The sequence below is a fragment of the Rhodococcus sp. NS-SX18 genome (assembly GCF_057367935.1).
Map to the genome: position 1 here is coordinate 2,904,282 of NZ_CM170633.1, position 114,974 is coordinate 3,019,255.

The window sequence follows — 114,974 nt, forward strand, 5'->3', positions numbered from 1 at the left end:
CCAGGACGGGGGCGACCTTGCGGACGCCTCCGTACGCAGCGATGGCACGGGATCCGCGTCGGGAGACGAGGAACCCGGCGATCAGGAACAGCGCCGCGGTGGAGATGCCGTGGTTGACCATGTACAGCGTCGAACCGGCCTGGCCCTGGCTGGTCATCGCGAAGATACCGAGGATGATGAACCCGAAGTGCGAGATCGAGGTGTAGGCGATCAGCCGCATCACGTCCGTCTGGCCGATCGCGACCGCCGCACCGTAGACGATGCCGATCACCGCGAGCGTGACGATCACGGGCGCGAAGTACACCGACGACTCGGGGAAGAGCTGCAGGCAGTAGCGCAGCATGCCGAACGTGCCGACCTTGTCGACCACGGCCATCATCAGCACCGCTCCGGCGGGCGTGGCCTGCACCGCGGCGCCGGGCAGCCAGGTGTGGAACGGCCACAGCGGCGCCTTCACCGCGAAGGCGAACATGAAGCCGAGGAACAGCGCGTGGAGCACCACGGCGTCGGCACCGAGACCACCGTCGGTGACGACGGCGACGATCTCCCGGAAGTCGAAGGTGCCGGCGCCCTGCCGGGCGGTGACCACGTACAGTCCGATCACCGCGGCCAGCATGATCAGCCCACCGAACAGGTTGTAGAGCAGGAATTTCACCGCCGCGCGGGAGCGACGGCCCCGGTCTCCGAGCCGGTCCCCGAAGCCTCCGATGAGGAAGTACATCGGGATGAGCATCGCCTCGAAGAAGATGTAGAACAGCAGCACGTCGAGCGCGATGAACGAGATCAGCACCATCGCCTCGACCGAGAGCATCAACGCCATGTACAGGTGTGTGGTTCGCCGAGGCGTGGATGGTCCAGCGGCGCCGGCGGGCTCGACCGGTGTCGCGTCGTTCCAACCGGCCAGCATGAGCAGCGGGAGCAGCATCGCGGTGAGCAGCACCAGCACGAGTGCGATGCCGTCCACACCCAGCGTGTACCGGGTGCCCAGGGCCGGGATCCACGGGTGCGATTCGACGAACTGATACTGCTCGCCCGCCGGGTCGAATCCGACCGCCAGCACGCACGCCAGCACGAGCACCACGGCCGCGACCGCGAGCGCGGTGCCTTTGGCGAGGCTCCGCATGCGGGCGGGAATCGCCAGTACGACGACGGCGCCGACGAGCGGCACCACCCACAGGGTCGTCAACCAGGGAAAGTTGCCCACTACAGCCTCCCCAGCATCATCGCCGCGACCACGACGGCCGCGCCTGCCAACATGGACAAGCCGTAGGACCGCACGAACCCGGTCTGCAGGTGCCGCATCCGGGCAGAGAGGGCGCCGACCGTGGCCGAGATCCCGTCGACCGTCCCGTCGACGGCCTTGTCGTCGACGGTCACCAGGGTCGCGGTCAGCGACCGTCCGGGCCGCATGAACACCGCCTCGTTGACGGCGTCGCCGTAGAGATCCCGGCGGGCGGCGACGGTCAACGCCGACACGTCGGCGGGGGCGGCGTCGGGGATGTCGCGCCGGGCGTACTGCCGGTAGGCCACCGCGACACCGGTGAGCACGACGGCGAGGGTGAGGGCGGTGATCACCCACACCGGAAGCAGGTGTTCGATCTCCGCGGTCCCCACCACCGGTTCGAGCCAGTCCTGCAGCGCCCCACCGAGGCTGAGTGCAGCACCGGCGCCGACCGAGCCGAGGGCGAGCAGGATCATAGGCCCCGTCATCACGGCGGGCGACTCGTGGGGGTGGACGTCGGCCGCCCAGCGACGCCTGCCGAAGAAGGTCATCAGCATCACCCGCGTCATGTAGAACGCGGTGATGCCGGCCCCGAGCAGGGCGGCCGCGCCGAGGACGATCCCTTCCGCACCGCCGGCGCCGAACGCCGCTTCGATGATCTTGTCCTTGGAGAAGAATCCGGCGAACGGCGGGATGCCGATGATCGCGAGGTAGCCGAGACCGAAGGTGACGAACGTGATCGGCATGACGGTGCGCAGGCCGCCGTAGTGCCGCATGTTCACCTCGTCGTTCATCCCGTGCATCACCGATCCGGCCCCGAGGAACAGTCCGGCCTTGAAGAAGCCGTGGGTGAGCAGGTGCATGATCGCGAAGGCGTATCCGGCGGGACCGAGGCCGGCGGCGAGGACCATGTAGCCGATCTGGCTCATGGTCGAGGCGGCGAGTGCCTTCTTGATGTCGTCCTTGGCGCACCCGATGACGGCTCCGAACAGCAGGGTCACCGCGCCGACGATCACCACGGCGAGTTGGGCGGTGGGGGCGAGGTCGAAGAGCACGTCGGACCGGACGATGAGGTAGACGCCCGCAGTGACCATGGTGGCGGCGTGGATCAGGGCCGACACCGGTGTCGGGCCCTCCATCGCGTCACCGAGCCAGGACTGCAGGGGCACCTGGGCGGACTTGCCGCATGCGGCGAGCAGCAGCACGAGGCCGAGTGCGGTGAGCACGCCGTCGCTCGCCGCGTCGGCGCCGGCGAAGACGTCGTCGAACGTCACGGACCCGAACGTCGCGAACATGATCATCATGGCGACGGCCAGGCCCATGTCGCCGACACGGTTGACGACGAAAGCCTTCTTCGCGGCCGTCGCAGCGGACGGCTTGTACTGCCAGAACCCGATGAGCAGGTACGAGGCGAGACCGACGCCTTCCCAGCCCACGTACAGGCCGAAATAGTTGTCGGCGAGGACGAGCAGCAACATCGCCGCGAGGAAGAGGTTGAGGTAGGCGAAGAACAATCGGCGTCCGGGAGCGGAGCCTGCGGAGCGACCCGACGTACCCGCAGCGGAACCCGCGGAGCGACCCGACGTACCCGCAGCAGAGCCCGTGGAGCGACCGGAGGGGTCCGGGCCGTGCGCCATGTACCCGACGGAGTAGATGTGGATGAGCGAGCCGACGCCGGTGATCAGCAGCACGAAGCACATCGACAGCTGGTCGAGCTGGAGACCGAAGTCGATCTGGAGGTTCGCAACCGGCACCCACTGGAAGAGGTCCTGGTTCACGGCTCGGTCGGCGGTGTCGCGGCCGAGCATGTCGACGAAGAGGGCGAGGCCGAGTGCAAACGAGGCCAGTGCTGTCGCGCAGCCGAGCAGGTGTCCCCATGTGTCGCTGCGCCGGCCGGTCAGCAGCAGTACGACCGCGCCGAACAGCGGCAGCGCGGGCAGCAGCCAGACCGTCGACGAGATCCCGTTCATGCCGGTCCGCCCGTCGGGGCGCCGGCTGTCGTCTCGGACACGGTCGTCTCGGGCACAGTCTCCTCCTCGTGCGTGGGCGGACGGGTGTCGTCCGGGGGCGTCAGTACTTCAGGAGGTTGGCGTCGTCGACGGAAACCGAACGCCGGGAACGAAAGATGGTCATGATGATCGCGAGGCCGACGACGACCTCGGCGGCGGCCACGACCATGGTGAAGAACGCGATGACCTGGCCGTCGAGATTGCCGTGCATGCGCGCGAAGGTGACGAACGCCAGGTTCGCAGCGTTGAGCATCAGCTCGATGCACATGAACACGACGATCGCGTTGCGGCGCAGCAGGACTCCGGCCGCGCCGATGGTGAACAACAGGGCGGACAGGTACAGGTAGTTCTCGGGGTTCACCGCGATCCCTCCTCACCGGACGAACCACCGCGCGGTGCGTCGCTCTCACGCGGTCGGGCGTCGTCGTCGACGGTCACGGCCCGCTGCCGGAGCACCTCGCTGACCGACAGGTCCGAGTACGATCCGTCGGGCAGTCGGGCCGGCACGTCGACCGCGTTGTGACGGGCGTAGACGCCGGGACTCGGCAGCGGGGTGGCGCGGCCACCGGCGCGGAAGCGTTCCTGCGACAGTTCCCGCTGGGTCTTGCGCAGCCCGAACCGTTCCCGATGAGCCAGGACCATGGCGCCGATCGTGGCGGTGATCAGCAGGGCACCGGTGAGTTCGAACGCCCAGACATACCGCACGAAGATCAGCTCGGCCAGGCCGGTGATGTTGCCTGCGGCGTTCGCGGCGTCGAGGCCGGCGAACTCGGAGACGGCGGCGTTACCGAGACCACCGACGAGCAGCAGGCCGAATCCGAGTCCGGCCGCGATCGCGGCGACCCGCTGGCCGCGCAGCGTCTCGACGAGCGAGTCGGAGGAGTCGACGCCGACGAGCATGACCACGAACAGGAACAGCATCATCACCGCCCCCGTGTAGACCACGATCTGCACGACCCCGAGGAACAACGCATCCTGGGCGATGTAGAACACCGCGAGGGTGATCATGGTGACTGCGAGGAACATCGCCGAGTACACGGCCTTGGACGCGGCGACGACGCCGAGTGCGCCGAGCACCGCGAACGTTCCGAGTATCCAGAACAGCACGGCCTCGCCGGTGGATGTGCGGGTGACGGCCTCGGCCGCCAGCAGGGCCGGCGTCATCGGGTCCATCGAGACCACTCCCCTCGCCGCCGGTCAGGCCATAGCCGCTCACGCCACATCGCGACCGCCTCGCGGCTGCGTCGGTTCCCGGTCGGGCGCGACGGTTTCGTCCCCCGGCCCGGTAGCGGCCGTGGTGGTGCCGGGCGCGGCCTCGGTCACCGCGCCGCGGTAGTAGTCCTCGTCCGTCGTGCCCGGGTACATGTCGTGGGGTGGAGCCACCATGCCGGGCCCGAGCGGGGCGAGCAGCCTGGTCTTGTCGTAGATCAGGTCGGTCCGGTTGTCGTCGGCCATCTCGTATTCGTTGGTCATGGTCAACGCCCGCGTCGGGCAGGCCTCGATGCACAGACCGCACCCGATGCAGCGCAGGTAGTTGATCTGGTAGACGCGTCCGTAGCGCTCGCCCGGCGAGTATCGCTCGGCGTCGGTGTTGTCCGCGCCCTCGACGTAGATCGCGTCGGCCGGGCACGCCCAGGCACACAGCTCGCACCCGATGCACTTCTCGAGCCCGTCGGGGTGGCGGTTGAGCTGGTGGCGGCCGTGGTAGCGCGGCGCGGTCGGTTCCTTCTGTTCGGGGTAGCGCTCGGTCTGGGCCTTGTCGAACATCGCCCGGAAGGTAACTCCGAATCCCGCTACGGGATCGAGGAAGTCAGGCATCGCGATTCTCCTCGGTGGTCGGATCGACACGGCGACCGCCCTCGGCGGCTGCGGCGACGGGGGTGCGCCGACGACGCGGCGACAACGTCTGGCCGGGCATCGGCGGGACGGGGAAGCCGCCGGCCATCGGGTCGAACGGCTGCTCGGTTGCCGCAGCGACCGCCGCGCCGCCGGGGGTGCCGGTGGGACGGAGACGACCGGCGTTCATGCGGTTCCACAGCAGCGAGGGCACTGCCAGGGCGACGACCACGCCGGCCGCGGCGAGGACGATCTGCCACCGGTCCAGGCCCTCCAGACGCAGGACACGGATCACGGCGACAACCATGATCCAGCCGAGCGCCACCGGGATCAGCACCTTCCAGCCCAGGTTCATGAACTGGTCGTAGCGCAGCCGCGGCAACGTGCCGCGCAGCCAGATGAACAGGAACAGGAATCCCCACACCTTGAGGACGAACCACAGCAGCGGCACCCAGCCGGAGTTCGCGCCCTCCCACATGTTCAGCGGCCACGGTGCGCGCCAGCCGCCGAGGAACAGGGTGGTGGCCAGCGCCGAGACCGTCACCATGTTGACGTATTCGGCGAGCATGAACATCGCGAACTTCAGCGACGAGTACTCGGTGTGGAAGCCGCCGACGAGTTCGCCCTCGGCCTCGGGCAGGTCGAACGGTGCCCGGTTCGTCTCGCCGACCATGGACGTGACGTAGATGAGGAACGAGGGCAGGAGCAGGAAGACGTACCAGGTGCCGTCCTGGGCGGCGACGATGCCGGAGGTGGACAGCGTGCCCGACAGCAGGAAGACGGCGGCGAACGAGAGCGCCATGGCGATCTCGTACGAGATCACCTGGGCCGTCGAGCGCAGACCGCCCAGCAGCGGGTACGTGGACCCGGATGCCCAGCCGGCGAGCACGATGCCGTAGACGCCGATGGATGTCGCCGCGAGGATGTACAGCACGGCCACCGGCAGGTCGGTCAATTGCAGCGGGGTGTCGTGGCCGAACACCGAAACCACGGGCCCGAGCGGGATGACGGCGAACGCCATCAGCGCGGGCACCGTCGCGATGATCGGCGCGAGGACGTAGATGGGTTTGTCCACCCCCGCGGGAACGATGCCTTCCTTCAGCGCGAGTTTGACGCCGTCGGCGAGGCTCTGCAGCAACCCCCGGGGCCCCACCCGGTTCGGTCCGACGCGCATCTGCATGCGCGCCAGAATCTTTCGTTCCACCAGGATGGCGACCAGCACCGTCAACACCAGGAAGGCGAAGACGGCCACCGCCTTGCCGACGACCAGCCACCACGGATCCTGACCGAACGCGGCCGGATCGGGGTATCCGGACTGCGCCGACAGGACACCCGGTCCCGGAACCGCCGCGGCGCCGAACAGCGCGACCTCACTCATCGGCCACCCCCTGCGACGAGTGCTCCGCCCGGCCGATCCGGACGATGTCGCCCGCGGACGCGGCCAGCTGCCGGTGCACCGCGGACCCCGGCGAGTTGAGGGGCAGCCACACGACCCGGTCCGGCATGTCGGTGACCGCCAGGGGCAACGTGATCGAGCCGCGGTCCGTCGCGACGGTCACCGGGTCGCCGTCGCCTGCCGAGATCTCGGCGGCGGTGGCGGCGGACAGGCGGGCGACCGGCTGCCGGGCGGTCCCGGCGAGATGCGGTTCGCCGTCCTGCATCCGTCCGCGGTCGAGGAGCATCCGCCATCCCGCGAGTACCGCCTCACCGGTGCCGGGTGCCGGCGTGCCCTGCGGCGCGACGTCCGGTGGACCGGCGGCTTCGCCGTCCCAGGGCCCCAGCGCGACGAGCTCGTCGACGCCGGCCGCGGCGTCGGCGAGCCCGAGACGGACTCCCATCTCGTCGGCGATCGCGCCGAGGACCCGCTGGTCGGGCAGGGCGCCGGTATTGCGCAATGCGGCGGCGAAGGGGCGCTCCCGGCCCTCCCAATCGAGGAACGTGCCGGGTTTTTCCACCGCAGGCGCGACGGGGAAGACGACGTCGGCTCGCTCGGTGATCGCGCTGCGCCGCAGTTCGAGGCTGACGACGAAGCCGGCGGCGGCGACCGCGGCGACGGCGGCGTGCGGATCCGGCAGATCGTCGACGTCCACCCCGCCGATCACCAGGGCCCCGAGGGTGCCCGAGGCCGCGTCGGCGAGGATCTGTCCGGTGTCCCGGCCGCCGGACGGTGGCAGGTCCGGCACGCCCCACACGGCGGCGACCTGTCGTCGGGCGTCGGCGTCGGTGACGGGGCGGGCGCCGGGCAGAAGTCCCGGCAGGGCCCCGGCCTCGAGCGCACCGCGTTCCCCGGCCCGGCGCGGGATCCACGCCAGCCGCGCGCCGGTGTCGTCGGCGAGCCGGCCGGCGGCGGTCAATGCGCCCGGGATTGCCGCCGCCCGCTCCCCCACCAGGATGACCGCCCCGGGCCGGCTCAGGAGTTCGGCAGTCTCCGCGACCTCGCGGTCGCCCGGCCGGGCGCCGAGGCGGAGCATGTCGAGCAGGTCCGGCTCGGTGCCGGGAACGGCCCGCAGGAGCCGTCCGCGCAGCTTCGTCAGGCCGCGGCTCGCGAACGGTGCGATCGCGGACACCACCAGTCCTTGCTTGCGGACCGCTCTGCGCAGTCTCAGGAACACGATCGGCGACTCGTCCTCGGGTTCGAATCCGACGAGCAGGACCGCGGGGGCGTGGTCGAGGTCGTCGTAGGTCACGGCTCCGGCGCCGGGCCAGCGCCCGGCGACCCGGGCGGCGAGGAACTGTGCTTCCTCCGCGGAATGCGGACGCGACCGGAAGTCGATGTCGTTGGTGTCGAGGACGAGCCGGGTGAACTTGCTGTAGGCGTACGCATCCTCGACGGTGACGCGGCCGCCGACGAGCACCCCGGTACGGCCGCGCGCGGCGGTCAGGCCGCGGGCGGCGACGCGCAGGGCGTCACGCCAGGAGGCGGGGGTGAGCGTGCCGTCGTCGCCCCGCACCAGCGGGGTGGTGAGGCGATCGGGCTGGGTGGCGTAGGTGAAGGCCCAGCGGCCCTTGTCGCAGTTCCATTCCTCGTTGACCTGCGGGTCGTCGCCGGCCAGCCGGCGCAGCACCGTGCCGCGCCGGTGGTCGGTGCGTTGGGCGCAGCCGCTGGCGCAGTGTTCGCACACGCTCGGGCTCGACACCAGGTCGAAGGGCCGGGCGCGGAACCGGTAGGCCGCTCCGGTGAGTGCGCCGACCGGGCAGATCTGCACGGTGTTGCCGGAGAAGTACGACTCGAACGGTTCCTTCTCGTAGATGCCGACCTGCTGCAGGGCACCCCGTTCCATCAGTTCGATGAAGGGGTCGCCGGCGATCTGCTGGGAGAACCGCGTGCACCGGGCGCAGAGCACGCATCGTTCGCGGTCCAGGAGGATCTGCGCGGAGAGCGAGATCGGTTTGGGGAACGTGCGTTTGGTCTCGGTGAACCGGGACTCGGCGCGGCCGTTCGACATGGCCTGGTTCTGCAGGGGGCATTCGCCGCCCTTGTCGCAGACCGGGCAGTCCAGCGGATGGTTGATCAGCAGCAGCTCCATCACGCCCTTCTGCGCCTTGTCCGCCACCGGCGAGGTCAGCTGCGTGTGCACGACCATTCCGTCCGTGACCGGGGTCGTGCAGGAGGCGACGGGTTTGCGTTGGCCTTCCACGTCGACGAGGCACTGGCGGCAGGCGCCGACGGGTTCGAGCAGCGGGTGGTCGCAGAAGCGGGGAATCTGGACGCCGAGCAGTTCCGCGGCGCGGATGACGAGGGTGCCTTTCGGGACGCCGATCTCGACGCCATCGACGACGACGGTGACCAGGTCCGGTGCGGGCGGCAAGCCTGTGGTGTCCTGGTTGGTGTGGACGCTCATCGGGCACCTCCGTCGTCGGGTCGGTTCGCGCCGGCCCCGGCCATGACGGTGGACAGGTGCGGGTCGAACGGGCAGCCGCCTTGCTCGAAGTGCGCCAGGTACTCGTCGCGGAAGTACCGGATCGAGGACGTGACGGGGCTCGTCGCCCCGTCGCCGAGTGCGCAGAACGACCTGCCGAGGATGTTGTCGGAGAGGTCGAGCAGGGTGTCCAGGTCCGTTCCGGTTCCCTCGCCGCGCTCGAGCCGTCGCAGGATCTGCACGAGCCAGTAGGTGCCTTCGCGGCAGGGGGTGCACTTGCCGCAGGACTCGTGCGCGTAGAACTCGCTCCAGCGCAGCACCGCGCGCACCACGCAGGTGGTGTCGTCGAAGATCTGCAGCGCCTTGGTGCCCAGCATGGATCCGGCGGCGGCGACCCCCTCGTAGTCGAGGGGGACGTCGAGGTGCTCGTCGGTGAACAGCGGCGTCGACGACCCGCCGGGAGTCCAGAACTTGAGTCGGTGCCCGGCCCGGACACCGCCCGCGTAGTCGAGCAACTCCCGCAGGGTGACGCCCAGGGGCGCCTCGTACTGGCCGGGTGTCGTCACGTGACCGGACAGGGAGTACAGCGTGAAGCCCGAGGACTTCTCGGTGCCCATGGAGCGGAACCATTCGATCCCGTTGTGGAGGATCGACGGCACGCTCGCGATCGACTCGACGTTGTTGACGACGGTCGGGCGTGCGTACAGCCCTGCGACAGCGGGGAACGGCGGCCGTAGCCGGGGCTGGCCGCGCCGGCCCTCGAGGGAGTCCAGGAGCGCGGTCTCCTCCCCGCAGATGTAGGCCCCGGCCCCGGCGTGGACGACGAGGTCGAGATCGTAGCCGCTGCCGAGGATGTCGCGGCCGAGGAAGCCGGCGGCGTAGGCCTCGGCAACGGCGGCCTGCAGTCGGCGCAGCACCGGCACCACCTCGCCGCGGACGTAGACGAAGGCGTGCGCGGCGCGGATGGCGTACGCGGCGATGACTGCGCCCTCCACGAGGGTGTGCGGGGTGGCCAGCAGCAGGGGCATGTCCTTGCAGGTGCCCGGTTCGGATTCGTCGGCGTTGACCACGAGGTAGTGCGGGTTGTCGTCGCCCTGGGGGATGAAACTCCACTTGACGCCGGTGGCGAAGCCGGCGCCGCCGCGACCGCGCAGACCCGCCTCCTTGACGGTGCCGATCACCTCGTCGGGGTGCATGCGCAGCGCCTTGCGCAGGCCTTCGTATCCGTCGTGGCGGAGGTAGGTGTCGAGGGTCCAGGATTCGGGTTCGTCCCAGTACCGGCTCAGGACAGGGGTCAACGCCACGTCAGCCTCCCTCGGGTCGGGGCCCGGCGGCCGGGTCGGGGCCGGAGGGGTGGTCCGGCTCCGGGGCCCGCATGCCCCGTTCCCGGGCGATGCGCAGGCCGGCGAGCGATGCTGCTCCTGCGCTGCCGCCCGCCGCGACGGCGCCGGGCCGCTCGTCCGGGAACCCGGCGAGGATGCGGGCGGTCTGCCGGAAGGTGCACAGCGGCGCGCCCCGGGTGGGGGTGACGGGCCGGCCGGCGCGCAGGTCGTCGACGAGCGCACGCGCCGAGTCCGGGGTCTGGTGGTCGAAGAACTCCCAGTTGACCATCACGACGGGCGCGAAGTCGCAGGCCGCGTTGCACTCGAGGCGCTCGAGGGTGACGGAGCCGGCACTCTCGTCGCGCGCGTCCGGTGGGGTGTCCGAGCCCGGGTCCGAGTCGGTGCCGGCCGCGGGGCCCTGCCCGAGGTGCTGTTGCAGCGCTTCGAGTATTTCGTCGCCGCCCATGATCGCGCACAAGGTGTTGGTGCAGACACCGACGAGGTAGTCGCCGGTGGGCTCACGCCGGTACATGGAGTAGAACGTGGCGACCGCGCCGACCTCGGCACCGGTCAGTCCGAGCCGGCCGGCGCAGAACTCGACGCCCGCGGGGGTGAGGTAGCCGTCCTCGGACTGCACCAGGTGCAGCAGCGGCAGCAGGGCCGAGCGCGGCTGGGGGTAGCGACCGACGATCTCGTCGGCGTCGGCCTCGAGGCGGGCGCGGACGTCCGGGGGGTAGTGCTCGCGGGCGCCGGGCCGCGCCAGGCGGGACGGTTCGTCGGGGCGGACGCCGAACGGGATGAGCACCGGCCCCGAGGCCGGGTCCGGGTCGATCGCTACTTGCGGCTGCTGCGTCAACGGTCCACTCCCCCCATCACGGGATCGATGCTGGCGACCGCGGCGATGACGTCGGCGACCATGCCGCCCTCGCACATCGCGGACACCGCTTGCAGGTTCGTGAAGGACGGATCCCGGAAGTGCACCCGGTAGGGCCGGGTGCCGCCGTCGCTGACCATGTGCACGCCCAGTTCCCCGCGGGGGGATTCGACGGCGGTGTACACCTGGCCGGGTGGGACGCGGAAGCCCTCGGTGACGAGCTTGAAGTGGTGGATCAGGCCCTCCATCGAGTTGCCCATGATCTTGCGGATGTGCTCCGGGGAGTTGCCGAGACCGTCCGCGGCGAGCGACAGGTCGGCCGGCCAGGCGATCTTCTTGTCCTCCACCATAACCGGGCCGGGACGCAGCCGGTCGAGGCACTGTTCGACGATCTTGATCGACTCCTTCATCTCGTCGATCCGGATCAGGTAGCGGCCGTAGGCGTCGCAACCGGTGTCGGTGCACACCTCGAACTCGTAGGTGTCGTAGCCGCAGTACGGTTGTGCCTTGCGCAGGTCGTGCGGCAGGCCGGTCGAGCGCAGCACGGGTCCGGTGATGCCGAGGGCCATGCACCCGGTCAGGTCGAGGTAGCCGATCCCCTGGGTGCGGGCTTTCCAGATGTGGTTCTCGTTGAGCAGGTTCTCCATGTCCCGCAGTCGCCGTGGCAACAGCCCGAGCAGGTCGCGGATCTTCTCGACCGCCCCGTCCGGCAGGTCCTGGGCGAGTCCGCCGGGACGGATGTAGGCGTGATTCATGCGCAGACCGGTGATCGTCTCGAACACGTCGAGGATCAGTTCGCGCTCGCGGAAGCCGAGGAACATGGCGGTCATCGCACCGAGTTCCATGCCGCCGGTGGCGAGGGCGACCAGGTGCGAGGAGATCCGGTTGAGTTCCATGAGCAGCACGCGCACGACGGTGGCTCGCTCGGGGATCGCCTCGGTGATGTCGAGCAGCTGCTCGACGCCGAGACAGTAGGCGGTCTCGTTGAAGAACGGCGACAGGTAGTCCATCCGGGTGACGAACGTGACGCCCTGGGTCCAGGTGCGGTATTCGAGGTTCTTCTCGATGCCGGTGTGCAGGTAGCCGATTCCGCAGCGCGCCTCGGTGACGGTCTCGCCTTCGATCTCGAGCACGAGCCGCAATACCCCGTGGGTCGAGGGGTGCTGCGGTCCCATGTTGACGACGATGCGTTCGTCGCCGCGGTCCGCGGCCGCGGCGCGGGCGGCCTCGACGACGCTGTCCCAGTCCTCGCCGACGACGGTGTGGACCGGTCCTTCGGTGATGTCGGTCATCAGGTGTACGCCCTCCGCTCGTCGGGCGGTGGGATCTCCGCTCCGTGGTACTCGACGGGGATGCCGCCGAGCGGATAGTCCTTGCGCTGCGGATGCCCCGACCAGTCGTCGGGCATCTCGATTCGGGTCAGGGAGGGGTGCCCGTCGAACACGATCCCGAAGAAGTCGTAGGTCTCGCGCTCGTGCCAGTCGTTGGTCGGATACACCCCGTACAGCGACGGGATGTGAGGATCGGCATCCGGGGCCGACACCTCGAGCCGGATGCGGCGGTTGTGGGTGATCGACATGAGCGGGTACACCGCGTGCAGTTCGCGGCCGGTGTCCTGCGGGTAGTGCACCCCGTCGACGCCGAGGCACAGTTCGAAGCGCAGGTCCGGGTCGTCGCGCAGGCGGCGGGCCACCTCGGGGAGGTGCTCACGCCGGACATGGAAGGTCAGTTCACCGCGGTGGACGACGACTTTTTCGATCGCGTCCTCGAATTCGGTCCCGGATTCGGCGACGGCGTCGCGCAGGGCGTCGGCGACGTCGTCGAAGTAGCCGCCGTACGGGCGTGGGGTGCCGCCGGGCAGGGTCACCGGGCGTACGAGCCGCCCGTAGCCGGAGGTGTCGCCGCTGCCGCGCACGCCGAACATGCCCTGGCGGACGCCGATCACCTCGGCGTCACCGGCGGGCTGCGCGGGCAGTGTTCCCTCGGGTCCGGTGGTGGCGGCCCGGTCCACCGGCAGCGAGGATCGTTCGTTGTCCGAGGGCGAGGTCATCGGGCCGACCCCCCGGGGGTGGGCAGCACGGGCCGGCCGGCGGCGAGGGCCGCTTCCTCGGCGGCCTGTACGGCCTTCTCCCGGTCCACGCCGAGCGGCATCTGCTGAATCTTCTCGTGCAGCATCAGGACGGCGTGCAGCAGCATCTCCGGCCGGGGTGGGCATCCGGGGAGGTAGATGTCGACCGGGACGACGTGGTCGACGCCCTGCACGATGGCGTAGTTGTTGAACATTCCGCCCGAGGAGGCGCACACCCCCATGGCCAGCACCCATTTCGGTTCGACCATCTGGTCGTAGACCTGCCGCAGCACCGGGGCCATCTTCTGGCTGACCCGGCCGGCGACGATCATGAGATCGGCCTGTCGCGGGGACGCCCGGAACGCCTCCATTCCGAACCGGGCGATGTCGAAGCGCGGCGACACGGTGGTCATCATCTCGATCGCGCAGCACGCGAGCCCGAAGGTCGCGGGCCACAGCGAACCCTTGCGCGCAAAACCGGCGAAGCTCTCCACCGTGCTCAGCAGAAAGCCGCTCGGCAACTTCTCCTCGAGACCCATGTCCGACTCTTATCACTTTCGGTCGGTGTTCGAATTCATTACGGCACAATCTCATTCCCTGTCCCGGTCATTCCCAGCCGAGACCGCCCCGCCGCCACTCGTAGACGTACGCCACCGCGACGTTGAACACGAACAGCGCCATCGCGGCCAGCCCGAAGACCCCCAGGGCGTCGAGGTGGACGGCCCACGGATACAGGAACACGATCTCGATGTCGAAGATGATGAACAGCATGGCCGTCAGGTAGTACTTCACCGGGAACCTGCCGCCGCCGGGCGGCTGCGGGGTCGGGTCGATCCCGCATTCGTAGGCTTCGAGTTTGGCCCGGTTGTAGCGGCTCGGGCCGATCACCGAGGACACGACGACGGAGAACACGGCGAACGCGACCGCGATCCCGCCGAGCACGAGGATGGGGATGTAGACGTTCACGGCGCCTGGCTCCTCTCCGTGCGAGCCGGCCACCCGCGCCGACTCCGTTGCCCTTGCCGACCTCTCGGCCGCTCGGGCCGAACGATCACGAGGCGGTGTCTGTGCCACGAGGCGGTGTCTGTGCCGTGAGTCACTTCAACCGCATCATTGTGATGTACGGCTCAGCCTACCGGCGGGGTGTCTCCCCGAGGCGGATACCACGCGGTGCGATTTCTCCGTTTCGCCCGACCCCTCGCGGACCGGCACTCGTGCCGCCGCTCGGGAGGAGGGCAGGCCGCGACGCCGTCAGGTGATGCTGCGGCCGCGCAGCAGCGCGACGACCGTCTCGGCGAGGCGGAACGGGTCGAGTGGCCGCGGCACCGCGGCCTCGGCCCGGGACCAGTCGGCGAGCCATGCGTCGTCCGCGCGACCGGTCAGCACGACGACGGGCGGGCACTGTTCGAGCTCGTCCTTGAGCTGCTTGGCGATCCCCATCCCGCCGGCGGGGGTCGCCTCGCCGTCCAGAATCGCGAGGTCGATACCGCCGGCGTCCATGTGCCGGATCACCATCGGCGCGGTCGCCACCTCGACGAAGTCGAGTTCGGGGAGCTCGGGATCGGGTCGCCGGCCCAGCGCCCGGGTGACCTGCTCGCGCGTGTCGGCGTCGTCGCTGTAGACGAGGACGCGCAGGGCGGCAGGGCGGCTGGCACTCGTGGTCGGGTCGGTCACGGGGGAAGATGCTACTGGCCGGACCCGGTCGGCCCCGGGAGGCGAGCCGCGGCGCACCCGGCCCGGGCCGGTCGCGCGCCTGGCGCCACCGCCGGCGGGCGACCGGTCCCCGTACTGACCTGGTGTTACCGGGTGAGGAGAACCAGGTGGCGACGAGGGCCGGTCACGACGCCGATTCTACCCGCGCGGCGGGGCTTCGAAGGCTTCCGGCCTCGTCCCTTCGGCACCGGCGACGGCCGGGGCGTGCCGGTGTTCCGGCAGCACGAGCATGCGGGCGTACGCGATCGCCCGGGGTGTGGTCGCGAAGACGTGCCGCTCCTCGCTGTCCTTGGTCGTGAACACACCCAGGGCGGACAGCGGCCGCAGGTGCTCCGGCCTGGCCCCGGAGATCAGCACCGTGATGTGGCGGTGCTCGAGTTTGGTGATGGCGTCCTTGAGGACGATCGCACCGGTGGCGTCGATGGCCGTCACCCGGGACATGCGCAGGATCACGACCTGGACGTCCGTGACGTCGGCGAGCTCGAGAAGGAACCGGTGGGCCGCGGCGAAGAACAGGGCGCCGTCGATCCGGTACGCGACGATGTGCTCGCGCAGCAACTCCTGCTCCTCGGCAGCGTGATCGCCCTCCTCGTCGAGGGGAACCTGTTCGATCCGAGCGGACTTCGCGACCGCCCGCAGCGCGAGGACGGCCGCGAATCCGACACCGACCGCGACCGCCGTCACGAGGTCGAGGGCGACGGTGACCAGGAACGTCACCGTCATGACGACGGCATCCGCGCGGCTGGCGCGCGTGATCGCGACGATCGAGGCGGTTTCGACCATCCGCACCGTGGTGGCGAGCAGAACGCCGGCGAGCGCGGCGAGCGGGATCTGCGCGACGAGCGGCGAGGCGAGATAGACGATTCCGGCCAGAACGACGGCGTGGGTGAGGGCGGACAGCCGGGACCGCGCACCCGAGCGGACGTTGACGGCCGTGCGGGCGATCGCGCCCGTCGCCGGGACACCGCCGAACAGGGGGGCCGCGATGTTGGCCAGGCCCTGCCCGAGCAGCTCCCGGTCGGGGTCGTGCCGGGTGCCGACACTCATCGAATCGGCGGCGGTCGCGGACAGCAGCGATTCGAGTGCCGCGAGCGCGGCCACCGCGAGCGCCGGCGCGAGCAGCGAGGTCAGCTCCCCCGGGTCGAGGAATCCGAGGCTGGGGGCGCCGAAGCCGGACGGGATGGACCCGATCCGCGTCACATCCAGATGGAACAGTCGAGCGACCACGGTGGCCACCACCACCGCGACGAGCGAGAACGGCAGTTTCGGCAGGTACCGGCCGCCGATCAGGATGGCCACGGCGACGAGCACCGCGACGGCCGCGGGCAGGAGGCTCGGCCGGTCGGCGAATTGCCGGACTGCGTCGAATGCGCTCTGCCACACCTTCTCCCCTTCGGCGTGGGCGATGCCGAGCGCAGCGGGAACCTGCTGCAGGGCGATGACCACGGCGATGCCCGCGGTGAAGCCCTCGATGACCGGGGCGGGCATGAACCGCACCGCGCGGCCGATGCCGGCGAAGGCGAGGAGCAGCAGCACGACGCCGGCGACGAGTCCTACCGCGAGGACGCCGGAGGCGCCGTGCTCGTGGAAGATCGGCACCAGGACGACGGTCATCGCGCCGGTCGGGCCCGACACCTGGAAGCGGGAGCCGCCGAACACGGCGGCGACCGCTCCGGCGACGACTGCGGTGGCGAGGCCCGCCGCGGCGCCGAGGCCGGAGCTGATGCCGAATCCCAGCGCGAGGGGCAGTGCGACGAGGGCGACGACGAGCCCGGCGGTCAGATCGGCGCGGGGCGAGCGCAGGCCGGGCTTCCACTCGCTCCAGCGGGGCATCAGCGCAGCGACCGACCGGGCGGCACGCACCACGACGGTGCCGGCCTCCGCTGCCTCCGCGCCCGGATCGGTCGCTGCATCACGCTGGTCTGTCGACATCGTGCCTCCACCACAAACAACAAATAAGAAATTAATAAAGTCTGCAATCAGTGCATGGGCGGCGCTCCCGGCGAGCGGTCGGCTCAGCCGCGGGCTCGGGCCCCCGCCGATTCGGCGACATCGTCCTCGAGCAGTTCCGCCTGTCCGGCGACCACACCGGTGAGGATGGCGCGGGCGACGGCCAGCAGTTCCGCGACCCGCGGTGACGTCAGGGCGTAGGTCACCGACAGCCCTTCCCGGCGCGCGGTGACCAGCCCCGCACGCCGGAGGATCGCCAGCTGCTGGGACAGGTTCGCGGGTTCGATCCCCACCTCGGGCAACATCTCGGAGACCGCGTGTTCACGCTCGCTGAGCAACTCGAGGACCCGGATGCGTGCCGGATGCCCGAGCGTCTTGAAGAAATCCGCCTTCATCCGATTGAGGGGCTGACGTGCCTGCGCGACCATCACCGTTCCCGTCGTCCGAGCCACCGCGAAGCGAGCGGTGCGTGTAGTTGCGTAGTTTAGCAATCAGTGATCCGAGTGCGCGCGTGACATGCGCCACGCGGGGCGGCCGCCGGGCCGGGGCGCGCGGGCACCTGGGGTGCGGAGCCGGTCAGGATCGGGCGGCGCGCTCGAGGCGGACGAAGCTCGCGGACATCTGCTCGACCGAGACCCGCGGGAGCCGCACCCGGCTCAGGTACGCAGTGTCGGTCACCGCGGACCAGTCGCAGGCCTGACTCACCGCGGTACCCCCGGCCGCCTCGGCGAAGGTCCATTCCCACCGGATGCCGAGCGGCGGGGTGTCCGGGTTGGCCGGCAGCCAGGCGAGCAGCCTGTCGAGTTCGAACGCCACCACATGATTGACCACCGGATACGCCGCACCGCTGGGAAAGCGCACCTGCGCGACGAAGCGTTGCCCGAGGGCGGTGATCGGGAGCTGTCCCGCGGGTACGGACAACGTCCCCGACCCGTCGATCTCACTGTGCCGCAACGGGTCCCGAATCACCTCGAACAGCGCCGCGGCCGGAACCGGAATCGTGGTCGCGACCCGGAGCACGGTCGGGGTCCGCTCCACCCGCACCTCGCCCGCCCCGACGTCACCGGTCCCCGCGTCCTCGCCCCCACCGTGCACGGTGCACACGGTACACACCGCGCACACGGACATCGTGCCACCCGTGGCGCACCCCCGGCCGGCGGCCGCGATCCCGGCCGGACACGCATATCCCACCGGGCGGCGGGGTATGCGTGCGAAGGTGGAACCGCCACCGATCACGGGAGGAAGCACATGATTGTCCGCAGAATCGCCCGCCCCATGCTTGCGTCGGTCTTCGTCGCCGGAGGCATCGACGCGCTGAGAGACTCGTCCACCAAGGCGGCCGCAGCGCAGCCGGGACTCGACCGGGCGGTGGGCATGCTGCCCGACACGGTGACGGCGAAGCTCCCGGACACGGTGAGCGAGAAGATCACGAACGATCCCGAGACGCTCGTGCGGATCAACGCCGCCGTGCAGATCGGGGCGGGTGCGCTGCTCGCGGTGGGCAAGGCCCCGCGGCTGGCGGCGCTCGCACTGGCCACCACGCTCGTACCGACGACGGTGGCGGGCCACGACTTCTGGAACGTCCAGGATGCGGAGGCCCGCGCTATCCAGCGCACCCAGTTCCTCAAGAACGTGAGCCTGCTCGGCGGACTGATCATCACCGCGGTGGACACCGAGGGCAAGCCGTCGTTGGGGTGGCGCGGACGGCGGGCCGCACGACGCGCCCAGGAAGCCGTCGCCGGCGTCCTGCCCCGTCAGGACGACGCCGCGGGCGAGGCGGTGACCGAGGGTCTGCACAAGGTGGCCGAACGGGTGCGGACTCTGTCGGAGGAGGCATCGGAGGTAGCCGGCACCGCCCGCGAACGCGGAAGCCACCTGCTCGACGTCGCCAAGGAACGCGGTCCCGAACTCGCCGAGGTCGCCCGCGAACGTGGAAGCCATCTGCTCGACGTCGCCAAGGAACGTGGTCCCGAACTCGCCGAGGTCGCCCGCGAACGCGGCACCGGCCTGCTCGACGTCGCCAAGGAACGCGGTCCCGAACTCGCCGAGGTCGCCCGCGAACGCGGCACCGGCCTGCTCGACGTCGCCAAGGAACGCGGTCCCGAACTCGCCGAGGCCGCCCGCGAACGCGGCACCGGCCTGCTCGACGTCGCCAAGGAACGCGGCCCCGAACTCGCCGAGGCCGCCCGCGAACGCAGTGCACTGCTGTGGGGCACTGCTCGGGAGCGCGGCCCGGAGCTGGCCAAGGTTGCCCGGGAACGGGCACTGACGGCGGAGGAACGTTCCCTCCTGCGGGCCCAGCAGGCCCGTCATCGCGCCGAAGAGGCCCTCACCCGCGCCCGCCTGCAGTTGCAGCGCTGACCGTGCGGTTCGGTCCCGCACCCGGTGATTCTGCGCGGGTGCGGGACCGGCACTAGACTTCTTGGGCACTTCGTGGCGGCGCACCCGTCGCCCCGTCCGACCCCGAGGAGACCCCTTGCCGGCCGATGGCCTGTCCCACCCCGACCATGAGCGTGAGCAGGTCTACCTGTCGATGCTGTACGGCCACCTCGACTCCATGCGGGCCTACGCGCAGACCCGCCTGAGCCGCGTCCTGCTCGACACCGGCGGCACCCCGCAGGCCCGCAGTGAGCGGGAGTCGTTCACGCAGCTGTACACCGAGGACATCGCGAAGTACGACGCGGCCGAGCACGGACTGTGTTTCGGCCGGATCGACGTCCGCGACGAGGACGGCGACGCGACGGAGGTGCGGTACGTAGGCCGCCTCGGCATCCTCGACGAAGCGAACGACTACGAGCCGCTGCTGCTGGACTGGCGGGCGCCCTTGGCGCGGCCGTTCTACCTGGCGACGCCGGCCGCGCCGGAGGGAGTGACGCGGCGCCGGCACATCCGGTCACGCCGCCGCGCGATCACCGCCCTCAACGACGAGTACCTCGACCTCGACGCGGCCCAGGCGCACGACGCGGCCGTCTCGGCGGGCGGTGTCGCCGGCGAGTCGGCACTGCTGGCCGCGCTGAACGCCGCGCGCACCGGTCAGATGCAGGACATCGTTGCGACGATCCAGGCCGAGCAGGATGCGATCATCCGGTCCGAGCACAAGAGCGTGCTCGTCGTTCACGGTGGTCCCGGCACCGGGAAGACCGCCGTCGCCCTGCACCGGGCGGCGTTTCTGCTGTACACATACCGTCGGCAGCTCGCGAAGAGCGGTGTGCTCATCGTCGGTCCGAACTCGACGTTCCTGGACTACATCGGGCAGGTGCTGCCCTCCCTCGGTGAGACCGGGGTGCTGCTGTCGACGATCGGTGACCTGTACCCCGGGGTGCGTGCGACCGTGGACGATTCGCTCGAGGCGGGCACCGTCAAGGGCTCGCTCGACATGATCGAGGTGCTGAAGAAGGCGGTCCGGGATCGTCAGGAGGTTCCGGCGACGCCGATCCCCCTCGTCTTCGACACCTACCGGCTGACGCTCGACCGCAAGACGGTCACCCGGGCCCGCGGCCGGGCCCGGTCGTCGCGGCGGCCGCACAACCTGGCCCGTCCGATCTTCGTGGCCGCGGTGGTGGACGCCCTCGCCGACCAGCTCGCGTCGATCATCGGTGCCGATCCGGTCGGCGGCGCGAATCTGTTGAGCCGCGAGGACATCGACGACATCCGTACGGAGATGCGCTCCGACCGGGACATCGTGGGGGCGATCGATTCGCTGTGGCCGCAGCTGAGCCCGCAACAGGTGCTCGCAGAGCTGTTCGCCTCCCGGGACCGGCTCGCGTCGGCAGCACCGGAACTCGACGAGGACCAGCGTGAGTTGCTGCTGCGCCCGACGGCGACGCGCGCGTTCAGCGCCGCGGACGCCCCCCTGCTCGACGAACTCGCCGAACTGCTCGGGGTCGACGACGCTGCCGAACGCGAGCGGGCGGCGCGGCAGTGGCGCAGGCAGATCGCCGATGCGCAGGGCGCCCTGGACATCCTGACCGGGTCGGCGCCGCAGGATCTCGAGGACGACCTGGACCCGGAGATCCTGATGGCGTACGACTTGATCGACGCCGACCAGCTCGCGCAGCGGCAGGGCCGGTCGAGCCACGAGACCACCGCCGAGCGCGCCGCCGGGGACCGCACCTGGACGTACGGGCACGTGATCGTCGACGAGGCACAGGAGTTGTCCGCGATGGCCTGGCGAATGCTGATGCGGCGCATCCCGAACCGCTGGATGACCCTGGTCGGGGACACCGCCCAGACCGGGGATCCGGCCGGTTGCTCGTCCTGGCAGCGGATCCTCGAGCCGTACGTGGCCAATCGGTGGAAGAAGGCCGAGCTGACCGTCAACTACCGCACGCCCGCGGAGATCATGGAGATCGCCCACGCGGTTCTCGCCGAGATCGATCCGCATCAGGTGCCGCCCCGCTCGGTGCGCGAGTCGGGATTCGCGCCGTGGGCCCGGCACGTCGTCGAGGACGATCTGCTCGAGGCCGTACACAGTGCCCTCGCGGACGACCGCGGGCCGGGTCTGACCGCGGTGATCGCGCCGCACGAGTTGGTGGCGCAATGGGATCACCTGCGGTCGGATTCGGTGCGGGTGTCCACGGTGAAGGACGTCAAGGGCCTGGAGTTCGACTCGGTGCTGCTGGTGGAGCCGGCCACCATCGTGGCGGAGTCACCTCGCGGGCTCAACGACCTGTACGTGGCGCTCACCCGCGCCACCCAGCGGCTCGGAGTCCTGCACACCGGGGAACTGCCCGAGTCGCTGACGGCACTCGCGGCGCCCGCCCGGTTGTGACGGGTCCTCGATGTGCCGTGTCGCCGTCCGCCCGGTTCCGGCGGGCGGTATGTTGCGGGCGGACGTGCGGCCGGTCGGAGCGGGAGGCGGGGCGGTGAGGAAGGCGTGGCCTCGACGGGATCGGACCCGGAGGCACTGGACACGGACCCTGACCGGGGTCGCGGTGCTCGCCGCGGCGGCAGGCTGTGCGGGGCCCTCGGCCTCGGAGGACTCCGGGCCCTCCGTCCCGGTGCCGGTCCCCAGGGCCGCCACTCCGGTCGAGGCAACGGAGCTGGACGGGCCGGCCCTGCGGTTCAAACAGGCCTTGGCCGAGGTCGGGCTGGCCGCCGGCGTGCCCGACGAGACGCTCGTGGCGCTGGTGCGCGGGACGTGTGCACAGCTGGCCGCCGGGCTGCCGGAAGACCAGGTCCTCGGTTCGGTCCGGCCGGTCGCGGCCTTCGCGGCGTCCGTCTCGCGGGCGTCGTTGCAGGGCGACGATGCCGCCCGGTTCTATGTGGGTGCCGCCCGCGAGACGTACTGCTGACCGGTGGGTCAGCGCACGGTGTGCACGATGAGCACGTCCGAGGTCGACTTGCGGGCGAGGTCGGACGGGACGGACCCGAGCAACCGGCCGGTGAGGGTGTTCAGGCCCCGGTTACCCACCACGAGCAGGTCCGCGTCCACTTCCTCGACCAGTTCGAGGAGCGAGTCGACGGGGGCCCCGACGATGGCCCGTTCCAGGACGTTCTGGGCGCCGGCCGCGTGTGCCTTCTCGCGGGCGGTGCGCAGGATGTCGTACGTGGGCGCCGATCCGGTCACCTGGTAGGCGTCTTCACCGAGCACGTCGGCGGCGCGGGCGCTGTCCTTCGGATCCACCGGGTAGTAGGCGCACGCGATGACGAGGCGGGCGTCGGCGTCACCGGCGAGAGCTGCTGCCTTCTCCACGGCCCGGTACGACGACTCGGAACCGTCGGTGCCGACGACTACGGTCCGGTAGGCGGTCATGCAATCCTCCATGGAATCGGTAGGGTTAGGCCGGCGAGTGACCGTCGATGCGTGCCCCCGCCGACCGCTGCGTAGACAGTAACGGCCGATCGGACGGGTCCGGCAGCCTTTGGGGTGGATCCCACAGACCTGCCGGCGTGCGTTCGACGCCACTGACCGCCGTTGACGTTACCTTGCGTCACCGTAACGCGGGCCGAACATCTGCGCGGGGAACACGCCGGACTCCACGATGGTGTCCCGCCACGGCAGTGCGAGCTCGGTCAACCGGTCGGCCTTGCTCTCGCCCAGCGCCGCCCACGGCGCCACCGCGAGGTCGTCGGTCAGGTCCTCGACGAGTTCGCGGACCTCGAACCCCTCGTCGGTGAGCTCACCCGCGCGGTCCAGCAGTCCGCGGGTACGCAGCGCCGTCGCCGCGGCGGTCCACTCCTCCGCGCTCCAACCGCGGCGCGCGCGGGCAAAGTCCTCACTGAATCCGATCCCCGCGGCGGTGTGGGTGAGGAGGGCTTCGATGCCGTTGAGGCCGGCGGTCTGCAGTGCCGCGACGTGCCCGTCGCCCCGGTACTCGCGCAGCAGGGTCAGCGCGTGCCACAGGACCAGGTGCGGGGCGTCCGGCCACGGCAGGTCGGCATGCCCGGCGTACAGCGGGCGGCCCTCCGGCCCGGGGACGGCCCGGGCGGCGCCCGCCGCGAGTTCCGCCGCCTCCCGCATCTCCGGCGAGTCGAGCACCTCGGGACCGAGGATCCGGGTCAGCGCCTCGTCGATGCCACGCAACCGGGCGGCGACGACGGCCTCGGGAGTGGCGAGCTGCCAGGCCCGCGGGATCGCGGACGCGACGAGGCGGGGGCTGAAGTTGTAGAAGGTGGCGGTCACGACGCCGGCGCCGACGGCACCGAGCGCAGCGGAACGCGCCGCGAAGTACCGCATCCGGCCGCCTTCGAGGCCGGTGCCGCCGAGGGCGGCGTCGACTTCGGGGGCGAAGTACCCCACGGAGTGGATCAGTTCGAGGGCACGGGCCGTGCGGCCGGCAGACTGTGGGTCCATGCCGCAGACGCTACGCGAGGCCCGCGGCGTCCATCCCGCGCAGTTCCTTCTTCAGGTCGGCGATCTCGTCGCGCAACCGCCCGGCCAACTCGAACTGCAGCTCGCGGGCGGCATTCATCATCTGGTCGGTCAGTTCCTGCACCAGGTCCGCCAGTTCGGCGCGGGGCATGGACTTCACGTCGCGGCCCTCGTAGACGCCGGCGCTCACGGCCCGACCGGATTCCCCCGGTGCGCGGCGGCCGCGGGAGGCGTTGCGGCCCGAGCCGCCGACCTCCACCGTGTCGTCGGCCTCCTCGTAGACCTGGTCGAGGATGTCGGCGATCTTCTTGCGCAGCGGCTGCGGGTCGATGCCGTGCTCGAGGTTGTAGGCGATCTGCTTCTCGCGGCGACGCTCGGTCTCTTCGATGGCGCGCGCCATCGAGTCGGTGATCTTGTCGGCGTACATGTGCACCTCGCCGGAGACGTTGCGCGCCGCGCGGCCGATGGTCTGGATGAGGCTGGTCGTCGAGCGCAGGAACCCCTCCTTGTCGGCGTCGAGGATCGCCACCAGCGAGACCTCCGGCAGGTCGAGGCCCTCGCGGAGCAGGTTGATGCCGACGAGGACGTCGTACTCGCCGAGCCGCAGCTGCCGGAGCAGCTCGACCCGCCGGAGGGTGTCGATGTCCGAGTGCAGGTAGCGCACCCGGATGCCGAGCTCGAGCAGGTAGTCGGTGAGATCCTCGGACATCTTCTTGGTCAGGGTGGTCACGAGGACCCGCTCGTCCCGCTCGGCGCGTTCGCGGATCTCGTGCACCAGGTCGTCGATCTGGCCCTTGGTGGGCTTGACCACGACCTTCGGGTCCACCAGACCGGTCGGCCGGATGACCTGTTCGACGAACTCGCCGCCGGCCTGCCCGAGCTCGTAGGCGCCGGGGGTGGCCGAGAGGTACACCGTCTGACCGATGCGCGCGGCGAACTCCTCCCAGGTCAGCGGGCGGTTGTCGACGGCCGAGGGCAACCGGAATCCGAACTCGACCAGGTTGCGCTTGCGCGACATGTCCCCTTCGTACATCGCGCCGATCTGCGGGACGGTGACGTGGGACTCGTCGATGACGAGCAGGAAGTCCTCCGGGAAGTAGTCGATCAGGGTCGCCGGCGCGGAACCGGCGGGCCGGCCGTCGATGTGCCTGGAGTAGTTCTCGATGCCGGAGCAGAACCCGACCTGCCGGATCATCTCGAGGTCGTACTGGGTGCGCATGCGCAGGCGCTGCGCCTCGAGCAGCTTGCCGCGGTTCTCGAGGTCGGCGAGACGCTCCTCGAGTTCGGCCTCGATGGCCGTCACGGCCCGTTCCATCCGTTCCGGTCCCGCGACGTAGTGGGTGGCCGGGAAGATCCGCAGCGAGTCCACCTTGCGCACCACGTCCCCTGTCAGGGGGTGCAGGTAGTAGAGCGCGTCGATCTCGTCGCCGAAGAACTCGATGCGCACGGCGAGTTCCTCGTAGGCCGGGATGATGTCGACGGTGTCGCCCTTGACCCGGAACGAGCCGCGCGTGAACGCCATGTCGTTGCGGGTGTACTGCACGTCCACCAGCAGGCGCAGCAGGGCGTCCCGGGGCACCTCCACCCCGACCTCGAGCGCGATCGAGCGGTCCAGGTACGACTGCGGCGTGCCCAGGCCGTAGATGCACGACACCGACGCGACCACCACGACGTCACGGCGGGAGAGCAGCGCGGAGGTCGCCGAGTGCCGCAGCCGTTCCACGTCGTCGTTGATCGAGGAGTCCTTCTCGATGTAGGTGTCGGTCTGCGCGATGTACGCCTCGGGCTGGTAGTAGTCGTAGTACGAGACGAAGTACTCGACGGCGTTGTGCGGCAACATCTCCCGCAGTTCGTTGGCGAGCTGCGCGGCGAGGGTCTTGTTCGGCGCCATCACCAGGGTGGGGCGCTGCACCCGCTCGATCAACCACGCGGTCGTGGCCGACTTGCCGGTGCCGGTGGCGCCGAGCAGCACCACGTCCTTCTCCCCCGCCTGCAGGCGGCGCGTGAGCTCGTCGATCGCGGCCGGCTGGTCCCCGGCGGGCCGGTGGTCGCTGACCACCTCGAACCGCCCCTCGGTTCGTTCGATCTCCCCCACCGGGCGGAACTCGGAGTGGGCGACAACGGGATGCTCGCTTGCGAACGCCATGGGAACCAGGGTAGGTGGCGGCACCGACAATGCCGATCGACGGCCGCGACCCGGCGCGCGGACGCCGGGTTCCACAGGGTGCCCGCGGACAGCGCAGGATCACCGGCGCGGCCGGCAGTAACGTTCAGGTCATGTCCGAGGCGAAGCTGCACCACGTCAAGGTCGAGACCTTCGACGTGGCCGCGCACACCAACGTCGACCCGAAGGGCTTCGTCCGGAAGGTCGAGGTGTATCGGGTCGAGCGGTGGGGGCTGTACATGGCGCGGCCCGCCGACCACCCCCAGTTCGGGTATCTCGAGTCGTGGCTGCTGCCGGAGCTGGGCCTGCGCGCCTCGATCTTCCACTTCCGGCCCGGCTTCGAGCGCGACCAGGACCGGTACGTCGACATCGGCGAGTTCTGGCGCGAGGGGGACGTGTGGCATTCGCGCGATCACTACCTCGACCTCGTGGTGCGCACCGGACGCGACACCGCCGTCGAGGACGTCGACGAGCTGCTCGCTGCCGCGGCGGCGGGTCTGCTCGATCCCGGGACCGCCGAGCGCGCGGTGCAACGCGCGTTGCGGGCGGTCGACGGCATCGCCACGCACGGCCACGACCTCGACGCGTGGCTGGCCGCACTGGCCATGCCGATCAGCTGGCGCTGAGCCGCCGGCCGGCCGGCCCCGGCCCGCGCGTCAGGCCGACCATCCGGTCTGCTCGGCCCATTGCCGGGCGCGCGTGTAGGCGCCGTCGAACCAGGGCGCCTTCTCCTCGGCGTAGACGGCGGTAGCCTGGGCGGGGTCGTGCCGGGCCGCCGCGTCGCGGGCCGCGGCCCGCTTGATCTCGGCGTACTCGGTGGCCGCGTCGGAGTCGGCGCGCAGCCAGTCCCGCAGCAGCAGCGCGAACTGCTGGCCCGGCCAGCCCTGCACCCGCAGGTGCACGTACGCGGGCCGCCCCGGGTCGGCACTGCCGTGCAGGCGCATGCCCCACACGGCCGGATCGGTCTCGCCGCCGGCCCCGTACGAAGGCTGCGGTTCGTCGTGGTCGACGTGGGCGATGCGGGGAAAGCCGGCCCCGGCCAGCGCGTCGTCGAGCGCCTCGGCCGCGGCGAGGTCCGGCACGGTGATCTGCAGGTCGAGGACGTCGACGGCGGCCAGGCCGGGCACGGCGGTCGAGCCGATGTGGTCGATCCGCAGGGCGTGTCCCCCGGCGGCGAGGGCGAGCCGGCCGATCAGCCGTTGCGCCTGCCGGTGCCAGTCCGGGTTCGGATCGACGAGCACCGGCGCCGGCCGCACGGGGATGCGGCCGCGCAGGTTGGCCTCGAACGGCACGAGCCGCTCGGTCCACAGCGTGCGCACGGCCGCCGCGAGGGCGTCGCGCTCGCCGTTGTTGTCCAACCAGATATCCGCTGCGGCACGGCGCTGTTCGTCGGTGGCCTGGGCGGCGATGCGGGCCCGCGCATCGTCCTCGGGCATCGCGCGGAGTTCGACCAGGCGGCGCAGCCGCTCGTCGGCGTCGGTGTGCACCACGGCGACGAGGTGGAACGCGGGCGCCATCCCGCCCTCGACGAGCAGCGGGATGTCCTGCACGACGACGGCGTCGGCGGGTGCGGCGGCGACCAGTTCGGCGGTGCGTGCGCCCACCCGGGGGTGGGTTATCGCGTTGAGCACCGCCCGGGCCTCGTCGCTGGCAAAAGCCTTGGCGGCCAAAGCGGGCCGGTTCAGGGAGCCGTCCGCCAGCAGGATGTCCTCGCCGAACGCGGCGGCGAGTTCGGCCAGGCCCTCGGTGCCCGGCGCGACGACCTCGCGGGCGATGGTGTCCGCGTCGACGAGCACCGCCCCCAGCGCGACGAGTTCGTGGGAAACGGTGGATTTGCCCGCCCCGATGCCTCCGGTCAGTCCGAGTCTCAGCACGTCGACCAGTGTCGCATCACCGCTTCGGTGGCCGGACACCGGCCGGTCGTCACACTGCAGTCACAGCACGGTCACGGACAGGTCGCGACCAGCGGTTTCGCCGGCAACACGCCCATCTCACCGGTCTCACCTGCCCCAGTATCATCGGCGCGTCGGATATCGTCGGACCGAGCGTCCGACCACCGTCGTTACCCGCCCCACTCGAGAAGGCACCGCATGCGATCCTCCCCTCAGCTGCCCGGTCGGCATCGCCTCGGCATGGAGAACGGTGTTCACTGCATCCTCATCCCCGAGGTGGCCGCCGCGCTCGCCGAACACCGGCGAAACTGGTTCACCATGCTGCTCAGCAACGCCCGCCACAGCCAGGCGGCGATGCGCAAACGCGCCGCCGAGCTGCCGGCCCAGTGGGCCACCACCCCGGCGGTGAGCTGAACAGCTCCGCCCCGGTCGGCGCGACATACAGCACTGTGGCCCCGCTCCTCGTGGAGCGGGGCCACAGTGCTGTACGGCACCGGTGTCGGGTCCCGTCTGTCCATTCCGGGCAGCGAACGCGAGGGGCCCCGCACCGAACCGGTGCGGGGCCCCTCGATCGAACGTGTCAGGCGTTGCCGGACAGCTTCTCGCGCAGCGCGGCAAGCTGCGCGTCGCTGGCGAGCGAACCGCCGGTCGACTCGGCGGCGCCGGTCTCTGCACCCGTCTCGGACGAGTAGTTGGTGCCGGAAACACCCGCGGCAGCCTCGGCGGCCTCGTCGGCAGCCATCTTCTCGATCTGAGCGGTGTGCATCTTGTGGCGACGCTCGGCCTCCGCGTAGCGGGACTCCCACTCCTCGCGCTGCTTCTCGAAGCCCTCGAGCCACTCGTTGGTCTCGGGGTCGAAGCCCTCGGGGAAGATGTAGTTGCCCTGCTCGTCGTAGCTGTCGGCCATGCCGTACTTCGACGGGTCGAACTCGGCGTTGTAGTCCTCGTTCGCCTGCTTCAGCGACAGCGAGATGCGGCGACGCTCGAGGTCGATGTCGATGACCTTGACCATCGCGTCGTCGCCGACGGCCACGACCTGGTCCGGAACCTCCACGTGGCGCTCGGCCAGCTCGGAGATGTGCACCAGGCCCTCGATGCCCTCCTCGACGCGCACGAACGCGCCGAACGGAACCAGCTTGGTGACCTTGCCGGGGACGATCTGGCCGATCGCGTGGGTCCGGGCGAACTGACGCCACGGGTCTTCCTGGGTGGCCTTGAGCGAGAGCGACACGCGCTCGCGGTCCAGATCGACGTCGAGAACCTCGACGGTGACCTCGTTGCCGACCTCGACGACCTCGGACGGGTGGTCGATGTGCTTCCAGGACAGCTCGGAGACGTGCACCAGACCGTCCACCCCGCCCAGATCGACGAACGCGCCGAAGTTGACGATGGAGGACACGACGCCCTTGCGGACCTGGCCCTTCTGGAGCTGGTGCAGGAACTCGCTGCGGACCTCGGACTGGGTCTGCTCGAGCCAGGCGCGACGCGACAGGACCACATTGTTGCGGTTCTTGTCGAGCTCGATGATCTTGGCCTCGATCTCCTTGCCGACGTACGGCTGCAGATCGCGGACGCGACGCATCTCGACGAGCGACGCGGGCAGGAAGCCACGCAGGCCGATGTCGAGGATCAGGCCGCCCTTGACGACCTCGATGACGGTGCCCTTGACGGCCTCGTCCTTCTCCTTGAGCTCCTCGATCGTGCCCCACGCGCGCTCGTACTGCGCACGCTTCTTCGACAGGATCAGGCGGCCTTCCTTGTCCTCCTTGGTGAGAACCAGGGCCTCGACCTCGTCGCCGACGGAGACGACCTCGTTGGGGTCGACGTCGTGCTTGATGGAGAGCTCACGGGACGGAATGACGCCTTCGGTCTTGTAACCGATGTCGAGCAGCACCTCGTCGCGATCAACCTTGACGATGGTGCCTTCCACGATGTCGCCATCGTTGAAGTACTTGATCGTGGCGTCGATGGCGGCGAGAAAATCCTCGGCGGAGCCGATGTCGTTGACGGCTACCTGCGGCGAGGTGACGGTGGTGGAGGGCATGTGTTGAGTTGCTCCGGACGGGTTGGTAGTCGGTTGATGAAGTTCGGTCGGACGAGCGGACCGCGCGCCGCGCGAACGCCGCGCACACCCCGCCGCGGGCGACCGCGCCGGATCCTGTCGGGCCACGGGCGGACACTCGCGACCCTCAGGCTACGCGTCCCGGTGCTAGCTGGGCAAACCCGGGCCGGTCCCGCTCGTCCGGCGGCTCTACCCTGAACGACATGTCCGACGACCGTCACGCCCACGCCCAGTCCGTCCTGGGAACGACCCGCGCAGGTCGGGCCCGCCTCGGCACCAGGGACAGCGAACGTGCGAGCCGCACCTGGTGGGACGCCGACGCCGCGGACTACCACCGCACCCACGGCGAGTTCCTCGGCGTGGACTCGGCGGAGGGCGAGTTCGTGTGGTGCCCGGAGGGGCTGCACGAGGGCGATGTCCACCTGCTCGGCGACGTGTCCGGCAGGGACGTCCTCGAGGTCGGCTGCGGTTCGGCGCCGTGCGCCCGCTGGCTCGCCGGGCGGGGTGCCCGGGCGGTGGGGCTGGACATCTCCATGGGGATGCTCTCCCGCGGGCAGGTCGCGATGGACCGCGGCGGGCCGCGGGTGGCGCTCGTCCAGGCCGGCGCGGAGGATCTGCCCTTCGCGGACGAGAGCTTCGACATCGTGTGCTCGGCATTCGGGGCCGTACCGTTCGTCGCCGACTCGGCACGGGTCATGCGGGAGGTCGCGCGGGTACTGCGCCCGGGCGGGGTCTGGGTGTTCGCGGTCAACCATCCGATCCGCTGGATCTTCCCGGACGACCCGGGCGAGCGCGGCCTGACCGCGATGCTGCCCTACTTCGATCGCACCCCGTACGTGGAGGTCGACGAGGACGGGGTTCCCACCTACGTCGAGCATCACCGCACCATCGGCGACCGGGTTCGCGAACTCGTCGCGGCCGGCCTCGAGATCCGCGACATCGTCGAACCGGAATGGCCGGAGGGGCTCGACCGGGAGTGGGGCCAGTGGAGCCCGCTGCGGGGGGAGCTGTTCCCCGGCACCGCGATCTTCTGCAGCCGCAAACCGGACTGACCGGCTGCGAACGCCGCTCCCTTCCGATCGTCCGTTGCGCCGGAGCCGCCTGTGTCAAGGTCGGGGGGTGACGCCCGAGGACGATTCCGGCGCATCGCGCGCACACCACGGCACGCGACACGGCGGTCGGCTGCTGCCCACCACGCGGCTCGACGCGTTCTCCGACGGAGTCTTCGCAATCGTCATCACGCTTCTCGTCCTCGAACTCGACGTCCCCGAATCGGCATCCCGGCTGTTCGAGGACCTGCGGGCCGAATGGCCGTCTTTCCTGGGATATCTGGTCAGCTTCGCCTTCATCGGTGGGGTGTGGGTCGAGCACATCAACCTCACCCGCGTGCTGCGGGCGGCCGACGCGGTCTTCCTGCGCCTGAATCTGTTGCTGCTGCTGTTCGTGTCCTTCCTGCCGTTCACCACCAGCCTGATGGCGACCCATCTGGCCGACGCGGCACGCCGACCGGCGACGGTGGCGTTCGGTCTGAACCTGACCCTGGCGATCCTGATGAGCAACGTGCTGATCGTCTACGCCGTGCGTGCCGCCGATCTCACCGACGAGGCGGGCCGCGCCGAACTGCCGACGCTGGCCCGCGAGCGGTGGTCGGCGGCGGTGCTCATGGCCGCCTCGACCGTGCTGGCGGCGTTTCTGCCGCAGCTCGCGGTGGCGTTCTATCTCGCGGCCGCCGTGGTCCTGCTCGCCGAGCCGTTCCGGGTTCTCCGGGTCCGCCGGCACCGAGCGGGCACCGGGCGGGGCTGAACCGACCGGCCGGGGGCCTTCGGCCCTTCTCGTCGCCCGCACCGGCGCCTATGTTGGGCAGCAGGACGATCGGTCCCTCCCACAGGCGGCGAGACGACAGTGAGCGAGCCTACGATCTCGGGGCAGGACGATGCCCTGCTGCTGTCGGTGGTCCGCGACCTGGTGGCCGAGCGGTACACGATCGATCGCGCCGCCGGCACGCGGCTCGACAGCGTCTTCGATCGGGATCTCGGGCTCGACAGCCTCGCCGTCACCGAACTGTTCTCCCGTGTCGAGGAGGTCTTCGCGGTGCGCCTGCCCCGCGAGGCGCTCGGCACCGTGAGCACCCCGCGTCAGCTGCTGGGCGCGGTGCACCGCGCACCCGCGCGAGAGCGCCGCGGCCCGGTGCCCGCACGGCGGGCCGCGCCGGGACCCGCCGAACGGACCCCGGACGCGACCGCAACCCTGACCGAGGCGCTCTCCTGGCACGCCCGCACCCATCCGGATCGTGTCCATCTGCGCATCCTCACCGAGGGACACCGGAGCGAGATCGGCTACGGCGAGCTCTACTCGGCGGCCGCTACCGTGTCCGCCGCGCTGCTCGCCCGCGATCTGCGCCCCGGTGACGCGGTCGGTCTGATGCTGCCCACGGGCCGGGAGTACTTCACGACGTTCACCGGCGTGCTCCTGGCCGGCGGTGTCCCCGTCCCGGTCTACCCGCCGGCACGTCCGTCCCAGCTCGCCGAACACCTGCGCCGCCAGGTACGCATCCTCGACAATGCCCGGGTCCGTGTGCTGGTCACCGATCCGGAGGCCGCCGGCCTGGCCCGGTTGACGGCCGGCCAGGTGCCGACGGTGCGCCACGTCGTGACCCCGGGGGAACTGACCGGGTACGGCGAGGCGGCCGGCGCCGCACGCGCCGCCGGCGACATCGCCCTGCTGCAGTACACCTCCGGCAGCACGGGTGATCCCAAGGGCGTGACCCTCACCCATGCGAACCTGCTGGCCGACATCCGGGCGATGGGCACGGCCGCCGAGGTCTCCACCTCCGACGTCTTCGTCAGCTGGCTGCCCCTCTACCACGACATGGGGCTGATCGGCGTGTGGTTGTCCGGCCTGTACTTCGCGGTGCCGGTGGCGGTGATGTCGCCGCTGGAGTTCCTCGCCCGCCCGGAGCGGTGGTTGTGGGCGATCCACACCCAGCACGGGACCCTGTCGGCGGCGCCGAACTTCGCCTACGAGTTGTGCCTGCGCCGAATCGGCGACGCCGACGTCGACGGGCTCGATCTCGGCTCGCTGCGCATGCTGTTCAACGGTGCCGAAGCCGTGAATGCGGACACCGTGCTCCGGTTCTGCGACCGGTTCGCCGCCTACGGGCTCCGCCGCGAGGCCATGGCCCCGGTGTACGGGCTGGCGGAAGCGTGCGTCGGACTCACCTTCCCGCCCGTCGGGCGGGGCCCGGTGATCGACCGGGTCGACCGCGAGCGTTTCCTGCGGACGGGCCGCGCGGTGCCTGCCGGTGACGAGGATCCGAATCCGTTGCGTTTCGTCGCGTGCGGCCGGCCACTCCCGGGGCACCGGATCCGGGTGGTCGACTCGGCTTCGAACGTGCTGGGCGACCGGCGCGAGGGCCGGATCGAGTTCCGCGGCCCCTCCGCCACCGCCGGGTACTACCGCAATCCGCCGGCGAGCCGGGCGCTGTCGCGGCACGGATGGCTCGACACCGGCGACCTCGGCTACCTCGACGGCGGCGAACTGTACGTCACCGGTCGCATCAAGGACCTCGTCATCCGGGCGGGCCGCAACCTGCACCCGGAGGAACTGGAGCGGGTGGTGGGCGAGATCCCCGGCATCCGGAAGGGCTGCGTGGCGGTGTTCGCGACCACCGCGCAGTCCAGCGGCACCGAGCGCCTGGTCGTCCTGGCTGAGACGCGCGAGACCGGGGCGGCCGTCCTCGACCGGCTCCGCGAACGCATCGCCGGGGCCGCGGTGGACCTGCTCGGAACCCCGCCGGACGACATCGTGCTCGCCCCGCCCGGAACGGTGCGCAAGACCTCGAGCGGCAAGATCCGCCGGTCGGCCACCCGGGAACGCTACGAGCAGGGCGACATGCGGGCCCGGCCCCGGCCGGTGTGGTGGCAACTGACACGGTTCGCCGTCCGCGGTGCGGTCCCGAGCCTGCGGCGCGCGGTCCACCTCGTCCGGACCGGGGCGTTCGCCCTGTGGTGCTGGACGACGGTCGTCGTGGTCGGCCTGCCGACCCTGATCGCCGTGGCGGTGCTGCCTCGGCTTCCGGCGCGCCGCGCGGCCGCGGGCCGGGCCGCGCGCGCGCTCGCCCGCCTGACCCGCACCCCGGTGACCGCGCACGGCACCGAGTATCTCGCGCGGTTGCCGGACTGTGTGGTGGTCGCCAACCACGCCAGCTTCCTGGACGCCATCGCGATGTCGGCGGTCCTGCCGGGCAGCTACACGTTCGTCGCCGGTGAGGTCTTCGAGCGCAAACCGTTCATCGGGTTCCTCCTGCGGCGAGTCGGTACGCGGTTCGTCGAGCGCACCGAGCGCGAGCAGAGCGTCGCCGACGCGGACCGGTTGGTCGAGGCGGCCCGTGCCGGGGGTCGTCTGGTGGTGTTCCCCGAGGGTGCACTCTCACCGGTCCCGGGGCTGCGGTCCTTCCGTCTGGGCGCGTTCGTGATCGCTGCGCGGGCGGGTCTTCCGGTGGTCCCGGTCGCGATCACCGGTACCCGCACGATGATGTGGCCCGACCACGGCAGGATCATCCACCGCGGAGCGGTCCACCTGGTCGTCGGCGCGCCGATCCTGCCGTCCGGTGACAGTTGGGACGCCGCCGTGGCGCTCGAGCGGGCGGCGCGGGCCGTGATCGCCGCACATTGTGGAGAGCCCGACGGGGGCCGCTGAGCGGGGCCCCGGCGCTAGAGCAGCTTGGACAGGAACGTCTTGGTCCGTTCGTGCTGGGGATTGCGCAGCAGCTCCTGCGGCGGGCCGGCCTCGACGACCACGCCGCCGTCCATGAACACCAATTGGTCGGCGACCTCTCGGGCGAAGCCCATCTCGTGGGTGACCACCATCATCGTCATCCCGCCGGCGGCGAGGTCCCGCATGACCGCCAGCACCTCGCCGACGAGTTCGGGGTCCAGGGCGGAGGTGGGTTCGTCGAAGAGCATGAGCTTGGGTTCCATGGCCAGGGCGCGGGCGATGGCGACGCGTTGCTGCTGGCCGCCGGAGAGCTGGGCCGGGTAGGCGTCGGCTTTGGCCGCAAGCCCGACCTTGTCGAGCAGGTCCCGCGCCAGTGCGACGGCGTCGGGGCGACGCATCTTCTTCACCAGCATGGGCGCCTCGATGACGTTCTCGAGGGCCGTGCGGTGCGGGAACAGGTTGAAGTGCTGGAAGACCATGCCGATCTCACGGCGCTGCCTGGCCGCCGCGCGCGGGCTCAGCTCGTAGAGCTTGCCGCCGCGTTCGGCGTAGCCGACGAAGTGGCCGTCGACGTGCAGGCGGCCGGCGTCGATGTTCTCGAGGTGGTTGATGCAGCGCAGGAAGGTGGACTTGCCGGATCCGGAGGGTCCGATCAGGCAGGCGACGGTGCCGTCGGGCACCTCGAGGGACATGCCGTTGAGCACCCGCAGGGCGCCGTAGCTCTTGTAGACCCGGTCGGCCTGGACCATGGGCGTCATCGACGTTCTCCTCCGGGGATGTCGGGTGCCTGCGCGGCGCCGGGCTCGACGGGCACGGGCTTGCCCTGCGCGTCGGCGAGGGCCTGCAACTGCCGCGTCGTGAGCTGGCGGCTCAGGCCCTTCGAGTAGTGCCGTTCGAGGAAGTACTGCCCCACCATGAGCAGGCTGGTGATGGCCAGGTACCAGGTGGCGGCGACGAGCAGCAGCGGGATGGGCTGGAAGTTGGCGCCGGAGATGTCGCGGGCGCGGCCGTAGAGCTCGAGGCTGTACGGCACCGCCGCGACCAGGGAGGTGGTCTTGAGCATGCTGATGAGCTCGTTGCCCGTCGGCGGGATGATCACCCGCATCGCCTGCGGCAGGACCGTGCGGCGGATGGTCTGCGACCACGACATGCCGAGCGCCACCGAGGCCTCCGTCTGGCCTTCGGGGACCGAGCCGATCCCGGCGCGCACGATCTCGGCCATGTAGGCGGCCTCGTTGAGCCCGAGTCCGATCACGGCGAACAGGAAGGCCGCGTTGATGCCCTGCAGGTCGATGTGCACGAACTGGTGCACGAACGGGATGCCGAGGTCGAGCTGCTTGTAGATCGAGGGGAACAGGCCCCAGAACACCAGCTGCACGTAGACGGGGGTGCCGCGGAAGATCCACAGGTACACCCAGGAGACGGTCTTGAGCACCGGGTTCGGGGACAGGCGCATGACCGCGAGGAGCACGCCGAGCAGGACGGCGAGCAGCATCGCCAGCACGGTCAGCTGCACGGTCTTCCAGGCCGCTGCGGTGATGCGCCGGTCGAACAGGTACTGCGCGTACACGTCCCACCGGTAGGCCTCGTTGGTGGCGGCGCCGTAGAGGAACAGCGCCAGCAGCACGGCGACGACGATGCCGGCGATCCAGCGGCCCGGCCGGCGCAGCGGCACGGCCTCGATGGTTTCCGGTTCGGTCTGCGGTTCCGGTCCGGTGACGGAGGTCGGGCGGTCGCTCATCGCACCCCTTTCGGTCAGCTCGTCGCCGCGTTGATCTGCGCGGTGTCGATGGTTCCTTCTTCCATGCCCCACCGCTGCGCGATCTGCGCGTAGACGCCGGAGTCGATGAGATGCTGCATCGCCTGTTGCAGCACCGGTCCGAGCGGCGAGCCCTTCGCGACGACGAAGCCGTAGGGGGCGGCGTCGAATACCGGTCCGGCGGTCTCGAGGCGGCCGTCGCTGCGGGCGATCGCGTACGCGGTGATCGGCGAGTCGGCCGAGAGGGCGTCGACGCGGCCGAGGATCAGGGCGTTGGTGGCCTCGTCCTGGCTGTCGTACTTGACCTTGTCGATCGGGGGTCTGCCCGCGGCGACGCAGGCTTCGCTCTTGGCGGGCACCTCGTCGATGTCCTCGTAGGTGGTGGTCTGCACCGCGACGCGCAGCCCGCACGCGTTGTCGGGGTCGACGTCGTCGCCGACGCGTTGGGCCCATTGCACGCCGGCGCTGTAGTAGGTGACGAAGTCGACGGACTGCTCGCGTTCCTTGGTGTCGGTGAACGACGACGAGCCCATGTCGAACGTGCCCGCCTGCACGGCCGGGATGATGCGGTCGAAGTCGGATTCGTTGAATACCGGGCGCACGCCGAGGACGTCGCCGAGGGCCTCGACGAGTTCGACCGCGAAACCGACGATGCGGCCGTCGTCGTCCTTGAACTCGTTCGGGGCGTAGGGCACGTTGACGCCCACCTTCAGCTCGCCGGTCGCGGCGACGGTCGCCGGGAGCTGGTCGGCGATCGCGTCGACCCGGTCGGTGCCGACCGGGTCACCGGGCGGCACGGTCGACTCGGTGTTGACGACGCAGCCGGACAGGACCGCGGCCGTCAGCAGCGCACCGAGCAGCCACGCGACGAGGCGCCGGCGGCCGGTCGGTCCGGTACGTGCTGGTTCGTTCACAACCGCACAGTATCCATCGACGGACCCCGATTGCGGAAACCACCGCGCACCGGAGCCGGTGTCGAGGGGCTCGGTGGTGCCGGTGGTGCGGCGCCCCGGCGGGTCGAGCCGGCCGGGCGGGGTGGGGCTCGGGCTCAGCGGCGCAGCGTACGGGCGACGACGGTCTCGGTGAATTCCGCGGTGGAGGCGAGTCCCCCGAGGTCGGCGGTAGCCACGCCGGCCTCGACGGTCGCGGCGACGGCGTGCTCGATCCGGCGGGCGGCGGCGGCGAACCCGGGTACGTCGTGGACGGTGCCGAGCCGGTCGAGGAGCATCGCGGCGGACAGGATGAGGGCCGTGGGATTGGCGCGGTTGCGTCCGGCGATGTCGGGGGCCGCCCCGTGGGCGGCCTGCGCCATGGCCTGGGTGTCGGAGGCGTTGATCGACGCCGCGGTGCCGAGCGAGCCGGACAGCTCGCCCGCGAGGTCGGAGAGGATGTCGCCGAACATGTTCTCGGTCACGACGACGTCGTAGTCGCCGCCGTGGCGAACGAGGTGGGCGGCCATGGCGTCGACGTGCTCGTCGTCCACTGCGACCGACGGATACTGGGCGCCGACCTCTCGGCACACGTCCCGGAACAGGCCGGTGGTCAGGGACAGCACGTTGGCTTTGTGCACGATCGTGAGGCGGTGGCGACGACGTGCGGCGAGCCGGAAGGCGGTGTGGGCGATGCGTTCGGTGGCGGCCCGGGTGACGACGCCGACGGCGAGCGCGACGTCGGGGGTGGGCATGAATTCCCCGCTGCCGACGGCCATGTTGCGGTCGGCGTAGAGCCCTTCGGTGTTCTCCCGCACGATGACCAGGTCCATGTGCGGTGACACGGCGCGGACGCCGGGCAGGGCGCGGGCGGGGCGGATGTTGGCGTAGAGGTCGAACCGCTTGCGGATCTGTCCGCCCGGGGTGAGCCGGCCGCGGAACGGGTCGGGATAGGCCGCGCTGTCGTGCGGTCCGAGGATCCACGCACTCAGACCGGCGAGGGCGTCGAGGGTGGATTCAGGGGTGGGGGTGCCGTGGGTGGCGATCGCATCGGCTCCGAGCGGGAGCGGGACCCAGTCGATCTGCGGGCCGTGGGCGGCGGCGACGGCGGCGTCGACCACGCGGCGGGTGGCCGGGACGATCTCGTGCCCGATGCCGTCGCCTTCGAGCAGTCCGATGCGGTGCGGGGCGGGGATTGCGACGGCGTCGGTCATAGGGCAATCATTACCCACCATGGTGCAGTCGGTGGAACTGCTCCTCGACGACCGCCTGGATCAGGCCGTCCGGGAGGAATGGGCGCGTTTGCTGGACGTGGGGCTGGCCAGCCAGGCCCGCAACCGGTCCGAATCGAACCGCCCGCACATCACGCTGGCGGTCGCCGCTTCGATTCCGCCGGGCGTGGAGGGGGCGATGCGGGAGCGGATCGCGGGGGTGCCGTTGCCGGTGCGGCTCGGGGGCATGGTGCTGTTCGGCTCGCGTACCGCGACGGTGGCACGGCTGGTGGTGCCGACCGCCGAGCTGCTCGAGCTGCAGCGGGCGGTGTTCGAGCTGGTCGACGGGTGTCCCGGTGTACCGCCGCACACCCGGCCCGGCGAGTGGACTCCGCACGTGACCCTGGCCCGCCGGGTGCCGCCGGGCCGGCTCGGCTCGGCGCTGGCGGCGACCCGCGCCGGCAGCCGCGAGTTGACGGGTGTGACGGCGGGCATCCGCCGATGGGACGGCGAGGCGCGACGCGAGTGGCGGGTGGTGTGAGGGCACGGCGTGGTGGGACGGCGCCGGGTCAGACGCGGTAGTCGCCGAACTGGGTGCACTCGCGGTGGGTGTCGGGAGTCCGGCCGGTCAGCGCCAGGGCGTCGAGCACCACGAAGACGACGAGGACGAGCAGGAGGACGGTCATGGCTTCAGCCTCGTCCACGGGCGCCCCGGCCGACAGCGGCAGGAACGACATGTAGCGTCGTTTTCCGGCCAATCCGGTGGCAGACTGACGGACATGCTGACGACGGTGGTCGTGCCGCTGCTCCCCCGCACCGAGGCCTTCGAACTCGGTGTCGCCTGTGAGGTGTTCGGGTTCGACCGATCCGACGACGGGTTGCCCGTGTACGACTTCGGCCTCGTCGCAGGCAGTCCCCGGCCGGTCACCACCCGATTCGGGTACACGATCGACGTCCCCTACGACCTCGATCGCCTCGACGACGCGGATCTGATCGTGGTTCCGGCCGGTGGCACCGGGAGCGCCGACCGCGACGAGTCGTTCGTGTGCGGCGCCGGCGGCGACGTCGCCGATCTCGAGCCCCTGTTCGCCAAACTGCGCGCCGCGGTGGAGCGCGGCGCGCGGGTCGCGAGCCTGTGCACGGGCGCCTTCGTGCTGGGCGCGGCCGGTCTGCTCGACGATCGCCGCTGCACCACCCACTGGCGTCACGCGGCGCAGCTGGCCGCACGCTTCCCGTCCGCGAAGGTCGATCCGGATGTGCTCTACGTCGACGACGATCCGGTGTTCACCAGCGCCGGTACCGCCGCCGGTATCGACCTGTGCCTGCACATCGTCCGCAAGGAGCACGGTTCCGCCGTGGCCAACGGGATCGCGCGCCGCATGGTGGTCCCGCCGCACCGCGACGGCGGGCAGGCCCAGTACGTGGCCGCGCCGCTGCCCACGGCACCGGCCGAGACGCTCGCCCCGCTGCTGGACTGGATGGCGGGTCATCTCGACGAGGATCTACCGGTGGCGGCGCTCGCCGCGCGGGCCCACATGTCGGCGCGCACGTTTGCGCGGCGGTTCCTGGCCGAGACCGGGACGACGCCTGCCCGCTGGTTGCGCGATCAACGGGTCCTCGCCGCCCAGCGATTGCTCGAGAGCACGGACCTGCCCGTCGACGCGGTCGCCGACCGCGTCGGGTTCGGGACAGCCGCGGTCCTGCGGCAGCACTTCCTGCGTCTGCGCCGCACCACGCCGCACACCTACCGTCGCACGTTCCGCGCCGGCCCCGGCCTCGTTCGGTGACCTGCCCGGTGTCGGCGCGCGGCGGGTATCCCCGCCCGGAGCGGGTACCCGGGGGAAGAAACGGTCGCGACGTGACGTTGACGCGATCAGTACCCGACCGAAAGGATCCCTGTGGCCACCCAGACTCTCACCCAGCAGAACTTCGACGACATCATCACCGGTAATGACGTGGTCCTCGTCGACTTCTGGGCCTCGTGGTGCGGGCCGTGCCGCTCCTTCGCCCCCACGTTCGAGTCGTCCTCGGAGAAGCACCCGGACGTCGTGCACGCCAAGGTCGACACCGAAGCCGAACAGGGCATCGCGGCGGCGGCGAACATCCGGTCCATCCCCACGATCATGGCGTTCCGGGAAGGCATCCTCGTGTTCAACCAGGCTGGGGCCCTCCCGCCGGCCGCGCTCGAGGACCTCGTGACCCAGGTCAAGGCTCTCGACATGGACGAGGTACGCCGGCAGATCGCCGAGCAGAACCAGAACCAGGGCTAGCGCCGTCCCGGGCGCACGTCCCGCCGTCCCGGGCCACGGGACGTGCGCCTGCCGGTGCCGGAGTCAGTGCGCGGCGGCGTCCCAGCTACGTCCGAACCCGACCGAGACGTCCAGCGGGACGGACAGGTCGATGACCGAGGCCATCTTGTCCCGCACCAGCTGCTGCACCTGTTCGCGCTCGTCGGCGGTCACCTCGAGCACCAGCTCGTCGTGCACCTGCAGGAGCATGCGCGAACGCAGGCCGGCCTCGCGCAGGGCCGTCTGCACGTCGATCATCGCGACCTTGATGATGTCGGCGGCGGTGCCCTGGATCGGGGCGTTGAGTGCGGCGCGTTCGGCGACCTCGCGGCGCTGCCGGTTGTCGCTGTTCAGGTCCGGCAGGTAGCGGCGGCGCCCGTAGAGGGTGGAGGTGTAGCCGTCCTTGCGGGCCTGTTCGACGACGGCGTGCAGGTAGTCGCGCACGCCGCCGAAGCGGTTGAAGTACGCCTCCATCTGTTCGCGGGCCTCGTCGGTGGAGATCTTCAGTTGCTGCGCCAGCCCGTACGCGCTGAGCCCGTACGCCAGGCCGTACGACATCGCCTTGACCCGCCGCCGCAGTTCCGGGGTGACCTCCTCGATCGGCACCCCGAAGGCCCGGGAACCGACGAAACTGTGGAGGTCCTCACCGGTGTTGAACGCCTCGATCAGGCCCTCGTCCCCGGACAGGTGCGCCATGATCCGCATCTCGATCTGGCTGTAGTCCGCGGTGAGCAGCAGGTCGTAGCCGGGGCCGACGACGAACGCGTCGCGGATGTGCCGGCCCGCCTCCGTACGCACCGGGATGTTCTGCAGATTCGGCTCGGTCGAGGACAGCCGGCCGGTGGCCGCCACGGTCTGGTTGAAGGTGGTGTGGATGCGGCCGTCGTCGGCGATGGACTTGACCAGACCGTCGACCGTGGTCTTCATCTTCATCGCTTCCCGGTGGGCGAGCAGATGTTCGAGGAACGGGTGCCCGGTCTGTTCGAACAGGTTCTGCAGCGCCTCGGCGTCGGTGGTGTACCCGGTCTTGGTCTTCTTCGTCTTCGGCATGTCCAGCTCGTCGAACAGCACCACCTGCAGTTGCTTCGGTGAGCCGAGGTTGATCTGCTTGCCGATCACGTCGTACGCGGCCGCCGCGGCGGCCGCGACGTCCGCGACGAAGCCGGACTGCAGGTCCTCCAACCGTTCGGCCTCGACCGCGATGCCGGTCGCCTCGAGGTCGGCGAGCACCCCCAGCAAAGGCAGTTCCATGTCGGTCAGCAGGGCGGTGGACTCGATCCCTTCGAGTTCGGTGTCCAGCGCCGCGGCGAGATCCACCACCGCCCGGGCCTGCAGAATCGCCGACTCGGCGACCTTCGCGTCCGCGGCGTCGGCGTCGTCGAGCAGCGAGAGCTGCTGCTCCCCCGACTCCTCGACCCGCAGTTCCCGCTTGAGGTAGCGCAGGGACAGGTCGTCGAGGTTGAAGCTGCGCTGCCCGGGACGCACCAGGTACGCCGCGAGGGCGGTGTCGCTGGTGACCCCGGCCAACGTCCAGCCGCGGCCCCGCAGTGCGTGCAGAGCGGCCTTCGCCTCGTGCAGCGCCTTCGGCACCGCCGCGTCGGCCAGCCAGCCGGTCAGTGCCGTCTCGTCCTCGGGGGTGAGGGTCGTGGTGTCCACGTACGCCCCCTCGCCGTCGGCCGCCGCGATCGCCACGGCCGTGGCGTCACCGCCGTACGGAACGCAGGAGCCGAGCACGGTGATCCCGTGCCGCGCACCCGGCCCGGCGTGCTCGGCCAGCCACCCGGGGAGCGTGCCCGGCTCGAGCACACCGCCGCGCACCTCGAAACCTTCCTCGGCCTCGGGTTCGACCGAGCTGAACGTCGCGAACAGCCGGTCGCGCAGCACCTTGAATTCGAGGTCGTCGAACAGCCGGTGGATGCGGTCGCGGTCCCAGGGGGCCAGAGCCAGCTGGTCGGGGGTGTAGGGCAGGGTCATGTCCCGCACCATCTCGGTGAGCTGTCGGTTGAGCAGCACGCTCGACAGGTGCGCCCGCAGGGCGTCGCCGGTCTTTCCGCGGACCTCGTCGACGCGGTCGACGAGATCGGTCAGACTGCCGAACTCGCGGATCCACTTGGCGGCGGTCTTCTCCCCCACGCCCGGGATCGACGGCAGATTGTCGCTCGGATCCCCGCGCAACGCCGCGAAGTCGGGGTACTGCTGCGGGGTCAACCCGTACTTCTCCTCCACCGCCGCCGGCGTGAACCGGGTCAGGTCCGACACTCCGCGCCGGGGATACAGGACGGTGACGTCGTCGGTGACCAGTTGCAGGGAGTCCCGGTCGCCGGTGACGACGAGCACCCGATACCCCTGGGCTGCGGCCTGCGTGGCCAGGGTCGCGATGATGTCGTCGGCCTCGAAACCGGCCTCGGCCATCACCGGGATGCCCAGGGCCTCGAGCACGTCCTTGGTGATGTCGATCTGACCGCGGAACTCGTCGGGCGCGGAGCTGCGGTTGGCCTTGTACTCGGGGTAGGCCGTCGCCCGGAACGTGTCGCGGTTGACGTCGAACGCGGCGGCGACGTGGGTGGGCTGCTCGTCGCGCAGCAGGTTGATGAGCATCGAGGTGAACCCGTACACCGCGTTGGTGGTCTGCCCGCTGTGGGTCTTGAAGTTCTCCGCCGGCAGGGCGTAGTACGCGCGGAACGCCAGGGAATGCCCGTCGAGCAGCAACAGGGTCGGTCGGTCGCCGCCGGCGGCGACGGGTGCGGAGGAGGTCGATGCGCGAGTCACGGTTCCTCAGTCTAGGGACCGGCTCGGACAACCCGGACCCACCGCGCCCGGTGTCCCCGGCGCGGCGCGGCGAAACAGAACAGTGCGGCGCGGCGAAACAGAACAGATACGCGGCGGAAATCGCAGAGCGCCGTGGAATGCGGTTGCAGCCGCTAAAGTCCGGTTCCACGACGCCGGTGCCCCGGCGGCGCGCACGACGACCCCGACGTGATCCGGAGGACCTGCGTGGCCCCATTCGTGCCGCTCCGGGAGCGATTGCCGGTTCCTCGGCTCGCCCCGATACTCCTGCTGCTGCTCGCGCTCGCCGGTCTCGGAGCCGGGACCGCCCTGGCACAGGAGCCCACGCCACCCCCGGCACCGGCCACCACCGCTCCGCAGCCGAGCGAGGGGGTGCGGGTCAGCGGCAGTCTCAACAACGCCGGAGAACGCCTCGGCGGGGTCACGGTCCGGGCCCGCGACACCACGGGCGCCGAAGTCGCCGAAGCGACCTCGGCGGCCGACGGCCGCTGGGCGATGACCGTGCCCCCCGGCACCTACACGTTCGAAGTGGACGAGCAGTCCCTTCCCGACGAGGTCAGCGTGCAGGGCACCGTGCAGCGCGACGTCGTTGCCGGCCGGGCCAACACCGTCATCTTCTCGTTCGGCGAGTCGCGTTCCGGGTTCGGCACCTCCGGGTGGGAGACGTTGATCCGCACCGTCGTCGACGGACTCCGGTTCGGCCTGGTGATCGCGATCGCCGGGGTCGGGTTGAGTCTGATCTTCGGCACCACCGGCCTGACGAACTTCGCGCACGGGGAGCTCGTGACCCTCGGCGCGGTGGCCGCGTGGATCTTCAACGTGAGCCTGGGCATCCAGCTGATCCCCGCGACGCTGCTCGCGATCGGGGTGGGCATCGTCATCGGCCTGCTCAACAACGGGCTGATCTGGGCGCCCCTGCGGCGCCGGCGCACCGGCCTGATCGCCCAGCTCGTCGTGTCGATCGGCCTCGCGATCTCGTTGCGCTACCTGATCCTCGCGCTGTTCTCCGACCGGGCCGAGGCTTTCGCCGACTACCAGGGCCAGCGACAGCTGGAATGGGGTCCGATCGCGATCACCCCGGTGAACCTGGCGTGCATCGTGGTCAGCCTCGTCGTGCTCGTCGGGGTGGCCCTGCTCGTCCAGCGCACCCGCATCGGCAAGGCCATGCGGGCGGTGGCGGACAACCGGGATCTGGCGGCGGCCTCGGGCATCGACGTCGAACGCGTCGTCCGGTTCGTGTGGGGGCTCGGCGGTGGACTCGCGGCCCTCGGTGGGGTGTTGTTCGGCCTGTCCGAGCTCGGCGGTCGTGTGCAGTGGGAGATGGGCTTCAAGTTGTTGCTGCTGATGTTCGCCGGGATCACCCTCGGCGGGCTGGGCACCGCGTACGGGGCGTTGCTGGGTTGCGTGATCGTCGGTCTGCTCGTGCAGTTGTCGACGCTGATCATCAACCCCGACCTGAAGTACATCGGTGGCCTGCTCGTGTTGATCGTCGTCCTCGTGGTCCGTCCACAGGGCATTCTCGGCAGCCGGGCCAGGGTGGGGTGAGCGCCGTGGACCTCGTTGCCGTTCTCCAGGTTTCGTTCGCCCAGTTGATCGGGCCGTCGGCGATCTTCTACGCGCTGCTCGCCATCGGGCTGAATCTGCACTTCGGGTACGCCGGACTGCTCAACTTCGGCCAGATCGGATTCGCCCTGCTCGGCGGGTACGGCGTGGGGATCATGACCGTCACCTACGACCAGCCCCTGTGGCTGGGCATCCTGGTCGGCCTGGCCGCGGCGGCCCTGCTGGCACTGGTGCTGGGCATCCCCACCCTGCGGTTGCGCGCCGACTACCTCGCCATCGTCACCATTGCCGCCTCCGAGATCCTGCGGCTGGTGTTCCGCTCCACCGCATCGGATCCGGTGACCGGCTCGACCAACGGGCTGTTCGGATTCGCCGGACCGTTCACCGAGCTCAGCCCGTTCGACTCCGGGCGGCAGTACTCGCTGCTCGGGATGCGGTTCTACGGCGACGACCTGTGGGCGATGGTCGTGGGCTGGTCCCTGGTGCTGGCCCTGTGCGGTCTGGTGTACCTGCTCAGCCACAGCCCGTGGGGGCGAGTGCTCAAGGCCGTCCGCGAGGACGAGGACGCCGCCCGGTCACTCGGCAAGAACGTGTTCGTGTACAAGATGCAGGCGCTGGTGCTCGGTGGCATGATCGGCGGGCTCGGCGGCATCTTCAACGCGCTGCAGACCAAGTCGATCAACCCCGACTTCTACTCCACCGCCCAGACGTTCTTCGCCTTCGGCGCCCTGATCCTCGGGGGCGCCGCCACCGTGTTCGGCCCCGTCCTCGGCGCGATGCTGTTCTGGTTCCTGCTCACCATTCCCGATGCCCTGCTGCGCCAAGCCATCTCGGGTCCGGACCCGCTGCTGGCCCTGTCCGAGCAGCAGGTCGGCGCGATGCGCTACATCCTCCTCGGCGTGCTCATCGCAGTCATGATGGTGTTCCGGCCCCAGGGCATCCTCGGCAACAAGCGGGAGGTGCAGCTCGATGCCTGACGCGACCCTGCCCGCGGCACAGCGTTCCGCCCTGTTCGACTCCGTGGCCCGCGAGCCCGGCGCAGCCAAACCGGATCCGGTCCTCGTGGTGGACCGGCTCTCCCGAACCTTCGGCGGCCTCCGGGCGGTCGACGTGGCGCACCTCGAGATCCAGCGCGGCTGCATCACCGGGCTGATCGGGCCGAACGGCGCCGGCAAGACCACGCTGTTCAACCTGCTCACCGGCTTCGACCGACCCGACACGGGGACCTGGAGCATGGACGGGGCGTCGCTCGGACGTCTGCATCCGCACCAGCTCGCGCGCCGCGGGATCGTGCGGACGTTCCAGCTCACCAAGGCGCTGTCGAAGATGACCGTGCTGGACAATGTGCGGCTCGGCGCGAGGGGCCAGCGGGGGGAACGGATGCTCGCAGCGTTGCTGCCGTGGACGTGGCACCGGCAGGAACGTGCCGTCACCGAACGGGCCCACGAGATGCTGGCGCGGTTCGCCCTCGACACGAAGGCCGACGACCTGGCCGGCTCCCTGTCCGGTGGGCAGCGCAAGCTCCTCGAGATGGCCCGGGCTCTGATGACGGACCCGGCGGTGGTCATGCTCGACGAGCCGATGGCCGGGGTCAATCCCGCGCTGACGCAGACCCTCCTCGGGCACATCAAGACTCTGCGCGACGACGGCACGACCGTCGTGTTCGTCGAGCACGACATGGACGTCATCCGCGACATCTCCGACTGGGTGGTGGTGATGGCGCAGGGATCGGTGATCGCCGAGGCCCCGCCGGAGCAGCTGTCCTCGAATCCGGCCGTCGTCGACGCCTACCTCGGCAGCCACCACGACCAGGTGCTCGAGTTCGACGACGAGGGCAACCCGGTCGGCGCCACGGCCGCGCTCGCCGTGGCCATGGAGGAGGCCGAGGCGCACACCCTCGAGACCGGCGGTGACCTGTCCGAACCGGACGCCACCGTCCTCGGCGACCTGCCCGACGCGACCGGACGGCCTCAGCCCGGTACCGAGCCTCCGACGCAGGAGAAGCCGTGAGCGAGACACCGCCCCCCGAACCGGCGCCGACGACCGCGGCCGAGCGCGCGGCCACCGCCGAGGAACACGCCCGCCTCGCCGAGGGGGCACTGGTGCGCGCCGACGACATCGTCGCCGGGTACTTCCCCGGCGTCGACATCCTGCGCGGCTGCAACTTCTACCTCCGCGACGGCGAGATCGTCGGCATCATCGGACCCAACGGTGCCGGCAAGTCGACCCTGCTCAAAGCGCTGTTCGGGTTGATCCCCGTGCGACGCGGCACGGTGACACTGCGCGGCGACGACATCACCGCCGCTCCGGCCCACGTCCTGGTGCGCAAGGGGCTCGGCTACGTGCCGCAGACCCGCAACGTGTTCCCGTCACTGACCATCGAGGAGAACCTCGAGATGGGAATCTATCTGCGGCCCAAGCAATTCGAACAACGGTTCGCGTTCGTCGCGGAGTTGTTCCCGCTCCTCGGTGAGCGCCGCAAGGTCAAAGCCGGGGCCCTGTCCGGCGGTGAGCGGCAGATGGTGGCGATGGGCCGGGCGCTGATGATGGATCCGTCCGTGCTGCTGCTCGACGAACCGTCGGCCGGCCTGTCGCCGATGTTCCAGGACGAGGTGTTCATCCGCTGCAAGAAGATCAACGCCGCGGGGGTGTCGATCATCATGGTGGAACAGAACGCACGCCGGTGCCTGCAGATCTGCGACCGCGGCTACGTGCTCGACCAGGGCCGCAACGCCTACACCGACACCGGACCGAACCTCATGCACGACCCGAAGGTCGTCGAGCTGTACCTCGGGACGCTCGCCGGCAGCCGGGAGCAGAAGCGCAACTGACGGTGGGCGGGCCGGGAACCGATCCGGTTCCCGGCCCGCCCACCGGCTCGTCGTCACCCACCGACCACGATGTAGTCCTCCGTGGTGAGCGTGTTGTCCGGTCCGAACACCAGGTGCCCGTACGACCCGATCCCGGGCTCGCCGGCATCGGTGAACTCGAGCCGGCCGGTGACCCCGTCGTAGTCGATGTCCTGGCCCCCGCGCAGCAGATCGACGCACTGCTGGTAGCTGGTGCACGTCGTGCCGCCCTCGGTGACGCTGTTGATGTTCGCGGCGATGTCCACGCCGGCGGTGGAACCGGCCTGTTCCGCAGCGAGCGCCGAGATCACCACGGCGTCGTAGGACTCGCCGGCATAGTTGAAGTCGATCAGCGCGGGATCGAGCGCCCGGAGCCGGTTCTGGAAGTCCGGTCCGACGTCGGTGAGCGGCGTGGTACCACTCATCGTGTCCAGCAGCCCGGGCGCGACGGCCTCACCGAGGGCATTGCCCATGTTTCCGTCCACGCCGTAGACGAGCATGCCGTCGGACGGCCCGATACCCACCTCGTGCATGCGGGTGAGGATCTTCGCGGACTCCTCGAACCCGATGAGCGCCACGGCGTCGGGACCGAAGTCCTTGATCTGGTCGACCTCGGCGTTGAAGGACTGCGCGTTGGGATCGTAGATGATCTTCTGGATCTGGTCCTCCGGCACGCCGGCCTCGACGAGGTTGTTCTGGGTGTTGGTGGCCAGGCCGGTGCCGTACGGGTCGTTGAGCGCGATGATCGACACCCGCTGGGCGCCGTCGTCCGAGATCAGCTGTGCCAGTGCCTGGGCCTGCAACACGTCGGTGGGGGCGGTACGGAAGTACAGCCCCTTGTCCGGGTAGCACACGAACTGGTCGGAGGTGTTCGCCGGCGAGAACATCACCACCCCGGCGCTGGTGATCTTGTCGATCACCTTCAACGACACCGACGACGACGCGGCGCCCACGATCACCTGGGTGCCCGCCGCGAGCTCCCGGTCCACCGTGGCGTTCGCCGTGTCGGTCGTGGTGTCGCCCGAGTCGCCGGTGATCAGTTCCACCGGCTGGTTCAGCACACCGCCGGCGGCGTTCACGTCGTCTACCGCGAGCCGTACCGCCGCCACCTCCGGGGGTCCGAGGAAGGCGAGGCTGCCGGTCTCGGGGAGCAGGGTGCCGATCTTGAGGGGTGTCGCCACCGGGGTGGCCCCGGCGGTCGCCTGCGCGGGTTCGCAGTCGGTGGTCACGGTCGTCGCCGACGCCGCGCCGTCACCGGAACCGCTCGTGGCGGAATCGTCGCTGTCCGAGCTACACCCCGCAAGGGCGAGAGACGCTGCTCCGAACACCGCAGCGGCGCGGACGAAGGTCCGTCTGGCCATCCAACTCTCCTTCGGTCGGCATGCACACCGTCTCCGGATACGTCACCGGGACGTGGCCAGAAACCTATCCGCCCCGCGCGTTCCGCGAACCCGGGCGAAATCCTTGTGACGCGACCGTTATCGAAGAATTGACACCGGCGTAACGGGGAGCTCCGTCATCCCGCCGCGGCGCCGCCCAGCGTCTCGATGACCACCTCGGCGACGTGCTTCATCGTGGTGCGCCGGTCCATCGCCGCCCGCTGGATCCAGCGGAACGCCTCGGGCTCGGTCATCGCGTGCTTGTCCATGAGCAGTCCCTTGGCACGGTCGACGAGCTTGCGGGTCTCGAACCGCTCGGTCAGCCCCGCCACCTCGCGCTCGAGTTCACGGATCTCCGCGAACCGGCTCGCCGCCACCTCGATCGCCGGAACGAGATCGGTCTTGGAGAACGGCTTGACGAGGTACGCCATGGCGCCCGCGTCGCGGGCGCGTTCGACGAGTTCACGTTGGCTGAACGCCGTGAGAATGACCACAGGGGCGATGCGCCGGGCGGCGATCTCCGAGGCGGCGTCGATACCGTCGCGCCGGGGCATCTTCACGTCCATGATGACCAGGTCGGGCTTCAGTTGCTCGGCCAGTTCGACCGCCCGCTGCCCGTCACCGGCCTCCCCGACGACCTCGTAGCCTTCCTCGCGGAGCATCTCCACCAGATCGAGCCTGATCAGCGCCTCGTCCTCGGCTACTACGACGCGCCGCGGCTGAGCGGGATTCTCGTGCGGGGCGGCTGTCATCGTCGGCCATCTCCTGTCGCTCGGGCGGCCCCCGTGGTGGGGTGGAACGTTAGAAGGGTACCGGTGGCCGACGGCCGTCACCGATCTTCTACAGTGGTCTGCGCACGACGCCCCCGTATCCCAATTGGCAGAGGAAACGGATTCAAAACCCGTCCAGTGTGAGTTCGAGTCTCACCGGGGGCACTGTGACACTGCCGGCCTGCAGCCCGGTGGACACCGCAGGCCTGCAGCCCGGTGGACACCGCCGGCTTCCAGCCGGGGCGCCTCCCTGCGAAAACGCTGGTAACGTGCCGACTTCGGTGAACCGTCCGTGACCGCAATCCCCACCGGCCACCGATCTCGCGGGCCACGGATGGAGATGGGAGAGGCATGAGACGCGCCCTGCTCGTCGTGACGGCGTGTGCGGCCGTGCTGCTCGCCCCGGTGCCGGGTGCGGCCGCGCAGGTGCCGGACGAGCGGATCGTGCTGCGTCCCGGTGACGGAATCACCTTCACCGCCGCCGATCCCGCGCCGGGTTGGTGCTCGGTCGGCGCGGTCGGTCACGACCGGGAGGGCCGGCTCGTCGCCGTCACCGCCGGACACTGCTGGCAGAACGGCGCCGGCGAGGTGTGGAAGGTCGGCGAGCAGAGCCACGGACCGATCGGCACCGAGACATCCGTGTACAGCCCCGGCTCGGTGGATCGATTCGGGATACCGACCGACGCGGCGCCGGACTATGCGGTCGTCCTGCTCGACGAGACCAGGGTGCGCGGGTCGAACACGTCGGCCCCGGACGCCGACGGCGAGGTCGTGGTGCTCGAGTCGATCGGCTCGCTGCCGGACGGTGACCAGGACATCGGCCGGCACTGCGCGGCCGGGCACACGACCGGGATCGCATGCGGACCGTTTCCCCTCGTCGATGCCCTGGACCTCGCCGGCACCCGGGACGTGCTGGTGAACCCGAACTCACTCGAGTCGTGGCTCGTGATGCAGCAGGGCGACTCCGGTGGTCCACTGGTCCGCACCGACACCGGCGAGTGGCTCGGCCTCGCCGTCGGCTACCGCCCCGACGACGTGCGCTTCGCGGTCTACCAGCGGGCCAACCGGATCGTCGAGGACCTCGACGCCCGGGGCGGCATCGGCGCCGGATTCACTCTCGTGTGCACCCCGTGACGAGGCGGATCGTTCTCGCGGACGCTGCCTCCGTGGCCGCGCCGTCGTCCGGCGCGGTCCCCGCGCAGACGATTCGTCGGCCGCTCTTTCCCCGTTCGTCATCTTCGGTTCATCCGGCGTCCCTACGGTCGAGGCATGTCGAACCCGATGGTCTCAGTGGGCCCGGATGCGGTGGTCGGCGCCGTGGTCCGGCTGCTCACTCCCCCGCTGTGCGAGCTGTACGCCGTGTTGATGCGCGCCGGCGTGGTGGTCGTGGTCGACGACTGACTACAGCGACGTCGGTGTCGACCGACTTCCGCCCGGTGGGTCGGGCCGAATCCGGATGGCGCAGTCGGTGAGCTGCCGGATTTCCACGTCGAGGACGGGGTCTGCGGCGGTCCACTCGAACTCGGAAGGGCGGCGCCTGGGCCTCTCCCTCAGGCGAGCCGCACCCGGATCGGCACCGACCGCCACGAGCGGAGGGTGTTGTTCAGGTGCCGGTGCACCGGACCGTCGATCTCGATCGACTCGATCCGCGCGGCCAGGGCCGTCAGCAAGGCCTCCGACTCGAGACGGGCGACGTGCTGGCCGACACATTGGTGGATGCCCATCCCGAACCCGACGTGACCGGACGGGTCGCGCGTGAGGTCGAACTCCTCGGGCCGCTCCCAGCGCCGAGGGTCCCGGTTGGCCGCACCGAGGAACATCAGGATCTTGTGACCGTCGGGGACGACGGTGCCGCCGATCTCGATGTCGCGGGTGGCGGTGCGGAAGAAGGTCTGCACCGGCGACTCCCAGCGCACCGCCTCGTCGAACGCGGTCCGCGCCAGCGACGGGTTCGCGCGCACCGCTTGCCACTGCTCAGGGTGGGTCGCGAACGCGTACAGCACGGCCGCCAGCCCGTTGACTGTCGTGTCGACTCCTGCCGTGAGGAGCGACCGAACAATCAGGGGTGCCTGGTCGTGGGTGATGTCACCGCGATCCGCCGCAGCCCAGATCTGCGCCCCGAAACCGCCCTCGGTCAGGACGTCGCGGGCGCACTGCGCGTCGACCCAGGCCGACAACTCCCCGATCCGCGAGATACCCCGGTCGACGAGGCTGTTGGCGGGACCGAAGGCATTGAAGGTGTGGTCCCCGTACGGCAGCAGGTTCTCCCGGCCGTCGCCGGGGATACCGACGGCGTTCGGGAACACCCGCAGCGGGAACGCGGCGGCCAGATCGGTGACGGCATCGAATGCGGTTCCTCGGGCCAGGACCTCGTCGACCAGGTCTTCGGCGTCGTGGATCCAGGTGTTCCGGAGCGTACGCAGCGCGCGGGGACCGAGGATGCGGGTGAGGAGAGCACGGGGGGCATCGTGGTGCGGCGGGTCCGCCTCGAGCAACAGGCTCGGTGGCCGCCAGGGCTTCTCGTAGCGGAAGTTGCTCAGGCCCACGCCTGCGGCGGACTGGAACGACTGCCAGTCGGTGAGGGCGGCGTGCACCTGCTCGTAGCGACCCATGCCGAACACGCCGAGACGAGCGAGGCGGACGACAGGCCCGGCCTCACGGAGTTCCTCCTGGAACGGTAGGGGGTTTTCGAGGACGTCGAGGGCGAACGGGTCGGCGTCGCTGATCGGTGTTCCGGTCTGGGCGAGAGTTGTCATGACGGGTCCCTTGCTGAGGCGGGTCAGAGGTCGAGTACGAGACGGTCGGAGCAGGATCGCGAAACACAGACGAGCATGCAGTCGTCCGCCGCCCGCTCGCCGTCGTCGAGTACGGAGTCGCGGTGGTCGGGCTCTCCGGCCAGGACCGTGGTCTCACAGGTGCCGCAGGTACCTTCGCGGCACGACGAGAGCACCCCCACACCGGCTGCGCGCAACGCGTCGAGCACGCTCTGCTGCGGCGTGACGGTGACGGTGCGGCCCGACCGGGCCAGCTCGACGTCGAAGGGGCTGTCGCGGACCGGGGCCGGCTGCTCCCGGGGGACGAAGCGTTCCAGGCGCAACGCGCCCTCCGGCCAGGACGTGGCGCGGCTCGCGAGCGCGTCGAGCAGCGGTACCGGACCGCAGGCGTACACCTTCGCGCCGGCCGCCGCGGCGTCGGTGGCGGCGTCGAGGTTCAGTCGCCCCATCTCGTCCTGCGGGACGAGGGACACCCGCTCGCCGTACCGCGCGAGTTCGTCGCCGAACGCCATCGTGTCACGGGTACGGCCGCCGTAGAGGAGGTGCCAGTCGGCAGCGATCGAGTCTGCCTGCCGGATCATCGGCAGGAGGGGGGTGATGCCGATACCGCCCGCGAGGAACAGGTACCGCGACGAGGGCACCATCCGGAAGTTGTTGCGGGGACCGCCGATACCGACGAGATCGCCGACGGCCAGGTGGTCGTGGACGTATGCCGACCCGCCGCGGCCGTGCGGCTCGCGCAGCACGGCGACGCGGTAGGTGCGGGCATCCCAGCGATCGCCGCACAACGAGTACTGGCGGGTGACTCCGTTGGGCAGCGTCAGGTCGATGTGCGCGCCCGGCGCCCAGTCCGGCAGTCGCCTCCCCTCCGGATGCGCGAGCGTCAATGCGACAACGCCCTGTGCCACTGGATCTTTCGCGGCGACTCGCAACACCGACTCGGCGGAAGCAGTGTGCTCGGACACGGGAGACTCCTCACTCTTGTCGTCGGATCGAGAATCGTTCGGGCGGTGGAGTTCGCACCAGATGCTTCTCGATCAATGAGAGAAAATGTGCGCCCGGTCACCGACCGGGCACGGCCGCGTGCGAGATCACTCGGGTGATGCCCCGGGCGGCAGCCTGCAGTGCCGGGATCTGTGAGTAGGCGGAGGGGTCGTTCGGCACGATCAACCCCAACGCGGCGACGACCTCGTCGTGCGTCCCGCGGACGGGGACCGCGACGCCCGTGGTGTCGGGGTGGATGTGACCCGCGCAGAGCGCGTATCCCTGTCGGCGGATCTGCGCCAGTGCCGCACGCAGATCTCGTGGGGTGTGGATGGTGTGCTCGGTGAACGCGCGCATCGGCGCGTTCATCACCTGTTCCTGCACCTCGGCCGGGCTGTGGGCGAGCAGCACCAGCCCGGACGAGGACGCATGGAGCGGTAGCCGACCGGCGACGCGGGTGAAGTTCACCGCCGCCCCGCGCGCGGTGAGTCGTTCCAGGAACAGCACCTCGGTCCCCTCCCGGACCGCCAGCTGGGTGTGCTGCTCGACCACGGCGTGCAGATCCTCCATGAACGGCCGCGCCGCCTCCCGCAGGCCCACGGTGGGCGACGATCGTGATCCCACCTCCCACAGCCGCACCCCGACCCGCACTCGGCGGCCGTCGCGTTCCAGCCATCCGCACCGGACGAGTTCCTCGATCAGCCGGGAGGCGGTGGCGACGTGCAGGCCTGCGCGCCGGGCGATCTCGGATACCGCCAGTGTGGAATCGTCGATGCCGAACGCCTCGATGATGCGGGCCGCGCGGGCGAGCACGGACTCTCCGGTGGGAACTCGCGCCACGCCTCTTCCTTTCCACGGCCACCGGGACTCACACGGTGGTGCGTTCGCCCTCGACGGTAGTCACGTCGCTCCGCGCCGTGAGCCGAACAGCGGAGACCACCACCGCTGCACCCAGGAAGGCGACGGCGACGAGCAGGTACAGCTCGGCAGCGGTCCAGCCGGCGTCGAGGAACGCGCCCGCGACGATCGGTGACATGATCGCGCCGATGCGTCCGACGCCGATGCCCCAGCCCATGCCGGTGGCGCGCAGGGACGGCGCGTACACCGCCGGGGTCAGTGCGTAGAGCCCGCCGATGCAGCCGTTCACGACGACGCCGATCGCCGCACCGAGGACGAAGCCTACCGCCACGGTCACCGTGGCGGGCACGAACGCGGCGAGCAGGATTGCCGAGACCAGTAGGTATCCGGCCAGGACCCGCCCGAGACGGAACCGGACCGTCATCACGCCGAGGAGGGCGGTGCCGAGGATGCCACCCAGATTGAGCAACACGCCGCCGGTGATCCCCTGCGTCGCGGACATCCCGGCCTCCACCAGCAGCTTCGGCGTCCAGCTCGTCACGAAGTAGAACCCGAACATCGTCAGGAAGAAGGCACCCCAGATCAACAGGGTGCTGCGGCGCTGCCCCGGGGCGAGCAGTTCGGCCGGTCCTACACCGCTCTTCCGGGTGTCGGCCGCGGCAGAGGCCGGGGGCAGCGCCCTCACCGGCGGGTGGCCGGCGCGGACGACGAACGAATTGATGCGCTCGAGTGCGTTCACCGGGCGGCGGGCGAACAGGAAGTCCAGGGACTCCGGCAGCCGGAACCAGACGAGCGGGATCAGGGCCGCGGTGCAGACACCGCCGAACAGGAACACCGAACGCCAGCCGGACGTGCTCTGCAGGACGACGGCCACTACGCCGCCGAGTGTCGCCCCGACCGCATAGCCGGTGGAGTTGAGAGTCACGGCCAGGCCGCGGAAACGGTTCGAGGCGAACTCACTCGAGATGACGTTGCTGCTGGCCAGGATTCCACCGATGCCGATACCGGTGAGCACGCGCAGCGCGCCGAGTTGGCCGGCGTTCTGGCTCACCGCCGCGAGCAGCATACCGGTGGACGAAAGAGCCAGGCAGACAAGGATCATGGTCCGGCGGCCCACGCGATCCGCCCACGGCGCGAGGGCGATCGATCCGATCGCCATTCCGAACAACCCCGCGCTGAGCAGCAGACCCAGGACCGAACCCGAGATTCCCCACTCCTGCGAGACCGACTGGGAGGTGAAGGCCATGACCAGGACGTCGAAGCCGTCGAGCACATTGAGCAGCACACACAGTGCGACCGCGGTCCACTGGAACCGGCTCATGGGGCCGGTGGCGATGCGGTGGCGCAGATCGAGTTCCACGCGAATCTCCTTGCGTTGGAGGGATGCCGGACGCCGGGAGCAGTGCCCCGGGAGTGACAGAAGCATCACCGGCTCGCGTGCGACGTCGCTACGGAACTCTCAATGGTCGATAGAGAACTGTGTGTGGCACGACACAACGACCCGCCTGTTGCGATTCGAGTCGTGTCATTGTGCGTCGCCGGCTTCCCGAGGTGCTGTGCAGCGACCGGTCGTCGACGGGGCCGCTCAGGATCCACGCCCAGGTTCTCGGCGAGCGGGCACGGGTCGGTGCCGACGGCGTACCGGGCCGGCGAGATGCACATCGGGCGGCGGAGGACGCTTCCCGGCGCCGGGCGGTGAACTCGGCGCCGTGTGCGGAGCACGGTGCGCCGGCCGGCCCCGCGCTACTTCGGTCCCCCTGCCGGGGTGAGCCGAGGGGCCGGGGCTTCCGGAGTCTCGGACACTTCCCCGGATTCTCGGGGCGCGAGCACCGACGTCACCACTGTGCCGATCGCCGGTAACCGTTGCGCGGCGGTCGGGGCGACGGCGGCCAGCACGGTGGCCGCTCCCGCACACCCGAGCGCCTGAGTCCACCCCACCGGGCCGATCGGCACGCAGCCCAGCAGTCCGCTCACCCCCGGTGTGCTGATCAGTGCGGCCATCACGGCGAGCGATCCGAGGACGGTGCCGACGACGAGGGGGCTGCGCGAGTCGAGCAGGGTCTGCCCGAGCTGAGCCCCCACGAGCGCGACCAGTGCCACCGTCGACGCACGCGGGTTCGAGCCCGTCACCCTTGCCATGGCCCAGGCCGCGGTGGCCGCGGCCGCGGTCGCGGCGCCGCGCACGGCCACGGTGTGCAGCAGCGCGGACTCGTCGGGCCTCGGCGCGGGACCGGAGCCGTCGACGCGGGGGGTGCTGACGGCCAGGGCCGCTGCCGGGAGTGCGTCGGTGAGCATGTTCACCAGCAGCAGCTGCCGGGCATTGAGCGGGGAGCGGCCGGTGACCAGGCTGCCGAGTAGCGCGAACGCGACCTCGCCGGCGTTGCCGCCGAGCAGGACCGCCACGGCGGCCTGGACCCGCTGCCACAGCACGCGGCCCTCGTCGAGCGCGTCGAGCAGGCCCGCGACGCGGCCCTCGAGCAGCACGACGTCGGCCGCGCCGCGCGCGGGGTCGCTGCCGTGGGAGGCCACACCGATTCCGACGCTGGCGGCGCGGATCGCGGCGGCGTCGTTGGCGCCGTCACCGACCATGGCGCACACGTGTCCGGCGTGTTCGAGGGTCTGCACGATCTGCACCTTGTGCTCGGGGGACATCCGCGCGAAGACGAGACACTGCTCCACGGCTTGCTGTCGTTCGGTGTGGGAGAGCCCGTCCCATTCGGCACCGCTGAGGACCTGATCCGTGCTGACGGGCAGGCCGAGTTCGCCGGCGATCGCGACGGCGGTCACCGGGTGGTCGCCGGTGATGAGCCGGACGGCGACGCCCTGCTCGAGCAGTGCGGGCAGCAGTCCGGCCGCGTCGGCCCGCGGTGTGTCGGACAGTCCGATCAGCCCGACGTGTCGCAACCCGTTTCCGCACAGTTCCGCGAGGGCATCGGGATCGTCTGTCGCCCGGCCCGTTTCGGAGTCGTTCAGGTCGCGCTGCCCCACCGCGATCACCCGTAGGCCTTCGGCAGCCAGGGCGTGCACCCGCTCCTGGAGTTCGGGACGGTCGTCGCCGTAGGCACCGAGCATCGTCTCCGGGGCGCCTTTGACCGCCAGGTGGTTTCCGGCGAGCGCGGCCGCGTAGGCCCGGCCGGACCGGAACGGCAGGTGGGCTGTCCGTTCGGCGGCCCGGTTTGCGACGGCGGCGGCGTGCGCGGACTCGACGATCGCGGCGTCGGTGGCGTGCTCGGGGGCTCCCCCGTTCGCCGGGATGCCGGTGCGGGCGGCGTAGGCCAGCACGTCCTGCCGGGTGAAGCCCGGAGCGGCGTCGACCGTCACGACCCGCAGACGGTTCTCGCTGAGTGTGCCCGTCTTGTCGAAGCAGACGACATCGACGCGGCTGAGGGCTTCGATCGAGCGGGGTGCGCGCACGAGGGTCGAGCGTTTGGTGAGCCGGCGGGCGGACGCGACCTGAGCGAGGGTGGCCACCAGGGTCAGTCCTTCCGGCACGGCCGCGACGGTGACCGCCACGCCGCTGGTCACTGCCGCGCGGATTCCGGTTCCGCGCAGCAACCCCAGTGCGGCGACGAGTACCCCGCCGCCGAGGCTGACGGGCAGCGCACGGCGAGTGAGGGTGCTCAGGCGTGCCTGCAGGCCCACTTCCCGGGCCGGTGCGGGCGCCATGGCGGTGGCACGACGGGCCTCGGTGGCCGCTCCCACCGCTGTCACGATCGTCACCGCGGTGCCGGTGAGCACGGTGGTACCCGCGTAGAGCATGCAGGCGCGTTCGGCCAGCGGCGCCCCCGGCGTCGATTCGCTCTGCTTGGCGACCGGAAGCGACTCCCCGGTCAGGGCCGATTCGTCGACCTCGACCCCGTCGGTGTGGAAGATGCGCCCGTCCGCGGGCACGACCTCACCCGGACGGACCTCGACGACGTGTCCGGGGCGCAGCGCGGCCGCGGGGACTCCGGCGTACCGCCGGTCCCCGCGCGGACCGGCGACGCGGCGGGCAGGTGGATCTTGCACCTCCAGAAGTCGTTTGAGAAGGCGTTCGGCGCGCAGGCGCTGGGCGGCCGAGAGTGCGGCGTTGAGCAGCAGTACCGAACCGACGAGGGCGGCATCGAGCGGGGATCCGAGTACCGCGCTCGCGGCGGAGCCGGTGGCGAGGACCGGGGTCAGCGGGTCCGCCAGTTCGGTGCGCACGGCCCGGGTGAAGTCGGCCGCGGATCCGAGCGGACGGACACCGACCCGCCGCACGCCCCGCACCACGCGCACCCGGGCCCGTACTCGCCACCCGGAGTCCACCGCGGGCGAGAGCAGCTCGTCCGGCGCGGGAAGGAGCGCGCAGACCTCGTCCACCGGCAGCGCGTGCCAGTCGTGGGCCGATCGTGGTGGCGGCAGCGCCGCGCCCAGCGCGGCGCGGGCCGCCGACGTTCCGGCCCACAGCCCGGCCGCGGCGCCGGCGGTGACCGATTCCGGACCGCTGCCGGGCACGCCGGGCAACATGAGCAACGCCCCGAGGGCGGACGCGTCGCGGGCGATCTCCACGCCGCGCCGGCTTGCGGTCCGCGCGGCCGGGAGGGCGTGCAGGATCCGCCACGCGCCGGTCAGATCGCGGACCATCACGTCCGCCGTCCAGGGTGGTCGGTGCCCGGCGCGGAGGACCCCGAGGCCCACGTCGGCGAGGGCGAGTGCCTGCGTCGCCTCGGTGGTGAGGACCGCGACGGTGCAGCCGCCGCGTTGCAGCGTCTCGACGACGGCGCGCAGCGTGGTGTCCATCGACTCGCCGACGGGTTCGAGACGGTCGAAGCCGTTCCGCAGGGATCCCATCGTCTCGTCCTCCGCGGAGACCACGGCGATCCCGGCGTGACGGGCGGCGGCGAGCACGGCGGAGGCGTAGCGGTCGTGGACCGGCCCGATCAGCACCTGTGCATCGACGGGGAGGTGCCCGGGCACATCCGGGACGGCGGAGACGGGATGCCGGCCGGCCGTCAGGACGCCACGTTCGACCGCCGTGCGCGCCCGGTCCCACACGGCCCGGCGGTCGCGGTCGGGGACGCCGCTCAGTCGCGTCACCGCGAGTGCGGCGGTGCACAGGACGCGGGGGTCGACGACGATCGCGTCGATCCGGTCGAGACGGCGCAGCACGTCCGGGCACAGAGTCAGCACACCGTGGGCGGCGAGCCCACGGGTGAGGGTGGCGGCGAAGGATTCCCGCGCGGTGCGGGTGGCCTTGGGGACGGCGACGAGCGCCGCGGAGCCGGCGGTGGTGAGCCTGCCGGTCAGCATCCCGGCTGCTGCCGCACCGGCGAGACCGGCCCAGCCGGCGCGGTCGGTGTAGCGCTCGACGACGCCGGCCGGCGGTTCGGTGGGACGGTCCGGGCGGTGCGGGCAGCGGGCCACGGCCGCGTGAGCGGCGAGTTCCGGTTCGAAGTCGCGCCAGGCGCGCCGCATCGCCAGGGTCTCGCCCAGGAGGACGGTCCGGGTGACGGCCTCGACGGCGGCCGAGGCCGGTGCGAGAGTCAGGGTGTGCAGCGCGGTGGTCCCGCCGGCCAGCAGCAGGTCGGCCCGGCCGGTCCCCAGCGTGGACTCGACGAGGGCGCGGATCCGGGGGTGGTAGTCCGATACGAGAACCGGGGCGGCTGCGGCGCCGGGCAGGTGCGGCAGCCGCAGATAGCGTCCCGTCGCGGTCAGCATCAGCCCGGTGACGGCGGTGGCCGCGGACACACCCCGCCGGACGAGCTGGACGTCGTCGCCGGGCAGCCCCTGCGGGGCGCCGGGACGTGCGGTTGCATCGGTGTGTCGGGTTGCAGCGCATTCGGTTTCGATCTGCTCGACGATGCGCTGCAAGGTGCGGTCCGTGGGCCCGGCCGGGCCCGTGGACACCACGAGGCGGCACCAGGGGCGATGCAATTCGGCCGTGGCCACGCCCGGGGTGGCCCGCATCGCAGCGACGACCCGGTCGCCGAGCGCCGCCCCATCCGGGCCGTCGAGGCCCCGGACTTCGATCCAGGTCCGGGCACCGTTCGCCGCGCAGCGTCGGGCGGGGCGGCCGCTGCCCGCTTCCCGGGCGACGTCGGCGACGAGATGGAGCAGCGCCGCGGGGGCCGGGGCGGCGACCGCGGCGACGGGGGCGCGGAGCAGGGCCGTCCCGACGCCGGCCGCCGTGGCGGCGCCGACGACGGCGGCGTCGAGGGCGACGCCGGCACCGGCGGCCGCGACCCGGACGCCGCCCCGCAGAGCGGACCCGGGTAGCGACATCAGGGTCGCGACCGACCGGTACGGACGCCGCCGGTGGGATGTGCCGTGGTCCATGGTGTCCTCCTCGGCTGCCGCACGAGCATTCCGACCGGGACCCGGGCACCGGTGCCACTGCCGACCGTGCCCGCCGGCCGTCGTGGGCATCGAGGTCACCGATCCTTCAGCGTAGTTCGGTCGCCGCGCGGTGGACACGAGTCGGGCAGATTCGCCCGGATCTCAGCGGACGCTCTCGGTGACCGTCCAGTGTCCCTCCCCTTGCAGTTCGAGGACCCGGTCGTGGAATGTGTCGAGGGTGCTGCGGTGCCCGACGCTGACGACGACGCTGTCGGGCAGGGCCTCGCGGAGGGTGCGATAGAGCGCGTGTTCGAGCCCTTCGTCCACGGCGCCGGTGGCCTCGTCGAGGAAGACGGTCCGCGGCCGGGCCAGCAGGACTCGTGCGAAGCCGAGGCGCTGCTGCTCACCGGGCGAGAGCACGCGCGCCCAGTCGGTGTCGTCGTCGAGGCGTTCGGTCAGGTGCCCGAGGTGCACGCGGTCGAGCACCTCGCCGAGTCGCGCGTCGTCCGGTATCGGCGGACGAGGATAGGACAGCGCTTCGCGCAGCGTCCCGAGCGGCACGTAGGGATCCTGGGACAGGAACAACGCCTCGCCGTCCGGACGCGCGATCCGGCCGTGGGCGTACGGCCAGAGCCCGGCGAGGGAGCGCAGCAGCGTCGTCTTGCCGCTGCCGGAAGCGCCGCGCACGAGCAGTGCCTCCCCGGGTGGGATGTGGATGTCGAGGCCGGTCACGAGGGGACGGCCGGACGGGGTCCGGACGTCGAGACCGTGCAGGTCGAGTGTGTCGCCCTGCTCGGTCGCGACGAGAACGGGCAGCTTCACCGCCTGCTCGGTGGCGTCGAGCAGGCCGTTGAGCCGGATGGTGGTGGCGCGGAACGCGGCGAAGTCGTCGTAGGACTCGCGGAAGAAGGACAGCGATTCGTGGACCTGGCCGAAGGCGTTGCCGGTCTGCATCACGTCGCCGAGGGTGACCTGTCCGGCGAACAGCCGTGGGCCCTGGATGAGGAACGGGAAGATCACCGCGATCTGGTTGACGGTCAGGTTGAAGCCGTCGAATTTCAGAATCCGGAACACGATCCGCCACCAGTTGCGGATCACCGCGGCGAATCGGCCCAGCAGCCCGCCTCGCTCGACATCCTCCCCGCGGTAGAAGGCGATGTTCTCGCCGTACTCGCGGACGCGGACCAGGGCGTAGCGGTAGGTGGCGCCGAGCTTCTCGTTGAGGAAGTTCAGCCGGATCAGCGGCCGGCCGATCCAGAACGCCACCGCGGTGGTGACCAGCACGTAGAGGTAGACCAGGAACACCATCGCCCGGGGGATCTCGGTGCCGAAGACCGTGATCGGGCCCGACAGTTCCCACAGGATGCCGGTGAAGCTGACGATGGACAGCACCGCGGTGACCGCCCCCATCGACAGGATGCGGGTGGTGGTGACGAAATCGGTGACGTCGATCTGGATGCGCTGGTCGGGGTTGTCCACGGGCGGATCGACGAACCGGTCCCGGTAGAACGCGCCGGTGTCGAGCCAGGTGTCGACGAGCCGGTTGTTCAGGTGGGTGCGCCAGTGGATGTCGAGAGTCTGGCCGAGCAGGTACGCGACGAGGCTACGCGCCACGTGGATGGTGGCGAGCACGGCGAACACCCGCATGAACCGCCAGAACGCCGCCTCGTCGAGATCCTGGATCGCGGTGTAGAAGTCGTTGTACCAGTACGAGAACAGCACGTTCATCCGCACCGCGAAGACGGTGAACAGCAGCACCAGGGCCACGAGTCCGAGCGGGCCGAGGCCACGCCGCGGGTCGAAGTAGGGCCACGCGATGCGCCACCACTGCCGTCCCCAGTGGGTTGCCCGCGCGAGCAGCGCCACCACGAGGACGAACACCGCCGCTGTGATCACATACGCCTTCAGCGTCCACCAGGCGCTGTCGACGAGTACATTTCCCCATTCCATCGGTCGCTGCTCCCGTCTGCCGCGCGATCGCGCGATCCATGCGGAAGATTGTGGCCCTCGTTCCGGGTGCACGGCGCCGATTCGGTGGCCGACCACTGCGGCGCGTCCGGCCTCGCGGTCCTTGCCGCGGGCTTCGCCGAGGTTCCGGACTGCTGCTTGACCGCGGGCTCGGCGGGTATCCGACGGCCATGGAAGTTCTGGGAATTCTCATTCTGGTCGGAGTGGTCGTCTACGTGGTGGTCCAGCGTCGCCGGAGCGGGCCGCGGCGGTGAGCGCCGCTCGGGGCGCGGCGGTCGAGGCCGACCACCTCGTGTCCGGCGGCGGGAGTGGTACGAAACGTCGCCGGTCCTCGCCGTGAGCGGCGAGGACCGGCGGTCGAGGAGGGATGGTCAGCGGGTACCGGGCACGGTGCGGTGCGTCGTGGTCCGGCGGGTGAGGAGGTAGCCGAGGGCGATCATGCCCACCCCGAGAACGAAGTGCAGCCAGTCGTCGGCGGAGTTGACCGGGACGAAGTTGGCCGAGCTGTCCTTGTCGATGATCAGTCCGTAGAGCCACAGCACCAGGTAGATGATGCCGCCGCCGATGAGGTAGGACCGGGCGGCACCGACGGTGCGGGCCATCGCGACGCCCGCTACGCCGAAGAGCAGGTGCACGATGTTGTGGAGGATGGAGACTTCGAAGATTCCGAGCAAGAGTGCCTCGGACTCGTGTCCGGCGAATGTCATGGTGTCGTAGTTGGTCGTGATTCCGGGGATGAACCCGAGAATGCCGACGAGGAGGAACACCACGCCGACAGCGAGGGCGGCTGTCTGCACCGGCGTCCGGGTCATAGTTCGTCCTGCGTGCTCGGCCATGGCCGGCTCCTTTCGTTCGAACAGGTGACCGGAGCCGGATCGGCTGCGGCTGCCGGAGTGATACCTCCGGGAACACCGGCGAAACCTCGCTTTCGGGGGTTTTTCCCGGATCGGCCGCGGGCCGAGCCACGCGGGGTGGTCCACCTGGTCATCGCTCCGGTCGTGCGGGCTTGCAGGCGGGGGCGAGGCGGGCGACGAGGCGGGCCGCGACGTCGCGCAGTTTGACGTTCTCGTGCTGCGACTGCCGCACCAGCACGGCGAAGGCCTCCTCGGCGGTCAGCCCGCGAGCGGCCATGACGATTCCGACCGCGCGGTCGATCGTCGGACGCGACTGCAGGGCGCGACCGAGTTGCGCGATTTCCGTCCGGGCGCGGGCTCCGCGGCGGGCCTGCCGCAGTGCGGTTTCCACAGCAGTCGTGAACACCTCTACCAGCGTCTCGTCCAGCGATTCGAATCCGTGGTCGTGCTCGCTGTAGAGGTTGAACGAGCCGGCTGTCTCGTCGTCGATCCGCAAGGGCGCGGCCAGAGTGCTCGCCGTCCCGAACTGTTCCGCGCGTTCCCAGAATTGCGGCCAGCGTCGCCGCATCTCCGCGCGGTCCGCGCGGACCACCCGGCCGCTCCGCGCCGCGTCGAGGCAGGGTCCTGCGCCGGCGAGGAACTGGGCGTGGTCGAGTTCGTAGACCAGCGGAGTGCTGCAGACCTCGGTCTCGAGCCGGCCGTCCCGCAACAACGTCACACCTGCGCTCCCGGCGTCGGGCACGATCTTCACGATGTTGTCGACGAGCCGCTGCAGCATTTCGGGCAGCTCGTCGCCCTCGTCGAGCGCGTCGGACAGCCTCCGCAGCGCCACGGCGATCTCTCCGACCCGCCCGCACAGCGGGTCGTTCTCGGCTATGTCCCCGTCCACGACTGCATCCTCGTCGGTCGTTGCCCTTCCCAGCATGCGCCCGGCCCGCCCGTCAGGGAGCGGTTCCGGGGGTCTACTGCGCGAGGCGCTGCGCCAGGTAGTCGACGAGACCGTCGAGGGTGCTCAGATGCGCGTAGTCGGCCTCGGGGATGTCCACTCCGAGCGACGAACGCAGGCCGATCAGCACGTTCAGCCAATCCATCGAGTCGAGGTCGACCTGTTGGCGCAGCGGCCGGTCGCCCTCCAACTCGAGATCCTCGATTTCGGGTGCGACGTCGGCGATCGCGGCGACGACAGCGGCGCGGAGGCCGGCGGGCTCGCCGTGTTCGGTCTCGTCGGTGGTCACGATCTCACCTCACAGTCGTTCCGGGTGTTGGAGCAGTTCGGCGATCTCGGTCAGGAACAGGGCGCCGCGCCGCCCGTCGCTGACCCGATGGTCGGCGGCCAGGGTCGCGGTGACCACCGGCGCGGGCCGCACGGTGTCGCCGTCGACCCACGGCCGCCGTGTCGGCTTGCCGAAGCCGACCAGCGCGACCTGCGGCGGGTAGATCACCCCGTACACCGATTCCACGCTCTCCTCCCCCAGGTTGGTCACGGTGACGGTGGGGTCGGACATCTCCGAGCTGCGCAACGATCCGGCCCGGGCGCGCTTGACGAGATCGGCGAGAGCCGCCATCAGCTCGGGCAGGGCGAGGTCGGCGACGTCGTGGATCGCCGGGGCGATCAGTCCGCCCTGGCGCAGGGAGACCGCCACGCCCACGTGTGTGGCCGGGGCCGGGTGGAACTCGCCGTCGGTCCAGAATCCGCTCATCTCGGGACAGCGCCGGGTGGCCAGCGCGACCGCCTTGATCAGCAGCGCCGCAAGCAGGACGCGCTCGGTGACCGGTCGTTGCGCGTTGTACTCGGTGAGCCAGTCGAGAGCACGCGTGAGCGGGATCTGCTCCGACAGGTAGTAGTGCGGGATCTCCCGCTTGGACCGTCCCATCGCGGACGCGATGGCGCGGCGCATCTCGGCGGCCTTGTCGACGGGTGTCTTGGCCGGAGCCGCGGCGGGCGGGGGCGCCGCGGCAGCGGGTGCGACCGCGGTGCGGGCGGCCGCGGCCCGATCGACGTCCTCGATCGTCACCGACTCCCAGGGCCCGGTGCCGGTCACGGTGTCGAGGTCGACGCCCAGCGCCCGGGCCTGCCGGCGGGCGGCCGGCGAGATCCGTCGCCGCGCGGCCGGCGCAGGCTCGGTGACCGGGGCAGCGCCGGCGGCTGCGGGGACAGGAGCCGCGCCGGCGGCTGCGGGGACAGGAGCCGCGCCGGCGGCTGCGGGGACAGGAGCCGCGCCGGCGGCTGCGGGGACAGGAGCCGCGGCCGGGGCCTCGGACACCGGGATCTCCTCGACAGCCGGAGCGTCTTCCCCGGGTTCGAGCATCGTCGCCATCGCCGCCCCGACCGGCAGGGTGATGCCCGGCTGCGCGAGCAGCCGGTGGACCACCCCGTCCCGCCAGATCTCGACCTCGACCTCCGCCTTGGCGGTGTCCACCGACGCGATCACCTGGCCCCGCTCGACCGTGTCACCGGGGGCGACGCGCCATTCGGTCAGGGTGCCCTCGTCCATGTCGGCCCCGAGGGACGGCAGGGTGAACTCGAACACGTCGCCTCCTCAGTTCTCGCCCGTCAGCGCCAGCACGGCGGCGACGATCTTCTCCGGTTGCGGGATCGCCGCCTGTTCCAGGTGCCGGGCGTAGGGCACCGGCACCTCTTCGCTGCACACCCGGGCCACGGGCGCGTCGAGGTCGTAGAACGCCTCCTCGACGATCCGGGTGGTCACTTCGGCGGCGAGGCCGACGCTGCGCCAGCCCTCGTCGACGACCACCACCCGGCGGGTGCGGCGGACGGAGTCCACGACGGTGGCGGTGTCGAGCGGACGCAGCACCCGAAGGTCGACGACCTCGGCCTCGATGCCGCTACCCGCGAGGGTTTCCGCGGCGGCGAGGGCCTTGCCGACGGTGCCGCCGTAGGCGACGAGGGTCACGTCGCCGCCGGGCCGCAGCACCCGTGCGCTCTCGATGTCGACCGGTTCGTCGGGGTCGATGTCGGCGGTGATGTTGTAGAGCAGGGCGTGCTCGAACACGACGACCGGGTCCGGGTCCGCGAGGGCGGGCGCGAGCATTCCGCGGGCGTCCTGCACGGTGGCCGGGGCCAGGACCCGGATGCCGGGAATGTGCGCGTACCACGCTTCGAGGCTGTGCGAGTGCTGCGCGGCCAGTTGCCGTCCGGCACCGGTGGCCATGCGGATCACGATCGGCACGGAGAACTGGCCGCCGGACATGTGGCGCAGCGCGGCGGCGGTGTTCACGATCTGATCGAGGGCGAGCAGACTGAAGTTGACGGTCATGATCTCGACGACTGGTCGCATCCCGCCGAGGGCCGCTCCGATGCCCGCGCCGACGAATCCGAGTTCCGACAGGGGGGTGTCCCGGATGCGTTCGGGTCCGAACTCGTCGAGCAGGCCCTTGGTCACGGCATACGTGCCCCCGTACCGCCCGATGTCCTCCCCCATCAGGAACACCCGCGGATCGGCGGTGAGCGCATCGTGCAGCGCAGCGCGCAGGGCTTCGCGATAGCTGAGTTTCACAGCGCCTCCCCGGCCGGTGTGGTCACGTCGCGCAACAGGTCGGACTCGGGTTCCCAGGTGCCGGCCTCGGCGAAGGCGACGGCGGCGTCGACCTCGGCCGTGGCCTGGGCGTCGAGGTGCAGGAACTGTTCCTCGGTCAGCAGATTCAGTGCCTTCAGCCGCGCCGAGAACGTGTGGATGGGGCCGCGTTCCTTCCAGCGTTCGACCTCGGCCTTGTCCCGGTAGAGCTCGGGGTCGAACATCGAATGGGCGCGGAATCGGTAGGTCTGGAACTCGACGAACATCGGCCCGCCGGTGCTGCGGACGTGGGAGACCCCGGCGCGAGCCGTCTCGTGGACGGCGAGCACGTCCATCCCGTCGGTCCGGAGGGTGGGGACGCCGAACGCGGCGGCCTTCGCGCACAGGTCGGTCTGCGATTCGGACCGGGCGAGGGCGGTGCCCATGGCGTACAGGTTGTTCTCGCAGCAGAACAGGACCGGCAGCTGCCACAGGGCCGCGAGGTTGAGCGCCTCGTGGAACGCGCCCTCGGCCATCGCCCCCTCGCCGAAGAAGCAGGCGGTGACCCTCGGGACCGACTGCATCTTGTCGGCCAGCGCCAGGCCCACCGCCAGCGGCAGGCCGCCACCGACGATCGCGTTGCCGCCGTAGAAGCGGGTGGCGGCGTCGAACAGGTGCATCGAACCGCCGCGACCCCGGGAGCAGCCTTCCTGCTTGCCGAACATCTCCGCCATGATCGCGTTCATGGACAGCCCGTGGATCAGGGCATGTCCGTGTTCACGGTAGGTACCGACGACGCTGTCGCCGCGATCGAGTGCGTGCAGGGCGCCGACGGCCACGGCCTCCTCCCCCACGTACAGGTGCAGGAATCCGCGGATCTTGCCGGCGCCGTAGAGTTCGGCGGCCTTCTCCTCCATCCGCCGGATGCGCAGCATGTCGGCCAGCAGCCCGAGCGCGAACTCGCGGTCGTAGGGGAATCCGGCGGCATGACCGCCGATCGATCCGCTGCTCATCCGGCCACCTCCGGGGTCTCGAGCGTCGATGTGTCGCCTTCGGCGAGGCCGAGTTCGCGGGCCTTGAGCAGCCGGCGCAGCGTCTTGCCGCTGCGGGTGTGCGGCAGCGAGCCGACGAAGGTGAGTTCCTTCGGGGCGACGGCCGCACCGAGCCGGACGCGGGCATGCCCGATCAGCTTGCGGCGCAACGCGTCGTCCGGTGCGACGCCGCGTTCGAGGACGACGAAGGCCTTGACCTTCTCGCCCAGGATCTCGTCGGGCACCCCGATCACGGCGGCTTCGAGCACGGCCGGGTGCTCGGCGAGTGCGCTCTCGACCTCGAACGGTCCGATGAGATGACCGGCGGACTTGATGACGTCGTCGGCGCGGCCGACGAACCAGAAATACCCGTCGGTGTCGCGGCGCGCGAGGTCCCCGGTGAGGTACAGATGGTCGGCGAAGCACTTGCGGTACCGCTCGTCCTGGTTCAGGTAGCCACGGAACATCGACGGCCAGCCCGCCCGCAGCGCCAGTTCCCCCTCGGTGTCGGGGTCGGTGACCTCGTGCACGGTGCCGTCCTCGTCGCGGCGGACGATCCGGGCGTCGACCCCGGGCAGCGGCCGGCCCATCGAGCCGGGCTTGATGTCGAACGCCGGCGTGTTGGCGATCATGATGCCGCCGGTCTCGGTCTGCCACCAGTTGTCGTGGATGGGGAGCCCGAGCACCTCGGTACCCCACCACACGGCGTCCGGGGCCAGCGGCTCGCCGACACTGGCGACGAACCGCAGGTTCGGGAACCGGTAGCGCCTCGCGACCTCGGGCCCGGCGCGCATGAGCATCCGGACCGCGGTGGGGGCGGTGTACCAGACGCTGATCTGCTGGTCCTGCAGGATCCGGTACCACCGTTCGGCGTCGAACTCCGCCTCGTCGACGATCGAGGTGACGCCGTGCAGCAGCGGCGCGACGATGCCGTACGACGTGCCCGTCACCCACCCCGGATCGGCGGTGCACCAGTAGATGTCGTCGGGATGCAGGTCGAGGGCGTATCGACCGGTGGCGTAGTGCGTGACGACGGCGCCGTGCACGTGCAGCGCCCCCTTCGGGGTGCCGGTGGTGCCGCTCGTGAAGTGCAGCAACGACGGGTCGTCGGCGGTCGTGGGGGTGAGGTCGGCGGCCGGTTCGGCGGCGTCGAGCAGTGCCCTCAGGTCGAGGGTGCCCGGCACGTCGGTGGCGGCGCCTCCGTCGCCGACGAGCAGCACGTGTTCGAGGGTCGGCACCCGGTCGCGCACCGCGGCGACCCGCCGGTGGTACAGCGCCTCCGTGGTCACCAAGACCTGCGCGGAGCCGAGTTCGAGGCGGGTGACCAGGGGTTCGGGACCGAAGGCCGAGAACAGCGGGGTGACGACCGTGCCGTTGCGCAGGGCGCCGAGGACGGCGATGTACAACTCGGGGATCCGGTCGGCGAACACGAACAGCCGGTCGCCCTTACCGATCCCGAGGTCGCGCAGGACGCGGGTGAAGCGACGCACCCGGTCTGCGAGGTCGTGGTACGACAACTCCGTGACCTCGATGCGGCCGGTTGCGTCCCCCGGTGCGAGGAACCGGAGCGCCGGCCGGTCACGTAGCGGGCCGTCGGCGTGCCGGTCGACCGCCGACCAGGCGATGTTGCACCCCCCGCCGGGCGGGCCCGGCACCTGCGCTGCCGCCTCCTCCCACGTGAAGCGGGCACAGGTGGTCTCGTAGTCCGACAGGTTCGGCGGAACCCGCAGGGCCTCGGCCGTCTTGCGGATCACCGCGTCGCTGCTGGTCGTCACGGCCGCTCCCTCCGGTGCAGTTCGTGTCGAGCCGATCATGCGCCGCCCCGGACGACCCGGCATAGGGGCATTGGTCCTCACGCCCCGCACCGTGGGCGTGCGGACGCAGCGGCGCTGTCGTTCGTCGCCGCCCGTCGGGGCGTTGCCCCGGGGGGCGCGGCCGGGCACACTGACTGTCGACGTCCGTCGGTCCGCAGGGCATCCGAGGAGGCGACCGTGGAGTTGCAGGTCGTGGCGATCGACAAGCCCGACGACATGAACGTCGTCGTCGGGCAGGCCCATTTCGTCAAGACCGTCGAGGACCTGCACGAAGCGTTGGCCGGGGTGAGTCCTCATCTGCGGTTCGGTGTGGCGTTCTGCGAGGCCTCCGGGCCCCGCCTCGTGCGCTCCTCCGGCAACGACGACCGGCTCGTCGAGTTGGCCCGGCGCAACGCCCTGGCGGTGGGCGCGGGTCACTCGTTCTTCGTGTTCGTGGAGGACGGGTATCCGGTGAACTTCCTGAACACGTTGAAGCAGGTACCGGAGGTCTGCGGCATCTTCTGCGCCACGGCCAACCCGGTCGAGATCATCGTCGCCGAGACCGATCTCGGTCGGGGCATCGCCGGGGTGATCGACGGAAGCCCGCCCGTGGGCGTGGAGACGAGCACCGATGTCGCCGACCGCAAGGCCCTGCTGCGGACGATCGGCTACAAGCTCTGACGGCGGGGACAAGGGGCCGCGGCGCGCGGAGAGTCCGCTCGTCGCCGGTCCGGGCCCGATCAGGCGGCGCGTGTGTGAGGTCGCCGGCTGTCCGACCTCCGGGCCCGCTCGGTCACGGGTTCATCGCCCCCGCCCGGCTCCCCGGTCCCGGCTGAGCGCACCGGCAGCGTGCACCGCCGGCCGGTCCGGGTGGTCGTACCGCACGACGATGTCTGCGTCGGCGGCCGTCGCGGCGTCGTGCTCGAGCAGTGGCGGGATCGTCCAGCGGTCCTCGGCGGGCGTCAGCCGATCCAACGCGGCCTGCGACATCGCGAGGTGCACCGTGACGTCGAAGGCCAGTCCCCGACCGAGCAGCATAGGCCCGGCGATCGTCAGCACCTGACCGTCGGGAGCGTCGATCCGCCGCGCGCGTGCCGATCGGTCCTCCGCCTCGTCCCACAGCTTCGGCAGCCACCGTCCGTTCTCCCGCAGGGCCCGGACCACTTCGCGGTCGAGCGCCCCGTAGTCGAACCAGTTCGCGCGGTAGCTCTCCTGGTCGGTGCGTCCGTGCTCGAACCGGAGCGAGGCCGGGCGCACGAAGTCGTGCAGTGACAGCACGGCCGCCGGCCGCCCCTCGACGCGAAGGCGGGCGGCCACCTCCTCGGCCAGATCCAGCGGTGCGGCCGCGTCGGCGGCGGAGATGGCGACACACACCCGGCCGCGGTGTCCGGCGGCGCGTGCTGCGACGACGTCGGCGAGGGCCTCGGGGCTGATCGGGGTGAACACCGTCATCGCTCCAGTCTCCGGCCTCTCCGTCGTCGCCGCCCCCGGGATCCTCGGCTCCGGCCGGTCCCTCACCCCCGGCGCGGAAAGTGCCGGATCAGCCCCTCCTGCACGACCGTCGCCACGAGTTCCCCGTCGAGGGTGAAGTAGCGGCCCGTCGCGAGCCCCCGCGAGCCCGCCGCGACCGGCGACTCGGTGGCGTACAACGTCCATTCGTCGAACCGGACCGGCCGGTGGAACCACATGGAGTGGTTGACGGTCGCGGCGACGATGCGGTCCAGCCCCCAGGACAACCCGTGGGTGGTGAGGATCGAGTCGAGCACGGTGGTGTCGGAGCTGTAGGCCAGGGTGGCGGCGTGCAGGAGCCCGTCCTCGGGCAACGCGCCGTCGGCACGCATCCACACCCGATTGTGCGAGAGCCGTTCCCCGGTGCCTTTGAGGATCCACGCGGGATCGTTGGCATAGCGCATGTCGATCGGTTTGAGGGCGTTGACGAAGTGCGGGAGGTGATCCTCGAACCCGGACAGGTGGTCCCCGAGCGGCGGCAGCGCGTCCGGGTAGGGCACCTCCGGAACGCTCACCGCATGCTCGAGTCCCTTACCCCACCGCTGGAAGGCGATGAGCATGACGAACAGCTCTTTGCCGTTCTGGGACGCGGTGACCATGCGGTTCGCGAAGTCCCGGCCGTCGCGGTGGCGGGCCACCTGGTACTCGATCGGCGCCTTGACGTCGCCTCCGCGGATGAAGTGAGCGTTGAGCGCGTGCACCGGCCGGTCGCCGACCGTGCGGCCGGCCGCGATCAGCGCCTGCGCGACGAGCTGGCCGCCGAACGTGCGGCTACCCACCTGGACCGGGTGCTCTCCGCGGTAGAGGTCCTCGTCGATCTGCACGAGATCGAGCAGATCGACGAGCACCTCGAGATCGGTCGCGGTGCGACGGCTCAATGGGTGTCCTTCTCCCCGAGCCGGTGCACGTGGATCAGGTTGGTCGAGCCGGACCGGCCGGGCGGGGACCCGGCCACGATGACGACGAGGTCGCCGCGCTGGTATCGGCCGAGGGAGAGCAGCGCCGCATCGACCTGCTGCACCATCACGTCGGTGGTGTCGACCGGTTCGACGGAGAACGTCTCGGTGCCCCAGGTCAGCGCCAGCTGGCTGCGGATATGCGGAACCGGGGTGAACGCGAGCAGCGGCAGCCTGGTGTGCAGTCGCGCCAGGCGGCGTACCGTGTCGCCGGACTGGGTGAACGCCACCAGCGCCTTGGCTTCGAGCCGTTCGCCGATGTCCCGTGCCGCGTAGGAGATCACCCCGCGCTTGGTCCGCGGCACGTGGGTCAGCGCCGGGACCCGGGTGGGGTCGGATTCGACCGCCGCGATGATGCGGGCCATCGTCCGCACCGTCTCGACCGGGTACTTGCCGACGGACGTCTCGCCGGAGAGCATCACCGCGTCCGCGCCGTCGAGCACCGCATTGGCGACGTCGGAGGCCTCGGCACGGGTCGGCCGGGAGTTCTCGATCATCGACTCGAGCATCTGCGTGGCCACGATGACGGGCTTGGCGTTCTCGCGGGCGATCTGGATCGCCCGCTTCTGCACGAGGGGCACCTCCTCGAGCGGCATCTCGACGCCGAGGTCACCGCGCGCGACCATCACCGCATCGAACGCCAGCACGACCGCCTCGAGATTCTCGATGGCCTCGGGCTTCTCGAGCTTGGCGATCACCGGCACGCGGTGTCCCACCCGGTCCATCACCTCGTGCACGAGCTCGATGTCGGCCGGGGAACGAACGAACGACAGCGCCACGAAGTCCACGCCGAGGCGCATCGCGAACTCGAGGTCTTCGATGTCCTTCTCCGACAGCGCCGGAACCGAGATGTTCATCCCCGGCAGGGACACGCCCTTGTTGTTGCTGACCGGTCCCCCCTCGGTCACGCGGCAGACCACGTCCGAACCCTCGACGTGCTCGACGACCAGGCCGACCTTGCCGTCGTCGACGAGCAGGCGATCGCCGGGGCGCGCGTCCTCGGCGAGTTGCTCATAGGTGGTCGAGACCCGGTCGTGCGTGCCCTCGACGTCGTCGACGGTGATGCGGACGATCTCGCCGGTCTTCCACAACGTCGGTCCCTCGGCGAACCGTCCGAGGCGAATCTTCGGGCCCTGCAGGTCGGCGAGGATGCCGACGGCATGCCCGCTGGTATCGGAGGCCTCGCGCACGCGGCGATAGTGAGCCTCGTGGTCGGCGTGTGCGCCGTGGCTGAAGTTGAGGCGGGCCACATCCATGCCGGCGTCGACGAGTTCCCTCAGGACCTCGGGGTCTGCCGTGGCCGGGCCCATGGTGCAAACGATCTTGGTGCGTCGGGTCACGCGGTCGAGCCTAGTACCCGCGTGACGACCACGGAGCATGGCGGGCGATCCGCGGGGGTCAGGCGGCAGGAGCGGCACGGATCCGCCGGTCGGCGGCAGGCGAGGCGGGCGATAAAATCTGTGTCACATGTAAGAGAAATTCGTACCGAAACGGCCGGCGCCGGGAGTTCGGGGTCCCCGGCGCCCCCTCCCCGACAGCTGTCTCCGGTACTGCAGGTTTCCTGTGGTGATCAGGTAGATTCCGATCCACCGGAGATCGTGGCAGCGAGGACACCGAGCGAGGGAACCTGGAATGGAGAAGACGCGGAAGGAGCCGGTGCCGGACCCCCGCCGCGGCGTCTACGGCATCTCGGTGGCATCCGAGTTGTCCGGGGTCGACCCGCAGTCCATGCGGCTGTACGAGCGTCGCGGACTGCTCAGCCCGGCGCGCACCCGGGGCGGCACCCGCCGATACAGCGACGAGGACGTGGCGCGCCTGCGACGGATCAGCGAACTCCTGTCGGAGGGCATCAATCTGGCCGGTATCGCCCAGATCTTCCGCCTCGAGTCGCATCATGCCGAACTGGCGTCCCATACGGCGCGACTCGAATCCCACAACGCACGCCTCGAATCGGACAAGGCTCGCCTCGAGGACGCCAATGCACGTCTCGAGTCGGACAATGCGCGCCTACGGGCGGGCACCGACGACAGCACAGCGACCTCATAGCGCAGACGCACCGGTCGCCCGCCGGCGACCGGTGCGCTTTCGAGCGGCCGAAGACACGGCCGCTGCCGCCCGCTCAGCGGGCTTCGTTCGCGGCCTGCTGCTCGGTGCGCGCCCCCTCGTGCGCCAGGGTCCCGGAAGCGTTCTCGAGATGGGCCCGGACGAACCACTGGAACTTCTCGAGATCCCGCGTCTGCCCGATGAGCAGATCCTCGGTGATCGGGTCGATCTCCCCGACCTCCGAGATCGCCTTGCGGCAGTCCCCGATCACGCCGTCGTACACCAGATCGAGCGCGGCGAGATGCGCCTGGGCGGTGTCCCGCCCCACCGAGTAGTCGTCCCACGAACGGTCCTTCTCGATCGCGCCCGCGGTTCCCTTCGGCGAGGATCCGAGTGCCGCGATGCGTTCGGCGACATCGTCGGCGAATCCGCGGACCGCTTCGACCTGCGGGTCGATCATCTCGTGCACACCGATGAAGTTCGGCCCCACGACGTTCCAGTGCACGTGCTTGAGGGTGAGGTGCAGGTCGTTGTAGGCACTGAGACGATTCTGCAGCACTTCGGCCACCCGGGCGCCCTCGCTGTCGCTCAGGCCGGGGACGGTGAACTTCGCCATCTTCGATTCCTCCTACAGACTCGTGTGAAGTACCTCCGCAGGCCGTCTGCCGGCCCGCCGGTCAGCACGTGGGTGCCGGGGTAACTCGCCGGAGGGCTACCCCGTTCCGCGGTCGTCGAAACCGCCGGGCAGTAGCGTGCACGCGTCTCCACGCGAAAGGGCGTGCCCGCGTCTCCACGCGAGGAGGCGGCCACGACCGGCGCGCGGGCCGGCCACCTCGAGCAGAACTGTACGCAGCATTTGACAAAATTTCTGTTCTACGAGACAGATTATTTGCCGTGCGTGAGTGGGGGCGGTGCGCTGCGGAACCGCGGGCGCCTCGAAGTGCCTCCCCGCTCCGCTTCGAGTGATAGACAAAAACTACTTGTCATAAGTACGAGTTCGACAGCAATCGCCGGAGCGACCGGCCCCGGTGTCGAGCAAGGAGGCGCGACGCGATGACCGCAGCGGACCTGGTGGTGGTGGCCAATCGGCTCCCCGTCGACTACGACCCATCGGCCGACGACGGACGCGGCGGGTGGCGCCGCAGCCCGGGCGGGCTCGTCACCGCCCTGGAACCGGTGCTGCGTGCCGCCGACGGCGCCTGGGTGGGCTGGCCCGGCGCCGCCGACGTCGCGTTCGAACCCTTCACCGAGGACGGCATCACTATGCACCCCGTCTCCCTCACCGAAGGCGAAGTGGCCGACTACTACGAGGGCTTCTCGAACGCGACACTGTGGCCCCTGTACCACGACGCGATCGTCGCGCCGGTCTACGACCGGACGTGGTGGCGGACCTACGTCGCGGTCAACCGCCGCTTCGCGGCGGCCGCGGCCGATGCGGCCGCCCCGGGCGCCACCGTGTGGGTGCACGACTATCAGCTGCAGCTGGTGCCGAAGATGCTGCGCGAGTTGCGGCCCGACCTGAAGATCGGGTTCTTCCTGCACATTCCCTTTCCGCCCACGGAACTGTTCCTGCAGCTGCCGTGGCGCACCGCCGTCGTCGAGGGTCTGCTCGGCGCCGACCTGGTGGGGTTCCACCTGCCCGGCGGCGCCCGCAACTTCCTGTTCCTGGCGCAGCGCCTGCTGGGGCTGCACACCCACGCGCACTCCGACCTCGACTCGTGTGTGGGCGCCGTCGACGTCGGTGACCGGCGCGTGCAGGTCGGCGCCTTCCCCATCTCGATCGACTCGGCCCACTTCGCGGAACGCGTGCAGTCCCCGCACATCCGGGAGCGGGCCGCGCAGGTCCGCGAGGAACTCGGCAACCCCGAGATCCTGCTGCTCGGCGTCGACCGCCTCGACTACACCAAGGGCATCGACATCCGGCTCGAGGCACTACACGAACTGCTCGACGAGGGCACCCTCGACCCCGAGAAGGTCGTCATGGTGCAGCTTGCCACCCCGAGCCGCGAGCGCGTGTCCGCCTACGCGCAGCTGCGCGAGGACATCGAACGCAAGGTGGGCCACCTCAACGGCGAATACGGGCAGCTGGGCCGGCCGGTGGTGCACTATCTGCACCGGCCCGTGGACCGGGACGAGCTCATGGCCCTGTACAGCGCCGCGGACGTCATGCTCGTCACGCCTCTACGCGACGGCATGAACCTCGTCGCCAAGGAGTACATCGCATGCCGGGCCGACGGCACCGGCGCGCTCGTCCTCAGCGAGTTCACCGGAGCAGCAAGCGAACTGCGCCGAGCCCACCTGGTCAACCCACACGATCTCGATGCCGTCAAACGCGCTATCGTCGTCGCCGCCACCGAGGATGCGGCAACCGCGGCCCGCCGGATGCAGTCGCTGCGCACCCAGGTGCTCCATCACGACGTCGACCGGTGGGCCGACGCCTTCCTCACGGATCTGCGCGCCAGCGGCACCGGCAAAGCGGCGGCGGCGAGCGCCTGAGCCGGGCCCGGCACGGCCGGATCACGTTTAGCGATCCGGCTTGGCGGCGATCCCTCCCGTGACCGTGACCCCGCGCCCGGAGGAGACCGCCGATGGCCGGCCCCGTAGTTCAGAGCCCGACCTCGGTCCGCGCCCGGCGGGCCTCGGCGGCCGACACCGCCCGGCTCGCCGCCGAGGTCGGCCTGCCGTTCGTCGCCGCGGGTGCCATCGCCCGCCGTCGCAGGGTGATGGGTCTGCTCGAGCGAACTCAGGCCGACGCCCGCATCGTCGCCACCGTCGCGCGCCTACGCGAACGCTACGGCGACGCTCCCCTCACTTTCGCCCTGCCCGGGCGGACGCTCGCGGTGGTGCTCTCGCCGTCGGACGTCGATGCCGTGCTGAGAACCGGCGCCGGCTCCTACACCGCCGCGACGGTCGAGAAGCGCGCTGCCCTCGGTCCGTTCCAGCCCCACGGGGTGCTGGTCTCGCGCACCCCGCTGCGGGAGAGGCGCCGCGCCGTCAACGAGAGGGCGCTCGACACCGATCGGGACCTGCACCGGCTCGCCACACCGATGCTGCACACCATCGAGGAGGAGGCGAACGGACTGTTGCGCCGCGCCCGGGCGGAGGGGGGCCTGAGCGCCGCGGAGTTCACCCGCTCCTGGTGGCGACTGGTGCGCCGGCTCGTCCTCGGCGATGCGGCACGCAACGACGACACCCTCACCGATCAGCTGTGGCGGTTGCGGTCCGACGGCAACTGGGCCTACGCCCATCCCGTGCGCCATCGACTGCGCGACCGGTTCACCGAGCGGCTGCACGGTTACGTCGAGCAGGCTCCCGCCGGAACCCTCGCCGGTGCACTCGGTGAGATCGCCGAGCCGGCCGCGGTCGATCCGCAGGGGCAGATCCCGCACTGGCTGTTCGCCTTCGACGCCGCTGGCATGGTCACCGCCCGCACCCTGGCAGTACTCGCCACCCATCCTGTACAACGGGCACGGGCCCGCAGCGACATCGCCGCCGCCGGCCTCGGCACCCCCGCACCACTCGAGTACCTGCGCGGGTGTGTCCTCGACACCACGCGGCTGTGGCCGACCACGCCTGCGATCCTCCGGGATTCGACGGCCGACACGACGTGGAACGACGAGCGCGGCAGCTACACGATCCCGGCCGGGACCGGTTTCGTCGTGCTCGCACCCGCATTCCACCGGGACTCCGAGACACTGCCGTTCGCGAACCGGTTCGCGCCGGAGATCTGGGTCGACGGCGAGGCCGACCGGTATCCGGCGCTCGTCCCGTTCAGTGTCGGCCCGGCCGGGTGCCCGGGCCGCAATCTCGTCCTGTTCGTCACGAGCACCCTGCTCGCGCACCTGCTCGCCGGCGCCGAGTTCACGCTGACCTCCCGCCTGAAGCCGGATCCGGCGCGGCCGCTGCCGGCCACCCTGAACAACTTCGGACTGGAGTTCGCCGTCCGGTGACCGGCAGCGCGGCGGTGCCGCGGATCGCCGTCCCGAACCGCTACCGGACTTCGGGGTCACCTCGGTCGGGAGGGGCGGTGGGTGAGCGGGACCGCGCCCGACGGTACGCACGCGATGTCGTTCCCGGCCGATCCGGTTCAGCTCGGATGGTCGGCGCGCCACAGCCGGACCCGAAGCTCTACGCCACCCACGACGGCTCGATGGGCGAACCCGACTCCGCCGCACTCGGCACCGAGAAGGGACTCGTGGGGCAAAGTGAAGCAGGCTCTCGATCCCGAGAAGCCATAGCCCGCGACACGACGCCGGGAAGGGGCGGTGCGGCTCGGCCGCACCGCCCCTTCCCGGTTCCCCGGTCAGTCGCCGGGGGAATTCTCCGCGATCTCCGGGGCGTTCTCCCGTGTCGCCATGCCGCCGTCCTTGCCCTCGTCCACCGGGCCGGGGCGGCCGCCCTTGGGCTCGTCGTCCTCGTCCCTCGACTTCTTCTCCGTCACGACTTTCTCTCCATCGGGGTTACGCTCACGAGCCGGGACGATCGACGTCGCCGCGCCAGCCGCCGTCGGCCACGCCGCGCTTCTCGATGAACTCCTTGAAGCGCTGCATGTCGCCCTTGATGCGCAGGTCGAGCAGGCCGAGTTTGTCGGCGACGTTCTCCACGACTCCGTCGGGGTCGACATCCATCTGAGCGGTGACCCGCGTGGTGGACTCGTCGAGCCGGTGGAAGGTGATCACGCCGGCGTGGTCCGGACCGGCATCGGATTTCCACGCGACCCGCTCGTCGGGATGCTGCTCGGTGATCGTCGCGTCGAACTCCCGGGTTCCACCGGCGACCTTGACGACCCAGTGGGTATGGGTGTCGTCGATCTGACGGACCTGCTCGACGCCCTCCATGAAGCGGGGAAACTCCTCGAACTGTGTCCACTGGTCGTAGGCCGTACGGATCGGGACGTGGACGTCGACCGACTCGATGATCGTGCTCATGACGTTCCTTCCTGCCGCGACCGGCGCGGTCGCTCACCAGTGGGGCCTACCCCGTCCGGCGGGGCGGAAAACGCGGGAAGCCCAGGTGCAACGAGCCGGGACGGACCGGCACCGGCAACTCCGACTCCCCCGTCAGGAAGGTGTCCACCCCGTGCGCCGCCGCACGCCCCTCGGCGATCGCCCACACCACGAGCGACGCACCACGGTGAGCGTCGCCGCACACGAAAATCCCCGGGGTCGCGGTCTGCCAGTGGTCGTCGCAACCGAGGGTGCCCCGCTCGCCGGGGACCAGGCCGAAGTCCTCGAGGAGTGGTCCGCGCTGCACTCCTTCGAAACCGACTGCGAGGAGTGCGAGGTCGCAAGGGATTTCGAAGGTGTCCCCGCGGGGGGTGCGGCGCGCGTCCACCTCCGCCAGTTCGAGCGTCCGGACCCGCCCGCGGGACCCGAGGAAGTGCTGCACCGTCACCTCGAACCGGCGGGTCCCGCCCTCCTCGTGTGCCGGTGCCGTCCGCAGCACCCACGGCACGAGCGGCCACGGGGTGACGTCCTCGTCGCGGCGGCCGGGCGGGCGGGGCCGGTAGTCGAGCTGGGTGACGGACCGCGCGCCCTGCCGCAGCGCGGTGCCGAAGCAGTCGGTGCCGGTGTCCCCGCCACCGACGATCACCACGTGCCGCCCGGCGGCGCTGATCGGAGTGGGGCCGTCGCCCGCGCATTCGTGGTTGGCGGCGACGAGGAACTCCATCGCGGGATGCACCCCGGCGAGTTCGCGCCCGGGAACGGGCAGGTCGCGGGCGCGTCCGGCCCCGACCGCGAGAACCACGGCGTCGAATTCGGCCCGCAGAGCGGCGACATCCGGATCGATCCCGGCCTCGGAGCCGGTGCGAAACACCGTGCCCTCGGCGCGCATCTGCGCGAGGCGCCGGTCGACGAGGGCCTTGTCCATCTTGAACGCCGGGATGCCGTAGCGCAGCAGGCCACCCAGCCGGTCGGCGCGTTCGAGGACGGTCACGGCGTGTCCGGCCCGGGTGAGTTGCTGGGCCGCGGCGAGACCCGCCGGCCCGGAGCCGACGACAGCGACGGGTCTGCCGGTGCGGCGGACCGGGGGACGCGGCGGCACGCGGCCGTCGGCCCACGCCCGGTCGGCGATCGCCCGCTCGATCCGTTCGACGGTCACACCGGCGGCGTGGTCGTCCCGGGCCAGCACGCAGGCGGATTCGCACGGCGCCGGGCACAACCGGCCGGTGAACTCGGGGAAGTTGTCGGTGGCGTGCAGCCGGTCGGCGGCCTCGGCCCAGCGGTCGCGGCGCACCAGGTCGTTCCATTCGGGGATCAGGTTGCCGAGCGGGCAGCCCGTGCCGGCGCTGTGGCAGAACGGGAGTCCGCAGTCCATGCAGCGGGCGGCCTGTTCCCGGATCGTGCGGAGCTCCTCGTCCGGCGACTGCGCGCGGTGCACCTCGGCCCAGTCGCGCACGCGTTCGTCGGCCGGCCGGCGCGGCGGGTCGCAGCGGTCGTAGCGCAGGAATCCGCGGGGATCAGGCACCGTCGGCTCCGATCGGGGCGGGTCGTTCGCGAGCGGCCGCGCGGATCCGGAGCAGGTCCTCGGGCACCACCGCGGTGAAGCGCCCCGCGCTGTCGGCCCAGTCGGCGAGCAGCTGCCCGGCGACTGCCGATCCGGTGCGTGCGCGGTAGCGGGCGATCAGGTCCCGCACCTGCGTGAGATCGGCGGGGTCGACCGGTTGCAGTTGCACCGAGTCGGTGTTGACGCGGCCGGGGTCGAGGTCGAGGACGTAGGCCAGGCCGCCGGTCATGCCGGCGGCCAGATTGCGGCCGGTGGGTCCGAGGATCACGACGCGGCCGCCGGTCATGTATTCGCAGGCATGGTCGCCGGTGCCCTCGCACACGGCATCGGCGCCGGAATTGCGCACGGCGAAGCGCTCTCCCACCCGCCCGTGCAGGAACAACTCGCCGGAGGTCGCCCCGTACAGGACTGTGTTGCCGGCGACGATCTGCTCGTGCGGGTCGAACGGCGCGGACGTGTCGGGGCGCACCACCACGCGCCCGCCGGACAGGCCCTTGGCGACATAGTCGTTGGCGTCGCCGGTGACGGTGAGGGTGATCCCGACGGGAAGGAAGGCGCCGAGGGACTGTCCGGCGCTGCCGTGCAGGTCGATCCGGACGGTGTCGTCGGGCAGACCCTCGGGGCGCCGTCGGCCGGCGGTCCAGCCGAGCAGGGTGCCGACGGCGCGGTCGCGGTTGGTGACGGTCCCGGTCAGATGCACGGGCCGGTCGTGGTCGAGCGCGGGGCCCGCGCGGGCGATCAGGTCCCGGTCCAGCGGCGCGTCGGGTGGTCCGGCGGCCGGACGGGTGCGGCGGCGCTGCGGGGGCGCACCGAGGGCGTCGGCCGGCGGGGTGAACAGCGGCGCGAGATCGAGGCCGCGGCGACGCCAGTGCGTGAGCGCCGCGTCGGGTTCGAGCAGGTCGACCCGGCCGACGGCGTCGTCGAGGCGGGCCAGGCCCAGCGCCGCGAGTCGCCGGCGCACGTCCGCGGCGACGAACCGGAAGAACTGTTCCACGAATTCTGCTCTGCCCGTGAACTTCTCCCGGAGCTCGGGATTCTGGGTGGCGATCCCGACGGGGCACGTATCGAGATGACACACCCGCATGAGGATGCAGCCGAGGACCACCAGCGGCGCCGTGGCGAACCCGAACTCCTCGGCGCCGAGCAGTGCCGCGATCAGCACGTCCCGACCGGTGCGCAGACCGCCGTCGCACTGCACGGTGATGCGGTCGCGCAGACCGCTCAGCACGAGGGTCTGCTGGGTTTCGGCGAGCCCGATCTCCCACGGGGTGCCGGCGTGCTGCAGGGCGGTGAGCAGGGCGGCCCCGGTGCCACCGTCGTGGCCGGAGATCAGGACCACGTCGGCCTGGGCCTTGGCGACACCGGCGGCGACGATCCCGACGCCGACACCGCTGACCAGTTTGACATGGATGCGGGCCTGCGGGTTGGCGCACCGCAGGTCGTGGACGAGTTCGGCGAGGTCCTCGATGGAGTAGATGTCGTGGTGCGGCGGTGGGGAGATCAGGCCGACGCCCGTTGTGGCATGCCGGGTGCGGGCGATCCACGGATACACCTTGTGACCGGGAAGCTGGCCGCCCTCACCGGGTTTCGCACCCTGCGCCATCTTGATCTGGAGGTCGGTCGCGTCGGCGAGATAGCCGGCGGTGACGCCGAAGCGTCCGCTGGCGACCTGTTTGACGGCGCTGCGCCGCAGCGGGTCCCCGAGCCGGTCGCGGTCCTCCCCACCCTCCCCCGAGTTCGAGCGGCCACCGAGCCGGTTCATCGCGACGGCGAGGGCCTCGTGTGCCTCCCCGGAGATCGACCCGTAGCTCATCGCCCCGGTGGCGAAGCGGCGCACGATCTCCTCCTCCGGCTCGACCTCGTCGAGGGGGATCGGCTCCGCGGCGACGGTGCGCAGCAGTCCCCGCAGCGTGGCGCCCGCGGCGGCGAGACGGTCGACCTCGGCGCAGTAGCGCGCGTAGACGTCCGCCCGTCCCGTCCGGGTCGCGTGCTGCAGCAGGAACACCGTCTCGGGGGTGAACAGGTGGGGTTCACCGTCGCGCCGGTACCGGTATACGCCGCCGGCTTCGAGAAGAGTGTCGGCACAACGGTTCCCGAAGGCCTGCCGGTGCCGGCGACGGGCGTCGCGGGCCAGGTCGGCGAGCCCGGCGCCGCCGAGGCGGGAGACGGTGCCGGGCAGGTACTCGTCGACGACCTCCCGGGCGAGGCCGACAGCCTCGAACGTCTGCGCCGCCGTGTACGAGGCGACGGTCGAGATGCCGAGTTTGGCCATCACTTCGCGGACACCTCCGACGAGGGCGCGACGGTAGTTCGCCGCGGCCGCCGCCGGGTCCGTGCCGGGAATGCGCCCGGCGGCCGCGAGTGCGCGCACGGTGTCGAGGGCCACGTACGGGCAGACCGCCGCGGCGCCGAACCCGACGAGTGCGGCCACGTGGTGGACCTCGCGCGCGTCACCGGATTCGGCGATCAGCGCGACGCGGGTGCGCCGCCGGGTGCGGACGAGGTGGTGGTGCACGGCGGAGACGGCGAGCAGCGACGGGATCGGAACGCGGTCCGGACCGCACCCGCGGTCGGTGACGATCAGGATGCCGCGGCCGTCGTCGAGGGCGGCGTCGGCGGCGCGGCGCAGAGCGGCGAGTCCCGCGGCGAGGGCCTCGCCGGGGTCGCCGCCGGCCGCGAAGTGCGCGGGCAGGGCCCGCGAGGCGAGGCCCGGACGCGGCCCGCCCGGGCCGAGCGCCGCGACGGCGGCGAGTTCGTCGCAGTCGAGCACCGGACCGGGAAGTACCAGTTGCCGGCACGACTTCGCGGACGCGTCGAACAGGTTGTCCTCCGGGCCGGCGATGCGCCGCATCGAGGTGACGACGCGTTCGCGGATGGCGTCCAACGGCGGGTTGGTGACCTGGGCGAACAGCTCGACGACGTAGTCGTAGAGCAGCCGGGGGCGCGGCGACAGCACTGCGGGGGCGATGTCGGCGCCCATCGAACCGAGCGGTTCCGCACCGGTCGCGGCCATCGGTTCGAGCAGCACCTCGAGGTCCTCGCGGGTGTAGCCGAACAGCCGGTGGTCGCGGTCCGGGTCGCGGTCCGCGGCGCGGTGCCCCGCCGGACGGGGCAGATCCGCCAGGTCGATCTGCCCGTCGCGCAGCCACCGGTCGTAGGGGCCGGCGGCGGCGAGGGTGTCGAGCAGTTCGTCGGGCGGGAGGATGCGCCCGGTGGCGGTGTCGACGAGGAGCATCCGGCCCGGCTCGAGCCGGGCCTTGTGCACGATGTGTTCCGGTGGCACGTCGAGCATTCCGGTCTCGCTGCCGAACAGGACCCGGTCGTCGACGGTGCGGCACCACCGGCCCGGCCGCAGCCCGTTGCGGTCGAGCACGGCACCGAACAACCGGCCGTCGGTGAAGGGCAGGCACGCCGGCCCGTCCCACGGTTCGAGCAGTGCGGCGTGGAAACGGTGGAAGGCACGGCGCCGGGGATCGAGGTCGGGCGCGTTCTCCCAGGCGGGCGGGACGAGCATGGTCACCGCGTGCGGCAGCGAGCGCCCGGCGAGGTGGAGCAGTTCGAGAACCTCGTCGAGGGTGGCGGAGTCGGACATCTCGGGGGTGCAGAGCGGAAACAGGCGGGTCAGGTCGCCGGGGAGCAGTCCGCTGCGCAGGAGCCCCTCCCGTGCGCGCATCCGGTTGCGGTTGCCGCGGATGGTGTTGATCTCGCCGTTGTGGGCGCTGTACCGGAACGGCTGCGCGAGCCGCCACGACGGGAAGGTGTTGGTGGAGAAGCGGCTGTGCACGAGTGCGATCGCGCTGGCGCAGCGCCGATCGCGCAGGTCGGGGTAGAACCCCGGCAGTTGCTGTGCGGTGAGCATGCCCTTGTAGACGACGGTGCGGGCGGACAGCGACGGAAAGTAGACGTCGCCGGTGTGCTCGGCGCGGCGCCGCAACGGATACACCCGCCGGTCGAGGTCCACCCCGGCGGGCCGGGCGCCGCCCGTACCTGCGGCGACGACGAACAGCTGGCTGATGTGAGGACGGCACGCCTCGGCGGTGCGGCCGAGGCCCGCCGGGTCGACGGGAACCTCACGCCAGCCGAGGATCTCGAGCTCCTCCTCGGCTGCGAGCGCGTGGATCCGGTCGCGCGCCGTCGCCCGGGCGCGTGGGTCGCGCGGCAGAAAGCACAGGCCGGTGGCGTAGTCCCCGGGCGGCGGCAGCTCGACGCCGGCGACGGCGGCGAAGAGCGCGGTGGGGAGGGCCAGGGTGATGCCGGCGCCGTCCCCGCTGGCGGGTTCCCGGCCGCTGGCGCCGCGGTGGCCGAGGTTGCGCAACGCGGTGAGCGCGTCGGCGACGGTGCGATGTGTGCTGCGGCCGTGCAGGTCGACGACCGCGCCCACGCCACAGGAATCCGATTCGCGGGCGGGATCGTAGAGTCCGCGGGCCTCGGGCATCCCGGAATGCCGCACCGGTCCACCTCCACGTCGCCGGTGTGGGGCGACGTCACGCGTCGTCGGATGAGCGGCCCCGACGGGGTCGCCACGACGGGCGTGCGCTGCGGTGCGGGTGGCCGGACCAGGTCCGCCCGACGATCGAACCGGGGATCGGTCCCGGTGGCGGTCAGTCTACGCGCGCGGCGGCCGGCCGCGCGAGATGCGCGCCCGGCCGCCGGACGGATGGGTCAGGGCCGTAGCGGACGGCCGTCGGAGTCGCGGACGCTACCGGTGAGCATCATGATCCCGTCGATGACGGACCACACCCAGATCACCGGCATGATCACGAAGCCGATCAGGACGATCGCCAGCAGGCCACCGATCCACAGCCCGAGCAGCTGGATGAGGCCGACAGCGGTGCTCCCGAGGTAGAGCCGACCGACACCGCAGATCCCGACGAAGGGAAGCAGCAGTTGCAGCAGACCCGCGGTGGTCTTCGACTTGTCCGAGTACGGTTCGCCGGTCGCCGGGTCCCGTCCGTACGGGGCGGAGGGATCGCCGTAGGCACCGTATCCGGGTGACCCGTAGCCGGAGGGCCCGTAACCGGAGGATCCGTAGCCCTGCGAGGAGGGCGGCGGGTACTGCGGGGCGCTCTGGAACTCCGGTGCACTCTGGAACTCCGGTGCGCTCTGGAACTCCGGTGCGCTCTGGAACTGCGGGTCGGGCGTGCCGTAGACGGGTCCGGTGCCGCCGTACTGTCCGCCGGTCTGTGCCTCGGACTCGTGCGCGGTGCCGTACTGCGCTTCGCTCGACGGCGGCGGATAGCTCGGCGTGGTGCCCCAGCCCGGGCCGTTGCCCATGCCCGCATAGGTGTTCCAGCCCGGCCCCGCCGTACCCCAGGTGGACGCGGTCGACTCGGTGGTGGGCGGCGGAACGGACAGCGACGCCTGGGCGGTCGGATCGTAGTCGGCGGTGCCCCCGAACGTCGGCAGTTCCTCTGTGGAGGCCGGCTCGCCGGTGCGTGGTGCGGCGCCCGCCCCGGCCGCGGGAGCGTCCGCGGCGTCGGACTGTTTGCGCAGGTCCGGTCCCGCGGAGGTCTCGTCCTTCTTCCGCAGATCCGGGCCCGTGGGCTCCGGGGATCCCGGATCGGAGGTGGGCTCCGGGGATCCCGGATCGGAGGTGGGCTCCGGGGATCCCGGGTCGGATGTGGTCACGACTTGTCCCCTTCGTTCTCGCTGCGCATGCCTGACTCGACCTTACCGCCGGCCTCGGCCGGTGCCACGGACCCGGGCGCACCGTCGCGCTGCTCGTCGTCGGGGGTCCCGGCGGCGCCACCGGCCGCGGCGGCCTCGGCTGCGCCGCCCGGACGGCGGGATTTCAGTTCCTCCGGCGCTTCCCGGCCCTTGCGCGCGACGACGACGTAGGCGACGGCGAGGACGAACACGATGGCGGAGGTGAAGGAGTTGATCCGGATCCCGGCGATCTCGGTGGCCGGATCGGACCGCATGAGTTCGACGAAGAACCGGCCCGCGCTGTATCCGGCCACGTAGAGCGCGAACAGCCGGCCGTGTCCGATGCGGAATCGCCGGTCGACGAGCACGAGCAGCAGCACGACGAGCAGATTCCACACCAGCTCGTACAGGAACGTCGGGTGCACCACCGCTGCGACCTGACCGGTGGAGATTCCGTCGATGAGGTCCGGGCTCGTGAGTCCCGCGTCGTTGCGGCGCTCGTAGATCTCGAGGCCCCACGGCACGGTCGTCTCTCGGCCGTAGAGTTCCTGGTTGAACCAGTTGCCGAGCCGGCCGATGGCCTGGGCCAGCAGGATCGCCGGCGCCAGCGCGTCACCGAAGGCGGGCAGGGGGATGCCGCGGCGACGGCACCCGATCCAGGCGCCGACCCCACCGAGGGCGACCGCCCCCCAGATCCCCAGCCCGCCCTGCCAGATCTTCAGCGCGTCGACCGGGTCGGCGCCCGCAGCGAAGTACTTCTGCCAGTCGGTGGCGACGTGGTACAGACGCCCCCCGATCAGGCCGAACGGCACGGCCCACACCGCGACGTCGAGCACAGTGCCGGGCTCGCCGCCGCGGGCGACCCAGCGGCGGTCACCCCAGAAGATCGCGACGACGATCCCGACGATGATGCACAGGGCATAGGCCCGCAGCGCGATCGGCCCGAGGTACCACACCCCCTGCGGTGGACTGGGCAGATACGCCAGGACGGTGGCGGCGGGTACGGCGGTGGAGGTCACGTGGCCACGCTAGCCGAGCGCACGCCCTCCGCGAGTTCCGTGGTGAGCGCGCGCAACGCGTCGGCGCCCTGCGCCACGGCGGCCACCAGCGCCGAGCCGACGATCACCGCGTCGGCGTAGGCGGCGATCTGGGCGGCCTGGTCCCGCGACCGCACGCCCAGGCCGACACCCACGGGAATTTGCGAGTGTTCGCGCACCCGGGCGACGAGTTCGGGCGCCATGTCGGAGACGGCGTCGCGGGCGCCGGTCACGCCCATCGTGGAGGTGGCGTAGACGAATCCGCGGCAGGAGTCGACGGTCGTGGCGAGACGCTCGGCGGTCGAGGACGGGGCGACGAGGAAGATGCGGTCGAGCCCGTGCCGGTCCGCGGCCGCGATCCACTGCGCTGCCTCGTCCGGGATGAGATCCGGGGTGATGATGCCCAGTCCCCCGGCGGCGGCGAGGTCGCGGGCGAACTCGTCGATCCCGTACTTGAGGACGATGTTCCAGTAGGTCATCACGACGGCGTGGCCGCCGGCGGCGGCGACGGCCTCGACGACGCGGAACACGTCCCGCACCCGGAAGCCCGCCGTGAGCGCTTCGTCGGCGGCGGCCTGGATGGTGGGGCCGTCCATCACCGGGTCGCTGTAGGGGATGCCGACCTCGACGATGTCGCACCCGGCCTGCACGAGCGTTTCGAACGCCTCGATCGAGCGCGGCAGGTCGGGGTATCCGGCGGGGAGATAGCCGACGAGCGCGGCCCGGTTCTCGGCCTTGCATCGGGCGAAGACCTCGCCGAGGCGGGACTGCGACTGCTGGGCGCTCACTGCGCGGATCCTTCCGTCGTGTCGGGGGTGGCGGGGTCGGCGGGAAGGAGCCCGAACCACCGCGCGGCGGTGTCGACGTCCTTGTCGCCGCGGCCGGACAGATTGACCAGTACGATCGCGCCGGAGCCGAGTTCGCGGCCCAGTTTCAGGGCTCCGGCGACGGCGTGCGCCGACTCGATGGCGGGAATGATGCCTTCGGTGCGCGAGAGCAGCGAGAACGCGTCCATGGCCTCGGTGTCGGTGACGGGCCGGTAGTCGGCGCGGCCGATGTCCTTGAGGTAGGAGTGCTCGGGTCCGACGCCGGGGTAGTCCAGGCCGGCGGAGATCGAGTGGGACTCGATGGTCTGCCCGTCCTCGTCCTGCAGCAGGTAGGAGTAGGCGCCGTGCAGCGCGCCGGGCGTGCCGCCGGTGATGGTGGCGGCGTGCCGGCCGGTGTCCACACCGTCGCCACCGGCCTCGAAGCCGACCAGGCGGACGCCGGGGTCGTCGATGAAGGCGTGGAAGATGCCGATGGCGTTGGACCCGCCGCCGACGCAGGCGGTGACGGCATCGGGCAACCGTCCGGTGAGCGCCTGCACCTGTGCGCGCGCCTCCAGGCCGATGATCCGCTGGAAGTCGCGCACCATCATGGGGAACGGGTGCGGTCCGGCGGCGGTGCCGAAGCAGTAGTAGGTGTTGTGGGCGTTGGTGACCCAGTCGCGCATCGCCTCGTTGATCGCGTCCTTCAGGGTGCGCGAGCCGCTGGTGGCGGCGACGACCTCGGCGCCGAGCAGGCGCATCCGGGCGACGTTGAGCGCCTGTCGTTCGGTGTCGACCTCGCCCATGTAGACGACGCAGTCGAGGCCGAGCAGCGCGCAGGCGGTGGCGGTCGCGACGCCGTGCTGCCCGGCGCCGGTCTCGGCGATGACGCGGGTCTTGCCCATCCGCTTGGCGAGCAGGGCCTGCCCGAGCACATTGTTGATCTTGTGTGAGCCGGTGTGGTTGAGATCCTCGCGCTTGAGCAGGATCCGGGCGCCGCCGGCGTGGTCGCTCAGCCGTTTGGCCTCGTACACCGGGGAGGGCCGGCCGGTGTAGTCGCGCTGCAGCCGGTCGAGTTCGTCGAGGAACCCGTTGTCGACCCGCGCCTTGTCGTATTCGGCGGTGACCTCCTCGATGACCGCCATCAGCGCCTCGGGGACGAACCGCCCGCCGAAGACCCCGAAGTGGCCGCCGGGGTCGGGTTCGTGCGCGCTGTGCTCGGCCACTGCGGCGCTCATGCGGGGCAGACCGCGGCCCTTGGCGGAAAGTACGGGATCGTCTGTGCTCACCCGTCCAGTCTGCCCCAACCTCGACCCCGCCTCGTCGCCGGGTCCGGCCCGTCGGCGGTGTACGGGAATGTGCTCAGCGCGCGGGCTTGGGGCAGGACGGATGGGTGCCGGCGGTGACCAGTTCGGCAACCGCGTGGCGCGGGTCGCCGCTGGTCACCAGACCTTCGCCGACGAGCACCGCGTCGGCGCCCGCGCCGGCGTAGGTGAGCAGATCGGAGGGACCGCGCACACCGGACTCGGCGATCTTGACGACCTCGGTCGGCAACCCCGGTGCGATCCGGGCGAACGTGCTCTTGTCGACCTCAAGGGTCTTGAGATTGCGGGCGTTGACCCCGATGACGGTGGCGCCGGCCTCGAGCGCCCGGTCGGCTTCCTCCTCGGTGTGCACCTCCACGAGTGCCGTCATCCCGAGGGATTCGACCCGGTCGACGAGCGAGTGCAGCACGGGTTGCTCGAGGGCGGCGACGATGAGCAGCACGATGTCGGCGCCGTGCGCACGCGCCTCGTGGATCTGGTACGGCCCCACGATGAAGTCCTTGCGCAGCACCGGGATCCGCACCGCGCGCCGCACGGCGTCGAGGTCCTCGAGGCTGCCCTGGAACCGGCGCTGCTCGGTGAGCACGCTGATCGCGCGGGCACCGCCGGCCTCGTAGGCCTTGGCGAGTTCGGCGGGATCGGTGATGTCGGCGAGCGCACCCTTCGACGGGCTCGCCCGCTTGACCTCGGCGATCACGGCGATTCCCGGCTCGAGCAACGCGGCCTTGGCGTCGAGGGACGGGGGCGCGGCGGCGGCCGCGGCCTTGACCGCAGCGAAGTCGAGGACCGCTTCCCGGGCGGCGACGTCGGCGCGCACCCCTTCGAGTATCGAGTCGAGAACAGTCATCGTGGCTCGAAGTCCTTTCGCCCCTGTCAATCCGATGTGAGGAAGCTCATCGGAGTTTCTTGAAGGGTAGTGTGCGCCCTCACCGACCCGTCCGGCGGGTCCCCGAATCGTCGGTGCCGCCCTCCCCGCCTCGATCGGTGGACCGGTCGTCGGCGGCATCCACCGTGGGGTCCTCACCCGCGTCGAGCGCGTCCCACAGTGTGCGTTCGGTGACCGGCTCGTCGGCGGTGTCCCGGCGGGCCGTGGCCTCCCGGCGGGCGGCGGGGCTGTCGTAGCGCGACGACAGCCCCGCCCGCGCCCGCGGGGTGCGCCACAGCTGCACCGCGGCGGCCAGCGCGGCCACGGCGCCGGCCAGGGCGAGCAGCGCCGGGCCGGTGGTGACCGAGAGGGAGGTGACCTCGGCGCGTACCGGCAACTCGGCGATGCGCGCCGCGGTCGCGTCGTCGACGCTTCCGGTGAGCAGTCCCACCGCCGGGACGGCGGCGGCGACCGCGACCACCGCGACGAGCACCGCCAGAACCCGCAGCGCCCACCCGCGCACCGCGAAGGACGCCGCGACCGCCGCCAGCAGCGCCAGGGCGAGCGGGGTCAGCGCAGCCGCCCACGTCGCCCCGGCGAGTTCGATGACCCGGGCCTCACCGAGGCCGTCGGAGGAGGTGACGGTCACCCAGGTCAGGCGGCTCGCACCCCACAGCGCGGTGGCGGCGGTCGCGAGCAGCGCGGCGATCACTCCGCGGCGCCGCCCCGAGGTGCCGGGAGCGCTCACCGCCGGTCTCCCTCGTACGGGGTGAGGGTGCCGGCGGCGGCGACGGCGGAGAGCACCGCCATGGCCTTGTTACGCGCCTCGGTGTCCTCGTAGACCGGGTCGGAGTCGGCCACGACGCCGGCACCGGCCTGCACGTAGGCGACGCCGTCCTTGACCAGAGCGGAACGGATCGCGATGGCGGTGTCGGCGTCACCGGCGAAGTCGAGGTAGCCGACGATGCCGCCGTAGATGCCACGCCGGGTCGGTTCGAGCTCGTCGATCAGCTCCATCGCCCGCACCTTGGGGGCACCGGACAAGGTGCCGGCGGGAAAGCACGCGGTGACCGCGTCGAGGGCGTGCCGGCCTTCGGCGAGGCGGCCGGTCACGGTCGAGACGAGGTGCATGACGTGGCTGTAACGCTCGATGTGCCGGTAGTCGTGCACCTTGACCGTGCCGGGTTCGCACACCCGCCCCAGGTCGTTGCGACCGAGGTCGACGAGCATGAGGTGCTCGGCGTTCTCCTTCTCGTCGGCGAGCAGGTCCTTCTCGAGCAGGATGTCCTCCTCCTCGCTGGTGCCGCGCCAGCGGGTACCGGCGATGGGATGGGTGGTGGCGACGCCGTCGGCGACGGTCACCAGCGCTTCCGGGCTCGAGCCGACGACGGAGAACGCGGTGCCGCCGTCGCCGTCGGGGACGTGCATGAGGAACATGTACGGGCTCGGATTCGAGGCCCGCAGCATCCGGTACACGTCGATCGGCGCCGCGTGGCAGTCGATCTCGAAGCGCTGGGACAGCACCACCTGGAACGCCTCGCCGGCCTCGATCTCGCCGATGAGCCGGCGCACGTCGGCGCCGAAGCTTTCGGTGGTGCGTTGGCGCCGGTAGTCCGGGGCGGGGCGGTCGAACGTCGAGACGGTCGACGGGGCCGGCGCGGCCAGCGCCGCGGTCATCCGGTCCAGCCTGGTGACGGCGTCGTCGTATGCCTCGTCGACGCGCTCGTCGGAGCCGTCCCAGTTGACGGCGTTGGCGATGAGGGTGATCGCGCCCTCGTGGTGGTCGACGGCGGCGAGGTCGGTGGCGAGCATCATCACGGTCTCCGGGATGTGCAGGTCGTCGACTGCGTGCTCGGGCAGCCGTTCGATCCGGCGCACGACGTCGTAGCCGAGGTAGCCGACCATGCCACCGGTGAGCGGGGGCAGGCCGTGCAGCCGCTCGGTGTGCAGCAGCTGCAACGTCTGCCGCAGCACGTCGAGGGGGTTGCCGCCGGTGGGGGCACCGGCGGGCACGTGCCCGTACCAGGTGGCCTCGCCGTCGACCACGGTGAGCGCGGCGGGGCTGCCCGCGCCGATGAACGACCACCGGGACCAGGACCGGCCGTTCTCGGCGGATTCGAGCAGGAAGGTGCCGGGCCGGTCGGCGGCGAGCTTGCGGTACGCCGACAACGGAGTCTCCGCGTCGGCGAGGACCTTGCGGGTCACGGGGACGACCCGGTGCTCGGCGGCGAGGAGCCGGAACTGCTCGCGGGTGGTGGTGGAGTCGGGTCGGCCGCCCTCGGTGGGGTCGGACGCCGCTGCGGGGATGGTGGTGGGCTCGCCGGACATGGCGCCCATCATCCCAGGGCCTGCCGCGGCGAGCGCGGTCGCGGTAGCGTCACCCGACATGAGAGCCGGTGACACCGCCCCCGATTTCACGGCGAACGACCAGGACGGGCGTCCGCGGACCCTGTCCGCGCTGCTGACGGACGGGCCGGTGGTGCTGTTCTTCTACCCGGCCGCGTTCACCCCGGTGTGCACGGCCGAGGCGTGCCATTTCCGGGATCTGGCGGCCGAGTTCGCGGCCGTCGGCGCGACCCGGGTCGGTATCAGCACCGACCCGGTGGACCGGCTGGGCGCATGGTCGACGCGCCAGTCGCTCGACTATCCGTTGCTGTCCGACCCGGACGGCGAGGTGGCGGCCCGGTTCGGGGTGCGCCGGGGGCTGCTCGCCCGGCTGTCGCCGGTCAAGCGGACCACGTTCGTGCTGGACACCGACCGCACGGTGCTCGCGGTGATCGCCAGCGAGGTGCGCCCCGACGTGCACGCGGACCGAGCCCTCGCGGCGCTGCGGGCGCGGCGCGCGGCCCGGGACTGACGATCAGTCCACCTGGACGGAGCGCTTCGCCAATCCCATCCAGAACCCGTCGATCACCTGCCGGGGTGCCTGCCCCGGATCGCTCGACGCGCCGAGGGTGACGAACAGTGGGGCGAAGTGCTCGACCGTCGGGTGGGCGTACGGCATGCCCGGTGCCCGGGTGCGGAAGTCGAGCAGACCGTCGACGTCGCCGGCGGCGAGCCGCTCGGCGGCCCAGGCGTCGAACTCGGCGGACCAGCCGGGCGCGGCGGCCTCGGGACGCGGGTCGCGCAGGAACGGCAGGCCGTGCGTGGTGAAGCCGGAACCGACGACGAGCACCCCCTGCTCCCGGAGGGGACGCAGCCGCGCGCCGAGCGTGAGCAGCCGTGCCGGATCGAGGGTGGGCAGGGAAATCTGCAGGACCGGGATGTCCGCGTCCGGGTACATGACGGTGAGCGGCACGTACGCGCCGTGGTCGAGTCCGCGGTGCGGCTGCTGCACGACCGGTTCGCCGTCGGGCATCAGCGCGGCCACCGTGCGGGCGAGGCCGGGGGCACCGGGCGCCGGGTAGGTGACCTCGTAGAAGCGGCGGGGGAAGCCGCCGAAGTCGTACACGAGCGGGGTGCCGGTGGCGGTGGCACCGATCGTCAACGGTGCGGACTCCCAGTGCGCGGAGACCACGAGGATCGCGGTGGGGGTCGGCAGGTCGGCGGCCCAGCGCTGCAGCTGCGCCACCCACGTCGCACTGTCGACGAGGGGCGGTGCCCCGTGGCTGAGGAACAGGGCGGGCATGAGGCTCACACGAACTCCTAAAGTTGAAGCTTCAACCATGCTACCCGATGCAGCGTCGGCGGCCTCCGGAATGTTCCCGGCCGGCGGGGATGGATCGACGAAGGCGCGGGTATCCCCCGCTCATGACCGGAACACAGGGCCCCAAGGTGGTCGTCACGGGCGCGACCGGAAACGTGGGCACCAGCGTCACGGCGGCACTCGCCGCCCGGGAGACCGTCGGGTCGGTGGTCGGCATCGCCCGCCGCCCCACCGACCTGCGCTGCCCCAAGACCGACTTCGTCGTCGCCGACGTCGTCCACGACAACCTGCACGAGCTGCTGCGGGGTGCCGACGCGGTCGTCCACCTGGCCTGGCTCTTCCAGCCCACCCACAAACCCGAGATCACCTGGCGCAACAATGTTCTCGGATCGATCCGGGTGTTCGAGGCCGCCGCCGCGGCGGGCGTCCCCGCCGTGGTCCACGCGTCGTCGGTCGGCGCCTACTCGCCGGGACCACAGCACGAACGGGTCGACGAACGATGGCCCACCCATGGCTGGCCCGGCGCGGCGTACCCGCGGGAGAAGGCGTACCTCGAACGCTGGCTCGACGCGTTCGAACTGCGGCACCCCGACCTCCGCGTGGTCCGGATGCGGCCCGGGTTCATCTTCAAGCGCGAGTCCGCCACCGCCCAGCGCCGATTGTTCGCCGGACCGTTCGTCCCCGGCCGCCTCGTCCGCGCCCTGCCCGTCGTCCCCCGCACCGCCGGGCTGCGGATGCAGGTACTGCACACCGAGGACGCCGCCGACGCGTACGTGCGGGCCGTGCTGCGGCCGGTGCGGGGCGCCTTCAACCTCGCCGCCGAACCCCCCGTCGACGCCGAGACCCTCGCCGAAATCCTCGGCGCCCGCACGGTGCCCGTCCCGGCCGCGGCGCTGCACGCCGCCGTCGCCGCCGCCTGGCACGCCCGGCTCGCCCCCGCCTCCCCCGGGCTGCTCGACACCGTGCTGCGGCTGCCGCTCATGGACTGCACCCGTGCCCGCACCGACCTCGAGTGGGTCCCTCGGTTCTCCCCCCGCGCCACCCTCGAGGAGTTCGTGACGGGCCTGCGCGACGGCGCGGGACTGCCGACGCCGCCACTGACGGCGGACAGCGTGGGCGGCCGACTGCACGAGGTTGCCACCGGCATGGGACGTCGCCCCTGACCGTCGGCTCCGACGGGACGCCGTCCGCTCGCACCGGCCGTCCCGATAATGTGGACGATCGAGAAAGGACGGTGCACCCGTGGGCTCCGCACAGATCGACGACACCGAGTGGCTGACCGCATCCCAGCAGCGGGCCTGGCGGAAACTGGTGGCACTGATCACCCGATTGCCGGCCGCGCTCGACACGCAGCTGCAGCGGGACTCGGCGCTCACCCATTTCGACTACTCGGTCCTCGCGGAGCTGTCCGAGGCACCCGGCCGGCAGCTGCGCCTGTCCGAGCTGGCGCAGCTGTCGAACGCGTCGCTCTCGCGGCTGTCCCACGTGGTGACCAAGCTGGAACATGCCGGATGGGTGCGCCGGCAGAGCGTGCCCGGCACGCGCGGCTCGTTCGCGGTGCTCACCGACGCCGGCATGACCAAGCTCGTCGAGGCGGCGCCCGGCCACGTCGCGACCGTCCAGGCCCTGGTGTTCCAGGGGCTGGACGACGAACAGGTCACCGCGCTCACCGAGCTCGGTACCGCACTGCTCGGGCAACTCGACCGGGGCATCGCTGCCGGGACCGGCAAGGCCTGACTCCGTCGACCGCCCGGTCCGGCGGAGCCTCCGCTCAGCGGAGCGCCTGGGCCCGCAGGTCACGGGCGAGGTGGTCGCGCTGCTCGACCACCAGGCGCCGCAAGGCCGCCGGGGCGTCGGCGTGCGCCTCGAGCCACCGGTCGCTCGGCTCGAGGGTGTTCCCGGCCGGGAACAGCCCGACGACGATCCGGCGCGCCATCTCGATACTGCGCTCGGACCACACCGTCCGGATCGCGGCGAAGTAGTCGTCGTCGAACGGGGCGATCAGTTCCCGGTGCGCTCCGGCCCGGAACCCGGCGATGGTGGCGTCGAGGTGCTCGTTCGACAGCGCCGTGTCGGTGAAGATCGCGGTCCACGCCTGATCTTTGACCGCGGGGAGGGGCCGCGCGGCCAGGGCGCGCAGCCGCGCGGTCCGCCCGGAACCGGTGTCGTCGCGGGCGAGTTCCCCGTCGAGATCGGCGGGCTCCGCGTGCCCGGTGGCCGCCAGTGCGGTCCACAGCTGCCAGCGCAGGTCCGGATCCAACCGCAGTCCGTCCGGCGTCTTCCCGGTCCCGTCGAGGATCGCCCGCACCTCGGCGGCACGGGTGTCGTCGACTGCCGCGGCCACGGCGACCGCGCGGGCCCAGGCGAGTTGCTCGTCGGATCCCGGGGCGGTGGTGAACACGGCCGTCCAGGCCGCCTCCAGCCAGCGACGACGCTGCCCGGGCCGGCTCGCAGGCGGCAGGTAGTGCTCGATCGCGTAGGGCGCGTTCGTCAGCAGAGCGGTCAGCAGGGCCGGATTCGGTTCGGCCACTGCGAACCTGCGGACCGCGGCCAGATACCGCGCCGCGGTCAGTTCGCCGTCCCGGGTGGCGTTCCACAGTGCCGACCAGATCGATCCCCGCGCCAGCGGGTCGACGACACGGTCGAGCGAATGCTCCACCGTCTCGAGGGAGCGTAGGTCGAGACGGACCTTGGCGTAGGTCAGGTCGGCATCGTCGAGCAGGATCAGCGGTGCGGGCGCGGACTCGAACAAGGTGCGCTCGGCCTCGAGATCGACCTCGACGCGCCGCCGGCAGACCAGGTCCCCGTGCTCGTCGAAGTCGTAGTGACCCACGGCCAGCCGGTGGGGCCGCGCCGGCCGCTGGACGATCGCGGACCACCCCTCCCCCGCGTCCTCGAGCGTCAGGGTCGACACGCCGCTGGTCTGCAGCCAGGCGCGCGCCCACTCCGACAGGTCTCGCCCCGACGTCGCCGACAACTCGGTGAGCAGATCCGCGAGGGTGGTGTTCCCGAAGGCGTGCCTGCGGAAGTAGCGCCGCGCGCCCTCGAAGAAGGCGTCCCGCCCCACGAAGGCGACGAGCTGCTTGAGGACGCTCGCCCCCTTCGCATACGTGATGCCGTCGAAGTTGAGTTTGGCGGCCTCGAGGTCGACGATGTCGGCGACGATCGGGTGGGTCGTGGGCAACTGGTCCTGCAGATAGGCCCATGCCTTGCGCCGGTTCGCGAAGGCGACCCACGCGTCGGTGAACTCGGTGGCCTCGGCGCTGACCAGCGCGCCCATGTAGTCCGCGAAGGACTCCTTGAGCCACAGGTCGTCCCACCACGTCATGGTGACGAGGTCGCCGAACCACATGTGCGCCATCTCGTGCAGGATCGTGTTCGCGCGGGCCTGGTACTGCGCGGCGGTGGCGGCGCCGCGGAACACGTACGCCTCGGTGAAGGTCACGCACCCCGGGTTCTCCATCGCACCGAGGTTGTACTCCGGCACGAACACCTGGTCGTACTTGCCGAACGGGTAGGGGTAGCCGAAATGCTCGGCGTAGAAGTCCATCCCCTGCCGCGTCACGGCGAAGACCGCGTCGGCGTCGAGGTACTGCGCCAGTGAGGCGCGGCACGACACGGCCAGGGGAACGATGAGTTCGTCGCGGCTCCATGAGGATTCGGCGCGGTGGTACGGGCCCGCCACGACCGCGGTGATGTAGGTGGAGATCGGCAGTGTCGGCGCGAACTTCACCGTCTGTGCGTCACCGAGCGATTCGCGTTCGGCGACATGTCGATTGGACAGCACCTGCCAGCCCGCCGGGGCGGACACGACGAAGGTGAACGGCGCCTTCATGTCCGGCTGTTCGAAGCACGCGAACACTCGTCGCGCGTCCGCGGGTTCGTACTGCGTGTACAGGTAGGTCTGTCCGTCGGCGGGATCGACGTACCGATGCAGACCCTCGCCGGACCTGCTGTAGTCCGCGGTGGCGACGACGGTGACGACGTTGTGCGCGCGCAGACCGCTCAGCCCGATGCGCGCGCCGTCGTACCGGACGGGCACCGCCGCACCGTTGAGCACGACCGACTCCACCCGGGGGCCGAGGAAGTCGAGCCACGTCGCGTCCGCGGTGGCGGTGAACTCGATCGTCGTCGTGGTCGGGAAGCAGGGGTTCCCGGCGTCCGGGGCGCCACGCAGGTCGAGGTCGACGTGGTAGCTGCGGACCGACACGGTCCGGGAACGCTCGGCGGTTTCGGCACGGGTCAGGTTCGCGGACGGCATACGCCGATCCTGCCAGGATCCGCTGAGCGGGACCGTCGGCCGGCGGCACCCGCTGCGGGGCGGGCCGCTCGGGGAGCGGCACGCGTCACCCGAGCGGGACCCCCCCGACGCCCCACTGCTCCCGCGGCACCTCGGTGATGGTCACCCACACCGACTTCGCGTCCTTGCCGGTCGCCTCCGCGTAGGCCTTGGTCACCGCCTCGATGGTGGCGCGCTTCTGTTCGCCGGTGAGACCGGGGGTCTGGCTGATCTGGATGAGGGGCATGGGTGAGATTGTGCCGCACCGCCCACGGAGCCGGACGTCGAGGCGTAACGAAACAATCCGGTCGGTCGAATCCCCTTCGGTCGCTCCGCGGCCGGTGTGCCATTTGGGCTGCCCCAGCCACCCAATGGACACACCGACGCCGGAGGCGCCTATTCGGCGGCGAGCAGGACGTCCGCGTCGAAGCACGTGTGGGTGCCGGTGTGGCACGCGGCCCCGACCTGGTCGACGACGAGCAACACCGTGTCGCCGTCACAGTCGAGGCGCACCTCGTGCACGTGCTGGGTGTGGCCGGAGGTCTCGCCCTTGACCCAGTACTGTCCGCGCGAACGCGAGAAGTAGGTCGCGGTGCGGGTCTCGAGGGTCCGGGCGAGGGCCTCGTCGTCCATCCATGCCATCATCAGCACGTCGCCGGTGGCGCGTTCCTGCGCGACGGCGGCGAACAGCCCCGCCTCGTTGCGCTTGAGCCGCGCCGCAATCGCGGGATCCAGACTGCTCATCGGACCTCGATCCCTTCTGCGCGCATCGCCGCCTTCACCTGCGCGATGGTGAGCTCCCCGAAATGGAACACGCTGGCCGCGAGCACCGCGTCGGCGCCGGCGTGCACGGCCGGCGCGAAGTGCTCCACCGCTCCGGCGCCGCCGCTGGCGATCACCGGTACGTGGACCGCGGCGCGCACCGCCTGGATCATCGGCAGGTCGAAACCGGACTTGGTGCCGTCGGCGTCCATCGAGTTCAGCAGGATCTCTCCCACCCCGAGTTCCGCGCCGCGGCGGGCCCATTCGACGGCGTCGATGCCGGTACCCCGACGACCGCCGTGCGTGGTGACCTCCCATCCCGACGGGGTGTCGTCCTCACCGTCGGGCACGGTGCGGGCGTCGACGGACAGCACGATGCACTGCGATCCGAACCGCTCGGACATCTCGCGCAGCACCTCGGGGCGGGCGATGGCCGCGGTGTTGATGCTGACCTTGTCCGCGCCGGCACGCAGCAGCCGATCCACGTCCTCGACGGTGCGCACCCCGCCCCCCACCGTCAACGGGATGAACACCTGCTCGGCCGTGCGGCTGACCACGTCGAGCATGGTGCCGCGGTCGCCGCTGGAGGCGGTGACGTCGAGGAAGGTCAACTCGTCCGCGCCCTGCAGGTCGTACGCGGCAGCGAGTTCGACGGGATCACCGGCGTCGCGCAGGTTCTCGAAGTTCACCCCCTTGACGACGCGGCCGGCGTCGACGTCCAGACACGGGATCACCCGCACTGCCAGGGTCATGTAATTCGGTCCTCCTCGGGGACGGGACCGGTGAGCGATCCCACGATGTCGAGTATCTCCTCGTGCACACCCGGCGCTCCGGCGACCACCGAACCGGAGCCGATGCGCCAGGGCTCGCCGGCGAAGTCGGTGGCGCGCCCACCGGCTGCCCGCACCAGAGCGACGCCGGCGGCGTTGTCCCACGGGTGGTGCCCGAAGACGACGGCCGCGCCGAGCACCCCGGCCGCCGTGTAGGCCAGGTCCACTCCGGTCGATCCGTGCATGCGCAGGCGCGAGACCCGGCGGCTCAGCTCGGTGATGACGTCGAGGCGGCGCCGGCCCGGGATGCGCCCGCGGCTGTCGATGTCGAAGCTGCCGACACCGACCATCACCTCCGCGAGCGTCGCGCGCTGCAGCGGCGGCTGGGGACGGCCGTTGCGCAGCAGCGGTCCACCGACGGCGGCCGCGAACCGGTCGCCGACGAACGGCAACCAGGTCAGCCCGAGGACCGGGTCGCCGTCCCGGACGAGCGCGAGCAGGATTCCCGCGGTGGGAAGCCCGGCCGAGTAGTTGACGGTGCCGTCGATCGGGTCGAGCAGCCACACCGTGCCCGAATCGGCTTCGGGGCCGCCGAACTCCTCGCCGTGCACGGAGATGCCGGTGCGCCGTTCGAGCTCGGAGGAGATGCTCCGTTCCAGCTCGAGGTCGAGATCGGTGGCGAAGTCGTTGGGGCCCTTGTCCACCGAGCGCGGCGCCCCGCGACCGGCGACGAACCGTTCCGACGCCACGTCGAGCACCTCGCCGGCGACGGCGAGCAGGCTGGACAGGTCGGCGGGCACGGTCATCGGATCAGCGCGAGACCGCGTCGAGTGCCTCGGTGAGCGTGAACCGGCCGGCGTACAGCGCCTTGCCGACGATGGCACCCTCGACACCCCGGTCGACGAGACCGGCGATCGCCCGCAGGTCGTCGAGGGCGGACACGCCGCCGGAGGCGACGACGGGAGCGTCGGTGGCGGCGCAGACCTGGGCGAGCAGGTCGAGGTTGGGGCCGGTGAGCGTGCCGTCCTTGGTGACGTCGGTGACGACGTACCGGCTGCAACCGTCGCGGTCGAGCCGGGCGAGTACCTCCCACAGGTCGCCACCGTCGGAGACCCAGCCCCGGCCCCGCAGGCGCCACTGTCCGTCGATGAGCTTGACATCGAGTCCGACGGCGATGCGGTCGCCGTACTCGGCGATGGCGCGGGCGCACCAGTCGGGATCCTCGATGGCGGCGGTCCCGAGGTTGACGCGAGCGCACCCGGTGGCGAGCGCCGCTTCGAGGGATTCGTCGTCGCGGATACCGCCGGACAGTTCCACCTTCACGTCGAGCTCGCCGACGACGTCGGCGAGGAGCTCGCGGTTGGAGCCGCGCCCGAAGGCAGCGTCGAGATCGACGAGGTGCACCCATTCGGCGCCGGCGTTCTGCCACTCGAGGGCGGCATCGCGGGGAGAGCCGTAGCTGGTCTCGCTGCCCGCCTCTCCCTGGACGAGGCGAACTGCTTCACCGTTGGCGACATCGACTGCAGGCAAAAGGACCAGGCTCACTGCGCCCATGCTAGCGGGTCGCGGCGGCCGCCGAGCACCGGCCCCGACGGTCATTCGTCCCCGTCGCGGCGCGGCCCGGCGTCCCCGTCGCGGCGCGGCGCATCGTGACCGTCGCGGCGCGGCCCGGCGTCCCCGTCGCGGCGCGACGCATCGTGACCGTCGCGGCGCGGCGCATCGTGACCGTCGCGACCGAAGGCGCGGCGCGTCGTCCGCGTCGAGACGACGCCCATCGCGGCGATCGCGCCGACCACACCGGCGAGGGCGACGATCAACGCGACGACGGGCCCCGGTTGCAGCACCACGATCACCGCGGTGGCGAGCAGGAGCACCCCGGTGGCGGCACCCAATGCCGTCAGAGCGAGCCGGCCGAGCGAGAAGTCCGGCCGGGCCGGGTCGTCGCCGCCCGCGCCACGGTTCACAAACTGCCGACCCAGTTGCGCAGCAGCTCGGCTCCGGCGTCACCGGACTTCTCGGGATGGAACTGCGTCGCCGAAAGCGGGCCGTTCTCGACCGCGGCGAGGAACCGCACGCCGTGCTCGGCCCAGGTCAGCGCGGGTGGAGCGATCAGCTCCGAAGGTGGCAGCTCCCACTTCTGCGCGGCATAGGAGTGCACGAAGTAGAACCGGGTGTCGCGGTCCATGCCCGCGAACAGCACGCTGTTGTCGGGGGCGTCGACGGTGTTCCAGCCCATGTGCGGCAGCACCGGCGCATCGAGACGTTCGACGGTGCCCGGCCATTCGCCGCAACCGTCGGTCTCGACGCCGAATTCCACACCCTTGTCGAAGAGGATCTGCATGCCGACGCAGATGCCGAGCACAGGGCGGCCGCCGGCGAGTCGCTGGCCGATGATCCGGTCCCCGCGCACCGCCTTCAGCCCCGCCATGCACGCCGCGAACGCACCGACACCGGGCACGACGAGGCCGTCGGCGGCGAGCGCGACCTGCGGGTCGGCGGTCACCTCCACCTGCACGCCGGTGCGCGCCACCGCGCGCGTCGCCGAATGCAGATTGCCGGAGCCGTAGTCGAGGACGGCGACCTTGGTTGCGCTCATGAGTTCGATTCTATGGGGCTGCGCCGCGCCGCTCCGACGGCCCGGCGATCCGGGCGCACAGTGGAAGGAGCGGCACGAGCAGCGCGACGGTGGCGAAGGCGGCGGAATAACCTGCGACGGTGGCGATCCCGCCGAGCAGCAGGGATCCGGCCCCGGTGCCCGCGTCGAAGCCGATGTTCCAGGCGGCGCTCGCGGCGCCGATGTGAGCGGGTCCGGCGCGACGGAACGCCAGCATCAGTGCATCGTTCTGGACGATCCCGAAACCGAAACCGAATGCCACGGCCGCACCGAGCAGCACCGCCGCGCCACCGCGCTCGTCCGCGGCGAGCGCGAACGGCACCATCGCCACGGCGACCAGACCGAGCCCGGCCGGCAGGAGCCGGCCCGCACCGATCCGGTCCGCGACCGCACCGGCGCCGTAGCGGCCGACGAGGGTGGACGCACTGATCAGCGCCAACGCGGCCGCCACGTACCCGGCGGCCGCGGGCACGGCGATCGCCAGCAGCGAGGTGAGGCCACCGTAGGCGACAGCACCGGCGGCGATCGCCACCGCCGGCAGGGCCAGTGCCCCGAGGGGGATGCGGCTGCCGGCCGCGCCGGGCCGGCGCGCGACCACTCGCGGCAGGCGCGCTATCGCGAGGAGCGCGACCGTGGGCACCGCTGCGCCGAGCACGAACACCGGTGCGGTGGTGGCCCGCTCGGCGACGGCCAGGCCCAGCGGCAGGCCGACCATCTGCGCCGCGGCGATGGCGATGCCCTGTGCCCCGGTGGCGCGACCGAGCAGCCGGGCGGGGGCGAGTTCGGCCACGAGCGCGGCGCTGGCCACGGTGATCATGCCGAAGCCGATTCCCCGCACCGCGGAGGTCGGCAGCACTACGGCCGGATGCAGCGACAGCAGGAGCAGCAGCGACGGAAGCCCGAGGAGCAGGCACCCGGCGGCGAGCACGGTGCGGTAGCCGCGGGCCCGCACCAGGCGCGGCACGGCCGGCTGGGTGAGCACCGTCGCGGCCATGAACACCGCCGTCACCGCACCGGCGAGGGTGCCGCTGCCGCCGGCGTCGGCGACGGCCTGCGGCACTACGGGCAGCAGCAGCGAGAACCCGGCGAACGCGCCCGCCGCCATCGCCCAGGCGGCGGGCAGGCCGGGCACCGCGAGCAGGCCCGGCCGGTCCGAGGAGCTCAGAGCAGCCTCAGCACGCCGGCGATCGCGGCGAGCAGGGTCAGCGCCAGCAGCACCCCGGCGAAGAGGGTGTTCCCGGCCCGCCACATCGACCAGGTGCCACCTGCAGCGAGGCCGGCCACCAGGAACAGGCCGTACGTCAGGACGACGTCCACTACAGGGTGCCCTTGGTCGACGGCACGCCACTGACCCGGGGATCCGGTTCGACGGCCTGGCGCAACGCTCGCGCGACAGCCTTGAACTCGGCCTCGGTGATGTGGTGCTGGTCGCGGCCGTAGAGCACGCGGACGTGCAGGGCGATGCGGGCATGGAAGGCGAGGGATTCGAACACGTGCTTGTTGATCACGGTCGAGTACGGCACGCCGGGGTAACCGCCGATCACCGAGTGGACCATGTAGTCCGGTTCGCCGGTGTGCACGCAGTAGGGACGGCCGGAGACGTCGACCGCCGCGTGCGCGAGGGTCTCGTCCATCGGGATGAAGGCGTCGCCGAAGCGGCGGATGCCGCGCTTGTCCCCGAGCGCCTGGTTCAGGGCCTGGCCGAGGACGATGGCGGTGTCCTCGACGGTGTGGTGCGCCTCGATCTCGATGTCGCCCTGCGCGCGCACGGTCAGGTCGAAGCTGGCGTGCTGACCGAGTGCGGTGAGCATGTGGTCGTAGAACGGGACACCGGTGGCGATGTCGGTGCGGCCGGTGCCGTCGAGGTTCAGCTCGACGACGATGGACGACTCCTTGGTGGTGCGTTCGATCCGCGCGGTGCGCGGGGTGGGGGTGGTCTGCTCGCTCATCGCGCGTCCTCGATCTCGGTGGCGGCGAGCTTTTCGCTCACCCGTAGCAGTTCGTCGTTCTCGTGGGGCAGGCCCACGGTGGTGCGCAGGAACCCGGGGATCCCGACGTCCCGGATCAGCACTCCCTCGTCGAGGTAGTGCTGCCAGGTGGCGGCGGCGTGGGCGAAGCGGCCGAACAGGACGAAATTCGCGTCCGAGGGCACCACGTGGTAGCCGAATCGGGTCAGCTCGGTCACGATGCGGTCGCGTTCGGCGCACAGCCGCGCGACCGAGCCGAGGGTCTCGTCGGCGTGCCGCAGCGCGGCCCGGGCGGCGGCCTGGGTGAGCACCGACAGGTGGTAGGGCAACCGCACGAGCAGCAGGGCTTCGACGACGGCGGGCGCCGCGGCGAGGTATCCGAGCCGGCCGCCGGCGAACGCGAACGCCTTGCTCATGGTGCGCGAGACGATCACCTTGGCCGGGTACTCGTCGATCAGTGCGAGCGCGCTGGGGGCGGCGGAGAACTCGGCGTACGCCTCGTCGACGATCACGATGCCGGGCGCGGCCGCGCAGATCGTCCGCAGCTCGTCCAGCGGGATGCTGTGCCCGGTCGGGTTGTTGGGGCTGGTGACGAAGACCACGTCGGGGCGCTGCACGCGGATGGCGGCGACCGACGAGTCGACGTCGAGGGTGAAGTCCTCGCCCCGGTACGTGGGCAGCCACTCGGTCTGGGTGCCGTCGGCGATGATCGGGTGCATCGAGTAGGACGGCACGAACCCCATCGCGGAGCGTCCCGGCCCGCCGAAGGCCTGCAGGATCTGCTGCAGGATCTCGTTGGAGCCGTTGGCGGCCCAGACGTTCTCGACGCTCACGGCGACACCGGTCTGGCGCGTGAGATAGTCGGCCAGGTCGGTGCGCAGCGCGACGGCGTCACGGTCGGGGTAGCGGTGCAGCAGCGCGGCAGCCGCGCGCACCGACTCGGCGACGTCGTCGATCAGTGCCTGCGTCGGGGGGTGCGGGTTCTCGTTGGTGTTCAGCTGCACCGGCACCGTCAGCTGCGGCGCACCGTAGGCGGACTTGCCGCGCAGGTTCTCCCGCAGCGGCAGGTCGTCGACGGTGATCCCGGCTCCCGGCGCGCTCACTGCAGGTCCTCGAAGCGCAGCCGGACCGCCTCGCCGTGGGCGGGCAGGTCCTCCGCGGTGGCGAGAGTGATCACGTGTCCCGCGACGTCCTCGAGCGCCTCCCGGGTGTACTCGACGACGTGGATGCCCCGCAGGAACGTCTGCACGCTCAGACCGGACTGGTGCCGGGCGCAGCCGGCGGTGGGCAGCACGTGGTTCGAGCCCGCGCAGTAGTCGCCGAGGCTGACCGGCGCCCAGGGGCCGACGAAGATCGCGCCCGCGGCCCGCACCCGCGCCGCGACCGCGGACGCGTTCTCGGTCTGGATCTCGAGGTGCTCGGCGGCGTAGGCGTTCACGACCTGCAGGCCCTGGTCGAGGTCGTCGACGAGGACGATCCCGGACTGGCTGCCCGACAACGCGGTCCGTACTCGTTCGCGGTGTTTGGTGCGCTCGAGCTGGGTGTCGACGGCGGCGTCGACGGCATCGGCGAGCTCGGCGCTGGTGGTGACGAGCACCGAGGCCGCCATGACGTCGTGCTCGGCCTGGCTGATCATGTCGGCGGCGACGTGCACCGGATCGGCAGTGTGGTCGGCCAGGATGGCGATCTCGGTGGGGCCGGCTTCGGCGTCGATGCCGACGACGGCGCGGCACAGGCGCTTGGCGGCGGTGACGTAGATGTTGCCCGGGCCGGTGATCATGTCGACCGGGGCCAGTTCGGCGTCCCCGTCCTGGGTCGCGTCGGTTCCGCCGTAGCTGAGCAGCGCCACGGCCTGGGCCCCGCCGACGGCCCACACCTCGTCGACGCCGAGGAGGGCGGCAGCGGCGAGGATGGTCGGGTGCGGCAGGCCCCCGAAGTTCGCCTGCGGCGGGGAGGCGACGACGAGCGACTGGACACCGGCCGCCTGGGCGGGCACGACGTTCATCACGACCGACGAGGGGTAGACGGCGTTGCCTCCCGGCACGTACAGCCCCACCCGCTCGACCGGCACCCAGCGTTCGGTGACGGTGCCGCCGGGCACGACCTCGGTGACGGTGTCGGTGCGACGCTGGTCCTGGTGCACCGTGCGGGTCCGTTCGATCGCCACGACCAGCGCCGAACGCACGGCGGGATCGAGTTCGTCGAGCGCCCGGTCGAGTTCGGCCTTCGGCACCCGCACGCGGTCGGGGCGCACCCCGTCGAACTTCTCGCTGTAATCGAGGGCCGCGACGGCGCCTCGGTCGCGCACGTCCTCGACCACGGGCCGCACCTGATGCAGCACCGCGTCCACATCCACTCCGCCGCGGGGCAGCGCGCCCCTCAGCTCCGCAGTGGTGGGGGTTCGACCGCGCAGGTCGGTGCGGGCAAGCATGAGGTGTCCTCTCTCGCGAACGGGGGTCCGTTCCATTATCCGTGATGGCGGCGATCACCCTCGACGGCAGTCCCCGAACGCGCCGTCGGCGCACCCCCGAGGCGAAGGCGGCCGGGACCTATGCTGACCCCATGGAGGACGATGCGTCGCATCCCCCGACGTTGGGGGAGCTGATCCGGCGGCAGCGCGAGCTCGCCGAGTTGCCCATGCGGCAGCTCGCCGCGATGGTGGGGATCTCGAACCCGTACCTGTCGCAGATCGAACGGAACCTGCGCGCACCGAGCGAGCGCGTGCTGCAGGCGATCGCCGAGCAGCTGCATCTGTCGGCCGATGCGTTGACGGCCGAGGTGGGACGGCCGGATCCGGGCGAGTCGGCGGTGGTGCGCGCGATCCGGGAGGATCCGGATCTGACGAATGCGCAGCGGCGGTCGCTGGTGGAGATGTACGAGGCGTTCCGGGAGGTGACGGTGGGCAAGCGTCGCCGTGGCGCGCGCCTCGACGAGGACACCGAGTGAGCAAGTTCACACCACGACGGTCAATGTGAGCCTTCCTCATGTTTCGGCTGGTGAGGGGGTCGCCCGGGATCACGCCCGGGACGTGCAACTCGCATGTACCTCGCGGTAAGGTGCGCGGCTCGGCACGCGGTGTCACCCTCGGGGCACACCCCTTCTTCCCCATCTGGAGATGTCCCTTGCTCGACCACGTGCACAAGAAGTTGAAGTCGACCCTGGACCCGATCGGCTGGGGTCCCGCAGTGACGTCGGTGGCCGGACGCGCGGTCCGCAACCCCCAGGCCGTCACCGCCGCGACGGCGGAGTACGCAGGCAGGCTGGCGAAGATCCCCGCCGCAGCCACCCGCGTGTTCAACGCGAGCGATCCCGACGCACCGATGCCGGTCGACCCGCGGGACCGCCGCTTCTCGGACACCGCATGGCAGGAGAACCCCGCGTACTTCTCGCTCCTGCAGAGCTACCTGGCCACGCGGGCCTACGTCGAGGAACTCACCGAGGCCGGCGCGGGCGATCCGCTGCAGGACGGCAAGGCACGTCAGTTCGCGAACCTGATATTCGACGCGTTGGCACCGTCGAACTTCCTGTGGAATCCCGGTGTCGTCACCCGCGCCTTCGAGACCGGCGGGGCGAGCCTGCTGCGCGGCGCCCGCTACGCCGTGCACGACGTGCTCAACCGGGGTGGCCTGCCGCTGAAGGTGGACTCGGACGCGTTCGCGGTCGGCGAGAACCTCGCGGCCACTCCCGGCAAGGTGGTCTTCCGCAACAACCTGATCGAGCTGATCCAGTACACGCCGCAGACCGAGCAGGTGCACGCGGTGCCGATCCTGGCCGCGCCGCCGTGGATCAACAAGTACTACATCCTCGATCTCGCCCCCGGCCGGAGCCTCGCCGAGTGGGCGGTCCAGCACGGCCGCACCGTGTTCATGATCTCGTACCGCAACCCGGACGAGTCGATGCGCAACATCACGATGGACGACTACTACGTCGACGGCATCGCCGCGGCGCTGGACGTGGTCGAGGAGATCACCGGGTCCCCGAAGATCGAGGTGCTGTCCATCTGCCTCGGCGGGGCGATGGCCGCGATGGCCGCGGCGCGCGCCTTCGCCGTCGGGGACAAGCGCGTGAGCGCCTTCACGATGCTCAACACCCTGCTCGACTACAGCCAGGTCGGGGAACTGGGCCTGCTCACCGACCCGGCGACGCTGGACCTCGTCGAGTTCCGGATGCGGCAGCAGGGCTTCCTGGCCGGCAAGGAGATGGCCGGCAGTTTCGACATGATCCGCGCGAAGGACCTCGTCTTCAACTACTGGGTCTCGCGGTGGATGAAGGGCGAGAAGCCGGCGGCCTTCGACATCCTCGCGTGGAACGAGGACAGCACGAGCATGCCCGCGGAGATGCACTCGCACTACCTCCGGTCGCTCTACGGCCGCAACGAGCTCGCCGAGGGCCTCTACGTGCTCGACGGACAGCCCCTCAATCTGCACGACATCACGTGTGACACCTATGTCGTCGGCGCGATCAACGATCACATCGTGCCTTGGACGTCGTCGTACCAGGCGGTGAACCTGCTCGGCGGCGACGTGCGCTACGTGCTCACCAACGGCGGGCACGTCGCCGGTGCGGTCAACCCCCCGGGCAAGCGGGTGTGGTTCAAGGCCGTCGGCTCACCGGACACCGAGGCCGGCACCCCCCTGCCTGCGGATCCGCAGGTCTGGGACGAGGCCGCCACCCGCTACGAGCACTCGTGGTGGGAGGACTGGACGGCCTGGTCGAACAAGCGCGCGGGCGACCTGGTGGCGCCGCCGGCGATGGGCAGTGCGGCCCATCCCCCGCTCGAGGACGCTCCGGGCACGTACGTCTTCAGCTGAGGACTTGTCCGTTAGCACTCATTTTGCTAACCTGCTAACAGCGTCCTCCGGGCGCTGCCGCACACTCGAACGGAAGGAACGCCATGACCACCGCCAAGACCCCGGTCGACGCCGCCGTCGCTAAGACCACCGCCGACACCGCCAAGGCCAACGAGGCTGCTGCCAAGGCCACCGCGGACGCCACCGCCGCCGCTCAGAAGATCGCCGAGTCGGCCACCGCCGCCGCCAACCAGGCCACCGCCGAGTTCACCAAGGCCCTCGACGACAGCGCCGCCCGCCTGAGCGAGTTCAACGACAAGGTCGTCGACGCCGCCAAGCAGAGCGGCAACCTGACCGTCGACACCTACGAGCGCACCGTGACGAGCCTGCTCGACCTGCAGGAGAAGCTCGCCTCCGCGAGCCCCATCGGCTGGGTCGAGGACCTCACCAAGGCGCAGGTCTCCTTCGCCCGTGAGCTGACCGCCACGGTCACCACCACCGCACGCGATCTCCTCAAGTGATCGATTGTGCGTCTTTTCCGTCGCGATCACGACGGAGGAGCCGTACCACGACGCCGGGCGCCGGTTCAATGAACCCCATGGACGCCCTGCAGACCGCCGCGATCGCCGCCGCCCCGTTCCGTCTCGGGGCGGCGGCGATCGCCGGTTGGAGCACCTACCTGGCCACCCTGGCCCGGCGCGGCGCGCATCCACTCGACGTCGCGACCGACATCGCCGACTGGTGGCGGGCGCTCACCGACCGCGAACCGCCGCACTGGGCGCATCCGTGGCCCGTCGCCCACACCTGGCCGCTCGCCCGGCTGCGTGACTGCAGCGACCCCGACGCCCGCGACCCGGAGGCCGTGCCGACCCTGCTGCTACCGCCGCAGTCCGGGTCGCACTCGTGCATCGTCGATCTCTCCCCTGACCGCAGTCAGGTCTCCGCGCTGCGCGCCGGCGGGCTGACACGGCTGTACTGCCTGGACTGGGCACCCGCCGGCCCGGCCACCGACAGCGCCGCCCTCGACGACCATCTCGCCGTCCTGGCCGAGGCTGTCGACCTGCTCGGCGGACGGGTCAACCTCATCGGCGGCAGCCAGGGCGGCTGGCTCGCGGCGATGCACACCGCACTGCACCCGCAGACCGTGCACAGCCTCACCGTCGCGGGGGCGCCGATCGACTTCCACGCCGACCGTCCCGCTGCCGTCGCCTTCGACCACCTGCCCCGCGCGGTTTCCGCGTCCGTGCTGAACCTGTGGTACGACACCGGCCGGCTGTTCGGGGTGCTGCCCACCGACCCGGTGAGCGAGGTCGAACGCAGCCTCGAACTGCTGGGTCTGCTCGACGACCCCGAGACCCTCGCACAGGCGATCGAGGAACGCCGGTGGTTCCTCTGGCGCCAGGAGATCCCTGCGGCGTTCCGGACGTGGATCCTCGAGCACCTGTTCATCGGCAACGACCTCGTCGCCGGTGCCGTCACCACCGCTGCCGGCCCGGTGGACCTGACCGCCGTCGAGTGCCCTGTGCGCATCGTCCTCGGTCGACACGACCTCGTGGTGCCGCCGGGACAGGTCCTCGCCCTCGCCGACCATGTGAGCACCCCCGCGGGTGACATCACGGTGCACGACGTCGATGCCGGCCACCTCGGGCTGTTCGTCGGCCGGCGCGCCCTCGCCGACCTGTGGCCACGGCTCGCTGCCGAGATCGCCGCGCACTCCCGATGAGGCTCTCCGCCATCACAGTCCGGGCGAGCGCGGCGGCATCGAGGGCTGCGGTGGCGACAGCACTGACCGTCGTCGTCGCAGCCTCCGCCGCGGTGGGGTCGGCGGCGCCCGCCTCCGCCGCGGCAGACGGGTTCCTGTGGGGCGTGTCGAGTTCCGGATTCCAGTCCGAAGGCTCACCGCCGGACAGCAACTGGACCCGGTACGCGGCGGCGGGCCGCACCCGCGAACCTGTCGGCACCTCGGTAGATTTTCGGCACCGCTACCGCGAGGACATCGCCGCGGCCGCGGACCTCGGGGTGGACGTGTTCCGGTTCTCGGTCGAATGGTCCCGCATCCAACCCACCCCGGCCGGCTGGGACGAGACCGAACTGCGCTACTACGACGACGTGGTCGCGGCAGTGCGCGGGCACGGCATGATCCCGATGATCACCCTGGACCACTGGGTGTATCCCGGGTGGATCGCCGACCGCGGCGGCTGGCGCGATCCCGCCACCATCGAGGCGTGGCTTGCCAACGCCGAGCGGGTCGTCGCCCGGTACGCCGGGCAGGGGGTGCTGTGGGTGACGATCAACGAACCGGCGATCTACGTCCAGAAGGAGCTCGCCTTCGGCGGGATCGACGCCGGCGACATCCCACGCATGTTCGACGCCCTGGTCGTCGCGCACCGCGCCATCTACCGCCGGATCCACACACTGGATCCGGGTGCGCGCGTGACGTCGAACACCGCGTACATCCCCGGCGTGCAGACCGGACTCGACACCCTGTTCGTCGACCGGGTCCGCGACACCCTCGACTTCCTCGGCCTGGACTACTACTACGGCGCCACCCCGGAAAATCCGAGCGCGCTCCACGCGCTCACCGACGACTTCGCCTCGATCGTTCCGCACCCCGAGGGGATGTACGAGGCGCTGATGCACTACACCCACCGCTACCCCGGGCTGCCGCTCTACGTGGTGGAGAACGGAATGCCCACCGCCGACGGGGCGCCCCGCGCCGACGGCTGGACCCGGGCCCGACACCTGCACGAGCACGTCGACCGGGTGCGCCGAGCCGCGGCCGACGGCGCCCCCGTCTTCGGATACAACTACTGGTCGCTCACCGACAACTACGAGTGGGGAAGCTACACACCACGTTTCGGCCTCTACACCGTGGACGTGCGCACGGATCCGACTCTGACGCGCCGTCCGACCGACGGAGTCGCCGCCTACCGGGCCGTCACCGGCGAACCGTGGCCGGTGCCGGTGCCGAGATGACCGGTCCGGCCCGATCGTAGAATCGCACGATGACCTGGCAGACGTGGGTGGCCCTGCTCGGCGCCTCCTGGGTGATCAGCCTCTCCCCCGGCGCCGGCGCGATCGCATCGATGTCGTCGGGACTCGCCCACGGGCTGCGGCGCGGCTGGTGGAACATCGTCGGGCTGCAACTCGGCCTGCTGCTGCAGATCGCGGTGGTCGCCGCCGGCGTCGGCGCGATCCTCGCCGGATCCGCTGCCGCCTTCACGGTGATCAAGTGGTTCGGCGTCGCCTACCTCGTCTATCTGGGGGTGCGCCAGTGGCGCACGCGGCCCACCGAGGTCGCACCCGATGCGGCGCCAGGCCTCGGCTCGGCGCCGGTCCTGGTGGCACGCGGCTTCCTGATCAACGCGAGCAACCCGAAGGCTGTGGTGTTCATGCTGGCCGTGCTGCCGCAGTTCCTCGATCCCGGGGCTCCGCTGCTGCAGCAGTACCTGATCATCGCGGCGACCATGGTGACCGTCGACATGATCGTCATGACCGGATACACGGGTCTGGCGGCACGGGTGCTGACGCTGCTGCGCTCGCCACACCAGCAGCGGCTCACCGGCCGGGTGTTCGCCGGGCTGTTCTTCACCGCCGCCGCGTTCCTCGCCACCGTGCGCCGCACGGCCGCCGCAGCCTAGCGTCAGTGCTGGCGCGGCGGCACTCCGAGCCGCTCGCACGCGGCGCGGTACAGGGCGACGACCGCGGTGCGGATCCCCGCCCGGTCGGCGACGGGTTCGAGCCACGGCACCCGCACCGTCGTCTCGGCGCCACCCACCTCGGCGACCCACTCGCCGAACTGGGTGTGCACGCCGGTCATGCGCGCGACGTCGGCTGTGGGTTCGGCGAAAGCACGGACCACCAGCAGGTTGTCGTCGGCGTGGTCGTCGTTCATGTGCCGGGTCACGGCCGCGACGACGGCGGGGTCGAAGGAAGTCACGCCGGCGAGCCTAGCCCGACCGATCGTCACCGGCGGCCGGCACCCCGAAGGTGCGTTCGAGGGCGGCGAGTTCGTCGTCGAGGGACCCGAGGAGGCGATCGAGCCGCGGGACGCTGCGGCTGCACGAGGTCAGACCGAAGGCGATCCGGTCGGCAGTGCTGGTGCAGGTGATGTTCAGGGCTTGCCCGTCGACCGGCACCGACAGCGGGTACAGGGCGTCGACGCGGGCACCGTTCCAGTACAGCGGCCCGGCCGGGCCGGGCACGTTGGAGACGATCACATTGAACGGCGGCCGCACCACGGCCCGGTTGCCGGTGAGCACCCCGACCGCGAGTGGAGCCATGCCCAGGGCGCTCACGGTCAGCAGCGCCGTCTGGGAGCGGCCCCGCAGGGACTGCTTGCCGTCGACCATCGCGTCCCTGACGGCGAGCAGGCGAGCCGCCGAGTCGTCGAGGTGGGTCGCCAACGGGCACATCAGGACGCCGACGTCGTTGCCGCCCTCGGTGGTCTTCTCGCGCCGCAGCGAGACCGGCACCATCGCGACGAGCGGCTCGTCGGGCAGGGCCTCGTGTTCGAGCAGATACGCGCGCAGTGCTCCCGCCGACATCGCGAGAACGACATCGTTGACGGTGGCGCCGGCCGCCTCGGCGACGCGCCGCAGCCGCGCCAGCGACCAGTCGTGTGCGGCGAAGCGACGGCCCCCGGCGATGGAGACGTTGAACATCGTGCGCGGCGCCGCGAGCGACACCGCGCCACCGCGGCCGCGCAGAGCCCGGTCCACGGTCCCCACCACGGCGGGCACCATCCCGACGGCCTCGTCGATCACGCCACGCACGGCGCGCACCGTCATGCTCGGCAGGTCGAGCGCGGTCCCGACCGCGGAGTGCACCGGATCGGGGGACGGAAAGTGCGCCCAGGGCGCCGGCATGTCGGTGCGGTCCGGGTCGGCGCTCAGGGCCCGATGCAGCAACCGCATGGCACCGACCCCGTCGGCGAGGGCGTGGTGGATCTTCGTGTAGATCGCGTACCGTCCGTCCTCGAGGCCCTCGATCAGGTGCATTTCCCACAGCGGCCGGCTGCGGTCGAGCAGGGTGCTGTGCAGCCGGGACACCAGCGCGCGCAGTTCGGTGTTCCCGCCGGGCTGCGGCAGGGCGTCGCGCCGGACGTGATACTCGAGATCGAAGTGCGGGTCGTCCTCCCACGCCCACATCCCGAAGGTGGTGAGCGAGCGGACGGCACGTCGGCGCCACAGGGGCGCCACGTCGTCACTGGCGAGGGCGGCGTCGAACAGGGTGCGCAGGGTGCGGGCGTCGCCGTCCGGGGGCGGCTGCAGCAGGATCAGTCCCCCGACATGCATGGGATGTTCACGCGACTCACCGAGCAGGAACATCGAATCGGTCGGTG

Annotated in this window: 104 protein-coding genes and 1 tRNA gene (2 of these 105 cut by a window edge); 31 read left to right on the top strand and 74 right to left on the bottom strand. The window is 71.1% G+C overall.

The window, feature by feature from the left end; translation table 11 throughout:
* The 17 genes from AC2IPW_RS13425 to AC2IPW_RS13505 form a co-directional block, all read right to left on the bottom strand.
* Positions 1-1,204, bottom strand: partial view of an NADH-quinone oxidoreductase subunit M gene (locus tag AC2IPW_RS13425; RefSeq protein WP_486375019.1) — the 5' portion only. Its footprint begins 428 nt before the window's first position; 1,204 of the gene's 1,632 nt are visible here — the first part of the coding sequence; its start codon is at positions 1,202-1,204; its stop codon lies beyond the left edge, outside the window.
* Positions 1,204-3,192 (bottom strand): NADH-quinone oxidoreductase subunit L, encoded by a 1,989-nt coding sequence (nuoL, locus tag AC2IPW_RS13430; protein WP_486375020.1) that lies wholly within the window; start codon positions 3,190-3,192, stop codon positions 1,204-1,206. Before nuoL ends, AC2IPW_RS13425 begins: the two co-directional genes overlap by 1 nt.
* A 100-nt stretch (positions 3,193-3,292) precedes the next feature.
* Entirely contained in the window at positions 3,293-3,592 is a 300-nt protein-coding gene (gene nuoK / locus AC2IPW_RS13435) for an NADH-quinone oxidoreductase subunit NuoK (RefSeq protein WP_003937937.1), read from the bottom strand.
* Positions 3,589-4,395, bottom strand: a complete 807-nt coding sequence (locus tag AC2IPW_RS13440) for an NADH-quinone oxidoreductase subunit J (protein ID WP_486377004.1) — start codon at positions 4,393-4,395, stop codon at positions 3,589-3,591. Before AC2IPW_RS13440 ends, nuoK begins: the two co-directional genes overlap by 4 nt.
* Positions 4,396-4,443: 48 nt before the next feature.
* Positions 4,444-5,049, bottom strand: a complete 606-nt coding sequence (gene nuoI, locus AC2IPW_RS13445) for an NADH-quinone oxidoreductase subunit NuoI (RefSeq protein WP_486375021.1) — start codon at positions 5,047-5,049, stop codon at positions 4,444-4,446.
* On the bottom strand, positions 5,042-6,445 hold the full coding sequence (nuoH, locus tag AC2IPW_RS13450) for an NADH-quinone oxidoreductase subunit NuoH (protein ID WP_486375022.1): 1,404 nt from the start codon (positions 6,443-6,445) through the stop codon (positions 5,042-5,044). Before nuoH ends, nuoI begins: the two co-directional genes overlap by 8 nt.
* Entirely contained in the window at positions 6,438-8,909 is a 2,472-nt protein-coding gene (locus tag AC2IPW_RS13455; RefSeq protein ID WP_486375023.1) for an NADH-quinone oxidoreductase subunit G, read from the bottom strand. Before AC2IPW_RS13455 ends, nuoH begins: the two co-directional genes overlap by 8 nt.
* On the bottom strand, positions 8,906-10,231 hold the full coding sequence (nuoF, locus tag AC2IPW_RS13460; RefSeq protein ID WP_486375024.1) for an NADH-quinone oxidoreductase subunit NuoF: 1,326 nt from the start codon (positions 10,229-10,231) through the stop codon (positions 8,906-8,908). Before nuoF ends, AC2IPW_RS13455 begins: the two co-directional genes overlap by 4 nt.
* Position 10,232: 1 nt before the next feature.
* Entirely contained in the window at positions 10,233-11,105 is an 873-nt protein-coding gene (gene nuoE / locus AC2IPW_RS13465) for an NADH-quinone oxidoreductase subunit NuoE (protein WP_486375025.1), read from the bottom strand.
* Positions 11,102-12,415 carry an NADH dehydrogenase (quinone) subunit D gene (nuoD, locus tag AC2IPW_RS13470; protein WP_003937930.1) on the bottom strand — a complete coding sequence of 438 codons (1,314 nt, stop codon included), beginning with the start codon at positions 12,413-12,415 and terminating at the stop codon, positions 11,102-11,104. The genes nuoE and nuoD overlap by 4 nt, the downstream gene beginning before the upstream one ends.
* Positions 12,415-13,173 (bottom strand): NADH-quinone oxidoreductase subunit C, encoded by a 759-nt coding sequence (locus tag AC2IPW_RS13475; RefSeq protein WP_193788826.1) that lies wholly within the window; start codon positions 13,171-13,173, stop codon positions 12,415-12,417. Before AC2IPW_RS13475 ends, nuoD begins: the two co-directional genes overlap by 1 nt.
* On the bottom strand, positions 13,170-13,730 hold the full coding sequence (locus AC2IPW_RS13480; protein WP_003937928.1) for a NuoB/complex I 20 kDa subunit family protein: 561 nt from the start codon (positions 13,728-13,730) through the stop codon (positions 13,170-13,172). Before AC2IPW_RS13480 ends, AC2IPW_RS13475 begins: the two co-directional genes overlap by 4 nt.
* Before the next feature lie 67 nt (positions 13,731-13,797).
* Positions 13,798-14,157, bottom strand: coding sequence for an NADH-quinone oxidoreductase subunit A (locus AC2IPW_RS13485; RefSeq protein ID WP_003937927.1), 360 nt, complete (start codon positions 14,155-14,157; stop codon positions 13,798-13,800).
* Positions 14,158-14,442: 285 nt separating this feature from the next.
* On the bottom strand, positions 14,443-14,865 hold the full coding sequence (locus tag AC2IPW_RS13490; RefSeq protein ID WP_003937926.1) for an Rv3143 family two-component system response regulator: 423 nt from the start codon (positions 14,863-14,865) through the stop codon (positions 14,443-14,445).
* Between the two features lie 177 nt (positions 14,866-15,042).
* Positions 15,043-16,836 (bottom strand): SulP family inorganic anion transporter, encoded by a 1,794-nt coding sequence (locus AC2IPW_RS13495; RefSeq protein WP_486375026.1) that lies wholly within the window; start codon positions 16,834-16,836, stop codon positions 15,043-15,045.
* Between the two features lie 83 nt (positions 16,837-16,919).
* Positions 16,920-17,282 carry an ArsR/SmtB family transcription factor gene (locus AC2IPW_RS13500; protein WP_486375027.1) on the bottom strand — a complete coding sequence of 121 codons (363 nt, stop codon included), beginning with the start codon at positions 17,280-17,282 and terminating at the stop codon, positions 16,920-16,922.
* A 148-nt stretch (positions 17,283-17,430) separates the two neighbouring features.
* Positions 17,431-17,949, bottom strand: a complete 519-nt coding sequence (locus AC2IPW_RS13505; RefSeq protein WP_450120431.1) for an SRPBCC family protein — start codon at positions 17,947-17,949, stop codon at positions 17,431-17,433.
* A gap of 153 nt (positions 17,950-18,102) precedes the next feature.
* Here AC2IPW_RS13505 and AC2IPW_RS13510 point away from each other — a divergent pair, with 153 nt between their 5' ends.
* From AC2IPW_RS13510 to AC2IPW_RS13520, 3 genes are all read left to right on the top strand, one after another.
* Positions 18,103-19,215 (top strand): DoxX family protein, encoded by a 1,113-nt coding sequence (locus tag AC2IPW_RS13510; RefSeq protein WP_450120430.1) that lies wholly within the window; start codon positions 18,103-18,105, stop codon positions 19,213-19,215.
* Between the two features lie 172 nt (positions 19,216-19,387).
* Positions 19,388-21,625 carry a HelD family protein gene (locus AC2IPW_RS13515; protein WP_450120453.1) on the top strand — a complete coding sequence of 746 codons (2,238 nt, stop codon included), beginning with the start codon at positions 19,388-19,390 and terminating at the stop codon, positions 21,623-21,625.
* 229 nt (positions 21,626-21,854) lie between these two features.
* Entirely contained in the window at positions 21,855-22,148 is a 294-nt protein-coding gene (locus AC2IPW_RS13520; RefSeq protein ID WP_289378895.1) for a DUF732 domain-containing protein, read from the top strand.
* Between the two features lie 8 nt (positions 22,149-22,156).
* Here AC2IPW_RS13520 and AC2IPW_RS13525 read toward each other — a convergent pair whose 3' ends face one another.
* The 3 genes from AC2IPW_RS13525 to uvrB form a co-directional block, all read right to left on the bottom strand.
* Positions 22,157-22,609: a universal stress protein gene (locus AC2IPW_RS13525; protein ID WP_450120429.1), complete on the bottom strand. Its 453-nt coding sequence runs from the start codon at positions 22,607-22,609 to the stop codon at positions 22,157-22,159.
* Positions 22,610-22,777: 168 nt separating this feature from the next.
* Positions 22,778-23,650, bottom strand: coding sequence for an SCO6745 family protein (locus tag AC2IPW_RS13530; protein WP_003937918.1), 873 nt, complete (start codon positions 23,648-23,650; stop codon positions 22,778-22,780).
* A gap of 10 nt (positions 23,651-23,660) precedes the next feature.
* Positions 23,661-25,814: an excinuclease ABC subunit UvrB gene (gene uvrB, locus AC2IPW_RS13535; protein ID WP_003937917.1), complete on the bottom strand. Its 2,154-nt coding sequence runs from the start codon at positions 25,812-25,814 to the stop codon at positions 23,661-23,663.
* A gap of 131 nt (positions 25,815-25,945) precedes the next feature.
* Here uvrB and AC2IPW_RS13540 point away from each other — a divergent pair, with 131 nt between their 5' ends.
* Positions 25,946-26,458 carry a ribonuclease FAU-1 family protein gene (locus AC2IPW_RS13540; RefSeq protein WP_040783295.1) on the top strand — a complete coding sequence of 171 codons (513 nt, stop codon included), beginning with the start codon at positions 25,946-25,948 and terminating at the stop codon, positions 26,456-26,458.
* A gap of 30 nt (positions 26,459-26,488) precedes the next feature.
* Here AC2IPW_RS13540 and coaE read toward each other — a convergent pair whose 3' ends face one another.
* The gene (coaE, locus tag AC2IPW_RS13545) at positions 26,489-27,706 is read right to left on the bottom strand and encodes a dephospho-CoA kinase (RefSeq protein WP_486375028.1); all 1,218 of its coding nucleotides are present in this window, start codon (positions 27,704-27,706) and stop codon (positions 26,489-26,491) included.
* Between the two features lie 216 nt (positions 27,707-27,922).
* Between coaE and AC2IPW_RS13550 the strand changes: the two genes are divergently transcribed.
* Entirely contained in the window at positions 27,923-28,138 is a 216-nt protein-coding gene (locus AC2IPW_RS13550) for a hypothetical protein (protein ID WP_003937914.1), read from the top strand.
* 166 nt (positions 28,139-28,304) lie between these two features.
* Here AC2IPW_RS13550 and rpsA read toward each other — a convergent pair whose 3' ends face one another.
* The gene (rpsA, locus tag AC2IPW_RS13555) at positions 28,305-29,768 is read right to left on the bottom strand and encodes a 30S ribosomal protein S1 (RefSeq protein WP_003937913.1); all 1,464 of its coding nucleotides are present in this window, start codon (positions 29,766-29,768) and stop codon (positions 28,305-28,307) included.
* A gap of 221 nt (positions 29,769-29,989) precedes the next feature.
* On the opposite strand from rpsA, the gene AC2IPW_RS13560 reads away from it, so the two are divergent.
* The 3 genes from AC2IPW_RS13560 to AC2IPW_RS13570 all read left to right on the top strand — a co-directional run bounded on the left by AC2IPW_RS13560 (position 29,990) and on the right by AC2IPW_RS13570 (position 34,484).
* Positions 29,990-30,838, top strand: coding sequence for a class I SAM-dependent methyltransferase (locus tag AC2IPW_RS13560; protein ID WP_486375029.1), 849 nt, complete (start codon positions 29,990-29,992; stop codon positions 30,836-30,838).
* A 67-nt stretch (positions 30,839-30,905) separates the two neighbouring features.
* Positions 30,906-31,589, top strand: coding sequence for a TMEM175 family protein (locus tag AC2IPW_RS13565; RefSeq protein WP_416061187.1), 684 nt, complete (start codon positions 30,906-30,908; stop codon positions 31,587-31,589).
* 99 nt (positions 31,590-31,688) lie between these two features.
* Complete coding sequence (locus tag AC2IPW_RS13570) at positions 31,689-34,484, top strand: AMP-binding protein (RefSeq protein WP_486375030.1); 2,796 nt, start codon at positions 31,689-31,691, stop codon at positions 34,482-34,484.
* A 14-nt stretch (positions 34,485-34,498) separates the two neighbouring features.
* On the opposite strand, the gene AC2IPW_RS13575 is transcribed toward AC2IPW_RS13570, so the two are convergent.
* The 4 genes from AC2IPW_RS13575 to AC2IPW_RS13590 all read right to left on the bottom strand — a co-directional run bounded on the left by AC2IPW_RS13575 (position 34,499) and on the right by AC2IPW_RS13590 (position 38,404).
* Positions 34,499-35,260, bottom strand: coding sequence for an amino acid ABC transporter ATP-binding protein (locus AC2IPW_RS13575; protein ID WP_003937909.1), 762 nt, complete (start codon positions 35,258-35,260; stop codon positions 34,499-34,501).
* The gene (locus AC2IPW_RS13580) at positions 35,257-36,243 is read right to left on the bottom strand and encodes an amino acid ABC transporter permease (protein ID WP_003937908.1); all 987 of its coding nucleotides are present in this window, start codon (positions 36,241-36,243) and stop codon (positions 35,257-35,259) included. The genes AC2IPW_RS13575 and AC2IPW_RS13580 overlap by 4 nt, the downstream gene beginning before the upstream one ends.
* A gap of 14 nt (positions 36,244-36,257) precedes the next feature.
* Positions 36,258-37,121, bottom strand: a complete 864-nt coding sequence (locus AC2IPW_RS13585; protein ID WP_040783291.1) for an ABC transporter substrate-binding protein — start codon at positions 37,119-37,121, stop codon at positions 36,258-36,260.
* Between the two features lie 188 nt (positions 37,122-37,309).
* A complete protein-coding gene (locus tag AC2IPW_RS13590; protein ID WP_486375031.1) occupies positions 37,310-38,404 on the bottom strand; it encodes an isocitrate/isopropylmalate dehydrogenase family protein in 1,095 nt (364 codons plus the stop codon).
* 19 nt (positions 38,405-38,423) lie between these two features.
* Between AC2IPW_RS13590 and AC2IPW_RS13595 the strand changes: the two genes are divergently transcribed.
* Positions 38,424-38,942: a 2'-5' RNA ligase family protein gene (locus AC2IPW_RS13595; RefSeq protein ID WP_003937905.1), complete on the top strand. Its 519-nt coding sequence runs from the start codon at positions 38,424-38,426 to the stop codon at positions 38,940-38,942.
* 28 nt (positions 38,943-38,970) lie between these two features.
* Here AC2IPW_RS13595 and AC2IPW_RS13600 read toward each other — a convergent pair whose 3' ends face one another.
* On the bottom strand, positions 38,971-39,138 hold the full coding sequence (locus tag AC2IPW_RS13600) for a hypothetical protein (RefSeq protein ID WP_003937904.1): 168 nt from the start codon (positions 39,136-39,138) through the stop codon (positions 38,971-38,973).
* Between the two features lie 42 nt (positions 39,139-39,180).
* On the opposite strand from AC2IPW_RS13600, the gene AC2IPW_RS13605 reads away from it, so the two are divergent.
* Both AC2IPW_RS13605 and trxA read left to right on the top strand, forming a co-directional pair.
* Positions 39,181-40,188, top strand: coding sequence for a GlxA family transcriptional regulator (locus AC2IPW_RS13605; protein ID WP_054374836.1), 1,008 nt, complete (start codon positions 39,181-39,183; stop codon positions 40,186-40,188).
* A 111-nt stretch (positions 40,189-40,299) separates the two neighbouring features.
* Positions 40,300-40,671 carry a thioredoxin gene (trxA, locus tag AC2IPW_RS13610; RefSeq protein WP_486375032.1) on the top strand — a complete coding sequence of 124 codons (372 nt, stop codon included), beginning with the start codon at positions 40,300-40,302 and terminating at the stop codon, positions 40,669-40,671.
* A gap of 63 nt (positions 40,672-40,734) precedes the next feature.
* Here the strand turns inward: trxA and polA are convergent, their stop codons facing one another.
* Positions 40,735-43,458 (bottom strand): DNA polymerase I, encoded by a 2,724-nt coding sequence (gene polA, locus AC2IPW_RS13615; RefSeq protein ID WP_486375033.1) that lies wholly within the window; start codon positions 43,456-43,458, stop codon positions 40,735-40,737.
* Positions 43,459-43,683: 225 nt separating this feature from the next.
* Between polA and AC2IPW_RS13620 the strand changes: the two genes are divergently transcribed.
* From AC2IPW_RS13620 to AC2IPW_RS13635, 4 genes are read left to right on the top strand one after another with little or no spacing between them, the layout of a single operon-like run.
* Complete coding sequence (locus AC2IPW_RS13620) at positions 43,684-45,021, top strand: branched-chain amino acid ABC transporter permease (protein WP_289379720.1); 1,338 nt, start codon at positions 43,684-43,686, stop codon at positions 45,019-45,021.
* Positions 45,022-45,026: 5 nt separating this feature from the next.
* The gene (locus AC2IPW_RS13625; protein ID WP_040783286.1) at positions 45,027-46,016 is read left to right on the top strand and encodes a branched-chain amino acid ABC transporter permease; all 990 of its coding nucleotides are present in this window, start codon (positions 45,027-45,029) and stop codon (positions 46,014-46,016) included.
* Positions 46,009-47,049, top strand: a complete 1,041-nt coding sequence (locus tag AC2IPW_RS13630; protein WP_054374839.1) for an ATP-binding cassette domain-containing protein — start codon at positions 46,009-46,011, stop codon at positions 47,047-47,049. Before AC2IPW_RS13625 ends, AC2IPW_RS13630 begins: the two co-directional genes overlap by 8 nt.
* Complete coding sequence (locus tag AC2IPW_RS13635) at positions 47,046-47,870, top strand: ABC transporter ATP-binding protein (RefSeq protein WP_003937897.1); 825 nt, start codon at positions 47,046-47,048, stop codon at positions 47,868-47,870. The genes AC2IPW_RS13630 and AC2IPW_RS13635 overlap by 4 nt, the downstream gene beginning before the upstream one ends.
* 53 nt (positions 47,871-47,923) lie before the next feature.
* Here AC2IPW_RS13635 and AC2IPW_RS13640 read toward each other — a convergent pair whose 3' ends face one another.
* Entirely contained in the window at positions 47,924-49,249 is a 1,326-nt protein-coding gene (locus tag AC2IPW_RS13640; protein ID WP_486375034.1) for an ABC transporter substrate-binding protein, read from the bottom strand.
* Between the two features lie 155 nt (positions 49,250-49,404).
* Positions 49,405-50,019, bottom strand: a complete 615-nt coding sequence (locus AC2IPW_RS13645; RefSeq protein WP_003937895.1) for an ANTAR domain-containing response regulator — start codon at positions 50,017-50,019, stop codon at positions 49,405-49,407.
* A 109-nt stretch (positions 50,020-50,128) separates the two neighbouring features.
* On the opposite strand from AC2IPW_RS13645, the gene AC2IPW_RS13650 reads away from it, so the two are divergent.
* The 3 genes from AC2IPW_RS13650 (at position 50,129) to AC2IPW_RS13660 (ending at position 51,438) form a co-directional block, all read left to right on the top strand.
* A tRNA-Leu gene (locus tag AC2IPW_RS13650) sits at positions 50,129-50,202 on the top strand.
* Between the two features lie 186 nt (positions 50,203-50,388).
* On the top strand, positions 50,389-51,171 hold the full coding sequence (locus AC2IPW_RS13655) for a chymotrypsin family serine protease (protein ID WP_486375035.1): 783 nt from the start codon (positions 50,389-50,391) through the stop codon (positions 51,169-51,171).
* A 135-nt stretch (positions 51,172-51,306) separates the two neighbouring features.
* Positions 51,307-51,438, top strand: a complete 132-nt coding sequence (locus AC2IPW_RS13660) for a hypothetical protein (RefSeq protein WP_268744401.1) — start codon at positions 51,307-51,309, stop codon at positions 51,436-51,438.
* A 149-nt stretch (positions 51,439-51,587) separates the two neighbouring features.
* On the opposite strand, the gene AC2IPW_RS13665 is transcribed toward AC2IPW_RS13660, so the two are convergent.
* The 13 genes from AC2IPW_RS13665 to acsA all read right to left on the bottom strand — a co-directional run bounded on the left by AC2IPW_RS13665 (position 51,588) and on the right by acsA (position 70,129).
* A complete protein-coding gene (locus tag AC2IPW_RS13665) occupies positions 51,588-52,793 on the bottom strand; it encodes a cytochrome P450 (protein WP_054374841.1) in 1,206 nt (401 codons plus the stop codon).
* Between the two features lie 23 nt (positions 52,794-52,816).
* Positions 52,817-53,776, bottom strand: a complete 960-nt coding sequence (locus AC2IPW_RS13670) for a PDR/VanB family oxidoreductase (RefSeq protein ID WP_486375036.1) — start codon at positions 53,774-53,776, stop codon at positions 52,817-52,819.
* A gap of 97 nt (positions 53,777-53,873) precedes the next feature.
* On the bottom strand, positions 53,874-54,635 hold the full coding sequence (locus AC2IPW_RS13675) for an IclR family transcriptional regulator (RefSeq protein WP_486375037.1): 762 nt from the start codon (positions 54,633-54,635) through the stop codon (positions 53,874-53,876).
* Between the two features lie 28 nt (positions 54,636-54,663).
* Entirely contained in the window at positions 54,664-56,013 is a 1,350-nt protein-coding gene (locus AC2IPW_RS13680) for an MFS transporter (protein ID WP_486375038.1), read from the bottom strand.
* A 383-nt stretch (positions 56,014-56,396) separates the two neighbouring features.
* Complete coding sequence (locus AC2IPW_RS13685; RefSeq protein ID WP_486375039.1) at positions 56,397-60,950, bottom strand: cation-translocating P-type ATPase; 4,554 nt, start codon at positions 60,948-60,950, stop codon at positions 56,397-56,399.
* 162 nt (positions 60,951-61,112) lie between these two features.
* A complete protein-coding gene (locus AC2IPW_RS13690) occupies positions 61,113-62,900 on the bottom strand; it encodes an ABC transporter ATP-binding protein/permease (RefSeq protein WP_486375040.1) in 1,788 nt (595 codons plus the stop codon).
* Positions 62,901-63,289: 389 nt separating this feature from the next.
* On the bottom strand, positions 63,290-63,730 hold the full coding sequence (locus tag AC2IPW_RS13695; RefSeq protein WP_416063674.1) for a DUF4383 domain-containing protein: 441 nt from the start codon (positions 63,728-63,730) through the stop codon (positions 63,290-63,292).
* Between the two features lie 172 nt (positions 63,731-63,902).
* A complete protein-coding gene (locus AC2IPW_RS13700) occupies positions 63,903-64,661 on the bottom strand; it encodes a GAF and ANTAR domain-containing protein (protein WP_416061197.1) in 759 nt (252 codons plus the stop codon).
* Between the two features lie 73 nt (positions 64,662-64,734).
* On the bottom strand, positions 64,735-65,007 hold the full coding sequence (locus tag AC2IPW_RS13705) for an acyl carrier protein (RefSeq protein WP_003935769.1): 273 nt from the start codon (positions 65,005-65,007) through the stop codon (positions 64,735-64,737).
* 9 nt (positions 65,008-65,016) lie between these two features.
* Positions 65,017-66,303 carry a dihydrolipoamide acetyltransferase family protein gene (locus tag AC2IPW_RS13710; RefSeq protein ID WP_486375041.1) on the bottom strand — a complete coding sequence of 429 codons (1,287 nt, stop codon included), beginning with the start codon at positions 66,301-66,303 and terminating at the stop codon, positions 65,017-65,019.
* A gap of 9 nt (positions 66,304-66,312) precedes the next feature.
* Complete coding sequence (locus AC2IPW_RS13715) at positions 66,313-67,287, bottom strand: alpha-ketoacid dehydrogenase subunit beta (protein ID WP_486375042.1); 975 nt, start codon at positions 67,285-67,287, stop codon at positions 66,313-66,315.
* A complete protein-coding gene (gene pdhA, locus AC2IPW_RS13720) occupies positions 67,284-68,297 on the bottom strand; it encodes a pyruvate dehydrogenase (acetyl-transferring) E1 component subunit alpha (RefSeq protein ID WP_003935774.1) in 1,014 nt (337 codons plus the stop codon). Before pdhA ends, AC2IPW_RS13715 begins: the two co-directional genes overlap by 4 nt.
* Positions 68,294-70,129 (bottom strand): acetate--CoA ligase, encoded by a 1,836-nt coding sequence (acsA, locus tag AC2IPW_RS13725; RefSeq protein ID WP_486377005.1) that lies wholly within the window; start codon positions 70,127-70,129, stop codon positions 68,294-68,296. Before acsA ends, pdhA begins: the two co-directional genes overlap by 4 nt.
* 177 nt (positions 70,130-70,306) lie before the next feature.
* Here acsA and AC2IPW_RS13730 point away from each other — a divergent pair, with 177 nt between their 5' ends.
* Positions 70,307-70,789 carry an adenosine-specific kinase gene (locus AC2IPW_RS13730; protein ID WP_003935776.1) on the top strand — a complete coding sequence of 161 codons (483 nt, stop codon included), beginning with the start codon at positions 70,307-70,309 and terminating at the stop codon, positions 70,787-70,789.
* A 120-nt stretch (positions 70,790-70,909) separates the two neighbouring features.
* On the opposite strand, the gene AC2IPW_RS13735 is transcribed toward AC2IPW_RS13730, so the two are convergent.
* From AC2IPW_RS13735 to pyk, 3 genes are all read right to left on the bottom strand, one after another.
* Positions 70,910-71,560: a nucleoside/nucleotide kinase family protein gene (locus AC2IPW_RS13735; RefSeq protein WP_003935777.1), complete on the bottom strand. Its 651-nt coding sequence runs from the start codon at positions 71,558-71,560 to the stop codon at positions 70,910-70,912.
* A gap of 62 nt (positions 71,561-71,622) precedes the next feature.
* Positions 71,623-72,495: an acyl-CoA thioesterase domain-containing protein gene (locus AC2IPW_RS13740; RefSeq protein WP_486375043.1), complete on the bottom strand. Its 873-nt coding sequence runs from the start codon at positions 72,493-72,495 to the stop codon at positions 71,623-71,625.
* Positions 72,492-73,913, bottom strand: a complete 1,422-nt coding sequence (gene pyk / locus AC2IPW_RS13745) for a pyruvate kinase (RefSeq protein WP_486375044.1) — start codon at positions 73,911-73,913, stop codon at positions 72,492-72,494. Before pyk ends, AC2IPW_RS13740 begins: the two co-directional genes overlap by 4 nt.
* A 292-nt stretch (positions 73,914-74,205) precedes the next feature.
* Here pyk and AC2IPW_RS13750 point away from each other — a divergent pair, with 292 nt between their 5' ends.
* Positions 74,206-74,619, top strand: coding sequence for a MerR family transcriptional regulator (locus tag AC2IPW_RS13750; RefSeq protein ID WP_003935780.1), 414 nt, complete (start codon positions 74,206-74,208; stop codon positions 74,617-74,619).
* 73 nt (positions 74,620-74,692) lie between these two features.
* Here the strand turns inward: AC2IPW_RS13750 and dps are convergent, their stop codons facing one another.
* Positions 74,693-75,232 carry a DNA starvation/stationary phase protection protein Dps gene (gene dps / locus AC2IPW_RS13755; protein ID WP_003935781.1) on the bottom strand — a complete coding sequence of 180 codons (540 nt, stop codon included), beginning with the start codon at positions 75,230-75,232 and terminating at the stop codon, positions 74,693-74,695.
* Between the two features lie 437 nt (positions 75,233-75,669).
* Between dps and AC2IPW_RS13760 the strand changes: the two genes are divergently transcribed.
* The gene (locus AC2IPW_RS13760) at positions 75,670-77,112 is read left to right on the top strand and encodes an alpha,alpha-trehalose-phosphate synthase (UDP-forming) (protein WP_054374101.1); all 1,443 of its coding nucleotides are present in this window, start codon (positions 75,670-75,672) and stop codon (positions 77,110-77,112) included.
* A gap of 92 nt (positions 77,113-77,204) precedes the next feature.
* Complete coding sequence (locus tag AC2IPW_RS13765; RefSeq protein ID WP_486375045.1) at positions 77,205-78,566, top strand: cytochrome P450; 1,362 nt, start codon at positions 77,205-77,207, stop codon at positions 78,564-78,566.
* Positions 78,567-78,919: 353 nt separating this feature from the next.
* Here AC2IPW_RS13765 and AC2IPW_RS13770 read toward each other — a convergent pair whose 3' ends face one another.
* The 11 genes from AC2IPW_RS13770 to AC2IPW_RS13820 all read right to left on the bottom strand — a co-directional run bounded on the left by AC2IPW_RS13770 (position 78,920) and on the right by AC2IPW_RS13820 (position 93,130).
* Positions 78,920-79,057 (bottom strand): hypothetical protein, encoded by a 138-nt coding sequence (locus AC2IPW_RS13770; RefSeq protein ID WP_003935784.1) that lies wholly within the window; start codon positions 79,055-79,057, stop codon positions 78,920-78,922.
* 25 nt (positions 79,058-79,082) lie between these two features.
* Positions 79,083-79,544, bottom strand: a complete 462-nt coding sequence (locus tag AC2IPW_RS13775) for an SRPBCC family protein (RefSeq protein ID WP_486375046.1) — start codon at positions 79,542-79,544, stop codon at positions 79,083-79,085.
* 46 nt (positions 79,545-79,590) lie between these two features.
* On the bottom strand, positions 79,591-81,084 hold the full coding sequence (locus AC2IPW_RS13780; RefSeq protein WP_486375047.1) for a glutamate synthase subunit beta: 1,494 nt from the start codon (positions 81,082-81,084) through the stop codon (positions 79,591-79,593).
* On the bottom strand, positions 81,077-85,573 hold the full coding sequence (gene gltB, locus AC2IPW_RS13785) for a glutamate synthase large subunit (protein WP_486375048.1): 4,497 nt from the start codon (positions 85,571-85,573) through the stop codon (positions 81,077-81,079). The genes AC2IPW_RS13780 and gltB overlap by 8 nt, the downstream gene beginning before the upstream one ends.
* A gap of 212 nt (positions 85,574-85,785) precedes the next feature.
* Positions 85,786-86,751 (bottom strand): TM2 domain-containing protein, encoded by a 966-nt coding sequence (locus AC2IPW_RS13790; protein ID WP_486375049.1) that lies wholly within the window; start codon positions 86,749-86,751, stop codon positions 85,786-85,788.
* Positions 86,748-87,788, bottom strand: a complete 1,041-nt coding sequence (gene lgt, locus AC2IPW_RS13795) for a prolipoprotein diacylglyceryl transferase (RefSeq protein WP_003935789.1) — start codon at positions 87,786-87,788, stop codon at positions 86,748-86,750. Before lgt ends, AC2IPW_RS13790 begins: the two co-directional genes overlap by 4 nt.
* The gene (trpA, locus tag AC2IPW_RS13800; protein ID WP_003935790.1) at positions 87,785-88,594 is read right to left on the bottom strand and encodes a tryptophan synthase subunit alpha; all 810 of its coding nucleotides are present in this window, start codon (positions 88,592-88,594) and stop codon (positions 87,785-87,787) included. Before trpA ends, lgt begins: the two co-directional genes overlap by 4 nt.
* Positions 88,591-89,850: a tryptophan synthase subunit beta gene (gene trpB, locus AC2IPW_RS13805; protein WP_052033944.1), complete on the bottom strand. Its 1,260-nt coding sequence runs from the start codon at positions 89,848-89,850 to the stop codon at positions 88,591-88,593. The genes trpA and trpB overlap by 4 nt, the downstream gene beginning before the upstream one ends.
* A 124-nt stretch (positions 89,851-89,974) precedes the next feature.
* On the bottom strand, positions 89,975-90,784 hold the full coding sequence (gene trpC, locus AC2IPW_RS13810) for an indole-3-glycerol phosphate synthase TrpC (protein WP_003935792.1): 810 nt from the start codon (positions 90,782-90,784) through the stop codon (positions 89,975-89,977).
* Positions 90,785-90,863: 79 nt separating this feature from the next.
* On the bottom strand, positions 90,864-91,550 hold the full coding sequence (locus AC2IPW_RS13815) for a TIGR02234 family membrane protein (RefSeq protein ID WP_486375050.1): 687 nt from the start codon (positions 91,548-91,550) through the stop codon (positions 90,864-90,866).
* On the bottom strand, positions 91,547-93,130 hold the full coding sequence (locus tag AC2IPW_RS13820) for an anthranilate synthase component I (RefSeq protein WP_486375051.1): 1,584 nt from the start codon (positions 93,128-93,130) through the stop codon (positions 91,547-91,549). The genes AC2IPW_RS13815 and AC2IPW_RS13820 overlap by 4 nt, the downstream gene beginning before the upstream one ends.
* 58 nt (positions 93,131-93,188) lie before the next feature.
* On the opposite strand from AC2IPW_RS13820, the gene AC2IPW_RS13825 reads away from it, so the two are divergent.
* Entirely contained in the window at positions 93,189-93,659 is a 471-nt protein-coding gene (locus AC2IPW_RS13825; RefSeq protein ID WP_416061209.1) for a peroxiredoxin, read from the top strand.
* Positions 93,660-93,662: 3 nt separating this feature from the next.
* Here AC2IPW_RS13825 and AC2IPW_RS13830 read toward each other — a convergent pair whose 3' ends face one another.
* Complete coding sequence (locus AC2IPW_RS13830) at positions 93,663-94,430, bottom strand: dioxygenase family protein (protein WP_486377006.1); 768 nt, start codon at positions 94,428-94,430, stop codon at positions 93,663-93,665.
* Between the two features lie 122 nt (positions 94,431-94,552).
* On the opposite strand from AC2IPW_RS13830, the gene AC2IPW_RS13835 reads away from it, so the two are divergent.
* On the top strand, positions 94,553-95,611 hold the full coding sequence (locus AC2IPW_RS13835) for an NAD-dependent epimerase/dehydratase family protein (protein WP_289378301.1): 1,059 nt from the start codon (positions 94,553-94,555) through the stop codon (positions 95,609-95,611).
* Positions 95,612-95,690: 79 nt separating this feature from the next.
* Complete coding sequence (locus AC2IPW_RS13840; protein ID WP_003935798.1) at positions 95,691-96,185, top strand: MarR family winged helix-turn-helix transcriptional regulator; 495 nt, start codon at positions 95,691-95,693, stop codon at positions 96,183-96,185.
* Between the two features lie 34 nt (positions 96,186-96,219).
* On the opposite strand, the gene pepN is transcribed toward AC2IPW_RS13840, so the two are convergent.
* The 13 genes from pepN to hisD form a co-directional block, all read right to left on the bottom strand.
* On the bottom strand, positions 96,220-98,709 hold the full coding sequence (gene pepN, locus AC2IPW_RS13845; RefSeq protein ID WP_486375052.1) for an aminopeptidase N: 2,490 nt from the start codon (positions 98,707-98,709) through the stop codon (positions 96,220-96,222).
* An 85-nt stretch (positions 98,710-98,794) separates the two neighbouring features.
* Positions 98,795-98,974: a tautomerase family protein gene (locus tag AC2IPW_RS13850; RefSeq protein WP_486375053.1), complete on the bottom strand. Its 180-nt coding sequence runs from the start codon at positions 98,972-98,974 to the stop codon at positions 98,795-98,797.
* Between the two features lie 149 nt (positions 98,975-99,123).
* Entirely contained in the window at positions 99,124-99,471 is a 348-nt protein-coding gene (hisI, locus tag AC2IPW_RS13855; protein WP_003935801.1) for a phosphoribosyl-AMP cyclohydrolase, read from the bottom strand.
* Positions 99,468-100,241: an imidazole glycerol phosphate synthase subunit HisF gene (gene hisF, locus AC2IPW_RS13860; RefSeq protein ID WP_054375298.1), complete on the bottom strand. Its 774-nt coding sequence runs from the start codon at positions 100,239-100,241 to the stop codon at positions 99,468-99,470. Before hisF ends, hisI begins: the two co-directional genes overlap by 4 nt.
* Positions 100,238-101,065, bottom strand: coding sequence for an inositol monophosphatase family protein (locus AC2IPW_RS13865; protein WP_003935803.1), 828 nt, complete (start codon positions 101,063-101,065; stop codon positions 100,238-100,240). The genes hisF and AC2IPW_RS13865 overlap by 4 nt, the downstream gene beginning before the upstream one ends.
* A gap of 4 nt (positions 101,066-101,069) precedes the next feature.
* On the bottom strand, positions 101,070-101,804 hold the full coding sequence (gene priA, locus AC2IPW_RS13870; RefSeq protein ID WP_003935804.1) for a bifunctional 1-(5-phosphoribosyl)-5-((5-phosphoribosylamino)methylideneamino)imidazole-4-carboxamide isomerase/phosphoribosylanthranilate isomerase PriA: 735 nt from the start codon (positions 101,802-101,804) through the stop codon (positions 101,070-101,072).
* A 50-nt stretch (positions 101,805-101,854) separates the two neighbouring features.
* Entirely contained in the window at positions 101,855-102,223 is a 369-nt protein-coding gene (locus AC2IPW_RS13875) for a hypothetical protein (RefSeq protein WP_486375054.1), read from the bottom strand.
* Positions 102,220-102,855, bottom strand: a complete 636-nt coding sequence (gene hisH, locus AC2IPW_RS13880) for an imidazole glycerol phosphate synthase subunit HisH (RefSeq protein ID WP_003935806.1) — start codon at positions 102,853-102,855, stop codon at positions 102,220-102,222. The genes AC2IPW_RS13875 and hisH overlap by 4 nt, the downstream gene beginning before the upstream one ends.
* Before the next feature lie 10 nt (positions 102,856-102,865).
* A complete protein-coding gene (locus AC2IPW_RS13885; protein ID WP_486375055.1) occupies positions 102,866-104,005 on the bottom strand; it encodes an MFS transporter in 1,140 nt (379 codons plus the stop codon).
* Between the two features lie 29 nt (positions 104,006-104,034).
* Positions 104,035-104,190, bottom strand: coding sequence for a hypothetical protein (locus AC2IPW_RS13890; protein ID WP_486375056.1), 156 nt, complete (start codon positions 104,188-104,190; stop codon positions 104,035-104,037).
* Positions 104,190-104,822 carry an imidazoleglycerol-phosphate dehydratase HisB gene (hisB, locus tag AC2IPW_RS13895; RefSeq protein WP_010595263.1) on the bottom strand — a complete coding sequence of 211 codons (633 nt, stop codon included), beginning with the start codon at positions 104,820-104,822 and terminating at the stop codon, positions 104,190-104,192. The genes AC2IPW_RS13890 and hisB overlap by 1 nt, the downstream gene beginning before the upstream one ends.
* Positions 104,819-105,943, bottom strand: a complete 1,125-nt coding sequence (locus tag AC2IPW_RS13900) for a histidinol-phosphate transaminase (protein WP_486375057.1) — start codon at positions 105,941-105,943, stop codon at positions 104,819-104,821. The genes hisB and AC2IPW_RS13900 overlap by 4 nt, the downstream gene beginning before the upstream one ends.
* Positions 105,940-107,271, bottom strand: a complete 1,332-nt coding sequence (gene hisD / locus AC2IPW_RS13905; RefSeq protein ID WP_416061214.1) for a histidinol dehydrogenase — start codon at positions 107,269-107,271, stop codon at positions 105,940-105,942. The genes AC2IPW_RS13900 and hisD overlap by 4 nt, the downstream gene beginning before the upstream one ends.
* A gap of 131 nt (positions 107,272-107,402) precedes the next feature.
* On the opposite strand from hisD, the gene AC2IPW_RS13910 reads away from it, so the two are divergent.
* The 6 genes from AC2IPW_RS13910 to AC2IPW_RS13935 all read left to right on the top strand — a co-directional run bounded on the left by AC2IPW_RS13910 (position 107,403) and on the right by AC2IPW_RS13935 (position 113,271).
* Positions 107,403-107,786, top strand: coding sequence for a helix-turn-helix domain-containing protein (locus AC2IPW_RS13910; RefSeq protein ID WP_054374932.1), 384 nt, complete (start codon positions 107,403-107,405; stop codon positions 107,784-107,786).
* Positions 107,787-107,962: 176 nt separating this feature from the next.
* The gene (locus AC2IPW_RS13915) at positions 107,963-109,651 is read left to right on the top strand and encodes a PHA/PHB synthase family protein (RefSeq protein WP_486375058.1); all 1,689 of its coding nucleotides are present in this window, start codon (positions 107,963-107,965) and stop codon (positions 109,649-109,651) included.
* A gap of 83 nt (positions 109,652-109,734) precedes the next feature.
* Positions 109,735-110,151, top strand: a complete 417-nt coding sequence (locus tag AC2IPW_RS13920) for a hypothetical protein (protein WP_003935813.1) — start codon at positions 109,735-109,737, stop codon at positions 110,149-110,151.
* A gap of 77 nt (positions 110,152-110,228) precedes the next feature.
* Positions 110,229-111,353 carry an alpha/beta fold hydrolase gene (locus tag AC2IPW_RS13925; RefSeq protein WP_003935814.1) on the top strand — a complete coding sequence of 375 codons (1,125 nt, stop codon included), beginning with the start codon at positions 110,229-110,231 and terminating at the stop codon, positions 111,351-111,353.
* Positions 111,350-112,606: a family 1 glycosylhydrolase gene (locus AC2IPW_RS13930; RefSeq protein ID WP_416061215.1), complete on the top strand. Its 1,257-nt coding sequence runs from the start codon at positions 111,350-111,352 to the stop codon at positions 112,604-112,606. Before AC2IPW_RS13925 ends, AC2IPW_RS13930 begins: the two co-directional genes overlap by 4 nt.
* A 29-nt stretch (positions 112,607-112,635) precedes the next feature.
* The gene (locus AC2IPW_RS13935) at positions 112,636-113,271 is read left to right on the top strand and encodes a LysE family transporter (RefSeq protein WP_416061216.1); all 636 of its coding nucleotides are present in this window, start codon (positions 112,636-112,638) and stop codon (positions 113,269-113,271) included.
* Between the two features lie 2 nt (positions 113,272-113,273).
* Here AC2IPW_RS13935 and AC2IPW_RS13940 read toward each other — a convergent pair whose 3' ends face one another.
* Together AC2IPW_RS13940 and AC2IPW_RS13945 are read right to left on the bottom strand one after the other, a co-directional pair.
* Positions 113,274-113,570, bottom strand: a complete 297-nt coding sequence (locus tag AC2IPW_RS13940) for a DUF2470 domain-containing protein (protein ID WP_054374929.1) — start codon at positions 113,568-113,570, stop codon at positions 113,274-113,276.
* 10 nt (positions 113,571-113,580) lie between these two features.
* Positions 113,581-114,974, bottom strand: the 3' portion of a protein-coding gene (locus AC2IPW_RS13945) for a WS/DGAT/MGAT family O-acyltransferase (RefSeq protein WP_450120776.1). The gene runs 16 nt beyond the window's last position; only the last 1,394 of its 1,410 coding nucleotides appear in the window; its start codon lies off the right edge, out of view; it ends in the stop codon at positions 113,581-113,583.

Bases quoted from the DNA above. Each gene is read 5' to 3' on its own strand.
- nuoL (WP_486375020.1), bottom strand. From the start codon at position 3,192: ATGAACGGGATCTCGTCGACGGTCTGGCTGCTGCCCGCGCTGCCGCTG.
- AC2IPW_RS13440 (WP_486377004.1), bottom strand. From the start codon at position 4,395: ATGACGCCGGCCCTGCTGGCGGCCGAGGCCGTCACCCGCACATCCACC.
- nuoI (WP_486375021.1), bottom strand. From the start codon at position 5,049: ATGCCTGACTTCCTCGATCCCGTAGCGGGATTCGGAGTTACCTTCCGG.
- nuoH (WP_486375022.1), bottom strand. From the start codon at position 6,445: ATGAGTGAGGTCGCGCTGTTCGGCGCCGCGGCGGTTCCGGGACCGGGT.
- AC2IPW_RS13455 (WP_486375023.1), bottom strand. From the start codon at position 8,909: ATGAGCGTCCACACCAACCAGGACACCACAGGCTTGCCGCCCGCACCG.
- nuoD (WP_003937930.1), bottom strand. From the start codon at position 12,415: ATGACCGACATCACCGAAGGACCGGTCCACACCGTCGTCGGCGAGGAC.
- AC2IPW_RS13475 (WP_193788826.1), bottom strand. From the start codon at position 13,173: ATGACCTCGCCCTCGGACAACGAACGATCCTCGCTGCCGGTGGACCGG.
- AC2IPW_RS13480 (WP_003937928.1), bottom strand. From the start codon at position 13,730: ATGGGTCTCGAGGAGAAGTTGCCGAGCGGCTTTCTGCTGAGCACGGTG.
- AC2IPW_RS13495 (WP_486375026.1), bottom strand. From the start codon at position 16,836: ATGTCGACAGACCAGCGTGATGCAGCGACCGATCCGGGCGCGGAGGCA.
- AC2IPW_RS13500 (WP_486375027.1), bottom strand. From the start codon at position 17,282: ATGGTCGCGCAGGCACGTCAGCCCCTCAATCGGATGAAGGCGGATTTC.
- AC2IPW_RS13510 (WP_450120430.1), top strand. From the start codon at position 18,103: ATGATTGTCCGCAGAATCGCCCGCCCCATGCTTGCGTCGGTCTTCGTC.
- AC2IPW_RS13515 (WP_450120453.1), top strand. From the start codon at position 19,388: ATGCTGTACGGCCACCTCGACTCCATGCGGGCCTACGCGCAGACCCGC.
- AC2IPW_RS13525 (WP_450120429.1), bottom strand. From the start codon at position 22,609: ATGACCGCCTACCGGACCGTAGTCGTCGGCACCGACGGTTCCGAGTCG.
- AC2IPW_RS13530 (WP_003937918.1), bottom strand. From the start codon at position 23,650: ATGGACCCACAGTCTGCCGGCCGCACGGCCCGTGCCCTCGAACTGATC.
- uvrB (WP_003937917.1), bottom strand. From the start codon at position 25,814: ATGGCGTTCGCAAGCGAGCATCCCGTTGTCGCCCACTCCGAGTTCCGC.
- AC2IPW_RS13540 (WP_040783295.1), top strand. From the start codon at position 25,946: ATGTCCGAGGCGAAGCTGCACCACGTCAAGGTCGAGACCTTCGACGTG.
- AC2IPW_RS13550 (WP_003937914.1), top strand. From the start codon at position 27,923: ATGCGATCCTCCCCTCAGCTGCCCGGTCGGCATCGCCTCGGCATGGAG.
- rpsA (WP_003937913.1), bottom strand. From the start codon at position 29,768: ATGCCCTCCACCACCGTCACCTCGCCGCAGGTAGCCGTCAACGACATC.
- AC2IPW_RS13560 (WP_486375029.1), top strand. From the start codon at position 29,990: ATGTCCGACGACCGTCACGCCCACGCCCAGTCCGTCCTGGGAACGACC.
- AC2IPW_RS13575 (WP_003937909.1), bottom strand. From the start codon at position 35,260: ATGACGCCCATGGTCCAGGCCGACCGGGTCTACAAGAGCTACGGCGCC.
- AC2IPW_RS13580 (WP_003937908.1), bottom strand. From the start codon at position 36,243: ATGAGCGACCGCCCGACCTCCGTCACCGGACCGGAACCGCAGACCGAA.
- AC2IPW_RS13590 (WP_486375031.1), bottom strand. From the start codon at position 38,404: ATGACCGACGCCGTCGCAATCCCCGCCCCGCACCGCATCGGACTGCTC.
- AC2IPW_RS13595 (WP_003937905.1), top strand. From the start codon at position 38,424: ATGGTGCAGTCGGTGGAACTGCTCCTCGACGACCGCCTGGATCAGGCC.
- AC2IPW_RS13600 (WP_003937904.1), bottom strand. From the start codon at position 39,138: ATGTCGTTCCTGCCGCTGTCGGCCGGGGCGCCCGTGGACGAGGCTGAA.
- AC2IPW_RS13605 (WP_054374836.1), top strand. From the start codon at position 39,181: ATGCTGACGACGGTGGTCGTGCCGCTGCTCCCCCGCACCGAGGCCTTC.
- AC2IPW_RS13630 (WP_054374839.1), top strand. From the start codon at position 46,009: ATGCCTGACGCGACCCTGCCCGCGGCACAGCGTTCCGCCCTGTTCGAC.
- AC2IPW_RS13640 (WP_486375034.1), bottom strand. From the start codon at position 49,249: ATGGCCAGACGGACCTTCGTCCGCGCCGCTGCGGTGTTCGGAGCAGCG.
- AC2IPW_RS13645 (WP_003937895.1), bottom strand. From the start codon at position 50,019: ATGACAGCCGCCCCGCACGAGAATCCCGCTCAGCCGCGGCGCGTCGTA.
- AC2IPW_RS13655 (WP_486375035.1), top strand. From the start codon at position 50,389: ATGAGACGCGCCCTGCTCGTCGTGACGGCGTGTGCGGCCGTGCTGCTC.
- AC2IPW_RS13660 (WP_268744401.1), top strand. From the start codon at position 51,307: ATGTCGAACCCGATGGTCTCAGTGGGCCCGGATGCGGTGGTCGGCGCC.
- AC2IPW_RS13665 (WP_054374841.1), bottom strand. From the start codon at position 52,793: ATGACAACTCTCGCCCAGACCGGAACACCGATCAGCGACGCCGACCCG.
- AC2IPW_RS13685 (WP_486375039.1), bottom strand. From the start codon at position 60,950: ATGGACCACGGCACATCCCACCGGCGGCGTCCGTACCGGTCGGTCGCG.
- AC2IPW_RS13690 (WP_486375040.1), bottom strand. From the start codon at position 62,900: ATGGAATGGGGAAATGTACTCGTCGACAGCGCCTGGTGGACGCTGAAG.
- AC2IPW_RS13695 (WP_416063674.1), bottom strand. From the start codon at position 63,730: ATGACCCGGACGCCGGTGCAGACAGCCGCCCTCGCTGTCGGCGTGGTG.
- pdhA (WP_003935774.1), bottom strand. From the start codon at position 68,297: ATGAGCAGCGGATCGATCGGCGGTCATGCCGCCGGATTCCCCTACGAC.
- acsA (WP_486377005.1), bottom strand. From the start codon at position 70,129: ATGATCGGCTCGACACGAACTGCACCGGAGGGAGCGGCCGTGACGACC.
- AC2IPW_RS13735 (WP_003935777.1), bottom strand. From the start codon at position 71,560: ATGACGGTGTTCACCCCGATCAGCCCCGAGGCCCTCGCCGACGTCGTC.
- AC2IPW_RS13750 (WP_003935780.1), top strand. From the start codon at position 74,206: ATGGAGAAGACGCGGAAGGAGCCGGTGCCGGACCCCCGCCGCGGCGTC.
- dps (WP_003935781.1), bottom strand. From the start codon at position 75,232: ATGGCGAAGTTCACCGTCCCCGGCCTGAGCGACAGCGAGGGCGCCCGG.
- AC2IPW_RS13760 (WP_054374101.1), top strand. From the start codon at position 75,670: ATGACCGCAGCGGACCTGGTGGTGGTGGCCAATCGGCTCCCCGTCGAC.
- AC2IPW_RS13765 (WP_486375045.1), top strand. From the start codon at position 77,205: ATGGCCGGCCCCGTAGTTCAGAGCCCGACCTCGGTCCGCGCCCGGCGG.
- AC2IPW_RS13775 (WP_486375046.1), bottom strand. From the start codon at position 79,544: ATGAGCACGATCATCGAGTCGGTCGACGTCCACGTCCCGATCCGTACG.
- trpB (WP_052033944.1), bottom strand. From the start codon at position 89,850: ATGAGCGCCGCAGTGGCCGAGCACAGCGCGCACGAACCCGACCCCGGC.
- trpC (WP_003935792.1), bottom strand. From the start codon at position 90,784: ATGACTGTTCTCGACTCGATACTCGAAGGGGTGCGCGCCGACGTCGCC.
- AC2IPW_RS13820 (WP_486375051.1), bottom strand. From the start codon at position 93,130: ATGTCCGGCGAGCCCACCACCATCCCCGCAGCGGCGTCCGACCCCACC.
- AC2IPW_RS13825 (WP_416061209.1), top strand. From the start codon at position 93,189: ATGAGAGCCGGTGACACCGCCCCCGATTTCACGGCGAACGACCAGGAC.
- AC2IPW_RS13830 (WP_486377006.1), bottom strand. From the start codon at position 94,430: ATGCCCGCCCTGTTCCTCAGCCACGGGGCACCGCCCCTCGTCGACAGT.
- AC2IPW_RS13835 (WP_289378301.1), top strand. From the start codon at position 94,553: ATGACCGGAACACAGGGCCCCAAGGTGGTCGTCACGGGCGCGACCGGA.
- pepN (WP_486375052.1), bottom strand. From the start codon at position 98,709: ATGCCGTCCGCGAACCTGACCCGTGCCGAAACCGCCGAGCGTTCCCGG.
- AC2IPW_RS13850 (WP_486375053.1), bottom strand. From the start codon at position 98,974: ATGCCCCTCATCCAGATCAGCCAGACCCCCGGTCTCACCGGCGAACAG.
- hisI (WP_003935801.1), bottom strand. From the start codon at position 99,471: ATGAGCAGTCTGGATCCCGCGATTGCGGCGCGGCTCAAGCGCAACGAG.
- hisF (WP_054375298.1), bottom strand. From the start codon at position 100,241: ATGACCCTGGCAGTGCGGGTGATCCCGTGTCTGGACGTCGACGCCGGC.
- AC2IPW_RS13865 (WP_003935803.1), bottom strand. From the start codon at position 101,065: ATGACCGTGCCCGCCGACCTGTCCAGCCTGCTCGCCGTCGCCGGCGAG.
- hisH (WP_003935806.1), bottom strand. From the start codon at position 102,855: ATGAGCGCAACCAAGGTCGCCGTCCTCGACTACGGCTCCGGCAATCTG.
- hisB (WP_010595263.1), bottom strand. From the start codon at position 104,822: ATGAGCGAGCAGACCACCCCCACCCCGCGCACCGCGCGGATCGAACGC.
- hisD (WP_416061214.1), bottom strand. From the start codon at position 107,271: ATGCTTGCCCGCACCGACCTGCGCGGTCGAACCCCCACCACTGCGGAG.
- AC2IPW_RS13910 (WP_054374932.1), top strand. From the start codon at position 107,403: ATGGAGGACGATGCGTCGCATCCCCCGACGTTGGGGGAGCTGATCCGG.
- AC2IPW_RS13920 (WP_003935813.1), top strand. From the start codon at position 109,735: ATGACCACCGCCAAGACCCCGGTCGACGCCGCCGTCGCTAAGACCACC.
- AC2IPW_RS13925 (WP_003935814.1), top strand. From the start codon at position 110,229: ATGGACGCCCTGCAGACCGCCGCGATCGCCGCCGCCCCGTTCCGTCTC.
- AC2IPW_RS13930 (WP_416061215.1), top strand. From the start codon at position 111,350: ATGAGGCTCTCCGCCATCACAGTCCGGGCGAGCGCGGCGGCATCGAGG.
- AC2IPW_RS13935 (WP_416061216.1), top strand. From the start codon at position 112,636: ATGACCTGGCAGACGTGGGTGGCCCTGCTCGGCGCCTCCTGGGTGATC.